109 protein-coding genes, 2 tRNA genes and 1 pseudogene (1 of these 112 running past the window's edge) are annotated in these 115,343 nt (G+C 31.9%); 61 read left to right on the forward strand and 51 right to left on the reverse strand.

The window, feature by feature from the left end:
• Window positions 1-859: 859 nt before the first annotated feature.
• Window positions 860-2,491, reverse strand: a complete 1,632-nt coding sequence (locus ACQY1Q_RS03860) for an ABC-F family ATP-binding cassette domain-containing protein (protein WP_431003974.1) — start codon at window positions 2,489-2,491, stop codon at window positions 860-862.
• A gap of 256 nt (window positions 2,492-2,747) precedes the next feature.
• Here ACQY1Q_RS03860 and ACQY1Q_RS03865 point away from each other — a divergent pair, with 256 nt between their 5' ends.
• The 3 genes from ACQY1Q_RS03865 (at window position 2,748) to ACQY1Q_RS03875 (ending at window position 5,926) form a co-directional block, all read left to right on the forward strand.
• Window positions 2,748-3,047, forward strand: coding sequence for a hypothetical protein (locus ACQY1Q_RS03865; protein WP_431003975.1), 300 nt, complete (start codon window positions 2,748-2,750; stop codon window positions 3,045-3,047).
• 220 nt (window positions 3,048-3,267) lie between these two features.
• Window positions 3,268-4,839, forward strand: a complete 1,572-nt coding sequence (locus ACQY1Q_RS03870; protein WP_431003976.1) for a DNA methyltransferase — start codon at window positions 3,268-3,270, stop codon at window positions 4,837-4,839.
• Window positions 4,817-5,926, forward strand: a complete 1,110-nt coding sequence (locus tag ACQY1Q_RS03875; protein WP_431003977.1) for a hypothetical protein — start codon at window positions 4,817-4,819, stop codon at window positions 5,924-5,926. Before ACQY1Q_RS03870 ends, ACQY1Q_RS03875 begins: the two co-directional genes overlap by 23 nt.
• Window positions 5,927-5,986: 60 nt before the next feature.
• Here ACQY1Q_RS03875 and ACQY1Q_RS03880 read toward each other — a convergent pair.
• Window positions 5,987-6,130 (reverse strand): annotated as a pseudogene (locus tag ACQY1Q_RS03880) (DNA polymerase III subunit delta); the annotation flags it as partial.
• 89 nt (window positions 6,131-6,219) lie between these two features.
• Between ACQY1Q_RS03880 and ACQY1Q_RS03885 the strand changes: the two are divergent.
• Window positions 6,220-6,828 (forward strand): hypothetical protein, encoded by a 609-nt coding sequence (locus ACQY1Q_RS03885; protein WP_431003978.1) that lies wholly within the window; start codon window positions 6,220-6,222, stop codon window positions 6,826-6,828.
• 137 nt (window positions 6,829-6,965) lie between these two features.
• Here ACQY1Q_RS03885 and holA read toward each other — a convergent pair whose 3' ends face one another.
• Window positions 6,966-7,970: a DNA polymerase III subunit delta gene (holA, locus tag ACQY1Q_RS03890; protein ID WP_431003979.1), complete on the reverse strand. Its 1,005-nt coding sequence runs from the start codon at window positions 7,968-7,970 to the stop codon at window positions 6,966-6,968.
• A 55-nt stretch (window positions 7,971-8,025) separates the two neighbouring features.
• Between holA and ACQY1Q_RS03895 the strand changes: the two genes are divergently transcribed.
• Window positions 8,026-8,469 (forward strand): type I restriction enzyme HsdR N-terminal domain-containing protein, encoded by a 444-nt coding sequence (locus ACQY1Q_RS03895; protein ID WP_431003980.1) that lies wholly within the window; start codon window positions 8,026-8,028, stop codon window positions 8,467-8,469.
• Window positions 8,470-8,706: 237 nt separating this feature from the next.
• Window positions 8,707-9,705, forward strand: a complete 999-nt coding sequence (locus ACQY1Q_RS03900; RefSeq protein WP_431003981.1) for a glycosyltransferase family 2 protein — start codon at window positions 8,707-8,709, stop codon at window positions 9,703-9,705.
• Here the strand turns inward: ACQY1Q_RS03900 and ACQY1Q_RS03905 are convergent.
• From ACQY1Q_RS03905 to ACQY1Q_RS03915, 3 genes are read right to left on the reverse strand one after another with little or no spacing between them, the layout of a single operon-like run.
• A complete protein-coding gene (locus tag ACQY1Q_RS03905; protein ID WP_431003982.1) occupies window positions 9,697-10,371 on the reverse strand; it encodes a ceramidase domain-containing protein in 675 nt (224 codons plus the stop codon). The two genes, ACQY1Q_RS03900 and ACQY1Q_RS03905, sit on opposite strands and share 9 nt — an antisense overlap.
• Window positions 10,361-10,981 (reverse strand): L-threonylcarbamoyladenylate synthase, encoded by a 621-nt coding sequence (locus ACQY1Q_RS03910; protein WP_431003983.1) that lies wholly within the window; start codon window positions 10,979-10,981, stop codon window positions 10,361-10,363. Before ACQY1Q_RS03910 ends, ACQY1Q_RS03905 begins: the two co-directional genes overlap by 11 nt.
• A 5-nt stretch (window positions 10,982-10,986) precedes the next feature.
• Window positions 10,987-11,511 carry an IS1096 element passenger TnpR family protein gene (locus ACQY1Q_RS03915; RefSeq protein WP_431003984.1) on the reverse strand — a complete coding sequence of 175 codons (525 nt, stop codon included), beginning with the start codon at window positions 11,509-11,511 and terminating at the stop codon, window positions 10,987-10,989.
• Between the two features lie 59 nt (window positions 11,512-11,570).
• Here ACQY1Q_RS03915 and ACQY1Q_RS03920 point away from each other — a divergent pair, with 59 nt between their 5' ends.
• The 3 genes from ACQY1Q_RS03920 to ACQY1Q_RS03930 all read left to right on the forward strand — a co-directional run bounded on the left by ACQY1Q_RS03920 (window position 11,571) and on the right by ACQY1Q_RS03930 (window position 13,935).
• Entirely contained in the window at window positions 11,571-11,990 is a 420-nt protein-coding gene (locus ACQY1Q_RS03920) for a PaaI family thioesterase (RefSeq protein WP_431003985.1), read from the forward strand.
• Window positions 11,991-12,052: 62 nt separating this feature from the next.
• Window positions 12,053-12,898, forward strand: coding sequence for an alpha/beta fold hydrolase (locus ACQY1Q_RS03925; RefSeq protein ID WP_431003986.1), 846 nt, complete (start codon window positions 12,053-12,055; stop codon window positions 12,896-12,898).
• Between the two features lie 2 nt (window positions 12,899-12,900).
• A complete protein-coding gene (locus ACQY1Q_RS03930) occupies window positions 12,901-13,935 on the forward strand; it encodes a chorismate-binding protein (RefSeq protein WP_431003987.1) in 1,035 nt (344 codons plus the stop codon).
• A gap of 118 nt (window positions 13,936-14,053) precedes the next feature.
• Here the strand turns inward: ACQY1Q_RS03930 and ACQY1Q_RS03935 are convergent, their stop codons facing one another.
• Complete coding sequence (locus ACQY1Q_RS03935; RefSeq protein ID WP_431003988.1) at window positions 14,054-14,407, reverse strand: PUR family DNA/RNA-binding protein; 354 nt, start codon at window positions 14,405-14,407, stop codon at window positions 14,054-14,056.
• 82 nt (window positions 14,408-14,489) lie between these two features.
• On the reverse strand, window positions 14,490-16,244 hold the full coding sequence (locus ACQY1Q_RS03940; RefSeq protein ID WP_431003989.1) for an ABC transporter ATP-binding protein: 1,755 nt from the start codon (window positions 16,242-16,244) through the stop codon (window positions 14,490-14,492).
• A gap of 153 nt (window positions 16,245-16,397) precedes the next feature.
• Between ACQY1Q_RS03940 and ACQY1Q_RS03945 the strand changes: the two genes are divergently transcribed.
• The 12 genes from ACQY1Q_RS03945 to uvrB all read left to right on the forward strand — a co-directional run bounded on the left by ACQY1Q_RS03945 (window position 16,398) and on the right by uvrB (window position 32,013).
• Window positions 16,398-17,498, forward strand: coding sequence for a Glu/Leu/Phe/Val family dehydrogenase (locus ACQY1Q_RS03945; protein WP_431003990.1), 1,101 nt, complete (start codon window positions 16,398-16,400; stop codon window positions 17,496-17,498).
• Between the two features lie 77 nt (window positions 17,499-17,575).
• Window positions 17,576-18,514 (forward strand): transcription antitermination factor NusB, encoded by a 939-nt coding sequence (gene nusB / locus ACQY1Q_RS03950; RefSeq protein ID WP_431003991.1) that lies wholly within the window; start codon window positions 17,576-17,578, stop codon window positions 18,512-18,514.
• Between the two features lie 38 nt (window positions 18,515-18,552).
• A complete protein-coding gene (locus ACQY1Q_RS03955) occupies window positions 18,553-19,017 on the forward strand; it encodes a DUF1573 domain-containing protein (RefSeq protein WP_431003992.1) in 465 nt (154 codons plus the stop codon).
• Between the two features lie 7 nt (window positions 19,018-19,024).
• Window positions 19,025-19,345, forward strand: a complete 321-nt coding sequence (gene yajC / locus ACQY1Q_RS03960) for a preprotein translocase subunit YajC (protein ID WP_431003993.1) — start codon at window positions 19,025-19,027, stop codon at window positions 19,343-19,345.
• A 48-nt stretch (window positions 19,346-19,393) separates the two neighbouring features.
• A complete protein-coding gene (locus tag ACQY1Q_RS03965; protein ID WP_431003994.1) occupies window positions 19,394-20,323 on the forward strand; it encodes a CdaR family protein in 930 nt (309 codons plus the stop codon).
• 3 nt (window positions 20,324-20,326) lie between these two features.
• Entirely contained in the window at window positions 20,327-20,917 is a 591-nt protein-coding gene (coaE, locus tag ACQY1Q_RS03970) for a dephospho-CoA kinase (RefSeq protein ID WP_431003995.1), read from the forward strand.
• 145 nt (window positions 20,918-21,062) lie between these two features.
• Window positions 21,063-22,601: a sensor histidine kinase gene (locus ACQY1Q_RS03975; RefSeq protein ID WP_431003996.1), complete on the forward strand. Its 1,539-nt coding sequence runs from the start codon at window positions 21,063-21,065 to the stop codon at window positions 22,599-22,601.
• A 14-nt stretch (window positions 22,602-22,615) separates the two neighbouring features.
• Window positions 22,616-23,314: a response regulator transcription factor gene (locus ACQY1Q_RS03980; protein ID WP_431003997.1), complete on the forward strand. Its 699-nt coding sequence runs from the start codon at window positions 22,616-22,618 to the stop codon at window positions 23,312-23,314.
• 118 nt (window positions 23,315-23,432) lie between these two features.
• Entirely contained in the window at window positions 23,433-24,332 is a 900-nt protein-coding gene (locus ACQY1Q_RS03985; RefSeq protein WP_431003998.1) for an ABC transporter ATP-binding protein, read from the forward strand.
• Window positions 24,333-24,345: 13 nt separating this feature from the next.
• Window positions 24,346-25,191, forward strand: a complete 846-nt coding sequence (locus ACQY1Q_RS03990) for an ABC transporter permease (protein WP_431003999.1) — start codon at window positions 24,346-24,348, stop codon at window positions 25,189-25,191.
• Window positions 25,192-25,240: 49 nt separating this feature from the next.
• Window positions 25,241-29,788, forward strand: a complete 4,548-nt coding sequence (locus ACQY1Q_RS03995; protein WP_431004000.1) for a T9SS type B sorting domain-containing protein — start codon at window positions 25,241-25,243, stop codon at window positions 29,786-29,788.
• 233 nt (window positions 29,789-30,021) lie between these two features.
• The gene (gene uvrB / locus ACQY1Q_RS04000) at window positions 30,022-32,013 is read left to right on the forward strand and encodes an excinuclease ABC subunit UvrB (RefSeq protein ID WP_431004001.1); all 1,992 of its coding nucleotides are present in this window, start codon (window positions 30,022-30,024) and stop codon (window positions 32,011-32,013) included.
• Window positions 32,014-32,073: 60 nt separating this feature from the next.
• On the opposite strand, the gene sucC is transcribed toward uvrB, so the two are convergent.
• Window positions 32,074-33,276, reverse strand: a complete 1,203-nt coding sequence (gene sucC, locus ACQY1Q_RS04005) for an ADP-forming succinate--CoA ligase subunit beta (RefSeq protein WP_431004002.1) — start codon at window positions 33,274-33,276, stop codon at window positions 32,074-32,076.
• 237 nt (window positions 33,277-33,513) lie between these two features.
• On the opposite strand from sucC, the gene ACQY1Q_RS04010 reads away from it, so the two are divergent.
• From ACQY1Q_RS04010 to ACQY1Q_RS04045, 8 genes are all read left to right on the forward strand, one after another.
• Window positions 33,514-35,997: a DUF5916 domain-containing protein gene (locus tag ACQY1Q_RS04010; protein ID WP_431004003.1), complete on the forward strand. Its 2,484-nt coding sequence runs from the start codon at window positions 33,514-33,516 to the stop codon at window positions 35,995-35,997.
• Between the two features lie 90 nt (window positions 35,998-36,087).
• A complete protein-coding gene (locus ACQY1Q_RS04015) occupies window positions 36,088-36,756 on the forward strand; it encodes an ABC transporter ATP-binding protein (protein WP_431004004.1) in 669 nt (222 codons plus the stop codon).
• A 42-nt stretch (window positions 36,757-36,798) separates the two neighbouring features.
• Window positions 36,799-37,350: a CPBP family intramembrane glutamic endopeptidase gene (locus ACQY1Q_RS04020; protein ID WP_431004005.1), complete on the forward strand. Its 552-nt coding sequence runs from the start codon at window positions 36,799-36,801 to the stop codon at window positions 37,348-37,350.
• Window positions 37,351-38,115, forward strand: a complete 765-nt coding sequence (locus ACQY1Q_RS04025) for a TIGR02757 family protein (RefSeq protein ID WP_431004006.1) — start codon at window positions 37,351-37,353, stop codon at window positions 38,113-38,115.
• Window positions 38,116-38,245: 130 nt separating this feature from the next.
• Window positions 38,246-39,730: a S10 family peptidase gene (locus ACQY1Q_RS04030; protein ID WP_431004007.1), complete on the forward strand. Its 1,485-nt coding sequence runs from the start codon at window positions 38,246-38,248 to the stop codon at window positions 39,728-39,730.
• Window positions 39,731-39,734: 4 nt separating this feature from the next.
• On the forward strand, window positions 39,735-40,301 hold the full coding sequence (locus ACQY1Q_RS04035; protein WP_431004008.1) for a PAS domain-containing protein: 567 nt from the start codon (window positions 39,735-39,737) through the stop codon (window positions 40,299-40,301).
• A gap of 137 nt (window positions 40,302-40,438) precedes the next feature.
• A complete protein-coding gene (locus ACQY1Q_RS04040; protein WP_431004009.1) occupies window positions 40,439-41,536 on the forward strand; it encodes an FIST signal transduction protein in 1,098 nt (365 codons plus the stop codon).
• Window positions 41,537-42,688, forward strand: coding sequence for a sensor histidine kinase (locus ACQY1Q_RS04045; protein WP_431004010.1), 1,152 nt, complete (start codon window positions 41,537-41,539; stop codon window positions 42,686-42,688).
• A gap of 29 nt (window positions 42,689-42,717) precedes the next feature.
• Here ACQY1Q_RS04045 and ACQY1Q_RS04050 read toward each other — a convergent pair whose 3' ends face one another.
• From ACQY1Q_RS04050 to ACQY1Q_RS04105, 12 genes are all read right to left on the reverse strand, one after another.
• Window positions 42,718-43,458, reverse strand: a complete 741-nt coding sequence (locus ACQY1Q_RS04050) for a diphthine--ammonia ligase (protein WP_431004011.1) — start codon at window positions 43,456-43,458, stop codon at window positions 42,718-42,720.
• A gap of 51 nt (window positions 43,459-43,509) precedes the next feature.
• Window positions 43,510-44,874, reverse strand: a complete 1,365-nt coding sequence (gene rimO / locus ACQY1Q_RS04055; protein WP_431004012.1) for a 30S ribosomal protein S12 methylthiotransferase RimO — start codon at window positions 44,872-44,874, stop codon at window positions 43,510-43,512.
• A gap of 57 nt (window positions 44,875-44,931) precedes the next feature.
• Window positions 44,932-46,587 (reverse strand): amidase family protein, encoded by a 1,656-nt coding sequence (locus ACQY1Q_RS04060; RefSeq protein ID WP_431004013.1) that lies wholly within the window; start codon window positions 46,585-46,587, stop codon window positions 44,932-44,934.
• A 96-nt stretch (window positions 46,588-46,683) separates the two neighbouring features.
• Complete coding sequence (gene ftsY, locus ACQY1Q_RS04065) at window positions 46,684-47,637, reverse strand: signal recognition particle-docking protein FtsY (protein ID WP_431004014.1); 954 nt, start codon at window positions 47,635-47,637, stop codon at window positions 46,684-46,686.
• 223 nt (window positions 47,638-47,860) lie between these two features.
• Entirely contained in the window at window positions 47,861-48,013 is a 153-nt protein-coding gene (locus tag ACQY1Q_RS04070) for a DUF4295 domain-containing protein (RefSeq protein WP_431004015.1), read from the reverse strand.
• A gap of 27 nt (window positions 48,014-48,040) precedes the next feature.
• Complete coding sequence (rpmG, locus tag ACQY1Q_RS04075) at window positions 48,041-48,223, reverse strand: 50S ribosomal protein L33 (protein ID WP_431004016.1); 183 nt, start codon at window positions 48,221-48,223, stop codon at window positions 48,041-48,043.
• Window positions 48,224-48,252: 29 nt separating this feature from the next.
• A complete protein-coding gene (gene rpmB, locus ACQY1Q_RS04080) occupies window positions 48,253-48,492 on the reverse strand; it encodes a 50S ribosomal protein L28 (protein WP_093669052.1) in 240 nt (79 codons plus the stop codon).
• An 82-nt stretch (window positions 48,493-48,574) separates the two neighbouring features.
• Window positions 48,575-49,822 (reverse strand): competence/damage-inducible protein A, encoded by a 1,248-nt coding sequence (locus ACQY1Q_RS04085; protein ID WP_431004017.1) that lies wholly within the window; start codon window positions 49,820-49,822, stop codon window positions 48,575-48,577.
• A gap of 2 nt (window positions 49,823-49,824) precedes the next feature.
• Window positions 49,825-50,148 carry a hypothetical protein gene (locus tag ACQY1Q_RS04090; RefSeq protein WP_431004018.1) on the reverse strand — a complete coding sequence of 108 codons (324 nt, stop codon included), beginning with the start codon at window positions 50,146-50,148 and terminating at the stop codon, window positions 49,825-49,827.
• Between the two features lie 4 nt (window positions 50,149-50,152).
• A complete protein-coding gene (locus ACQY1Q_RS04095) occupies window positions 50,153-50,761 on the reverse strand; it encodes a fumarylacetoacetate hydrolase family protein (RefSeq protein ID WP_431004019.1) in 609 nt (202 codons plus the stop codon).
• 235 nt (window positions 50,762-50,996) lie between these two features.
• Window positions 50,997-52,031 carry a M12 family metallopeptidase gene (locus tag ACQY1Q_RS04100; RefSeq protein ID WP_431004020.1) on the reverse strand — a complete coding sequence of 345 codons (1,035 nt, stop codon included), beginning with the start codon at window positions 52,029-52,031 and terminating at the stop codon, window positions 50,997-50,999.
• Between the two features lie 149 nt (window positions 52,032-52,180).
• Window positions 52,181-53,020, reverse strand: a complete 840-nt coding sequence (locus tag ACQY1Q_RS04105) for a 1,4-dihydroxy-2-naphthoyl-CoA synthase (protein ID WP_431004021.1) — start codon at window positions 53,018-53,020, stop codon at window positions 52,181-52,183.
• A gap of 87 nt (window positions 53,021-53,107) precedes the next feature.
• Between ACQY1Q_RS04105 and ACQY1Q_RS04110 the strand changes: the two genes are divergently transcribed.
• Entirely contained in the window at window positions 53,108-54,352 is a 1,245-nt protein-coding gene (locus tag ACQY1Q_RS04110) for an alpha/beta hydrolase (protein ID WP_431004022.1), read from the forward strand.
• A gap of 4 nt (window positions 54,353-54,356) precedes the next feature.
• Here ACQY1Q_RS04110 and ACQY1Q_RS04115 read toward each other — a convergent pair whose 3' ends face one another.
• From ACQY1Q_RS04115 to ACQY1Q_RS04130, 4 genes are all read right to left on the reverse strand, one after another.
• Window positions 54,357-54,770 (reverse strand): DNA-binding protein, encoded by a 414-nt coding sequence (locus tag ACQY1Q_RS04115; protein WP_431004023.1) that lies wholly within the window; start codon window positions 54,768-54,770, stop codon window positions 54,357-54,359.
• Entirely contained in the window at window positions 54,770-56,452 is a 1,683-nt protein-coding gene (menD, locus tag ACQY1Q_RS04120) for a 2-succinyl-5-enolpyruvyl-6-hydroxy-3-cyclohexene-1-carboxylic-acid synthase (protein WP_431004024.1), read from the reverse strand. Before menD ends, ACQY1Q_RS04115 begins: the two co-directional genes overlap by 1 nt.
• Before the next feature lie 137 nt (window positions 56,453-56,589).
• Complete coding sequence (fsa, locus tag ACQY1Q_RS04125) at window positions 56,590-57,243, reverse strand: fructose-6-phosphate aldolase (RefSeq protein ID WP_431004025.1); 654 nt, start codon at window positions 57,241-57,243, stop codon at window positions 56,590-56,592.
• Between the two features lie 62 nt (window positions 57,244-57,305).
• The gene (locus tag ACQY1Q_RS04130; RefSeq protein WP_431004026.1) at window positions 57,306-58,106 is read right to left on the reverse strand and encodes an SDR family oxidoreductase; all 801 of its coding nucleotides are present in this window, start codon (window positions 58,104-58,106) and stop codon (window positions 57,306-57,308) included.
• A 138-nt stretch (window positions 58,107-58,244) separates the two neighbouring features.
• Between ACQY1Q_RS04130 and ACQY1Q_RS04135 the strand changes: the two genes are divergently transcribed.
• The 14 genes from ACQY1Q_RS04135 (at window position 58,245) to ACQY1Q_RS04200 (ending at window position 72,499) form a co-directional block, all read left to right on the forward strand.
• Entirely contained in the window at window positions 58,245-59,840 is a 1,596-nt protein-coding gene (locus tag ACQY1Q_RS04135) for a M1 family metallopeptidase (protein WP_431004027.1), read from the forward strand.
• A gap of 16 nt (window positions 59,841-59,856) precedes the next feature.
• Window positions 59,857-61,248 (forward strand): Gfo/Idh/MocA family protein, encoded by a 1,392-nt coding sequence (locus ACQY1Q_RS04140; protein ID WP_431004028.1) that lies wholly within the window; start codon window positions 59,857-59,859, stop codon window positions 61,246-61,248.
• A 12-nt stretch (window positions 61,249-61,260) separates the two neighbouring features.
• A complete protein-coding gene (locus ACQY1Q_RS04145; protein ID WP_431004029.1) occupies window positions 61,261-62,166 on the forward strand; it encodes a nucleotidyltransferase family protein in 906 nt (301 codons plus the stop codon).
• Window positions 62,166-63,239, forward strand: coding sequence for a phosphotransferase enzyme family protein (locus ACQY1Q_RS04150; RefSeq protein ID WP_431004030.1), 1,074 nt, complete (start codon window positions 62,166-62,168; stop codon window positions 63,237-63,239). Before ACQY1Q_RS04145 ends, ACQY1Q_RS04150 begins: the two co-directional genes overlap by 1 nt.
• Window positions 63,240-63,476: 237 nt before the next feature.
• Window positions 63,477-64,436, forward strand: a complete 960-nt coding sequence (locus ACQY1Q_RS04155; protein WP_431004031.1) for a carbon-nitrogen hydrolase family protein — start codon at window positions 63,477-63,479, stop codon at window positions 64,434-64,436.
• Window positions 64,437-64,456: 20 nt separating this feature from the next.
• Entirely contained in the window at window positions 64,457-64,831 is a 375-nt protein-coding gene (locus ACQY1Q_RS04160) for a cupin domain-containing protein (RefSeq protein ID WP_431004032.1), read from the forward strand.
• A gap of 70 nt (window positions 64,832-64,901) precedes the next feature.
• On the forward strand, window positions 64,902-65,369 hold the full coding sequence (locus tag ACQY1Q_RS04165; RefSeq protein WP_431004033.1) for a DinB family protein: 468 nt from the start codon (window positions 64,902-64,904) through the stop codon (window positions 65,367-65,369).
• Window positions 65,370-65,457: 88 nt separating this feature from the next.
• Complete coding sequence (locus ACQY1Q_RS04170; protein ID WP_431004034.1) at window positions 65,458-66,918, forward strand: serine hydrolase domain-containing protein; 1,461 nt, start codon at window positions 65,458-65,460, stop codon at window positions 66,916-66,918.
• Window positions 66,919-67,021: 103 nt separating this feature from the next.
• The gene (locus tag ACQY1Q_RS04175) at window positions 67,022-68,257 is read left to right on the forward strand and encodes an MliC family protein (RefSeq protein ID WP_431004035.1); all 1,236 of its coding nucleotides are present in this window, start codon (window positions 67,022-67,024) and stop codon (window positions 68,255-68,257) included.
• A 37-nt stretch (window positions 68,258-68,294) separates the two neighbouring features.
• A complete protein-coding gene (locus ACQY1Q_RS04180) occupies window positions 68,295-69,572 on the forward strand; it encodes an APC family permease (protein WP_431004036.1) in 1,278 nt (425 codons plus the stop codon).
• Between the two features lie 4 nt (window positions 69,573-69,576).
• Window positions 69,577-70,464: a mechanosensitive ion channel family protein gene (locus ACQY1Q_RS04185; RefSeq protein WP_431004037.1), complete on the forward strand. Its 888-nt coding sequence runs from the start codon at window positions 69,577-69,579 to the stop codon at window positions 70,462-70,464.
• 65 nt (window positions 70,465-70,529) lie between these two features.
• The gene (locus tag ACQY1Q_RS04190) at window positions 70,530-71,006 is read left to right on the forward strand and encodes a hypothetical protein (protein ID WP_431004038.1); all 477 of its coding nucleotides are present in this window, start codon (window positions 70,530-70,532) and stop codon (window positions 71,004-71,006) included.
• Window positions 71,007-71,031: 25 nt separating this feature from the next.
• Window positions 71,032-71,460, forward strand: a complete 429-nt coding sequence (locus ACQY1Q_RS04195; protein ID WP_431004039.1) for a DUF1801 domain-containing protein — start codon at window positions 71,032-71,034, stop codon at window positions 71,458-71,460.
• A gap of 127 nt (window positions 71,461-71,587) precedes the next feature.
• Window positions 71,588-72,499: an NAD(P)/FAD-dependent oxidoreductase gene (locus ACQY1Q_RS04200; RefSeq protein WP_431004040.1), complete on the forward strand. Its 912-nt coding sequence runs from the start codon at window positions 71,588-71,590 to the stop codon at window positions 72,497-72,499.
• 46 nt (window positions 72,500-72,545) lie between these two features.
• Here the strand turns inward: ACQY1Q_RS04200 and ACQY1Q_RS04205 are convergent, their stop codons facing one another.
• The 3 genes from ACQY1Q_RS04205 to ACQY1Q_RS04215 form a co-directional block, all read right to left on the reverse strand.
• Window positions 72,546-73,169, reverse strand: coding sequence for a hypothetical protein (locus ACQY1Q_RS04205; RefSeq protein ID WP_431004041.1), 624 nt, complete (start codon window positions 73,167-73,169; stop codon window positions 72,546-72,548).
• 14 nt (window positions 73,170-73,183) lie between these two features.
• Window positions 73,184-73,603 (reverse strand): DUF2141 domain-containing protein, encoded by a 420-nt coding sequence (locus ACQY1Q_RS04210; protein ID WP_431004042.1) that lies wholly within the window; start codon window positions 73,601-73,603, stop codon window positions 73,184-73,186.
• 117 nt (window positions 73,604-73,720) lie between these two features.
• Entirely contained in the window at window positions 73,721-75,877 is a 2,157-nt protein-coding gene (locus ACQY1Q_RS04215) for a TonB-dependent receptor (RefSeq protein WP_431004141.1), read from the reverse strand.
• A 217-nt stretch (window positions 75,878-76,094) separates the two neighbouring features.
• Here ACQY1Q_RS04215 and pdxH point away from each other — a divergent pair, with 217 nt between their 5' ends.
• The 7 genes from pdxH to ACQY1Q_RS04250 all read left to right on the forward strand — a co-directional run bounded on the left by pdxH (window position 76,095) and on the right by ACQY1Q_RS04250 (window position 80,898).
• On the forward strand, window positions 76,095-76,742 hold the full coding sequence (pdxH, locus tag ACQY1Q_RS04220; protein ID WP_431004043.1) for a pyridoxamine 5'-phosphate oxidase: 648 nt from the start codon (window positions 76,095-76,097) through the stop codon (window positions 76,740-76,742).
• 30 nt (window positions 76,743-76,772) lie between these two features.
• Window positions 76,773-77,261, forward strand: coding sequence for a SixA phosphatase family protein (locus tag ACQY1Q_RS04225; RefSeq protein WP_431004044.1), 489 nt, complete (start codon window positions 76,773-76,775; stop codon window positions 77,259-77,261).
• 12 nt (window positions 77,262-77,273) lie between these two features.
• A complete protein-coding gene (locus tag ACQY1Q_RS04230; RefSeq protein ID WP_431004045.1) occupies window positions 77,274-78,167 on the forward strand; it encodes a Ppx/GppA phosphatase family protein in 894 nt (297 codons plus the stop codon).
• Between the two features lie 120 nt (window positions 78,168-78,287).
• Window positions 78,288-79,388, forward strand: a complete 1,101-nt coding sequence (locus tag ACQY1Q_RS04235; protein WP_431004046.1) for an OmpA family protein — start codon at window positions 78,288-78,290, stop codon at window positions 79,386-79,388.
• A 264-nt stretch (window positions 79,389-79,652) separates the two neighbouring features.
• A complete protein-coding gene (locus ACQY1Q_RS04240) occupies window positions 79,653-79,835 on the forward strand; it encodes a hypothetical protein (protein ID WP_431004047.1) in 183 nt (60 codons plus the stop codon).
• A 40-nt stretch (window positions 79,836-79,875) separates the two neighbouring features.
• Entirely contained in the window at window positions 79,876-80,586 is a 711-nt protein-coding gene (locus ACQY1Q_RS04245) for a hypothetical protein (protein WP_431004048.1), read from the forward strand.
• A gap of 96 nt (window positions 80,587-80,682) precedes the next feature.
• Window positions 80,683-80,898: a hypothetical protein gene (locus ACQY1Q_RS04250; RefSeq protein ID WP_431004049.1), complete on the forward strand. Its 216-nt coding sequence runs from the start codon at window positions 80,683-80,685 to the stop codon at window positions 80,896-80,898.
• A 148-nt stretch (window positions 80,899-81,046) separates the two neighbouring features.
• Here ACQY1Q_RS04250 and ACQY1Q_RS04255 read toward each other — a convergent pair whose 3' ends face one another.
• From ACQY1Q_RS04255 to ACQY1Q_RS04270, 4 genes are all read right to left on the reverse strand, one after another.
• Complete coding sequence (locus ACQY1Q_RS04255) at window positions 81,047-81,481, reverse strand: hypothetical protein (RefSeq protein WP_431004050.1); 435 nt, start codon at window positions 81,479-81,481, stop codon at window positions 81,047-81,049.
• Between the two features lie 141 nt (window positions 81,482-81,622).
• On the reverse strand, window positions 81,623-83,071 hold the full coding sequence (locus ACQY1Q_RS04260) for a DUF389 domain-containing protein (RefSeq protein ID WP_431004051.1): 1,449 nt from the start codon (window positions 83,069-83,071) through the stop codon (window positions 81,623-81,625).
• Between the two features lie 127 nt (window positions 83,072-83,198).
• Entirely contained in the window at window positions 83,199-84,314 is a 1,116-nt protein-coding gene (locus ACQY1Q_RS04265; protein ID WP_431004052.1) for a C1 family peptidase, read from the reverse strand.
• 78 nt (window positions 84,315-84,392) lie between these two features.
• Complete coding sequence (locus ACQY1Q_RS04270) at window positions 84,393-86,798, reverse strand: TonB-dependent receptor (protein ID WP_431004053.1); 2,406 nt, start codon at window positions 86,796-86,798, stop codon at window positions 84,393-84,395.
• Between the two features lie 322 nt (window positions 86,799-87,120).
• Between ACQY1Q_RS04270 and ACQY1Q_RS04275 the strand changes: the two genes are divergently transcribed.
• Entirely contained in the window at window positions 87,121-89,958 is a 2,838-nt protein-coding gene (locus tag ACQY1Q_RS04275; protein WP_431004054.1) for a C10 family peptidase, read from the forward strand.
• A 127-nt stretch (window positions 89,959-90,085) separates the two neighbouring features.
• Here ACQY1Q_RS04275 and ACQY1Q_RS04280 read toward each other — a convergent pair.
• From ACQY1Q_RS04280 to ACQY1Q_RS04295, 4 genes are all read right to left on the reverse strand, one after another.
• Window positions 90,086-90,168 (reverse strand) — tRNA-Tyr (locus ACQY1Q_RS04280).
• 44 nt (window positions 90,169-90,212) lie between these two features.
• Window positions 90,213-90,285 (reverse strand) — tRNA-Lys (locus ACQY1Q_RS04285).
• Between the two features lie 137 nt (window positions 90,286-90,422).
• Window positions 90,423-91,187, reverse strand: a complete 765-nt coding sequence (locus tag ACQY1Q_RS04290; RefSeq protein WP_431004055.1) for an ABC transporter ATP-binding protein — start codon at window positions 91,185-91,187, stop codon at window positions 90,423-90,425.
• Window position 91,188: 1 nt separating this feature from the next.
• Entirely contained in the window at window positions 91,189-91,929 is a 741-nt protein-coding gene (locus ACQY1Q_RS04295) for an MlaE family ABC transporter permease (RefSeq protein ID WP_431004056.1), read from the reverse strand.
• Between the two features lie 116 nt (window positions 91,930-92,045).
• Between ACQY1Q_RS04295 and pafA the strand changes: the two genes are divergently transcribed.
• Window positions 92,046-93,686: an alkaline phosphatase PafA gene (gene pafA, locus ACQY1Q_RS04300; protein ID WP_431004057.1), complete on the forward strand. Its 1,641-nt coding sequence runs from the start codon at window positions 92,046-92,048 to the stop codon at window positions 93,684-93,686.
• Between the two features lie 112 nt (window positions 93,687-93,798).
• Here pafA and ACQY1Q_RS04305 read toward each other — a convergent pair whose 3' ends face one another.
• Both ACQY1Q_RS04305 and ACQY1Q_RS04310 read right to left on the reverse strand, forming a co-directional pair.
• Entirely contained in the window at window positions 93,799-93,954 is a 156-nt protein-coding gene (locus tag ACQY1Q_RS04305; RefSeq protein WP_431004058.1) for a YqaE/Pmp3 family membrane protein, read from the reverse strand.
• Window positions 93,955-94,118: 164 nt separating this feature from the next.
• Complete coding sequence (locus ACQY1Q_RS04310) at window positions 94,119-96,614, reverse strand: M14 family metallopeptidase (RefSeq protein WP_431004059.1); 2,496 nt, start codon at window positions 96,612-96,614, stop codon at window positions 94,119-94,121.
• Between the two features lie 529 nt (window positions 96,615-97,143).
• Between ACQY1Q_RS04310 and ACQY1Q_RS04315 the strand changes: the two genes are divergently transcribed.
• The gene (locus ACQY1Q_RS04315; RefSeq protein WP_431004060.1) at window positions 97,144-97,461 is read left to right on the forward strand and encodes a phosphoribosylpyrophosphate synthetase; all 318 of its coding nucleotides are present in this window, start codon (window positions 97,144-97,146) and stop codon (window positions 97,459-97,461) included.
• A 38-nt stretch (window positions 97,462-97,499) separates the two neighbouring features.
• Here ACQY1Q_RS04315 and ACQY1Q_RS04320 read toward each other — a convergent pair whose 3' ends face one another.
• Window positions 97,500-98,312: a DUF1338 domain-containing protein gene (locus ACQY1Q_RS04320; protein WP_431004061.1), complete on the reverse strand. Its 813-nt coding sequence runs from the start codon at window positions 98,310-98,312 to the stop codon at window positions 97,500-97,502.
• 153 nt (window positions 98,313-98,465) lie between these two features.
• Between ACQY1Q_RS04320 and ACQY1Q_RS04325 the strand changes: the two genes are divergently transcribed.
• The 3 genes from ACQY1Q_RS04325 to ACQY1Q_RS04335 all read left to right on the forward strand — a co-directional run bounded on the left by ACQY1Q_RS04325 (window position 98,466) and on the right by ACQY1Q_RS04335 (window position 102,428).
• Window positions 98,466-98,924: an Lrp/AsnC ligand binding domain-containing protein gene (locus tag ACQY1Q_RS04325; RefSeq protein WP_431004062.1), complete on the forward strand. Its 459-nt coding sequence runs from the start codon at window positions 98,466-98,468 to the stop codon at window positions 98,922-98,924.
• Window positions 98,925-98,928: 4 nt separating this feature from the next.
• Entirely contained in the window at window positions 98,929-101,838 is a 2,910-nt protein-coding gene (locus ACQY1Q_RS04330; protein ID WP_431004063.1) for an FAD-binding and (Fe-S)-binding domain-containing protein, read from the forward strand.
• Between the two features lie 137 nt (window positions 101,839-101,975).
• Window positions 101,976-102,428, forward strand: coding sequence for a hypothetical protein (locus tag ACQY1Q_RS04335; protein ID WP_431004064.1), 453 nt, complete (start codon window positions 101,976-101,978; stop codon window positions 102,426-102,428).
• Between the two features lie 74 nt (window positions 102,429-102,502).
• Here the strand turns inward: ACQY1Q_RS04335 and ACQY1Q_RS04340 are convergent, their stop codons facing one another.
• The 5 genes from ACQY1Q_RS04340 to ctlX form a co-directional block, all read right to left on the reverse strand.
• Complete coding sequence (locus tag ACQY1Q_RS04340; protein WP_431004065.1) at window positions 102,503-103,366, reverse strand: OmpA/MotB family protein; 864 nt, start codon at window positions 103,364-103,366, stop codon at window positions 102,503-102,505.
• Window positions 103,367-103,499: 133 nt separating this feature from the next.
• A complete protein-coding gene (locus ACQY1Q_RS04345) occupies window positions 103,500-104,042 on the reverse strand; it encodes an alpha/beta hydrolase (protein WP_431004066.1) in 543 nt (180 codons plus the stop codon).
• 67 nt (window positions 104,043-104,109) lie between these two features.
• Window positions 104,110-104,766, reverse strand: coding sequence for a hypothetical protein (locus ACQY1Q_RS04350; protein ID WP_431004067.1), 657 nt, complete (start codon window positions 104,764-104,766; stop codon window positions 104,110-104,112).
• 12 nt (window positions 104,767-104,778) lie between these two features.
• A complete protein-coding gene (locus ACQY1Q_RS04355) occupies window positions 104,779-104,982 on the reverse strand; it encodes a hypothetical protein (protein ID WP_431004068.1) in 204 nt (67 codons plus the stop codon).
• A gap of 179 nt (window positions 104,983-105,161) precedes the next feature.
• Window positions 105,162-106,097, reverse strand: a complete 936-nt coding sequence (gene ctlX, locus ACQY1Q_RS04360; RefSeq protein ID WP_431004069.1) for a citrulline utilization hydrolase CtlX — start codon at window positions 106,095-106,097, stop codon at window positions 105,162-105,164.
• A gap of 108 nt (window positions 106,098-106,205) precedes the next feature.
• Between ctlX and ACQY1Q_RS04365 the strand changes: the two genes are divergently transcribed.
• The 4 genes from ACQY1Q_RS04365 to ACQY1Q_RS04380 all read left to right on the forward strand — a co-directional run bounded on the left by ACQY1Q_RS04365 (window position 106,206) and on the right by ACQY1Q_RS04380 (window position 109,716).
• Window positions 106,206-106,670: a copper resistance protein NlpE gene (locus tag ACQY1Q_RS04365; protein WP_431004070.1), complete on the forward strand. Its 465-nt coding sequence runs from the start codon at window positions 106,206-106,208 to the stop codon at window positions 106,668-106,670.
• 136 nt (window positions 106,671-106,806) lie between these two features.
• A complete protein-coding gene (locus tag ACQY1Q_RS04370; RefSeq protein WP_431004071.1) occupies window positions 106,807-107,244 on the forward strand; it encodes a MarR family winged helix-turn-helix transcriptional regulator in 438 nt (145 codons plus the stop codon).
• A gap of 1 nt (window position 107,245) precedes the next feature.
• A complete protein-coding gene (locus tag ACQY1Q_RS04375) occupies window positions 107,246-108,268 on the forward strand; it encodes a S41 family peptidase (RefSeq protein ID WP_431004072.1) in 1,023 nt (340 codons plus the stop codon).
• A gap of 17 nt (window positions 108,269-108,285) precedes the next feature.
• Window positions 108,286-109,716 carry a serine hydrolase gene (locus tag ACQY1Q_RS04380; RefSeq protein WP_431004073.1) on the forward strand — a complete coding sequence of 477 codons (1,431 nt, stop codon included), beginning with the start codon at window positions 108,286-108,288 and terminating at the stop codon, window positions 109,714-109,716.
• 13 nt (window positions 109,717-109,729) lie between these two features.
• On the opposite strand, the gene moeB is transcribed toward ACQY1Q_RS04380, so the two are convergent.
• The 7 genes from moeB to ACQY1Q_RS04415 all read right to left on the reverse strand — a co-directional run.
• Window positions 109,730-110,782 carry a molybdopterin-synthase adenylyltransferase MoeB gene (moeB, locus tag ACQY1Q_RS04385; RefSeq protein ID WP_431004074.1) on the reverse strand — a complete coding sequence of 351 codons (1,053 nt, stop codon included), beginning with the start codon at window positions 110,780-110,782 and terminating at the stop codon, window positions 109,730-109,732.
• A 101-nt stretch (window positions 110,783-110,883) separates the two neighbouring features.
• Window positions 110,884-112,038, reverse strand: a complete 1,155-nt coding sequence (gene thiH / locus ACQY1Q_RS04390; protein WP_431004075.1) for a 2-iminoacetate synthase ThiH — start codon at window positions 112,036-112,038, stop codon at window positions 110,884-110,886.
• Between the two features lie 42 nt (window positions 112,039-112,080).
• A complete protein-coding gene (locus ACQY1Q_RS04395) occupies window positions 112,081-112,851 on the reverse strand; it encodes a thiazole synthase (RefSeq protein WP_431004076.1) in 771 nt (256 codons plus the stop codon).
• 10 nt (window positions 112,852-112,861) lie between these two features.
• Entirely contained in the window at window positions 112,862-113,509 is a 648-nt protein-coding gene (gene thiE / locus ACQY1Q_RS04400; RefSeq protein WP_431004077.1) for a thiamine phosphate synthase, read from the reverse strand.
• A gap of 45 nt (window positions 113,510-113,554) precedes the next feature.
• Entirely contained in the window at window positions 113,555-113,917 is a 363-nt protein-coding gene (locus ACQY1Q_RS04405; RefSeq protein WP_431004078.1) for a four helix bundle protein, read from the reverse strand.
• A 56-nt stretch (window positions 113,918-113,973) separates the two neighbouring features.
• Complete coding sequence (locus ACQY1Q_RS04410) at window positions 113,974-114,729, reverse strand: hydroxymethylpyrimidine/phosphomethylpyrimidine kinase (protein WP_431004079.1); 756 nt, start codon at window positions 114,727-114,729, stop codon at window positions 113,974-113,976.
• A 28-nt stretch (window positions 114,730-114,757) separates the two neighbouring features.
• Window positions 114,758-115,343: the 3' portion of a thiamine phosphate synthase gene (locus ACQY1Q_RS04415; protein WP_431004080.1), read on the reverse strand. The gene runs 26 nt beyond the window's last position; the window shows 586 of its 612 coding nt (coding positions 27-612); its start codon lies beyond the right edge, outside the window — the gene reads right to left on this strand; its stop codon occupies window positions 114,758-114,760.

The raw sequence follows: 115,343 nt of genomic DNA on the forward strand, positions 1-115,343 counted from the left end.
ACGACTGAGAAATCCAGAAAAACACAAGGCTTAGATGAGATTTCTCCTAAAGTCGAAATGACTCTATAAAAAACAACTGTAAAAACAACTGATTTCCTTTTTTTAAATAATTCGTCACTGCGAAGCAAATACCTTTGCGGTGGCAGTCTCTTTATATTGACCGTTTAATTTAGTTATTACAGAAATAACGTCTTTTCGAAGAAGTGATAACGACTGAGAAATCTGGAAAAACACAAGGCTTAGATGAGATTTCTCCTAAAGTCGAAATGACTCTATAAAAAACAACTGTAAAAACAACTGATTTCCTTTTTTTAAATAATTCGTCACTGCGAAGCAAATACCTTTGCGGTGGCAGTCTCTTTATATTGACCGTTTAATTTAGTTACTACAGAAACATCGTCTTTTCGAAGGAGTGATAACGACTGAGAAATCCAGAAAAACACAAGGCTTAGATGAGATTTCTCCTAAAGTCGAAATGACTCTATAAAAAACAACTGTAAAAACAACTAGCATTCTTTTTTAAAATAATCCGTCACTGCAAAGCAAATACCTTTGCGGTGGCAGTCTCTTTATATTGACCGTTTAATTTAGTTATTACAGAAACAACGTCTTTTCGAAGAAGTGATAACGACTGAGAAATCTGGAAAAACACAAGGCTTAGATGAGATTTCTCCTAAAGTCGAAATGACTCTATAAAAAACAACCGTAAAAACAACTAGCATTCTTTTTTAAAATAATCCGTCACTGCAAAGCAAATACCTTTGCGGTGGCAGTCTCTTTATATTGACAGATTACTTCACTTCGTAAACTCCGTTCGTAATGACTCTTCATAAAATAAACTTACCTCAAAGTACTCGACTTATAAATCAATTTCTTTTAGGGCATTTATGTTATTTCTTTCTAAGAAAGCATCAATCGTTTCAAAATGCTCAATAACACGTTTATCTTTAAATTCAAATACTTTTTCCGACAGTCCTTGTAAGAAATCACGATCGTGCGAAACTAAAATTAAGGTTCCGTCAAAATGAAGTAAAGCTTCTTTAATTACATCTTTAGAGCGAAGGTCTAAGTGGTTCGTAGGCTCATCCAGTATTAATAAATTTACCGGTTCTAATAATAACTTCACCATTGCTAAACGTGTTCTTTCTCCTCCCGAAAGTACTTTTACTTTCTTATCAATATCTTCTCCGCTAAACATAAATCTTCCTAAGATATTTTTAATTTGTGTACGAACATCACCTTCTGCTACTTCATCTACCGTTTGAAAAACGGTTAACTCCGGGTCTAATAATGACGCCTGATTTTGTGCAAAGTACCCTACTTTGGCATTATGCCCCAGTGTACACGTTCCTTCAACATCTATTTCGCCCATAATAGCCTTAATCATGGTAGATTTTCCTTCTCCGTTACGCCCTACAAACGAAACTTTTTCTCCACGCGCTATAGAAAAACTGGCATCCTTAAACACGGTTAAATCTTCGTACTTTTTAGTAAGCCCTTCTACACGTACCGGATAATCTCCTGATCTTGGCGACGGTGGGAAACGTAGTTTTAAAGATGAGTTATCAACCTCATCAATCTCAACCGGTACTAATTTTTCTAACATACGCTCACGAGAGGCTACCTGGTTGGTTTTTGAATACGTTCCTTTAAAACGCTCAATAAACGATTTAGTTTCTGCAATAAACTTTTGTTGCTCTTCGTAAGCTTTTAATTGATGTGCTCTACGTTCTTTACGCAACTCTAAATAATGAGAATAATTAGCTTTATAATCGTAAATAGTCCCCATAGTTACCTCTATGGTTCTGTTGGTAATATTATCAATAAAGGCTTTATCGTGCGAGATTACCACTACCGCTTTTGCCTTGTTTTTTAAAAAGTTTTCCAGCCAAATTACCGATTCAATATCTACGTGGTTGGTAGGCTCATCTAATAAAATTAAATCGGGTTTTTGTAATAAAATTTTTGCCAATTCAATACGCATACGCCATCCACCACTAAACTCAGAAGTAGGTCTGTCTAAATCATCTTGCTTAAAACCTAATCCTTTTAAAGCTTTTTCTACTTCCGCTTCGTAGTTAATTTCTTCTAAGGCATAGTACGATTCTCCTAAATCAGAAACACGCTCAATAATTTTCATGTATTCTTCTGATTCATAATCGGTACGCGTTTCTAACTGCTTGTTTAAGGCTTCCATTTCGGCTTTCATCTTAAAAATAGCGTCAAACGCTTTAGAAGCCTCCTCTTTTACGGTGCAATTATCTTCCATTAATAAATGCTGAGGCAGGTAGGCAATTACTGTATCTTTAGGTGAACGAACGCCACCACGGGTAGGTTTGGTTAAGCCTGCAATAATTTTCATCATTGTTGATTTTCCTGCTCCGTTTTTCCCCATTAAGGCTATTTTGTCGTTTTCATTAATTACAAATGAAACATCACTAAACAAGCTTTTTCCGTTAAACTCTACCGTTAATTGATCTACAGTAATCATACATATTATTTTAAGCCGCGAAAATAGTAATTTTAGAACTCTTTTTTATAAAATTAAAGCAATTCAACAAGAACATCTGTTAGTTTAAGTACAAAACTGCTTTGCGGAAAGACACAAGAGCCAATACCTGATGATTATCAAACACTTAAAAAACCAGATGCTATTCTATACCGGCAAAAACATTTTATAAAATCGGTATTCCTTTGAGAGTAAGGCAATCAACACCACCCATTAGTTGATATCTGTTATTAATAGAATGACTGCCGTGGTATCAAAGGACCGCGCCGTGATATCAAAGGAGCGTGCCGTGGTATCAAAGGACCACGCCGTGGTATCAAAGGACCACGCCGTGGTGTCAAAGGACCATGCCGTGGTATCAAAGGACCACGCCGTGATATCAAAGGACCGTGCCGTGATATCAAAGGAGCGTGCTGTGATATCAAAGGAGCACGCCGTGGTATCAAAGGACCGTGCCGTGGTGTTAAAGGAGCATGCCGTGATATCAAAGGAGCGTGCCGGGGTCAAAGGAAGACTATTCAATGGGAGTATTCAATGAAGTGTGTCACCTGTATCTGTATAGTTTTACACAATATCTAAAATTAAATTATGGTTATTACTAGATTCAGTAAGCAAATTAAATGATGATTGGTTATGTTTGTAAAGAAAAAACAAAATATAATCATATCCATACCAAAATGGTAGTATAACGATATATTTTATAAATATATAAACTAGTTATACGTAATTAGTGAAACCTCTTAAATGGAAAGAACAAATTGAAACAAAAGAGAGATAGATATGAAATGCACAAGTATTGGGGGAAAAAGCCTGCCAATAACTTGAATAAGTTGATTGAGGAATACTCGAAGAAAGGAGATACTGTTCTAGATCCTTTCTCTGGCTATGGAGTTTTTTGTTGTGAAGCATATCTTTTGGGTAGAAATGTCATTTCTAATGATTTAAACCCATCCGCAAACTTCATAACCGACCAACTTTTAGAACAAAGTATCGATATTTCTAAGATAAAGAAGGAATGGAAAACCATTAAAGAAGAATTTATACCTTACATTAACTCTTGGTATGAATTTCAATACAATGGTGAGACCGTTATCCCTTCGGCAATACTTAGAGACAAAAACGACATTCCTATTATGCTAAAGTTTAAAAGGAATGGTGAGAAAAAATCAACTGAAATAACAATTGATCAGAAAACTGCACTTGAGTTTATTGAGTTTGAAAAATCTCAAGAAATTACCGATTGGTATCCTACTGATTCTTTAATTGAAAATTCACGAATTTCAGCTAAAAAAGGAATGACAATTGCGGATCTATTTACGAAGCGAACATTAGCTTGTCATGCTAGATTACTTAATTTGATAGAAACTCATTCTTCTGGAAAAGAGTTACAACTTTTAAAACTAGCATTCACGGCTAATTTAGCTAACTGTTCAAAACTTGTTCCGCCAATTAAATCAAGAGGCCCAATGGCTCCAGGTGCTTGGATGACAGGTTTTTATATCGGTGATACTTACATAGAAAATAATGTTCTCCAGTATTTTGAGAATAGATTCAATAAGACAATTAAAGGAAAAGAGGACTATTTGAACTTTTTTAAATTAAATGATGATTTATTCAGCAAACAAGAAAGAAAGAACACCTACACTATAACCAAGGATGATGCAAAACATCTATCAGTTCCTTCTGAATCTGTAGATTATGTTTTTACTGATCCACCCTATGGAGATGCTGTTCCCTATTTCGAACAAAGCATAATATGGAATACGTGGTTAAAATTTACTCCAGATTATGACAATGAAATTGTAATTACTGATAGTAAAGAAAGAAAAAAGGGAGCAACTGAATTTGAATTAGAAATAGAAGAAGCTTTCAGCGAAATAAGAAGAGTGCTCAGAGATAGTGGTTATTTTTCTCTTACATATCATTCTCTTTCCGGTCTAGAATGGAAAGCGATTACTAATGCCTGTATAAAGAACGGCTTCGAATTAGTAGATTTTCAGTGGCTCGTACAAAAGTCTTTTACCCCTAGACAGATTAATAGGCTTAAAAGTATTAAAGGTGATGTTTTAGTTACCTTTCAAAAGGTTCCATCAATTCAATCAAAACACTTGACCAATAAAGAAGTAAAAACTCTTTTTCTTGAAAAGATTGAAGACTGGATATCAGCTTCCCCACTAGACACTAATGAAATTTTTTTGAAAATTATGAAAATGATTTTCGAGGAAAAGATAATAATTAAAGAGATAGACTTATTAAAAATATTAACTGCGAATTTCAAATTCACAGAAAATCAAAAATGGACATTAAATGACAAACTTAAACTTTGCTGAATTAGATAATTGCTTTAGAAATAATGATTTTCCAAGTATAGAAAATGACAATAGAGGTATTCGTTTCCTCAAGCTGCGTAGTATGTCAAGAAAGGCTACAATGGAGGAATTCTTTGAGCTACAAGGAATAAACTATGAAGAGGTTAATTCAAGGCAATATTTCCAAAAAGCTTTTAACCTAAACATAATCACTGATGCTCAAATAAATGATTTTATTAATTCAAAATACTTAGAAGAAAGACAGGGAAGAGCGGACAATCAAGATTACCTAGTTGATCAATTATCTCGTTTACAGTATTTTGACTGGGGAGGTTCATTTGGAAATAGTTTAGAAAAAAACATAGTAAACAACTATGTTAAGAAGATTCAATCTTATAATCAAATTAATGAAGAAATTGAAGGTAGTCTATTAACCAGCTTAAGAGGATATACATTGAATTCATGGTATAACCACTGGACTTCGATATTAATTGAGGATTTATTCAAAGATCATGACGCAATACTTCCCACTGTTGGTTTGGTAAAGAAAATTGACTTTTTTATAAATGATGTCCCTTTTGATCTTAAGGTAACATATTTCCCCGAACAACTATTAGCAGATAAACTTAGAGAAGTTGGCTATGGCAATGAACTAACCAATTTGAAAAGAATTTGTAGAACATTAGAAATCCATATTCCTAATGATTTAAAGGATAAAGCATTAAGACTACACCTTTACAATAAAGTCTCTGAAGATCAACGAGAAGAGGCTCGTCATTTTATTTCAACTCTCAAAACACATAAAAGGAACATTATTCAAGAAGCGGAAGCTGACCCTGCCGAATTAAAAAAATGGTTTTATGAAAATCAAGGTGAAGCTAGATTTGATGCATCAAATAGATTTTTTCTTGTCCTTACAGATGAATCAGACCTATCAAATAGTTGGAAATTAAAACGCAACATTCACTTCTTAAGAGAGAATATTAACGCACACTTGGATTATATTTATGATAACATGGATGGATTAGAAACTGAATTTTATTGGCATGGAGACCAACAAACGTATAGATGCAAATCAGACATTCTATTTCTGAAATATACTGAATAAAAACTGGGTAACAACTGCCATAGTACATGTCCTTTGAGGTACACACCATAGCCAAAACCATCAATTCAATATCTTAAACAACAACTCTTTTAAAATATCGGCTTGGGGTAAGGCATTCACCCCTACTCCTTTGCTTTTTACAACACCACGTAGTAACCCTATAATTTGAGATACTTTTCGTATGGGGTAGTTTTTAGCTGCTGTAACATAATTATCTACAAAATAAGAATTATGCCTATTTTTACTTAGTTACCCAATAGGGACAAGGTATGAACCTTATTAAAAACAATCTTTTGAAAAAAACAACATTAGATACGTACATAAAAAGAGGGCTATCAGACAGAAAAAAAAGGATTCTTCGTTTTACTGAGAAAGGAATTGAATTTGACAACTCTACATTCTTTGAAGAAAAAATTGAATTGATTAAATACTCTGATATAAAAGCTTATCGCTTTGGACTGGAATGGATAACCGGATTTTATTTCACTTTTGGTCGGGAATATAAAGTTGAGTTAAAAACTATCGAGAATGACATAATCAAACTTAACTTCGCCAGTTACTATGGAATAAAAAAGATTGCATTAGCTGAAAAACAAAAGCAAATTTTAGACGCTTTGTGGGAAACATTTATTGAAAAGAAATGCTTAGAAAATATAGAAAATTTTAATTCCTCTATCGATATTAAAATTCTAAATACAAAAATGAGCACAGCAGGTGTCACTATAAAAAAGCATTTAGTACCTTGGAATGATGTTAATTTGAAAGAATATTATCACTACTTTGTTATTTACTCTTCTAAGGATGCCGAAAACATAAGTCAAGCTTATTACTATAAACTAGACTGGAACTCCGGAATTTTATTTAGCACCATAAAGCACATACTAAACAATAACCAGCTATAGCAACTATTAACCTTTCCTCTAATAACACTAACTCTGTGAAACATACATCTTTGTTATGACAGTACTTTTTTACTGAGGGATTACTTCAATCGTTATCACTCTTTCGTAATGACTTTTAGAGAAATTTGTATACAATACTAATGCAATATCTTAAACAACAATTCTTTTAAAATATCGGCTTGGGGTAAGGCATTCGCCCCTACTCCCTTGCTTTTTACATCGGCATCACGTAGCAATCCTATAATTTGTGATACTTTTCGCATGGGGTAGTTTTTAGCTGCTGTAACATAGTCATCTACAAAATAAGGATTCACCCCTAATGCTTTGGCTACCGAACCTTTGGATTTGTCTTTTAGTCCGTGATATAACAACAATTGAGTAAAAAAGCTATTTAGTAAAGAAATGGTCATCACCAACGGATTGTTCTTCGGGTTTTGAGCAAAGTAGTTGATAATTCTGTTAGCTTTTACAATTTCTTTTTGCCCTACCGCCTTACGTAATTCGAAATTATTAAAGTCTTTAGAAATTCCAATATTCTCTTCAATATGAGTAGGATTAATAATGGTTTCTGCTGGTAAAATAGATACCAATTTATTAAGCTCGTTACTTATTTTACTTAAATCAGTTCCTAAAAACTCTACCAACATCTGGGCAGCTTTGGGCTCTATATTAAAGCGTTTATTTCCTAAAACCTTACGAATCCAATCAGCTACCTGATTTTCGTACAGTTTAGCACTCTCAAAAATTAATCCGTTTTTAGCAATAGCTTTATATGCCTTTTTACGCTTATCTAACTTTTTGTATTTATAGTTAAACACCAACACGGTAGTAGGTTGCGGTTGATTGGCATAGGCTTCTATTTTATCAATGGTTCTGCTTAAATCCTGCGCCTCTTTTACAATAATCACCTGATATTCTGCCATCATAGGAAAACGTTTAGCAGCCGCTACAATCTCTTCAATAGCTACATCTCTTCCATACATGACCATTTGATTAAATCCTTTTTCAGATTCATCCAGCACGTTATTTTCTATATACTCAGAAATTCTATCAATGTAATACGGCTCTTCTCCCATTAAAAAATAGATGGGTTTAATAGTTCCGTTTTTTATATCGTTGATTATCTGTGCTGCTTCGTTCATGTAAAACCGTTTCCTATTAATTGATTACCTTTAGAAAGTTTCTTATTTTTGAGCAATGCAAAAATTAAACTTACCTTTTTTCGATTTCAGGCTCAAAAGTAACGAAAATAAGACGCTTATTTTTGATAGTTTACGAAAAAAATATGTGGTGTTAACTCCTGAAGAATGGGTGCGTCAACATTTTTCCCGTTATTTAACAGAGGTAAAAAAATACCCGGTTTCATTAATTGCTATTGAAAAGCAACTCACCATTAATCAGTTAAAAAAGCGTACCGATATTGTTATTTTTGACACCAATGGATTGCCTAAAATTATTGTAGAATGCAAAGCGCCTTCTATAAAAATAACGCAAGATACTTTTGATCAAATTGCACGGTACAATCTTAAATTAAACGCTCAGTTTTTAGTGGTTACTAACGGTTTGCAGCATTACTATTGTATGTTAGATACAGAAAATGAGCGTTATGTTTTTTTACAGGATATTCCTGAGTATTCTTAATCTGCTCACTCTGCTTTTTATGCTAACTTTTTTGCTTGTTCGGATATCTTAAAACAGCATCGGGAAGTAACAAAACTTCCATCGAGAGGTAGCAAAATTTCCATCGGGATGCAGCATTTTCTCCATCGAGATGTAGTTTTCGCTTTTATTTTGCAGCTATAAATGCCGTTAAAACATCTCTATAAATTAACTTTTTATTCTAAGCATAACTCAACTTAAAAATGTATTTTTGGCGTCTTGAAAACAGCGATCGTCATATTAAATTGGAACGGAAAACAGTTGCTAGAACAGTTTTTACCTTCTGTAGTTAATTTTAGTGTTAATGAGGCTGAGGTATATATTGCCGATAATGCTTCAACTGATGATTCTATTGCTTTTGTACAGGAAAACTTTCCTACTGTAAAGATTGTTCAGAATCGTATAAATGGTGGCTATGCTAAAGGGTATAACGATGCACTGCAACATATTAAAGCTGATATTTATTGCTTGTTAAACTCAGATATTGAGGTTACCGAAAATTGGCTTCCGCCTATTATTTCTGCATTTAAAAACAATGCAAAAACGGCTATTATACAACCTAAACTTTTAGATTTTAAAGACAAAACTAAGTTTGAGTATGCCGGTGCGGGTGGTGGTTTTATTGATCTATATGGATATCCGTATTGCCGTGGTCGTGTTTTTAATTTTTTAGAAACAGATAACGGACAGTTTAACGATACTACCGAAATTTTCTGGGCTTCCGGAGCATGTATGTTTATCCGTTCTGAAGTATACCATAATTTAGGGGGCTTTGATGAAGATTATTTTGCGCATCAGGAAGAAATAGATTTATGTTGGCGTGCGCAAAACGAAGGTCATACAGTTGCATATGTAGGGGCTTCAACGGTTTATCATGTAGGTGGGGCTACTTTGCAAGAAAGTAATCCGCATAAAACATTTTTAAACTTTAGAAACAGTTTGTTAAACGTGGTAAAAAATGTTCCTAAAAACAGGTTTTTATGGGTAGTTTTTTCTCGTTTATTGTTAGATGGTATTGCCGGAATAAAGTTTGCGTTAGAATTGCGTCCTATTCATACTTGGGCTATTATTAAAGCGCACTTTAGTTTTTATGGTAACTTTTTTAAGTTTTTAGGAAAAAGAAGAACGCTTCAAAAAAAGTCGAACTATAATTTACACACTTCTGTGGTTTGGCAGTATTTTATTTTAGGTAGAAAAAAGTTTGAAGATTTACGCTAATTCGTCTTGGTTTTTATAGATGTAATACAGCAAGAAAAAAACAGCGATTCCTCCGAAAAGATGCCATAACCAATGGGTACCCATAGGAAATATTACCACTAAATTATCTAAGGTTCTAAACAAAATGGCTACGCCAAAAATGACAATTCCGTAAGCAATATACTGTGCTCGTTTCCACTTTGTTTTGTAGGCATACCAAATAAAAGGAATTAGCAATGTTACAGCGGTAACAACATATCCAAAAGATATTTTATAGGCTTGGGGTATGGGTAAGAATCTTGGTACAACAGATAAACATAATAATCCTAAAAACAATGCTACTTGTTGTCCCCTTTTTTTCTTTATTTTTCCTACAAAATAAACGATGCTTCCTAAGCAGACTATCATAATAGGCAACCAATCTAACACCAGCCAAAACTCATGGCTTCTTGTTCCGTGAAACATCGTGCCTCCTATCCAACTTATAAAAATTACCGGAATTGCAAATAAAAAGAAAGGATGCTTTTTAGGATGCTTAGCTATCTTTTTAATAAAATAGATAAGTATGAATATAAAAATTAGGTTGCTAAAGGTATTAAAAGGTTCTACCGGTAAACGTCCTTGAATTGTTTCTTGGTATATAGGACCGCTATCGTTAGGAAATTGTTGCAGCAGGCTATAAAACATCCAAGCTTCCTTTTCCTTCTCTAATAACTTCAGGTTCGTCTTGAGTTAAGTCAATTACGGTTGATGGATGGTTATCACCGTAGCCTCCGTCAACCACTACATCAACAATGTTTTGCCATTTTTCAAAAATTAACTCAGGGTCTGTAGTGTACTCTAAAATGGTATCTTCATCACGAATAGAGGTTGATACAATAGGGTTTCCTAAAGCTTCTACAATAGCTCTTGCAATGTTATTGTCAGGAACACGTATTCCTACTGTTTTCCTTTTTTTAAATGCTTTTGGTAATGTGTTGCTTCCCGGTAATATAAAGGTATAAGGGCCGGGTAATGCTCTTTTTAAGATTTTGTATGTTGGCGTATCAATTTGTTTTACATAGTCAGACAAATGACTTAAATCATTACAAACAAAAGAAAAGCTTGTTTTTTCTAGGTTTACGCCTCTTATTTTTGCTATTTTTTCTAAGGCTTTAGTACTTGTTATATCGCAACCTAAACCATAAACCGTATCAGTAGGGTAAATAATAATACCGTCGTTTTGTAAAACTTTTACAATTTTATCTACCTCTCTTGGGTTCGGATTTTCATTATATAACTTTATAAATTGCCCCATAATTTTTAGTAATTGTCAAAATCAAAATCGTCATAACGTTCAAAGTCGTTGAATTCGTCATCAAACTCATCTCCTTCTAATTCCTCTTTAAACTCATCATCAAAATTATCAAAATCGTCAATATCAAACGTATTGTTCATGTTTTCTTCCGGCATGTCTCCTACGGCTAACAGTAACTTAGAGTCTTCAATTGTTTCGTCTGATTGATCAATAACCTCAATATAAAACGTCCACATGTTTAAAAAGTCATACACATAAATAAGTTTGTCATGCTTATTAGGTAGTGTTTCGCTTAAAACGCATGTAGCCATAGACACACCTTCTCCGGCTTCAGCCATACTAAATAACGGAATTTCCTCTCCTTGTCCCCACTCCTCATCAGCGTAATAAAAAGAAGCCATTTCTTGTCCGTCAAAACCAAACGACTTGGCGATTAAAAAATGTAACTCTTCTAATGATTTTCTTTCATCAACCATTAGTGTTCTAATTACATCTTCTTGTGTATCTAATATTGCGCGAACTTTATACATATTGGTTATTTTTTATAGCTACAAAAATACGTATTTTTGAGTGATATTTATCAAGTTATATGGATAAGCAAAAAATACTTACTAAGCTTAACGGTTTAAATAAAAATACTCTTATGGAAACGCTAGAAATAGAGTTTGTTAACGTTGGAGATAATTTTTTAACAGCTAAAATGCCCGTGACTTCTAAAGTTCATCAACCTTTTGGCCTTTTACACGGAGGGGCTACTGCCGCCTTAGCGGAAACTGTAGGAAGTTGTGCTTCGGGTTTTTTATTTGCTGATACTAAAACTCAAATTGTTAAAGGTTTGGAGTTAAGTATGAATCATATAAAAAGTAAAAAAGAGGGAACTATTTTTGCCACAGCAAAACCTATACATAAAGGAAAAACAACTCATTTATGGGAAATACGAATTGTTGATGAAGAAGACAACTTAATTTCTATAGGTAAGTTAACTAACATTGTTTTAGAAAAAAAATAGGTACTGTTTTAGGCAATGTACAACTCTTGTAAGGTATTTGCTGTAGATAGAAGATGATATACATGAGAAGAATTAAAAAAATTCTGAAAATAACAGGCTTTGCGTTACTTATCCTTTTCATTGGAGTGTACGTACTTTTTGTTAGCTTTTCTTCTCCTTCTTCTGATGCCCGTATTGTAAAAAAGTTTGCTTCAGCTCCTTTACAACCTGAAATAAAATACAAATACTTTCAAAATTTTAAGTACAGAACGCTTTCTATTTGTCATAATCATAAGTTACCTACTCTTATTTTTATTCACGGGTCAATTGGGTCATCTGCTGATTTTATTAAGTATATGACGGATGCGTCTTTACTTACAAAGTATAATATGATTGCCTATGATCGTATTGGTTACAATTATAAAGACACGCATCATGTACAGGAAAGTATTGCTTTTGAACGTGATTTATTAGATGATTTGATTTCTAAAACCTCCAGAAGCAATAGTATTTTGGTAGGGTATTCATACGGAGGTCCTATTGCATTAGCTACCCAAAAAACCGTTAAGAAAATTGTGTTACTAGCTCCTGCTGTATATAGCGAAGTTGAACCTATGCCATGGATGGTTAATTTTTATAAATGGAAAATTACCCGATGGTTGGTGCCTGCAATTTGGAAAGAGGCCTCCAGAGAAAAAATATCACACCCTAAAGATTTAAAAAATTTCGAACATAATTGGGCTTCAACTCCCAACACCGTATTAAGTATTCATGGAAATACAGATTGGATTGTTCCTCATAGTAATTCTGAATATTTGCTGCGTCAATTTCCTAAGCATCAGTTTACATTAATTACATTACCGGATACGGGCCATGGCTTGCTTTGGAGTCAATTTGATTTTATTAAACAACAACTTTTAAACTTATAAGTTTGCATATTTTTACACATATTGAAAATTCTTTACAAAAGAAATTACCTTTTGTTGCCTATAAAAAACCCAATAGCACTTCTATTGCTTCTTTTTTTCAGAACAATGATACATTAGTTACTACCACTAACTTTTATGATAGTGGTTTTGTTTTTGCGCCTTTTGATGATACACAAGAGGCTATTCTTATTCCTGAGAAAGAGGCTGTTTTTAGAGAAGAAATGCTGACTTCTTTCCGTACTGAAAACTCAGCAAAGAATATTGCTACTGATGTTTCTTCAAAAGAAAATCACATAAACTTAGTTCAAAAAGGAATTACAGCCATTGATAACGGACTTTTTAAAAAGGTAGTGTTATCAAGAAAAGAGCTTGTTACACTAGAGAGTTTTGATGTTATTACCGTTTTTAAAAATTTACTGGCTAGTTATCCTAATGCTATGGTATATGTTTGGTATCATCCACATATTGGTATGTGGTTAGGCGCCACTCCGGAAACCTTAGTTAAAATAGCTAATACTGAATTTGAAACAATGGCTTTGGCAGGTACACAACCTTTTGTAGAAGGTGCAACAGTTGCCTGGACTTCAAAGGAAATAGATGAGCAACAATTTGTTACCGATTATATAGTGGAAAAACTTACTCCTATTTGCTCTCAAATTTCAACAAGCGATACTGAAACCATAAAAGCGGGTAGCCTATTACATCTTAAAACAAAAATTCAGGGTAGTATAAAAACCGATAATACTGACTTAATTAAAACGCTTCACCCCACTCCCGCAGTTTGCGGACTTCCTAAAAATAGTTCTAAAGATTTTATTTTATCAAATGAATTGTACAAACGAACTTTTTATACCGGTTTTTTAGGTGAGTTGAATCTTAACAACAACACTCAACTTTTTGTAAACTTACGTTGTATGGAAATACAGAATAACAACGCTTTAATTTACATAGGTGGTGGTATTACTAAAGACAGTACTCCTGAAAAAGAATGGGAAGAAACCGTAGCCAAGGCTATGGTTATGAAAAAGGTATTATAAAAAAACCACCTTTGTAACCAAAGTTACTAGGTGGTTTTAATTGTGTAAATTGAATTTGAATTGATTTTTTTAGCTGGACCAGCTATATTTTTTTTATAAACAACTGAGTACTTGTTGTTTAAATATCGTCAAAAGAAACATCTGTAAAGCTATCTGTTGAAGCTTCCATTACTTCTTCTTTTCTATAATCTTTTTGATGACGTTCGCTAATTACCTCTTCACCTTTTTCATTTACTATATATCCGGTAGCTTTATCTAACATATCTCTAAAATCAGCAAAGTCTTCTTTATATAAGTAAATTTTATGCTTTTGGTAATGGAAAGAACCATCATCATGCGTAAACTTCTTACTTTCTGTAATTGTTAAGTAATAATCATCTGCCTTAGTAGATCTAACATCAAAAAAGTAAGTCCTTCTTCCTGCTCTTAAAACCTGTGAAAAAATTTCTTCTTGTTCTACTCTCTCGCTCATAATTCTTTATCTTAAGTAATAGTTGTTTATTTAAAATTGCTCAACAAATCTAACAAAATATTTTACTTGACAATGCGAAACCTTATATTTCTTTTTCTAAAAGTTGTTGATTATACAAATCTTTATAATAGCCTTCATCTTCTATTAACTGATTATGAACTCCTTGTTGTATAATTTTTCCATCTTCTAAAACAAGGATTTTATCTGCATTTTTGGCTGATGAAATTCTATGGCTTATAATAAAAGTGGTTTTGTTTTTTGAAACTCTTTCTAAGTTAGAAAGTATTTTTTCTTCCGTTTCAGTATCTACCGCAGACAAACAGTCATCAAATATTAAAATTTTTGGGTCTTTAATAATCGCTCTGGCTATTGATGTTCGTTGTTTTTGCCCACCGGATAAAGTCACCCCTCTTTCTCCTAATATTGTTTTATAGCCTTCTTTAAACTCGCTAATATTATCGTGAATCACAGCATTTTTTGCTGCTTCTATTATTTCCTCTTCAGTTGCATCTTCTTTACCAAACTTAATGTTATTTTCAATAGTGTCTGAAAATAAGAACGGATCTTGTGGTACAAATCCTATTTGATTTCTTACATCATCTAAATTACAGTCTTGCACATTTACACCGTCAATTAACACCTCTCCCGAAGTCGTATCATAAAGTCTGGAAATTAAACTTACCAACGTTGATTTACCACTTCCGGTATTTCCTAAAACAGCAATGGTTTCTCCTTCTTCAACCGTAAAGCTTATATCTTTTAGTGCGGTAATGTTGGTATCATCATAGGTAAGCGTTACATGTTTAAACTCAACCTTTCCTTTTATTTCTGTATGTTCATTTACCGAGTTTTCAATTTCAGGTACTTGTTCTAAAAACTCATTAATACGTTGTTGTGAAGCTTCAGCCTGCTGTACAATAGAGGTTACCCACCCTACAATAGCCACCGGCCAAGTAAGAATGTTTACGTATAAAAAGAACTCGGCAATAACTCCGATTTGAATTTCTCCGGCAATATATTGCTGGCCTCCTACATAGAGTACAATAATATTACTAATTCCTATTAACAATATCATTAGCGGAAAAAATAAGGCTTGTACCTTATATAACTCTATATTTTTTTCTTTACTAACATCTGCCAGCGAATCAAAATTAGCAATTACCGCTTTTTCAATTGCGTATGATTTTACAACGTTTATTCCTGAGAAAAATTCTTGATTATAAGTAGTTAACTTAGATAAATATTGCTGAACAATGGTACTTCTTTTATTTATTTGCCTGCTCAACACAAAAATTGAAATGGATAAAATAGGAAAAGGTAATAATGTATACATCGTAAGTTTTACATCTATTTGCAGCATTTGAGCAAAACCTACAATAAACAGTACTATCATATTTAATGAATACATAATTGCCGGTCCAAAATACATACGTACCTTAGATACATCTTCACTAATACGATTCATTAAATCACCGGTTCTGTTCTTTTTATAAAAGTTTAGAGACAATCGTTGGTATTGTTGATAAATTTCATTTTTCAAGTCAAACTCTATCATTCTTGACATTACAATGATGGTTTGTCTCATTAAAAATGTAAAAAAACCAGCTACCAGAGTTACTCCTATTATTATAAGTACATCATATAATAATTCTCTTTTTACAACTGCTAAGTCTGTAATAGTTCCTGACATGTAATTTTCAACAACATTCAATGAATTCCTAATAATAACAGGAATTTTTAATGCCAGTAATTTGGAAAGAACAGTAATTACTATTCCCACTAACAGTCTCCACTTATACTTAATAAAATATTTATTTAAATACTGTAATGCTTTCAAAACCTCTTTTATTTTTTATATAAAAACAGCCTGTATCTGTTAAAGATTATACAATTAGCTATGCTTTTTTTGATTATGTTTTAACGATTTCATATTTTTGCCACCTAATTTTTTGAGAATATGAAAATAGGCTCAAAACTAAACTAATAACAAATGACATCAGAAATCATTGATACTAAAGACCTTAAAAACGATCCTGTATTTGGTCAATTATCTTTTGACAACCATGAACAAATCGTTTTTTGTAATGACGAAGATACAGGTTTAAAAGCAATTATTGGTATTCATAATAGAACTTTAGGGCCTGCTCTTGGAGGTACTAGAATGTGGCAATATAAAAATGAATGGGAAGCTTTAAATGATGTATTACGTTTATCTCGTGGGATGACTTATAAATCAGCTATTAGCGGTTTAAATCTTGGTGGAGGAAAAGCTGTTATTATAGGAGATGCTAAAACCCAAAAGAATGATAACTTAATGCGTAAGTTTGGTGAGTTTGTACATTCTTTAAGCGGAAAATATATTACTGCTGAAGATGTAGGAATGGAAACTCGTGATATGGATATCATTCGCGAAGTTACTCCTCACGTAACCGGTGTTTCTGAAGCTATCGGAGGTTCAGGAAATCCATCACCTGTAACTGCTTACGGTGTGTATATGGGAATGAAAGCTGCTGCTAACTACAAGTTTGGTTCTGACAGTTTAGCCGGAAAAAAAGTGTTAGTACAAGGAGTTGGTCATGTTGGTGAAACTTTAGTAAAATATATTACTGATGAAGGTGCTCAAGTAATCTTAAATGATATTAACGAAGCGCGTTTAGAAGAATTAAGCAAAAAATACAACGCTAAAGTAGCTTTAGGAAATGATGTATATGGTTTGGATATTGATATTTATGCTCCATGTGCTTTAGGTGCTACTTTAAATGATGATACAATTAATCAATTAAAAGCTAAAGTAATTGCCGGAGCTGCTAACAACCAGTTAGCTAATGAAATTAAGCACGGTAAATTATTACAAGAAAAAGGAATTGCTTATGCTCCTGACTTCTTAATTAATGCCGGAGGAATTATTAACGTATATGCTGAAGTTGCCGGATACGGTAAAGAAGAAAGCTTAAGAAGAACTGAAAATATCTATAACACAACCTTAGAAATTTTCAATTTAGCAGAAAAAGAAAATATTACTACACACAAAGCAGCATTTAATATTGCTCAAGCTAGAATTGACGCTCGTAAAAAAGAGCAAAATAGCTAGGTAAAAAAAATAAAAGTTTTACTTTTGCAGAGCGTTAGAAATTAATCTATCGCTCTCTTTTTTTAAAGTTCTTTAAAATGATAAATAGAAGACATATTCGAGTTAAAGTAATGCAGTCTGTGTACGCAATGCAGCAATCAAACAGTCAAGACTTAGTCAAAGAAGAAAAATTTTTAAAACATAGTATTCAAAAAATGTTTGATTTGTATGTTTTAAACCTACAATTACTAGTTGAAGTACAAAAATTAGCTCGAAAAAGAATTGAGCTTTCTAAAAAGAAAATCCTAGCTACTAAAGAAGATTTAAATCCAAACACCAAATTTATTAACAACCGCCTATTAAACTTACTTACTGAAAGTGTAAGTTTAGAAGGATATGTAGAACTTAACAAGTTAAACTACTGGGATCTTGATGATAAATACGTACAAATTATTTTTGACGAATTGTTAGAAAGTGATATGTATAAAAAGTATATGGATACTGTTGAAGATTCATACAATGTTGATCGTAGCTTTGTGATTAATTTTTTTAGAGATATTGTAGCACCTAATGAAAAGTTAGCCGATTATTTTGAAGATAAAATGATTTCTTGGGTTGATGATATGCCGTTTGTGAATACTTGGGTTTTAAAAACTCTCAACAAACAATCTCCTAATAATCCTTTTATATTAGGAAGCTTATATAAAGATGACGATGACAAGCAATTTGTTTCAGCATTATTCAACAAAACCATGCTTCACCATCATAAATATGAAGAAGATATTAAAGAGAAAACCCCCAACTGGGAAACAGATAGAATTGCTGATGTTGATATGATTTTAATAAAAATGGCCATTACGGAATTTTTACATTTTCCTTCTATTCCAAGTAGGGTTACTATTAATGAATATATTGAATTGGCTAAAGATTACTCAACCAGTAAAAGCGGGCATTTTGTAAATGGTATCTTAGATAAACTTGCTAAAGATTATCTGGCATCAAATGCAATGGTTAAAATTGGTAGAGGATTATTATAATAAATTAGTATTTTTACACCAACCAAATTATTTTTATAATGAAAAAAATAGTAGTAACCTTAGCAATTGCAATTTCAACATCATTCATTGTTTCTTGTGCAAATGGAAACGCAAAATCAAAAATAAATAAAGATAACGTAGCCAACGCAGAAAAAAGAGATGGTGAAATTAATAAAGGAGCACCTGTTATAAAGTTTGATAAAGAAACTTTTGATTTTGGTACCGTAGCAGAAGGTGAAGTAGTAGAAACTACTTTTGTTATTACCAATGAAGGAAAATCTGATTTAGTAATTACTGATGCTAAAGCCACTTGTGGATGTACAGTACCTGTATGGCCAAAAGAACCTATTGCTCCGGGAAAAACAGGAGATATTAAAGTAAGCTTTAATACAAGCGGTAAACCAAACAAACAATCAAAATCTGTTACTTTATACACCAATACTGAAAAAGGTACTGAAGTGGTAAAAATATCAGGAATGGTAACTCCAAAAGAACAAAAATAATAAACGAATGTTAGTACAATCAATCTTTTTACAAGCAGATGGTGGAGGACTTATGAATATGCTCCCTTTTGTTTTAATGATAGGTGTTTTATATTTTTTTATGATTCGCCCTCAAATGGCTCGTCAGAAAAAAGAAAAACAATTTCAATCTTCAATAAAAAAAGGAGCCAAAGTAGTTACTTCAAGTGGTATTCACGGTAAAATTGTTGAATTTAATGATAACGATAATACCGTTTCTATTGAAACCGGTGCCGGGAAAATTAAATTTGAACGATCTGCTATATCAATGGAATTAAGTAAAAAGTACAATACTGAAACAGTAAAATAGTATAAGTGAGCTTTTTAAAGCTCACTTTTTCTTTAAAAACACAACACTGTGGTAAAAGCTCTTAACATCCCCAAAGTATTTATCGGTTTCTTAATAGCTTCGTTACTATTTTGGTTTTTAATGAACCTCTCTAAAGAATATACTACAGAAATTAATTTTTCTATTGCTTACCAAAATCTAGAACAAGATAAACTTATACAAAATTCTCCTCAAAAAGACCTTAACCTGCTTATTAAAGGTAACGGTTTTAAATTATTGGGAGCCAACTTTACACGTAATCCAATTTTATTAGATTTAAAAAAGCTTCAAAAAAAATCAGATACCGAGTATTATTTATTAACTAAAAACCACATTGCTGAAATTCAAAAGCAATTAAAATCTGGCCTTACTTTAGCCAATATTCCTCAAGATTCTATTTTTTTTACCATAAGCAAACTAAGTTCTAAAAAAGTTCCTATACGTCCAAATACAAATATTGCTTTTAAAAAAGGGTTTGATATAGCTTCTCCTATAGATTTAAAACCGGATTCTATTGTTATATCAGGAGCTCAGCAGGATTTAAAAGGTATTGATTTTATTAGCACCGAAAAAATTGAGCTTACCAACCTTTCAGAAAATTTTTCTCAACAAGTGAATATTGAACTACCTGAAAAAGTAAAGGTTAGGCAGTTTTCAACCATGCTCTCATTAAATGTAGACAAGTTTACTGAGGGAGAAACTGAAGTTCCTATCATTGTTAAAAACATACCTAAAGGAGATAATGTTAATGTATTTCCAAAAGTAGTAACCATTACCTATAAAGTAGGCTTAAAGAATTTTAACAAGGTTACATCTAGTTCTTTTGAAGTAGTGTGTGATTATAATGAATCTGAAAAGAACAACCTTCCTTATCTGGTACCAGAATTAAAAGTTAAAACTAATTTAGTTTCTTCAGTAAGAATAGTTCCTAACAAAATAGACTTCTTAATACATAAATAAATTATGGTTGTAGGATTAACCGGTGGTATTGGTAGTGGAAAATCTACCGTAGCTAATATGTTTGCTCACTTTTCTGATGTAGCTATTTATAATGCAGATTTGGAAGCTCGAAACTTAATGAATACTTCACCTGAAATAAGAGAAAGACTTATTAACGAATTTGGTGCAGAAGTATATAAAAACAATGAGTTAAACAGACCATATTTAGCTAACATTGTTTTTAAAAATAAAAAGAAACTTGCTACTCTTAATGCCATAGTACATCCGGTTGTACACAAACACTTAAAAGATTTTATTGAAAGAAATGCAAACAAATCATATATACTTTATGAAAATGCTATTCTTTTTGAAAATAACAGCCATTTATTTTGTGATAAAATAATAACAGTGACCGTACCTCTGGATACCCGAATTCAACGAGTTATAAAAAGAGACAATACTTCTTGTGAAGAAGTTAAAAACAGAATAAAAAACCAATGGAACGATTCTAAAAAAATATTACAATCTCACTACATCATACAAAACTTAAAATTGGAAGATACTGAGAAAGAAGTTTTTAAAATTCACAATTTTTTAACAAGCAGCAAGTATTAATTTATCTACAGTCAATAATATTTCTTAAAATTTTCTTAATTTTATATAATATTTGTTAATCTAAGTTAAAAGAAAATTGCACTTCATTTTATTAAATTATTTTTGAAAAATGGGCAAAAAAATCTTCATTATAATTGTTGTTTTAATGAGTATCTCATTGATCGGAATCATATCAGTACAAGTGTATTGGATAAAAGATGCCATTAAAAATAAACAACAACAATTTGAAAATGACGTAACCATTGCTTTGGCAAGAACCTCTGAACGAATTAAAGAACGAGAACTTCAGGAATTTATTCTTACATATGAACAATTTTTGAAGGACAATAAATTCAGGGAGAATGCTGAAATTAAGAATTATTTATTTCAACAAATAGATACAACCAACAAGCAGAAATTCACTTTTGGTGCTACCGTTTTAGAAGAAAACTTTAAGATTCCTTCAAAATTTGTTGATAATGATACTATTGTAATTAAAAAGTTTACAGGAAAGGAAGACATCTATTTTTCTAAAGTAATAACTTCTCAAAATAAAGATTTTCAACAAACTTCTTTATTAGATGAAAATAGATTTTCGGTATATAAAACCTTTCCTAAATGGGAGCAAAAACAATTTGAATATGCTTTTAGGCAAAGTCAAATTTTTACACCGATACATCAAAGAATTAGTAATAAAGAATTAAACAAAACATTAAAAGAAGAATTAGCTAAAAGGAATATAAACCAAGATTTTAAATATGGTGTTTACGAAGACGGATTTGCAACTCCTTTAAAATCAGGATATTTCAACATACAACCCAATGATAATTTTTATTATCCGCTTTTAGAAGATGAAGATGGTAACAGTAAGTATAAATTATACATTAAATTTCCTAATAAAAGTGAGAGCCTTTTATCAGGAATGATGAAGATTTTACTATTATCTCTTCTGTTTATTGGTATTATTATTGCTGCTTTTTCAACATCTCTATATCAACTTGTGAGACAAAAAAAGATTTCAGAAATAAAAACTGATTTCATTAATAACATGACTCACGAATTTAAAACTCCGATAGCGACCATAAATTTAGCCCTGGATGCTATAAAAAATCCGAAAATTATAACGGATGAAGAAAAAGTTTTAAGATATGTACAAATGATTCGTGATGAAAATAAAAGAATGCACGGACAGGTTGAAAATGTGTTACGAATATCTCGATTAGAAAAAAATCAAATTGAAATAAGTAAGGATGCTGTTGATATGCACGACATTATAGAAGAAGCCATAGAGCATATTCATCTATTAGTCAACAGTAAAAACGGGTCTGTAAAAACACACTTTAAAGCTATTTCAACAGAAGTTTTAGGAAATCAGTTTCACTTAACTAATGTCGTAGTAAACATACTTGAAAATGCAGTTAAGTATTCTGAAGAAGCTCCTAAAATTGATGTTTTTACAGAGAATACAAATAAGTATTTTATACTAAAAATTAAAGATGAAGGAATTGGAATGAGTAGAAATGCTCAAAAATATGTTTTCGATAAGTTTTATAGAGAACATAAGGGAAATATTCACAATGTAAAAGGTCATGGATTAGGATTAGCTTACGTAAAAGAAATCGTAGAAAATCATCAAGGTACCGTTTATGTTGAGAGTGAAAAAAGTAAAGGAAGTACATTTACAGTTAAATTACCATTAATATAAAATGAAAGGATAAAATGGGAAGTAAAAAGATTCTATTAGTAGAAGACGATCCAAATTTTGGAACTGTTCTTAAAGATTATTTAGCCCTCAATGATTACAATGTAACACACGCTAAAGATGGCATCGACGGATTAATAATGTTTAAAAATGCAGAATATGATTTATGCATTTTAGATGTTATGATGCCAAGAAAAGATGGTTTTTCTTTAGCAGAAGACATTCGTACAACTAACAAAGAAATCCCAATCATCTTTTTAACAGCTAAAACGTTAAAAGAAGATGTTTTAAAAGGATATCAAGTAGGCGCAGATGATTACTTAAACAAACCTTTTGATTCAGAAGTATTATTACACAAAATCAAAGCAATCTTACAACGTAAAGAAAGCGAAAAATCTACTGACAACGAAGAGTTTGAGTTTAAGATTGGGCAATTTGATTTCAATTCAAAGCTTCGTCATTTAAGTTTTAATGGTGGTGAGCCTCAAAAGTTATCTCCGAAAGAAAGTAAATTATTAAGAATGTTGGCTGTTCATAAAAATGATTTAATGCCACGTGAGCTTGCTTTAACAAAAATATGGCGAGATGATAATTACTTTACTTCCAGAAGTATGGATGTATACATTGCTAAGTTAAGAAAATACTTAAAAAGCGATGAAGATGTTGAAATATTAAATATCCATGGTGAAGGTTTTAGATTAATTGATAAATCATAATATAATTTAACACCCCTACTATATTACAAAAAGCTTCCTTATATTTAGGAGGCTTTTTTTACTTGTAACAAAAAAATAGCTTAATCGTCTAATTTAAATAACCGCAAAAAACAAACGTTTGGAAACTATTTTATCTATTAAAGACCTAAATAAAAATTATGGCAAAATTCAAGCCGTTAAAGATTTATCTTTTGATATACATAAAGGGAATATTTACGGAATTTTAGGTCCTAACGGAAGTGGTAAATCAACTACACTTGGAATTATTTTAAACGTAGTAAACAAAACTTCCGGTACTTTTAGCTGGTTCAACGGTAATATATCAACACATCAAGCTCTAAAAAAAGTAGGAGCAATTATTGAACGTCCTAACTTTTACCCTTATATGACGGCTGTTCAAAACCTTGAACTTATTTGTAAAATAAAAGGAGTAGCACATGATAAAATTGATGAGAAACTTAAAATAGTTAATCTTTTTGATCGAAAAAACGATAAATTCAGAACTTATTCTTTAGGTATGAAACAGCGTTTGGCTATTGCTTCTGCTTTGCTTAATGATCCTGAAATATTAATATTAGATGAACCTACAAATGGTTTAGACCCTCAAGGAATACATGAGATCAGACAAATTATAAAAGAAATAGCTAAAAACGGAACAACCATTTTATTAGCTTCTCACCTACTTGATGAAGTAGAAAAAGTTTGTTCTCACGTAATTGTACTCCGAAAAGGAGAAAAACTATATAGCGGTAAAGTTGAAACCATGGTTGCTTCTAATGGTATTATTGAAGTTAAAACCGAAGGTGATATTGACAATATGGTTAATGTACTAAAAAACTATCATGAAACAGCTAGTGTAAATGTAGATGGAGATTTAGTAATTGTACAACTGGAAAATGATATTTCAGCGGCAACTCTTAATAAATATTTATTTGAGAATAACATTACCATCTCTCACCTTGTAAAACGTAAACCTAGTTTAGAGCAACAATTTTTAGATTTAACAAGAAACAACTAAACCATTACCCATTATGCTTCGACTTTTAAGTATTGAATTTCATAAATTAAGACATAACAGAGCCAGTAGAGTATTATCAATCATCTATTTTGGTCTTTTAACCTCTATAGCATTAGTAGCTGCCATAAAATTTGATATTGGCCCTATAAAATTTCATTTAGCAGAACAAGGAATATTTAACTTCCCATATATATGGCATTTCAACACATATATAGCGGCCATTTTTAAGTTTTTCTTACTGTTAGTTATTGTTTCTATGATGGCTAATGAATATAGCTATAAAACATTAAAACAAAATTTAATTGACGGATTAAGCAAAAAAGAATTTATTCTTTCAAAATTCTATACTGTCGTTGTATTTGCGTTAATCTCAACAGTCTTTGTTTTTATTACTTCGCTTATTTTAGGATTAATTTACTCTGACTTTAATGAACTTTCTATTATTTTTTCAGATCTAAACTATCTTTTTGCTTTTTTTGTTAAGCTAGTTGGTTTTTTCTCTTTCGGATTATTTTTAGGAATTTTAATTAAACGATCTGCTTTTGCAGTTGCTGCAATGATTGTTTGGTTAATTGGTGAAAGTATTTTAAAAGGTTATTTATTTTGGACCTTTAGAGACCAGACCAATAAAGACGAAATGGTTAACAACATCATGCAGTTCTTGCCTTTGGAGGCTATGGCTAATCTAATTAAAGAGCCTTTTACCAGACTAGGTGCTGTAAAATCTGTAGCTAACCAAATAGGAGAAAATATAACAAAAGATTATTCGGTAAGTTTTGTTAATATTCTTATTGTTCTTATTTGGACTGCCATTTTTATTTACTTATCGTTTGCTTTATTAAAAAAACGTGATTTATAGGGGGTTTTAAGTAGTTGAGTTGTTATATATTAGCAAGAAATTTCTTAGAATGAAAAAACTACTTATACTACTTACTCTTTTTATGACCTTTTGGGCCTACTCTCAAAAGGAAGCTAACATTTGGTATTTTGGGGAAAATGCCGGGTTAGATTTTAATACCACACCTCCTACAGCCTTAACAAACGGGGCCTTAAGTACACTGGAAGGATGTTCTTCTTTTTCAGATTCTAATGGTAATTTATTATTCTATTCTGACGGAATTACAGTTTGGGATAAAAATCACAATATAATGCATTACTCTAACGGGAGTCTTGCCAATGATTTAAAAGGAGATCCTTCCAGTAGTCAATCAGGAATGATTATTCCAAAACCAACATCTAACAGTATCTACTATTTATTTACTGTAGATGATGGTCCTACATATGATTTTTCAGGCACCTTAATTCAAGCAGGAAAAGGCTTTAATGTATATACCATTGATATGTCTTTAAACGGAGGGTTAGGAGAATTAATTGATGAAGATAATGATGGTGTTTTCTTTAAAGATTTATCAAATGGTAGAAATAATGATTGGACGGAAAAAGTTGCCGCTGTAAGAGGTAGTGAATGTAATACCTACTGGGTTGTATCTACGACTAACAACCAATTTTATTCTTATAAGATTGACAAAAACGGTATTAATCTTACTCCGGTTATTTCATTTATTTCAGATCCTTTAACAAGAAGAGGTTATCTGAAACTATCACCGGACGGAACAAAAGTAGCACTTGCTAACCAAGGAAATAAACAGGCAATTGTATACTCATTCAATAATACTACCGGTGTGGTATCTAATGATGGTCAAAATTTACTAGGTTTTATAGATGGTGAATCTTATGGGGTTGAATTTTCAAGAAACTCTCAAAAACTCTATATCTCAACAACGCAGTTTTTTACAGATGACACTTTTAATCCCAGTACATATAAAGTTTTCCAGTTTGATTTAACGCAATCAAACGTTACTGCATCAAAAAAACTTATTCACCAACAAAATGGTTTTAGAGGAGCCCTTCAATTGGCTCCCGATGGAAAAATATATGCAACCATCCCTCAAACCTATAGTAATCCTAATGGTTTTGCAACTCATCTTAGTGTAATTGAAAACCCTGATGCAGATGCTAATGATGTTGTTTTTACTCCAAATGCCATTAGTCTTAATGGTAAAAAATCAACCCAAGGGCTTCCACCTTTTATTTCTTCTTTATTATTACCTATTGAAGTAAAAGATCAGGTTACCGGTACTCCGGTAAATAATAAAACATTACAGTTTTGTGTGGGTGATTCTAAAACTATTGCTCCGGATCCTGTTTCCGGAAACAACGTAACTTATACTTGGACTTTTAATAATGGAACCACTACTACAACCGTTTCAAATACCATTACCTTAAATTTGAATTCGATTGATTTAACCAATGCCGGAGAATATAAATTGATAGTAACACTAGTTGATACCTGTGGTAATAAAGTTGAACAAGAAGGTATTTTTAAAGTTGAAGTATATGAAGCTGCCTCTGCAACACAACCAAACGATATAAATTTCTGTGATGTAGATAACGATGGCTTCAACTCTTTTGATTTACAAAATGATATTACACCGCAGGTTCTTAACGGACAGAATCCAGCTACTTTTGAAGTGGTATATTATTTAACCCAAAGTGATGCCGTTAGTAATAACACCGCAAATGCATTAGTAAATCCTTATACGAACCCTACAGCATTCAGTAGTCAAACTATTTATACCAGAATGCATAATAAATTAGCACCTAATGCTTGTCATGATATAAAAACTTTTAATTTAACGGTTACAGGTAAACCTCAACCGCAAACACCAACTAATTATGAAGCCTGTGACGATTCTGTAAACGGAAATGATACGGATGGTTTTTATAATAATTATATTCTAAGCTCTAAAGATTCAGAGGTATTAGGAACTTTAAATCCAGCATTATATGTAGTTTCTTATCATAAAACCTTAAGTGGTGCTCAAACCGATAGATTTACGGATGTTATTGACAAGAACACTCCTTACAGAAATGAAACAGCAAACACACAAACTATCTATGTGAGAGTTGAAAATCTTAATAATTCTTTATGTAATGATTCTTCTGTAACATTTGATCTTGTAGTAAATTCATTGCCTTCTATTAATAATGTTGTAGAGCTAAAGCAATGCGATAACGATACAGATGCCTTTGCTGATTTTAATTTAGAGGAAGTAAGAAGTGATATTTCTACTAATTACACAAATGAAACATTTGTTTTCTATGAGTCTTTAAGCGATGCTCAAAATGGTACTTCACCAATTACCACCCCCACAGTTTACAAAAATAAAACTGCAACTAATGATAAAGTTTGGGCAACTGTTACCAACGCTAAAGGGTGTGGTAGAATTGCTGAAGTAAACTTAACAGTTTCAACCACAGGTATTCCTGCTTCATACCAAAGAACTTTTAATGCCTGTGATGATTTTTTAGATAGTAATGGTAATAATACTATTAATAATAATGATACTGATGGAATTAGTTCTTTTGATTTTAGTTCTGTAGATGCTGAAATACGAAGTCAATTTACTGCAGTTGGACAAAAAATAAATGTTACTTATTATAGAAATGAGGCTGATGCGGCAGCTGAAATGAATGCTATTACAGATATTTCAAATTATAGAAATATAGGGTATCCAAATACACAAAATATTTATGTTCGTGTTGATAGCGACTTAGATAATGACTGTTTAGGTTTTGGTCATCATATTACATTAAATGTTGATCCAATTCCAATGACAAATCTAGTTAATAATATTGAGCTGTGTGATGATTTTGATAGTGGTTCATTCAGTGACGGAATCAACATTGATATCAATCTAAGAAACCAAGTTAATGCTATTTTAGGTACCCAATCACCATCTAATTACACCGTTTCTTTTTATACAAATGCTGCTGATGCTAACACAGGATCTAATGCTATAGCTAATGACACAAACTACACAAACAGTACAAGAGACAAACAAACTATTTATGTAAGGGTTGAAAATAACACCACAGGTTGTTTTAATGATCATATGACATTTGATATAGTTATTCATCCACTGCCAACTATTACCAATACGATTCCTGATTTAGAAGCTTGTGATGTTCCTACAGCAAGTGATAGTGATTCAAGAAATAGAATAGCTCAAAATATTGTTTTAGGAGATAGAGATGTTGATGTATTAAACGGAAGAGATCCAATTCAATATACGGTAACTTATCATAGAACAAGACAAGATGCTATTGACGGAGTAAATCCTCTATCTAAAACCAATTATTCAAATAATCCGGCAACCACAAACTTCCCTTCAAGTTTATCTGGAGATGATCCTGCTACTGAGTTATTATTTATCAGTATTATCAATAATGTAACAGGATGTAGATATGGTATCGCCACTTTACAATTGGTAATTCACCCGGAACCTAACATTCCTCTTAATATAAATAATTATGTGGATTGTGATAACACAAGTGATAGTAATAATGATGACACTAATGGAATTAATGGTGATATCACATTAAAAAATCAAATTCCTGAAATTTTAGCTAATTACAATTCTGCAGACCATAACAAGTTTACTGTATCATTTCATGAATCGCTTGCTGATGCTCAATCCGGAAGTAATTCATTAGACAGTAATAAATACCAAAATACAAGTAACAATCAAACAATCTATGTTCGCGTTGTTAATAACCAAACGCATTGTGCGAATTATAGTTTATCGTTTAACATTATAATTAATCCTTTACCATTCTTTACAGTAGACTCTCCTACTATTGTTTGTTTGAATAACCCTCAAACTCGATTAGAAGCGACTAACACAGCTGCTAAATATTATTATGACTGGAAAATTAAAGGAAGTACTACCACATTAAGTACAAGTTCTTTTTTAGATGTTACTCAAGGAGGTACTTATGTTGTTACAGCAACAATGAAAGATGGAACCGGCTGTAAAAGAAGTAGAGAGATTATAGTTAATGAATCAATTAATCCTACTCTAAATGATGATGATGATATTGTAATTGTTGATGATACGAATAATAATGGGCTAGACACCTACTCTATAAAAGTAATTACAGAAAATAATAATTTAGGAATAGGAGATTATCAATTTGCCTTACTTGATGAACAAGGTAACCAAACTTCTTTTCAAGACGAACCTGTTTTTGAAAATATTTCAGGAGGAATTTATACAGTTATTGTTAACGATAAAAACGGATGTGCACCTGATGCTACACTTGATATTGCCGTTATTCAATATCCTAAATTCTTAACTCCTAATAATGATGGTTTTAATGATACTTGGAAAATCAAAGGAGCCAATTCAAGTTTTTTCCCTTCTAGCAGTATTCATATTTTTGATAGATATGGTAAACCTGTGGCTACGATTCCTATAGACGGAGATGGCTGGGATGGTACTTTTAACGGAAAAACATTACCTTCAAATGATTATTGGTTTAAAATTCAATTGATAGATCGAAAAGGTAAAATTCACCATCATAATGGACATTTTTCTTTACTTAGAAAATAATTAATAAATTAGCTAGTGAAATTCACTAGCTAGTTTATTTTATTACTCTCAAAAAGTATGTTGATAAATTCTACTCTATAGATTGAACAGAAACATTCAATAATAAAACATTACCTTCAGATAATTATTGGTTTAAAGTTAGACTTATTGATTATTCTGGAAAAATAATTGAAAAAACAGGAAACATTTCACTCTTACGAAAATAACGAGAAAACTATCCGTATTTTTGTTGTATGGACTTTAACCTACAATCTGATTTTAAACCTACAGGTGATCAACCCCAAGCTATTAAACAACTAGCTAGTGGAATTATTAATGATGAAAAATACCAAACCTTATTAGGTGTTACCGGATCTGGTAAAACTTTTTCTATTGCTAATGTTGTTGCGGAAGTAAACCGACCAACATTGGTTTTAGCTCATAATAAAACGCTTGCTGCTCAATTATACTCAGAATTTAAGCAGTTTTTTCCCAACAATGCTGTAGAATATTTTGTTTCTTATTATGACTACTATCAACCGGAAGCCTATATACCGGTAACCGGAACTTATATTGAAAAAGATCTTTCTATTAACGATGAAATTGAAAGATTAAGAATAAGCACTTCTTCCTCACTCTTATCAGGAAGAAGAGATGTATTGGTTGTTGCCTCTGTTTCTTGCCTTTATGGTATTGGAAACCCCATTGAATTCAAAAAAAATGTAATAACTATTGAAGCTGATCAACAAATTTCTCGTACAAAGTTCTTACACCAATTAGTAACCAGCTTATATGCCCGAACTGAAACAGAAATTAAAAGCGGAACATTCAAAGTAAAAGGAGATGTGGTAACTATTTATCCTTCTTATGGTGATAATGGATATAAAATTCACTTTTTTGGAGATGAAATTGAAGAAATAGAAACGTTTGATATTGAAAGTAATCAAACGATTGCTCGCCTAGATAAATTGAATATTTACCCGGCAAATCTATTTGTAACCTCTCCGGACGTTCTACAAAACGCTATTCATCAAATTCAAGATGACTTAGTAAAACAATATGATTACTTTAATGAAATAGGAAAACATTTAGAAGCTAAACGACTCAAAGAACGTACAGAATTTGATTTAGAAATGATTCGTGAATTAGGCTATTGTTCCGGTATAGAAAACTATTCAAGATACCTGGACGGCCGTGATGCCGGCACACGACCATTCTGTTTGTTAGATTATTTTCCGGATGATTATTTAATGGTTATTGACGAAAGCCATGTTACCGTACCTCAAGTTCATGCGATGTATGGCGGAGACAGAAGCAGAAAAGAAAATTTAGTAGAATATGGTTTTAGACTGCCAGCAGCTATGGATAACCGTCCTCTAAAATTTGAAGAATTTGAAACCCTACAAAATCAGGTAATTTATGTTTCTGCAACACCTGCTGATTATGAACTTCAAAAAACGGAGGGTCTATTTATAGAACAAGTAATACGTCCTACCGGATTATTAGATCCTGAAATAGAAGTTAGACCCAGTCAAAATCAAATTGATGATTTAATTGAAGAAATTCAAATTCGTGTTGAAAAAGATGAGCGAACGCTGGTAACTACTTTAACCAAAAGAATGGCTGAAGAACTGACTAAATATTTAACCCGTATTCAGATTCGTTGTCGTTATATACATTCAGATGTTGATACCTTAGAACGTGTAGAGATTATGCAAGATTTACGTAAAGGGTTATTTGATGTGCTTATCGGAGTTAACTTACTGAGAGAAGGATTGGATTTACCTGAAGTATCTTTAGTAGCTATTTTAGATGCCGATAAAGAAGGTTTTTTACGTAGCCATCGTTCTTTAACACAAACCGTTGGTAGAGCAGCGCGTAACGTAAATGGAAAGGCGATTATGTATGCAGATAAAATTACCAATAGTATGCAAATGACTATTGATGAAACTAACAGACGTAGAGAAAAACAAATAAATTATAATACAGCTAACGGCATTACTCCTACTCAGATTAACAAAAGAATAGACGATACACTCTCTAAAAAAGCTATTACCACATATCAATATGATAATGCTATTCAAAAGGCAGCAGAACAAGATTTAGAGTATTTACCCAAAGAAGAAATTGAAAAAAGAATACGAGATAAACGTAAACAAATGGAAATTGCTGCAAAAAATCTAGATTTTATGGTGGCTGCCCAATTACGTGATGAAATTACTATTTTAAAAGATAAAATATCTTAATGAAAAAACCTCGCTTGAAAGCGAGGTTTTTATATCTAACTAAGAATTAATTGTGGCCTATTAAGCCTTTACTTGAAGTACTTCTTGTACTTTATCAGCAGCTTCTTGAAACTCAGTTGCTGAGATAATTTCCATTCCGCTATTGTCAATTAATTCTTTTGCTTCTTTAGCATTGGTTCCTTGTAAACGGCAAATAATTGGCACGTTGATTTTATCACCCATGTTTTTGTAGGCATCTACAACTCCTTGAGCAACACGATCACAACGTACAATTCCTCCGAAAATGTTTACTAGAATAGCTTTTACATTTGGATCTTTTAAAATAATACCAAAAGCTGTTTCAACACGTTGAGCATCAGCAGTACCTCCTACATCTAAGAAGTTAGCAGGCTCACCACCCGCTTGTTTAATTAAATCCATAGTACCCATTGCTAAACCTGCTCCGTTAACCATACATCCAACGTTTCCATCTAAATCAACATAGTTTAAACCTGCTTCTTTAGCTTCAACTTCAATAGGGTTTTCTTCGCGTAAATCACGCATTTCTGCATAATCTTTATGACGGAATAACGCATTATCATCTAAAGAAACCTTAGCGTCTACTGCTAAAATTTTATCGTCAGATGTTTTTAATACAGGGTTTATTTCAAATAAAGAAGAATCAGATTTCACATAAGCTGTATATAAAGCGGTAACAAACTTAGTCATTTCTTTAAATGCTGCTCCAGATAAACCTAAATTAAAAGCTACTTTACGTGCTTGAAAAGGTAATAATCCTGTTCCCGGATCAATCTCTTCTGTAAAGATTAAATGTGGAGTTTCTTCAGCTACCGTTTCAATATCCATACCTCCTTCAGTAGAATACATAATCATATTCTTACCTGATGCACGGTTTAATAAAACTGACATATAAAACTCATTTGGCTCACTATCACCAGGATAGTAAACATCTTCAGCTATTAATACTTGGTTAACTAACTTTCCTTCTGCCGGAGTTTGAGGTGTTACTAACATCATTCCTAAAATATCATTAGAAATACTCTTAACCTCATCTAAGTTCTTTGCTAATTTAACTCCTCCTCCTTTTCCACGTCCACCTGCGTGAATTTGTGCTTTTACTACATACCAACTAGTACCTGTTTCTTCAGTCAATTTCTTTGCTGCTTCAACAGCTTCTTCCGGTGTATTTGCTACAATTCCGCGTTGAGTACGAACGCCAAAACTGCTTAAAATTTCTTTACCTTGATATTCGTGTAAGTTCATTAGATAAGAATGTTTTTAAAGTGGAACAAAAATACAAATTCAATTTATAATACCTTATAATTTATACTTTATTTTAATGTAATTCTTACAATTAAACCTTATTAACTATTTTACATTTTTTTAACATTTTCGCTGTCACTAATACTTTTTTAACATGTCTTTAGGGTAATTAACATGTTTTTATGAATTAATAATCAAATTCATAAATATTTTAGCATCCTATTACATATTTAAACTATGCATAGTAAAATAGCCTTACTCTCACTAGTGTTTTTGATAATTCCCCGTACATCAAGAGCACAAATTTTAAATGCTAACAGAAAAAAGTTTGAAGCTGTTAGAGTTAGTTCACCTCCAAAAATAGATGGTGATGTTAATGATGAAGCCTGGAAACATGCTCAAGTTGCAAAAGATTTTGTAATGATGAGACCCAACAATGGTGAAAAAGAACCTGACTCACACAAAACAGAAGTCAGACTGGTATATGACGATAAGGCCATTTATATAAGTGCTGTAATGTATGCACCAAATCCATCAAAAATCCCGGCGGAATTTACGAACCGAGATAATATTGGAAATGCAGACTTCTTCTCAGCTATTATCAATCCAAATGATGACGGACAAAATCCTTTTGAATTTATTGTCACCAGTTCAGGTATTCAGGCTGATGCAAAAGTATCTAACGGTAATGAAGATTTTAACTGGAGTGCTGTATGGGAAAGTGATTTCAAATTAACCGAAAACTCATGGGTAGTAGAAATTAAAATTCCATACAGAGCATTACGTTTTGCAAATAAACCTGTACAATCTTGGGGAATTAATTTTCATAGAAGAGTACAAAATTTGAATGCTCAATTTACATGGAACCATATTGACAACCAAGTGGGTAGATGGACTCAATATGATGGATTAGTTGAAAATTTAAGAGATATAAAACCTCCTACCCGACTTGCTTTTTATCCGTATGCTTCCGGAACTGCAACCTCATTTGCAGGTGAAACAACTGCAGATTGGAGCGTTGGAATGGACATAAAATACGGTATTACTGAAAATTTTACTTTAGATGCCACTCTTATACCTGATTTTGGGCAAACAGCATTTGATAATGTTGTTTTAAATTTAGGTCCTTTTGAGCAACAGTTTACTGAGCAACGACAGTTTTTTACAGAAGGAACTGAATTATTTTCTAAAGGAAATTTATTCTATTCAAGAAGAATCGGAAGCCGACCAATTGATCAGTTTAATGTTAGAGGTCAAATTAATGACAATGAAGAAATTATTGAGTCTCCTGACAAAGTAGACATGTTAAATGCTATAAAAATATCGGGACGTACTCAAAAAGGACTTGGAATTGGTTTCTTTAATGCTATAACAGATAAAACAGAAGCTACTGTTAGAAATAAAGACACTAACGAAACAAGAAAATTGGTTACTAACCCATTCTCTAATTATAATATAATGGTTTTAGATCAGCAGTTCAATCAAAACTCATCTATAACCTTAATTAATACTAATGTTACTCGTATTGGAGATTTTAGAGATGCTAATGCAACAGGGCTATTATGGCATGTGGAAGACAAAAAGAGTATGTATAATGTTGATGGTTCCTTCAAAATGACCAATATTTCTGACGACCCTGACCAAACCAATACAGGATATTCTTTTGATACCAGTGTTGGAAAACATTCAGGTAATTGGCGTGGTGAAATAGGATATACTTTCAAAAACAAAGACTACAATCCTAATGACTTAGGTATTTTATTTAGTAATAATGAACAAACTATTTATGGTTTTGTTGGTTACCGATTACTTCAACCTAAAGGAATTTTTAATAATTATGGAGTTAATTTATTTTACAATGTAAATTTTCTGCACAGTCCGGGTACATATACCGGAACCAATTCTAGTTTATCATTTTGGGGAGAAACTACCAAAAGATTCGCTTTTGGAACCAACCTAAACTTCAGTAGTGTTGGTAAAGACTTTTTTGAGCCTAGACAAGGTAGTTTAAGCGGTATTTATTTTAAAACACCCATGCGCTTAAATTTTAATCATTGGGGATCTACAGATTATAGAAAAAAGTTTGCTATCGATTATGATTGGTTTTATACGTTCTTTAAAGACAATCCAAAAGAAAGCTATGGATTTGGTATTACCCCTAGATATAGGTTTAGCAACCGATTTTCTCTGATTTATGGTTTACGATATAATAAAACAAATAGAGAACAAGGCTATGTAACAAAAATTAATGATAATACCGTTAGTGACCATCCGGAATATACTCCATTGTTAGGTGAAATTATCTTTGGTGAGCGTGATTGGACAACTTATAATAACTCGTTAACAGGAAAATATAGCTTCAGTACTAAATCGGCTTTATCTTTAACATTCAGACACAATTGGAGTAAAGTTCCCTATCATAATCAATATTATAATTTGAATAAAAATGACGGTAGTTTAGTAGCAAATAACTATAATGAAAATCACAATAGAAATTTTAATAGCTGGAACTTAGATTTGAATTATGTATGGCAATTTGCACCCGGAAGTCAACTAATTGCTTTTTATAGAAATTCAATTAACCCAAACCATAATTTTGCTCCGGCTACTATTAGCTTTGCTGATAATATTAATCGCCTTTTTGATCAGGATATGAAACATACCTTTTCACTACGATTAGTTTACTTTGTTGACTACAATAATTTAAAAAATATTTTTTAGGGGTTATTTACTTTCATATAGGAGATATATCTTTTAAGTAAGGTATATCTCCTATCTTTTTTATACATTCGTTTTTCTAATGTAATTACCATGATTATTGCTGAAAATATCCATAAAAAATATGGAGATGTTGAAATATTAAAAGGAGTTAATCTTCATATCAAAAAAGGAGAAGTAATTGCAATTGTTGGTCCTTCAGGAGCCGGTAAAACTACCTTACTTCAAATACTGGGAACTCTAGATAAACCTCAGAAAGAATATGACTTTAACTTGGTTGTAAACGGAACAACTATTCAAAAATTAAGTGACAAACAAATTTCTGCATTTCGCAATCAACATATTGGTTTTATTTTCCAATTTCATCAATTGCTTCCTGAATTTACAGCCATAGAAAATGTATGTATTCCTGCCTTTATTGCTAAAAAAGGAAAAGTTGAAACAGAAAAAAAAGCAAAAGAATTACTAGCGTTTTTAGGATTATCCCACAGAGAAAACCATAAACCTAATGAGTTATCTGGTGGTGAGCAACAAAGAGTAGCTGTTGCCAGAGCTTTAATTAATGATCCTTCGGTTATACTTGCTGATGAACCTAGTGGAAACCTTGACTCTGCCTCTGCTCAAAATTTACATGAGCTTTTTTTCAAACTAAGAGATTCTTTTGGTCAAACCTTTGTTATTGTAACTCACAATGAAGAGTTAGCCAATATGGCCGATAGAAAATTAGTAATGAAAGACGGAATAATTGTAGATTCATTGTAACACTACCCGTTTTTCAACTACTTATTATACAAATGAATTATAATGAAAAACACTTTTTTAGAGCTTTTAAAGTATTTAAAAAATCCTGTACTTGAAAAAGATGAAAACACGAATCTTAATTACCGAATTCAAAAGTTTATACACTTACTAATTATTTGTATTCTAACCAGTAGTTTATTAACTCCGCTGTTTTTTATTGTAGAAAATTTAGGTTGGATTGATATGGAGCAACATGCTATGGAAAACATATTAAAATCCTATTCAAAACCTATTATTTTTTTATTGGTAACTGTAATAGCTCCTCTTTTTGAAGAGTTATTATTTAGAGCACCGCTTACGCTGTTTCAAAATGCCAAATCATTTAAAATAGCCTTCTACATTTTTACTGTAATTTTTGGTTTAATTCACATTACTAATTATCATATTACATCCAATGTGCTTTTATTAGCTCCTATTTTAATAGCTCCTCAAACTATCCTAGGAGGTTATTTAGGATTTATACGAGTTCGTTTTGGACTACGATGGAGCATTCTTTTACACGCTTGTTATAATGCTTTTTTTATGTTTATTACTTTTGCAGGACAATCTATATAAATGAAAAAAACAGCCCTTAAAGAGTTTTTAAATGAAAAGACTCTTCAATATAATAATCCTGACTTTATAGAAAGTGATCCCATACAAATCCCTCATCTATTTAACCTAAAAGAAGACATAGAAATAGCCGGGTTTCTAGCGGCAACTATTGCTTGGGGAAATCGTAAAATGATTATCAACAATGCACATCGTATGATGGATTTAATGGGAAATTCTCCTTACGATTTTGTGATGAATCATTCTGAAGAGGATTTAGCTAATTTTGAAGGTTTTGTGCATAGAACATTTAATGCAGAAGATTTTACTTTTTTCATTCAATCTCTTCAACATATTTATAAAAATCATGGCGGGTTAGAAACTGTTTTACTCCCTGAAAAAGGAGCTGATAATTACCAAAATGCCATTCATCATTTTAAAACTATTTTTTTTGAAACCCCACATCAAAGCAGAACAGAAAAACACATTTCTGATCCGCTAAAAAATTCTGCCTCTAAACGTATTAATATGTTTTTACGATGGATGGTAAGAAATGATGCTACGAATGTTGATTTAGGTATATGGAAAACACATTCTCCTAAAAATTTACACTGCCCCTTAGATGTTCATTCTGGTAATGTTGCCAGAAAATTAGGAATTTTAAAACGCTCACAAAATGATTGGAAGGCTCTTATGGAATTAGACACTATTTTAAGAGAATTTGACCCTGAAGATCCGGTTAAATATGACTTTGCCTTATTTGGCTTAGGCGTATTTGAAAAATTTTAGATATAACTCAACAACTTTACTATAAAAGCTAACCACTTAAAAAGTTAAAAAAGTACTCAAGACCTATTCTTTTATAAAGTTTTGATACATTTATATCAACAACAAATATGTATTAAAACTAATTCTAATAATGAAAAAGCTACTTTTAGCAACTATACTATTTTTTAGCCTGTATACAACTGCTCAAGATAACAGAATACCTACTGATACCATTGTAGTTACGTCTAATACAGTTACCATAAAAGGGAAAGAAATTAAATATAAGGCGCAAACAGGAACTCAACCTGTATTTGATGCTAATGGCAAAATAAAAGCAACACTATTTTATACTTATTACTCTAGAACTGATGTTCAAAATAAAGAAAAAAGGCCTATTATTATGTCATTTAACGGAGGGCCAGGCTCTGCTTCTGTTTGGATGCACATAGCTTATACAGGTCCTAAAGTTTTAAAAATTGACGATGAAGGAAATCCTATTCAACCTTATGGTATAAAAGACAATCATTATTCCATTTTAGATGTTGCCGATATTGTTTTTGTCAATCCTGTTAACACAGCCTACTCACGACCCGTAATTAAAGGAGATGAAAAAGTTGATTCAAAATATTTTTTTGGGATTAATGCAGACGCTAAATATCTGGCAGATTGGTTAAATACATTTATCACCAGAACCAACCGTTGGCAATCACCTAAATATATAATTGGTGAAAGTTACGGTGGTACACGAGTAATGCAACTAGCTTATGAGTTACAAAGTAATCAATGGATGTATTTGAATGGAGTTATTATGGTTTCTCCGGCAGATTATCAATTACTTCGTACTAAAAACTCAGAAGATTACGCTGTTAATTTCCCTTATCTTACCGCTGCGGCTTGGTATCATAAAATGCTTCCTCAAGCATTACAGCAACAAGATTTATTAGCAATACTTCCGGAAGCTGAAAATTTTGCTATTAACCAACTTCTTCCGGCCATTGCAAAAGGTGGTTTTATTTCTGAAACTGAAAAACAACATATAGCTGATAAAATGGCTTATTATTCCGGAATAAAAAAAGAAGTTATTTTACAGCACAATCTTGAAGTTCCTAACAGTTATTTTTGGAAAGAATTATTACGTTCTGCTTCCGGAAAAACAATAGGACGTTTAGATAGCAGGTATTTAGGAATTGATAGAAAAGAAACAGGTGACAGTCCGGATTACAGCCCGGAGTTAACTTCTTGGCTGCATTCATTTACTCCGGCAGTTAATTACTACATTCAAAATGTATTACAGTTTAAAACAGATGTAAAATATAACATGTTTGGCCCGGTTCATCCTTGGGATTTCACAAATAATAATGCCAGAGAAAATCTGAGAAAAGCAATGGCAGAAAATCCTTATTTAAAAGTATTAATACAATCCGGTTATTATGATGGTGCCACTACATACCATGCTGCTAAATATACTATGGGAAAAATTGACCCTAGCGGTAAGTTAAAAGATAGATTTACATTTAAAGGTTACCGAAGTGGGCACATGATGTATTTACGTAAAACCGATTTAGAAAAAGCGAATGATGATTTACGTGAATTTATTAAACAAAGTTCAAAAGAAATAGGACCGGCTAAATATTAAACCTATGAAGAGAGACTTAGCAAATATGATGTGCTTGGATATATACGTATCTTCTTTACCTGAAGACAAATGCAACTCTGTTAAAGAACAAATACAAAAAGTTACTTACAAACCAACTTCTTTAACTAGCTGGGATATTCATCAGCAACATTTTAATAAATTATCCAATATTCTTTCTGTCGAAAAAGACCTACAAGAAATAAAAAAGATGGCTACTCTTTTTCAATGGAAAAACGATATAGATTCTATTATTAAAAACAATGGTTTTGAAGCTTTGGTGGTAACCGACTTGTCAAAAAAAATCATGTGGGTTAATAACGGATTCTGTAAAATGACCGGGTATTCCAAAAAGCATATTTTACATCAAACACCTCAGTTTTTACAAGGTGAAAATACTTCTGAAGATAGCCGTAAAAAAATCAGAGCTAAACTTTTAAAAAATAAACCATTTAAAGAGGTAATTGTTAATTATAAAAAAGACAAATCGCCTTATTACTGTGAACTCCATATTTTTCCTTTATACAATAAAGAAACAACACATTTTTTAGCACTGGAAAAAGAAGTTGTATAACATAAAAAAGCACTAAATATCAATTTAGTGCTTTTTTATTCCTTGCTATTTGTTTTTATTACGAACTTCTTTTCATCTATTTAATATAAAAAGTTGATGTATTTTTTTAGTATATTAGAGTGATTAAATCCCTCGATATGCTATTAACCACCAACAACTTAGTGGAGATTGCCTCCCGAATAAAAGAGTTTGTTCAAAATGATATCGCTTTAATTAGTGTTGCAGAACATACAGAAATTGATATTAACGATTTAATTACCGAGCTTAACAAAGTTGACATTCGCTTCATAGGAGGTATTTTTCCTATGATTATTTACAATAACGATGTAAGTAAAAAAGGAATTGTTGTACACAGACTTTACCATGTAATACATCTTTCTACCATACAAAATATTAGTAAAAAGAATTTTTCTGTTTCTCCTATTGAATTTAAAAATGATACTGCTTACAGTTTAATTACTTATGTTGACGGATTAACTTCTAATATTTCTCATTTTTTAAGTAAGCTGTATGAAAATTATGGCATGAAAACTAATTATTTTGGAGGAGGAACAGGTAGTTTAACCTTAAAACAAAGTCCTTGTATTTTTTCGAAGGAAGGCTTTTTTCAAGACGCTGCTGTGGTTTGTCTTATGGAAATGAAGTCTAACATTGGGGTTAAACATGGTTGGCAAAAACTAGATGGCCCTTTTATTGTTACCAAAGCTAAAAACAATGTTGTTGAAGAAATTAACTGGGAGAATCCTTATGAAATTTATAAAAAAATAGTTGAAGAAGATGCCGGTATTAAATTTAGCGATACCAGCTTTTTTAATCTAGCTAACGGGTATCCTCTTGGAATCATTAAACAGGGAGTAGATTATATTATTAGAGATCCTTTATCTGTTAAAAATGATAAATCTTTAATATGCATTGGTGAAGTGGAAGAAAACACCATGATAAACATTATGAAAGGTGATAATAGTTTACTTATTAAAGCTGCTAAAGATGCTACTGTAGAAATTGTATCTCAAGCCACCAATCCTAAAAATGCTATCATTATTGACTGTATTTCTCGTATTCTATATTTAAAAGATGAATTTAAGTATGAGTTAGAAAGCGTTTCCCATACAATTCAAAATAAATTTCCGAATGTTTCAGTATGTGGAGCTTTAACCCTTGGAGAAATTTCATCATACGGAAACGGCTATATCGAATTCTATAATAAAACTATTGTAGTAGGTTTATTTGAGTAAATGGAAAAAGAGAAACAAATACTAGACATTCTAAGACTTTATGAGTACTCCATGAGTATTGGAAAATCTTTGAATTATTATGACAATTGTGAACAGTTTTTAAAATTGCTTCTAAAGCGAAGAAATTTGAATGCGTGTTGGATACTCAGACATGAAAAAAACAACTTAATTAAAGAATATTCTATTCCGTTTGGCAATCAAATTAAACAAAACATACCCCAAAATCTTTATGATTTTTTAGAAGGCATCCATGATTATACATTAATTAAATATGACGAAACTTATAGTGATTTAACTACTTTTCCAATACAAGATGGTTTTTTGGCTGTTTTTAAATTAAATCTTCAAGGGTATTTATTTTTATATTCTAAAGAAAACAACATAGTTCCAAAAGACTTAAGCCAGCTGTTACCGGTAATTAATAAGTTTGCCAATACACTTGAAGCTTGTAAAGCGTATGACAACCAACAATCTTTACTCAAACGATTGGAAGAAAGAAATACCGAATTAAATAATTACGCTCACATTGTATCACATGATTTAAAATCTCCTTTAAGAAATATTGATGCGCTTTTATCTTGGTTAAAAGAAGATCATGGCAATAGTTTAGATGAAGATGCATTACACTACATTGACCTGATTGGCGAAAATATTTCGAGAATGGAAGCTTTGGTTAGTGGTATATTGGAATATTCGACTATTGGTTTAAAAAACTTCAAAACCTCATTTATTGATCTTAATAAAATAATTGATGAGATTTTACATCATATGTATGTTCCTAAAAACATTGAAATTATAAAGCATGAAAATTTCCCTACCATTCAGGGAGATACTTATAGATTACAACAATTATTTCAAAACTTAATTGGCAATGCTATTAAGTATAATGATAAAGAAAAAGGAATTATTGAAGTAGGTTTTCAAAAGCATAATAATAAATACACTTATTTCGTAAAAGATAACGGTAAAGGAATTGACAAAAGATATCATACCAAAATTTTTAGTGTTTTTCAAAAGCTGGAAACCTCAAAAAACTCAACAGGCATTGGTTTGTCTATTGTTGAAAAAATTGTCACAAGTTACGGAGGAAAAGTATGGCTTACCTCAGAAATTAATAAGGGGACTACTTTTTATTTTACCTTAAAAAAATAGATTTTGATAAAAACCTAAGGTTGAATAGATTATTTTTTCTTTATTAAATCACAATACCAAAAACTCGAATCATATTTTTTAGGTTCTTTCTTCTCTGATTTTTGATAACAGTTATCATCATCATTATCATGTAACGTATACGATCGTAATACTTTTTCACCTATGGTAAACTCAACAGGTTTACTAAAAATGGGACCGTCATAACAAAATGTATGAAACTCTCCGTTTTCGCCACACACATCTATCGTCTCCGGCAAGTCTTTTATAAAATCCTCATCTATCACACGCCCAACAAACTCTTTTCCTAATAGTTTTGCGTTGACACATACGGTAATTGTTTTAAAACCTAATTCTAAAAACTCATACAACAACTTCTTTGTATCTTGTTTCCACAAAGGATACACACCTTCTATACCTACTTCACCTAGTTTAGAATCTCTATAATTTTTTAAATCTTCTAAAAAGATATCTCCGAAAACACCATAATTCAATCCGGCAGATTTTAACTCCGCTGTTTTTTCTTTCATTCTCTGATTGTATAAATCCATCGTTACGTTAGCCGGGAATTCAATTTTTTCAAGAGGTATTCCAATACTTTCTGCCTGAGCTTCTAACAAACTTTCATGTAAGCCATGCATGGAAACACGTTGATAATCTTTATTGATATTGGTAATTAATTTTTCTACTTGATATTCATTTCCTTGTAATATTTTATACAATGCTAAAGAAGAATCTTTTCCGGAACTCCAATTGAAATACGCTTTTTTCATAGGTACAAAGATGCATAAAAAAATCCTGCATTAAGCAGGATTTATATTTTCTTATGAATTAGTATTCTTTCTCTTTTGATGTAAGCTCATTGGCTTTTCTTGTTTTACAACAGGGGTTCCATATAAATCAAAATCACCGGCTTCATATATCTCAACTTCAATAAACTCACCTAATCTAATATAATTTTCTTTGGCATCTACTAATACGTCATTATCTACATCGGGTGAGTCAAATTCTGTTCTTCCGTAGTAATACTCTCCATCTTTTCTATCGAATAAACAACGGAAAGTTTTTCCAATTTTCTCTTGATTTAACTCCCAAGAAATTTGAGATTGAATCTCCATTATTTCATTTACTCTTCTAAACTTCACCTCTGCAGGAACATTATCTTCTAACGCATATGCTCCGGTATTTTCTTCATGTGAATATTCAAAAGCTCCTAAACGTTCAAATCGCATTTCTTCTACCCAATCTTTCAACTCTTGAAATTGTTCTTCTGTTTCTCCCGGATATCCAACTATTAACGTAGTTCTAATTGCCATATCAGGTACATACTCTCTAAACTTCTTAATCAAATCCGTAGTTTTTTCATGGGTTGTACCACGTTTCATTGATTTCAGCAATTCAGTATTAATATGTTGAAGCGGAATATCTAAGTAATTACATACTTTTGGCTCATTTTTCATTACTTCAAGTACATCCATTGGAAACCCGGTTGGGAATGCATAATGTAAACGAATCCACTCTATTCCTTCTACTTTAACTAATTCTTGTAATAAGTCTGCTAAGGCTCTTTTCTTATATAAATCTAACCCATAATAGGTTAAATCTTGAGCAATTAACATAATTTCTTTTATACCATTAGCTGCCAATTTAGTAGCTTCAATAACTAAATTTTCTATAGGAGTAGATACATGCTTTCCTCTCATTAATGGAATAGCACAAAACGAACACGGACGATCACAACCTTCTGCTATTTTTAAATAGGCATAATGCTTAGGTGTAGTTGTTAAACGCTCTCCTACCAATTCATGCTTATAATCAGCTTCCAAAACTTTTAATAATTCCGGTAAATCATGCGTTCCAAAATACTGATCTACGTTGGTAATTTCTCTCTCTAAATCCGGCTTATAACGCTCACTTAAACAACCAGTCACAAAAACCTGATCTATTTCTCCGGCTTCTTTCTTTTGAGCATAATGCAAAATAGTGTCAACACTTTCTTCTTTGGCCTTTCCTATAAAACCACAAGTATTAATAACAACAATGTTTCCTTCATCATTTTCATCTTCGTGCACCACCTCTTTTCCGTTAGCTTTTAATTGCCCCATCAGTACTTCACTGTCATACACATTCTTAGAGCAACCTAAAGTAACTACATTAATTTTATTTTGTTTTGTTGTTTTTGTACGCATCTTCTAAAAAATTCGGTCTGCAAAAGTATGATTTTTTAATGACTTACTATCATGCTATTACTGATAGTTATTAGGTATTTTTCGCGCCTTGGTTAATTGTTCAAAGGCATACCCAATCTGTAATAGTTTATTTTCTGATAATGGTTTTCCTATAAACGTTAAACTAACAGGTTCACCTGAATTCTTATATCCCATAGGTACTGTAATAGTTGGGTATTGTGCTACAGCAGCTACTCCTGAATGATAATTATTAATTGATAGAATTACATCAACATTTTCATCAATTAAAGCACTCAAATATTTTTTACCTTCTTCTTTCAAATGATTTTTCACCTTATGAAGTGTTTCAACAGAAGTTGTATCTTTTACAATTCCTTCAAATAACTGTTGACCATAAGGAGCTCTTTTTAATGAATCTTTCTTATTAAATACCACAATATCTTTTACCGTGGCTACATTAATTTGCTTGCTTGCAGATGTTTTTAAATACTCAGGTAAATCATATTTCATATCGGTTGTTAACAGGTTTAAAAAACCGTCATAATTCATCTCTTTTGGTGATAATTCTACAATCTCAGCTCCTGCACTTTTAATTTTATCAATTGTTTTTTTGTAAATAGCATCTGATAGCAAAGAGGTTATAATTCCTATTTTCTTATCTTTTAAATATTCTTTATTCCACTGTATTTTAAAATAATCTGCTTTAATATCTTTTATTTTACTTGTTATTGAATCGTTACTATCATAACCAAACATTGTTTTTAGTAAAATTGCGTTATCTACAACATTTTTAGTCATTGGTCCAGGAGTATCCAGTGTACTTGATATAGGTACAATACCATGTCTGCTTAAAAAACCAATAGTTGGTTTTAATCCTACTACTGAATTCTGGCTAGATGGAGAAGTTATAGAACCCGATGTTTCTGTTCCAACAGCAGCAGCAGCGTAATTAGCTGCAATAGCAACTCCACTCCCTGAACTAGAACCTCCGGTTTCGAAGATTTTTCTTCCATACGGATTCAATGTTTGTCCCCCGATGGCACTGTAGCCTAAAGGACAATCATTACAAAAAAAGTAAGCCCATTCACTCAGGTTAACTTTTCCTAAAATAAGCGCTCCGGATTCTTTTAACTTTTGAACAATAAATGCGTTATTATCGGTATAATTTTCTTGTAAAACAGCTGCCCCCGCCGTAGTTGCCATTTGTGTTGTATTGATATTATCTTTCAATAAAATTGGCATACCATACAATGAAAACTCGTCAATAGAATTCTCCGTATTTTTATCTTTCTCCCTTGCTTCTTTAAGCACATTAGGATTTAATGATATAATAGCTTGTAATGATTTTGTACTGTCTTTTTCATACTTCAGAATTCTATACAAGTAAAACAATGTCAACTTTTCATATGTCAACTTTTGATCTCGAATACTTTTTTGAATTGATGGAATGTCTTGTTCAATAATAAAAGGTTTCAATGTTGTATACTCTTCTTCAGAAAAACCAGCTAAATCTTGTTGAAAAGGTTCTAAAACCTTATTCATATCTATATATTTCGACTGTATAAGTTTAAATCTCATCCTTATATTTTCATGTGTTTGTTGTTGGACTATCTCTTGAGATTCATCATACTTTTTAAAATGAGTATCTGTTGTTTCTTTTTTACATGAAATACTCACAGACATTCCAATTAGGAAGAAGATTATTTTTTTCATTATTTAATTATTTGACTATCAAATATAAGTCTTTTATAAAAAGAAAACTCCTTTCAGTGTTTGAAAGGAGTTTTGCTATAATCTATTTTTATTTTTCTATTTGAAAAAACTGTCTACAAATTCATATTTATTAAATACTTGTAAATCGTCAATTCCTTCACCTACTCCGATATATCTTACCGGAATTTGGAATTGATCAGAAATACCGATAACAACTCCTCCTTTAGCAGTACCGTCTAATTTAGTTACAGCTAAAGAAGTAACCTCAGTAGCTTTGGTAAATTGTTTTGCTTGTTCAAAAGCATTTTGTCCAGTTGAACCATCTAACACCAATAATACATCATGAGGTGCATTCGGAATTACCTTTTGCATTACACGTTTAATTTTAGATAATTCATTCATTAAATTAATCTTATTGTGTAAACGACCCGCCGTATCAATAATAATTACATCAGCTCCTTGGTTTATACCGGACTGAACAGTATCATAAGCTACTGATGCCGGATCAGAACCCATTTCCTGGCGTATAATCGGTACTCCCGTTCTATCTGCCCATACTTGTAACTGATCTATAGCTGCGGCTCTAAAAGTATCTGCAGCCCCTAAAACAACTTTTAATCCTTTCTTTTTAAACTGTGAAGCTAACTTACCAATCGTAGTTGTTTTACCCACTCCGTTAACCCCAACAACCATTAATACATAAGGTTTAGCATTGGCAGGTATACTAAAATCGGTTTCGTCACCTGTATTGGTTTCTGAAAGTAAACTAGCTATTTCTTCACGTAAAATTTGATTGAGCTCATCTGTTCCTAAGTATTTATCACGAGATACACGCTCTTCAATTCTTTCTATAATTTTTAAAGTCGTATCTACCCCAACATCAGAAGACACTAAAACTTCTTCTAAATTGTCTAATACGTCATCATCAACTTTAGACTTTCCTGCAACAGCTTTTGATAATTTAGAAAAGAAACTTGATTTTGTTTTTTCTAATCCTTTGTCTAATGTTTCTTTTTTCTCTTTTGAGAAGATTTTTTTAAAAAAACTCATGGTTAAATTTTACAATCTCTAAAATAAGTTAAAAACTATACCAAATTTTACTTTGAAGTCAAATTGTCATTCTTTTGATTCGTCTTCATTATTTGAATTAATCTCTAACTGCATTAAAGAGTTATTCAAAAAACTGATACCCAAAAAACAACAGTATGTAAATATATAAAAAAAGCTACTTCCAAGAATTGAAAGTAGCTTTTTTATATACTGTATTCAAGAATTACTTCTTTGCTAAAAAGTCATTCACTTTTTCTGGATCCATAATAGCTTCAACAAATGTGTAAGCTCCTGATTTTGGAGATTTTACCATTTTGATAGCTTTACTTAATCTCTTAGAACCTGTTTGTAACGTTGCTACTGATTTCTTTGCCATTTTGTATAAAATTTACGCCGTAGCTAATTATTTAATTTCTTTATGAACTGTCATTCTCTTTAAGATTGGATTAAATTTCTTTAATTCCATTCTGTCTGGAGTATTCTTTTTATTTTTTGTAGTGATATAACGTGAAGTTCCTGCTTGTCCTGTAGCTTTGTGCTCAGTACATTCTAAAATTACTTGAACTCTGTTTCCTTTTTTTGCCATCTCTCTAAAAATTTTTATCTAGTAAGGAATTACTTAGTTAAGAAACCTTTTTCTCTAGCTTCTTTAAGAACAGCAGAGATTCCTTTTTTATTAATATTTTTTAACGCAGAAGCAGATACTTTTAATGTAATCCATTTATCTTCTTCCGGAATATAAAAACGCTTAGTCATTAGATTAGCGTTAAACTTTCTTTTAGTTCTATTTAAAGCGTGTGAAACGTTGTTTCCTACCATCGCTTTTTTACCTGTTAATTCACAAACTCTAGACATCTTCTTGACAGTTTTTTAGTGTTATTTCTAAACGAGGTGCAAATATACGAATTTTTGAAAGAATTAAACAAAATATTCTATATTAATTTTTTAGAATCTTTTTTTGTAAGAGTTCTAAAGCTTTGCTAACCGTTCTGTTTATTACCTTTTCTCGGGGTTGACCAAAATTAAATTCCTGAACTTCAACCTCATCTTTTGAAGCTATCGCTATATATACCAACCCCACACTTTTATCATTATGATCTGTAGTAGGTCCTGCATTACCGGTTACCGCTACAGCATAATCTGTATTTAGTTTATTTTTAGTACCTAAAGCCATTTGCTCAGCTACCTGTGCACTTACTACTGTATATTTTTCAATTGTTTCTTTGGAAACACCTAAAAGTTGTTCTTTTAATGTTGCTGTATAGGTTACCAAGCTTCCTACAAAATACGCAGAAGATCCCGGAACAGAAACTAAGGTAGAAGCTATTTTACCTCCGGTTAAACTTTCGGCTGTAGCCAATGTTTCACTTCTTTCTGTTAAAAGGTTTCCTATGCTTTTTTCTACAGAATCATCATCGTCAATTCCAACAACAATATCTGACAATATTCCTAGCAACTGAGCCAATTTTTCATTAACTGCATCATTGACTTCTTTTTGATCTTTTCCTTTAGCAGATAAACGTAATCGTACTTTTCCGAAAGAAGGTAAATAAGCTAACTTTATAAATGGCGGCAAACTTTCTTCCCAATCAGAAATTCTCTCAGCTATTATACTTTCTCCTGTTCCATAAGTCATAACTGTTTTGTGTACTATATATGGAAGCTGGAACATTTTTTGAATTCGAGGAATTACTTCATATTCCATTAATCCTTTCATTTCGTAAGGAACACCGGGTAAAGAAACAAAAACGGTATTATTTTCAAAAAACCACATGCCCGGAGCCGTTCCAAAACGATTCATCAATAAAGTTGCTTTGGATGGTAATTGAGCTTGGTATTTTTGAACTTCATTAAACGGATGATTCACCTTTTTAAATAGGTTTTTTATATTATCTATTACCTCCGGATATTCAACAATAGCATCATCTTTAAAATACGTGGCTATTGTTTTTTTAGTAATATCATCTTTGGTAGGTCCTAAACCTCCTGTAATAATGACAATATCAGCTCTACTTTCTGCTTCTTTTAACGCATTTAAAATGTGTTGCTTTTCATCTTGAACAGAAGAAATTTGATATACTGAAACTCCTATTTTATTTAATTCCTGCCCAATCCATTGTGAGTTGGTATCTACAATTTGTCCTATTAGAATTTCATCTCCAATAGTTATTATTTCTGCATTCATACTTATGAATTTCCTATTTGATCAATCATATTGTCTTGAGGTGGCTTTTCTTTTTTCCACATTTTTTCCAGAAACACATACAATATATAACAAGATAGAATTCCTACGGGCAGTTCAACCAATGCTAATTGAAATTTATTCGCTGTATCTAGCCAATCAGATTCCAAAATCAACATCAAAACACCTAACAATATTCCAAAGATAAAGGCCCCCACATAATAGGTAGCAACACCTAAAATTGCATATCCCCATTCATTTTTATTATAGTTTCCGGCTAATTCATAAAACTTTTTCCCTATAAAGTATAGCAATAATAATCCTAACATTTTTTTATTTGATTTTAATAGTAAACGCTTCTTTTCCTTCAATAATTCCTGTTAATACATCTTCTTCTTTAACAGCTCCAACTCCTTCCGGGGTTCCCGTAAAAATAATGTCTCCTTTTTTTAACGTGAAATATTCAGATACATAACTTATTAATTCGTCTATTTTCCATAACATAGACTGTGTGTTTCCATCCTGAACAATTTCTTTATTTTTTTTAAGTTGAAATGATAGGTTATTCAGATTAAATTCTTCTTTAGGAAAAAACTCTCCAATAATAGCACTTCCGTCAAAAGCTTTTGCTTTTTCCCACGGCAACCCTTTTTCTTTACACTTCTCCTGTACATCACGAGCCGTAAAGTCTATCCCCAACCCTATTTCATCGTAATACTTATGTGCAAATTTTGGTGAAATATGTTTTCCTACTTTGTTTATTTTCACCAAAACCTCAACTTCATAATGAATATCTTTTGAAAAAGGAGGAATAAAAAAAGGCATTTTTTTAGGTAAAATAGCTGAATCCGGTTTTAAGAACACAACAGGATTTTCAGGTTTTTCATTAGCTAATTCTTCTATATGCTTTGCGTAATTACGCCCAATACAAATTATTTTCATTGTTGTAGTGTGTTATCATTTATATTTCAAAATAAAACTGTTTTTAAGCACAATCTAACATGTTTTTAAAACTCACAGTATTTATAATATTGAATGTGGTGACTTAGAAGTTGTAAAAGTATTGCATAAAATGATTATAAAAAAGAAATATTGATAATCTAAAAAAAGACTATCAATATTTCAATATTTATTGTAGAAAATTGGTGTAAAAATTTAGAACATTATATTCTTATTTTTAAGCCCAATACCATTTTCCATCTCTATTTACCACCTGTCTCCATCCTGATGATGAAGAGTAATACCACCATTGGTCGTTATACCTATAAACTCTTAAACCATCTATTGTATACCATTGTCCGTTTACATATGAATCTCCGCCTGTTCCTGAACCCGGATACATAATTTTAATTCCTGCTATATCTCCAGACGATAAACCGGTTCTATTAGCTGTATATGTACTTCCGTCTTTTTTGGTGATTGTCGGATTTCCATTTTTACTAAACGCATAAGAACTGTATAACATTACAGAGTTAAAATCTAACGCTGAAGTGTATTCATCTCCATCTCTTCCTCTTTCTGCATAGGTTTGGAAATTATGTTCTTTACCGCTTGTTACATTATTAAGATTAATTGTAATATAATTATCACGATCTACTCTACTTTGCTCATGCCACAAACCAACGGCATGACCTATTTCATGTATTGTTGAACCGGTAGAACATCCTGAAGCCAAATTTATATTTTGTCTTCCTCCAACCATACCAACACTTGAAGAACAACCTGAACTTGGCGTAAAATACACGTAGTTACTTTGGTTAGTTCTTTTTACAAACTTAACATTGGTATTTGCTTCCCAGTGTGCTATAGCATCTGTTACTCTGTATTGATTAGGTAAATTACCATCAATACTATAATAAACGGTATTGTTAGGCCATCTTCCTGAAGTTCTTCCTACACTTCTTGATAAATTAACCTCATCTCCTTTATTATGAATTAGATCATTGAGGTTCTCCGTTACGAACTTCTTTTCTAAGATAATATCTCCTTCATATACATAGTCTCCATTAATATCTTCGTAGATTACTTTTGTTCCCTCATAATATCCTTCACTGATTTTCCCTGAAAGCTCCGGGTAAGCCAATTCGGTTGTTTCAGATAAAGAATTTTCGGGTTCTACTAATCGGTTGTCTTCGTTACATGACGAAAGAAAAACTGCAATTGCTGATAAAACTACTAAACTGTAGTTTTTGTTAATTTTTTTGATTTTCATTTTACTGAAGGGTTTAAAATTATTAATTACACAAACATTAATTATGTTTATTGAACTATAATCAAAAAAACGAACATTTAACAAGTTTAGTATCAATGTTTTATTTAAAACAAAAAGCACATATTTGTTATATTTTCAACAAGAAACCGTTAAGGAATCCACCTCTTATCAAAATTAGGTTTACGTTTTTCTAAAAAGGCATCTCTTCCTTCTTTAGCTTCATCAGTCATATAAGCTAAGCGCGTTGCTTCACCGGCAAATACTTGTTGTCCTACCATTCCATCATCTGTTAAGTTCATGGCAAACTTTAGCATTTTAATAGATGTTGGTGATTTTGCTAATATTTCCTGAGCCCATTCATAAGCTGTTGATTCTAATTCATCGTGTGGAATTACAGCATTTACCATTCCCATTTCATAAGCCTCTTGTGCTGAGTAATTTCTCCCTAAAAAGAAAATCTCACGTGCTTTCTTTTGTCCTACCATTTTAGCCAAATATGCTGAGCCATATCCTGCATCAAAAGACGTTACATCTGCATCCGTTTGTTTAAAAATAGCATGCTCTTTACTTGCTAATGTTAAATCACACACTACATGTAAACTATGTCCTCCTCCTACGGCCCATCCGGGTACGACACAAATAACTGCTTTAGGCATAAAGCGAATTAAACGTTGAACTTCTAATATGTTTAATCTGTGGTATCCGTCCTCTCCAACATACCCTTGATGTCCTCTTGCTTTTTGATCACCTCCAGAACAAAAACTCCATACTCCATCTTTTGTCGAAGGTCCTTCCGCAGAAAGTAATACAACACCAATTGATGTATCTTCATGAGCATCTTTAAACGCATCTAATAGTTCACTGGTTGTTTTAGGTCTGAATGCATTTCGAACATTAGGTCTGTTAAATGCTATTCTGGCAACACCATTAGATTTTTTATACGTAATATCATCATATTCTTTTACCGTTTTCCATTGAGGTTGTATCATAATTTTAAACTATTATCGTTATATAAAGCAAAAATAATATAATAACTTTATTTTCTTTTTATATTTGAATCTTATAAATTATTCCCTATGAGATATCTATCAATTTTATTTGTGCTTTGTATTTCAATTTCTTCTTTCTCTCAGCAAGTAATTACAAAAACTGTTGACTCTAAAGAGTTAAAGAAAAAAAGAAATGTAAAAATTTATCTACCTAAAAATTACCAAAAAGATGCTACTGCAAGTTATCCTGTAGCTATTGTTTTGGGTGATCAATATTTGTTTGACTTATGTGTGGGTAACGCAAAACTTTTTGCTAATGCCGACAAGGCTCCCCGACAAATTGTAGTGGGTATTAATATGGAGGAAACCTATACTAGTGATATCTCAATTGTTCCGGCTACTAATTTATTAACTACCAATGGACTTCATTTTTATAACTTTATAAAATATGAGTTAATTCCTTATATGGAAGCTAATTTTAAAACGTCTCCATTTATGACCATCGTGGGAGAAGGTAAAGGAGCTAACTTTTTAACGCATTTCTTAAAAGAACCGGAGCCTGTTTTTAATGCTTACATATGTGCTACCCCGGAGTTTGCCACCTATTCTTCTGAAATTATTAAATCGTACTCACTTGCCAGATTAGGAAGTGTTGATAACACCTATTTTATTTATGCCAGTAACTCTAAAAAACAAACAACAAATGAGCTTTTTGGAAGATATAGTGAAATTGGCACGTATTTAACTTCTTTTGAGGCTAAAAACTTATATGTAACTTTTGATAAGTTTGAAAGCTCACCAAGCTTTTTATCAACGGTTAGTGAAACCATACCTAGAGCTTTTACAGAAATGTTTGCGTTATACTCTAAAATATCAAAAACTGAATTTGAAAATAACATTAAAGATTTAGAACCTTTAGAAGCTATTAAATATTTAGAGAAAAAGTATTTAGATATCCAATATTTATATGGTTCTAATTTAAATGTTCGTTTAGATGATATTTATGCTATTGAAGGTATTGTAATGGATAAACAAGATGGGGATTATTTAAGAGTTTTAGGTGATTTTGTCGCTATAAAATATCCGGATTCTCATTTAGGAGATTACTATGTTGGTAAATATTATGAATTAGGAAAAGATTATGAGAAAGCTGATTTTTACTATAAGGCTGCTTATGGTAAAATGAATTTATCAGATCCTAATGCGAATGATTTTTATGAAAACATTAAACGTGTAACCGATTTAATGGCTAAGCAAAAACTAGAAGGAGATGCTCCTACTCAAGACCAACCTGAAGATAAAGAGGACAAAGAAGATGAAGACAATGAATAGAATACTATTTTAGTAATTCTATTCTATCTTCTTTTATAAGTATTGCTTTCTTTTTATATAAAACACCAATAGCTCTTTTGAATGCTTTTTTACTCATTTGTAAGTGAAATTTAACAGATTCAGGAGAGCTTTTGTCTGTTAACAATAAAAACCCTACTTCTTTCAATTTTGCTAAAATCTTTTCTACATCTGAATCAATTGCATTTTTAAACCCTTGAGGTTGTAATGAAAGATCTACTCTTCCATCCTCTCTAAGTTTTTTAACATAACCTATTATATGCATTCCTTCTTCTAATTCAGTAAACACTTCATTTCTATACAGAAGACCTTCATGCTCTTCGTTTATTAACGCGGTATACCCTAAATGAGTTTTCAACCCAATAATCAGGTTCACTTTATCACCTTCTTTTAAATCCATTATAAATTTTTAAAATATTGCTTTAGTATCTCACCATTCTCATCTGATGGAGTAAAAATCTCTAAAATTTTTGGGACATCAGATACTTTATAAAACTCTTTTAATTCTTTTTCTAACTCCATATTATTTTTAGCTGAGCAATACATAAATCCATACGTTTTAGCTAAAAATTCTGCCGTTAAATTATGTGGTGTTTCAAAATATTTCAATGCATTTGTTGACTGAGGTCCGGGAATAATTTTAAAAATTCCTCCTCCTGAATTATTCACAATAATAATCCTGAAATTCTTCGGAACATAGCTATTCCACAAAGCATTGCTATCATAATAAAAACTGATATCTCCGGTTATAAAAACTGTTTGTTTTTCTGCCGTAGTTGCTGCTCCAATAGCTGTACTGGTACTTCCGTCAATCCCACTGGTTCCTCGATTACAAAAAACGTGTAATGTTGGATTTAACGTAAACAACTGTGTATATCGAACTACAGAACTGTTACTTAACTGTAATTGACAATTGTCTGGAATTGATTGCAATAGCACTTCAAAAACTTTCAAATCAGAATAAGGCGTATTTGCCAAATAAGCTGTATGCTGTACTAATCTGTCTTGTTTAATTGGCAACCAAGATTTTTTATACAAACTATTACTTTCTTTTTGATATGCAAAAAGGGTCGATAAAAATGCTTCCGGTTTTTCTTTAATATGTTCTGTTAAACAAAAATAGGTATCCAATTTTGTATGCTCATCAATATGCCAATGCAAAGCAGGTTGGAATTTTCTTAAAAATTCTTTTATTCTTTTTGACACCACTAATCCTCCAAATGTAATTAAAACATCCGGGCGTAATTGTTCAAACTCTGTTTCAGTAAGCGGAGTTATTAGTTGATCAATACTGTTTATAAAATCCGTATGATGACAATTAGACGTAGTTTCTGTCATTATCAATACAGAACTATCATTTGCATATTTTTCTAGGATATTTTCTAAGTCAGCTGACGGATAATTTACTCCTATAAGAATTAACTTACGCTCAAAAGAGTTCCATTGCTCTGCCAATTGCTGATAATGAATCTCCGCTTTATGTTGAGCACTAAACTCATGTTCTACTTTTTCTTTTCCTCGTTGTATATTTTCAACAACAGCAGTACTCAACACCTCTACGGTTTTGTATAAAGGTTCTTCAAAAGGAACATTAATATGCACAGGGCCTTTTTGATAGATAGCAGTATGCAATGCTTTACATATTTGAAAAGCATTATTTTCCTGTTCTTCTGCTCCATCTGTTAAATTAGCTGTATATAAAATATGATTAGCATATACGTTTTCTTGACGTATTGCTTGACCATCCCCAATATCAATTAAATGTTTAGGCCTGTCAGCAGAAATAACCACTAAAGGAATATTACTATAAAAAGCTTCAGCTATTGCCGGATAATAATTAAGTAATGCAGTACCTGAAGTACATACTAAAGCTACAGGTTTCTGAGTTTGTTGCGCTATACCCATTGCAAAAAAAGCAGCACAGCGTTCATCAACAATGCTGTATGTTTTACTACCGGAATGATTAGTAAAACCAACAGTTAAAGGCGCATTTCTTGAGCCCGGTGATATTACAATGGTATCAATAGCATATTGATCACATGCTGATATTACTAATTGTGCTAATTCTATTTCGGGATACATTACTTTTTTATGAAAAGGCTTTTTATTTCCTTTAAAATTATAAATTGAGTTAATACTAAAGTCGCAAAAAGTCAGAAATTTCAAAGACAAAGTATCTTTTCATTTTTCTGACTTTTAGTATGTTTTAAAAAAGAAAATTAGTTTCCTTTTTTATGATCTGCTAAAAATTGCGCTAAACCAATATCTGTTAACGGATGCTTTAATAAACCTTTAATTGCACTTAAAGGTCCTGTCATTACATCAGCACCAATTTTAGCACAATCAATAACATGCATAGTGTGACGAACAGAAGCTGCTAAAATTTCCGTTTCAAACATATAGTTATCATAAATTTGACGGATTTCTGATATTAAATTCAATCCATCCGTAGAAATATCATCTAAACGTCCAATAAAAGGAGACACATACGTTGCTCCTGCTTTTGCTGCTAACAATGCTTGTCCGGCAGAAAATACTAAAGTTACATTTGTTTTAATTCCTTTATCAGAAAAATACTTACATGCTTTTATTCCATCAGCAATCATTGGTAACTTAACCACTATTTGAGGGTGTAAAGCAGCTAAAGCTTCACCTTCTTTAACCATTCCGTCAAAATCTGTTGCGATTACTTCAGCAGATACATCTCCTTCTACAATTTCGCAAATCGCTTTATAGTGATTTAAGATGTTTTGTTCTCCGGTAATTCCTTCTTTAGCCATCAATGATGGGTTTGTAGTTACTCCGTCTAAAATACCTAAAGCTTGAGCTTCTTTAATTTGATCAAGATTAGCTGTGTCGATAAAAAATTTCATGTGTATTGATTTATTACGTTGTGTTTTGTTACAAAAAATGTTTTCTTTAATACGCTGCGAATTTACAACTTATAATGGTTCATTAAGAGTTTTTCATAAACTTTATCTGGCAAAATTCTTTTTAAAACAATAGAAAACTTTTCCATAAAGGCACCCACTTTATAATGGATTTTAGGTTGGTTACTTTCAATAATTTGACATACCGCTTTTGCCATAACCATAGGATTTCTTCCTGAATCTACATGAGCATCCATCAATGCTAAATTCTCAGCATATGTTTTCTTATAAGCAGAGTGCTCATACACAGGCGTGTGAAACCTACCGGCAGCTATATTAGTAGCAAAATCTCCCGGAGCCACATTTACTACTTTGATTCCAAAACTTTTAACCTCCATGCTTAAAGCCTCAGTAACCAGTTCTAATGCTCCTTTACTTGCTGAATAAATTCCTCTAAATGGCAATCCCATATAACCCGCTATAGAAGTCGTATTGATAATTAACCCGCTTTGTTGTTGTCTCATTTGAGGTAATACTGCTTTAATCACTTCTATAACTCCAAAAAAGTTAGTTTCAAAATTCGACCTCATCTCATCAGTAGGCGTATCTTCAATAGGTCCTGTAATTCCTTTTCCTGCATTATTAACCACAACATCTATTTTTCCTTCTTGCCGAATTATGGTAGCTATAGCCTGTTGAATTGTTTCTGTTTTAGTAACATCTAGAGCTACCATTGAAAAAGGAACTTCAACCGTACTGGGGTTTCTGCTGGTTCCGTATACTTTATAATTTTTAGTATGTAAATAGGTAGCTATAGACTTTCCTATTCCTGATGAAGCTCCTGTTATTAAGACAACTTTTGACATGTACTCTATTTTTAAGCAAATATCTAAAAGTTAAATTCAATAAAAAAACACTTTAAAAACTTATATTAGCCTCTCTATTTTATTGATGTTATGCGTAAAAAATATATTCTTAGCAGTTTTCTATTGTTAACCTGTTTAATGAGCTTTTCTCAAACCTCATTATTTCATCACTCAAAAACCTTTACCCGTCAAGACTCTTTAAGAGGCTCAATTACCCCTGAAAGATCGTGGTGGAACTTAACTTTTTACCATTTAGATATTGCGGTAAATCCGGATCAAAAATTTATTAAAGGAAAAAATACAATTCAATACACAGTATTACAACCTTCAACTACATTACAAGTAGATTTGCAACCTCCTTTACGTATTACCAAAGCAACTCAAAACGGTAAAAAATTAAAGATTACTTCTGAAGGAAATGCTCATTTTATTCATTTAACAGAAAAACAAAAAACAGGCACGTCCAATTCTGTTATTGTATATTATGAAGGAAATCCTAAAGAAGCTGTAAGAGCTCCTTGGGATGGTGGTTTTTCTTGGAAAAAAGATGCTAATGGCAATCATTTTGTTGCCACTTCCTGTCAAGGATTAGGAGCAAGTGTTTGGTGGCCCAATAAAGACCACATGTATGATGAAGTAGATAGTATGGCTATTAGTGTACGAGTTCCTAAAAATTTAATGGATGTATCTAACGGTCGTTTACGAAAAGTCGAAGAACATAATGACAATACCACAACCTATCATTGGTTTGTGAACAATCCGATTAATAACTATGGAGTAAATGTAAATATTGGTAATTATACTCATTTTTCTGAAAAATATCAAGGAGAAGATGGAGAATTAGATATGGAATACTATGTTCTGAAAGATCATCTTAACAAAGCAAAGAAGCAATTTAAAGATGCTCCTAAAATGATGAAAGCTTTTGAATACTGGTTTGGAAAGTATCCTTTTTATGAAGATAGTTTTAAATTGGTAGAAGTTCCGTATTTAGGAATGGAACATCAAAGTTCTGTTACATACGGGAATCAATTTATGAATGGTTATTTAGGAAGAGATTTATCAGGAACAGGTTGGGGATTAAAATTTGATTTTATTATTATTCATGAGGCCGGTCATGAATGGTTTGCCAACAACATCACCTATAAAGATATTGCTGATATGTGGATTCATGAAAGTTTTACTGCGTATTCTGAAAACCTGTTTTTAGATTTTTACTACGGTAAACAAGCATCTGCTGAATATGTAATAGGAACTCGAAAAGCTATACAAAACGATATTCCTATCATTGGTCAATATAACGTAAATGATGAAGGTTCCGGTGATATGTATTACAAAGGTGCTAATATGCTGCATACGATTCGTCAATTAGTAAATGACGATGCTAAATGGCGTCAAATATTAAGAGGATTGAATGCAACATTTTATCATAAAACAGTTACTACTCAAGAAATTGAAAACTACTTAATTAAACAATCCGGTATTGATTTATCTAAGGTATTTGATCAATATTTACGTACTATAAAAATACCTGTATTTGAATACAAACTCCATAAAGGAACTTTAAAATATAGATGGACAAATGTAGTTGATGGATTTAATATGCCTATAAAAATCAACGTAAATAAAGAAGATATTTTACTAGCTCCTACTCAAAATTGGCAAACACTAAAAACAAACACACATACTATAACTGTTGATCCTAATTTTTATGTAAAGGTTACTCAGTTATAACTAATAACCTATATTCATGAATAGAAAAAACTTCATCCAATCGTTACTGGGAGCTTCAGCGTTTATCTCTCTCCCATTTTCCTCGTATGCCAATGATAATGATGCACTGCTAAAAGCTATTCAAGCTACAAGTAAAGCTACTAAAGGAAATTTATTTGGTTTAAAAGCCGATCCTATAAAAAAAGTAAAAGTAGGAATCATAGGGTTAGGTAACCGAGGCACTACCTTACTTCAAATGTTTGAATGGTTAATTGCTCAGGGGCATTGCGAAATAGCAGGACTTTCTGATTTACGGGAGAAAAAAGTACAAAAAGCAGCAGAACGTCTTAGTCAATGGCAAAAGAAAAAAGCTAAACTTTATTTTGGCGGAGAAAATGAATGGAAAAAACTGGCTCAACAAGACGATATTGATTTATTGGTAATTACTACTCCTTGGGAACATCACGCGCCTATGTGCATTTATGGCATGAATCACGGAAAACATGTTGCTTCCGAAGTTCCAATAGCTTATACATTAAGTGAATGTTGGGAATTGATTGAAACTGCAGAAAAAAATCAGAAACATTGTATTATGATTGAAAACTGCTGTTATAATGAAGAAGAACTATTTGTACTTAACATGATTGAAAATGGTGTATTTGGAAACATTACTCATACTGAAGGAGCTTATTTACATGACTTAAGAGCTCACATGTTAAGTAATGATTACTATGAAAATCAATGGCGCTTAAAACATCATATTGAAAGAGACGGAAACTTTTATACTACACACGGATTAGGCCCTATTAGCTTTTACCTTAATATTGGTCGTGGTGACACCTATGACCATCTAACTTCAATGAGTTCAAGAGAACTCAACTTAAGCCAAACAGCTAAACGTATGAATTCTCCTTACACCAATTTTAAATGTGGAGATATGAACTCTACCATGATTAAAACGGTACAAGGAAAAACTATTTTATTACAGTTTGATGTACATACCGGACGCCCGTATTCTCGTATCAATAAAGTAGTAGGTACCAAAGCTACTCATGATGGTTATCCTAGCCGACTTTATATTGACAAAGAAGAATTGGCTTTTTGGGGACATAAATGGCTGTCTGATGATGACTATCAAAGTTATCAAAGTAAATATACACACCCAATTATAAAAAAATTAAAAACGATTAGTCAAAGTTTTAAACAAGGGCATGGAGGAATGGACTTTGTTATGATATATCGTTTAATCAGATGTTTAAACCTTGGTGTTCCTCTAGATATTAATGCTTATGATAGTGTAATGTGGAGTGCTATAACTCCGCTATCGGAAATTTCCGTAGCCAGCAAAAGTTTATCTATTCCAATACCTGATTTTACTAACGGACAATGGAAAAAAGAAAATCCGTTAGAAATTATGAGAGACATTTAATATTGACAATCTATGAGTTTAACTCTTCTAGTAATGGCTGCCGGAATGGGCAGCAGATTTGGCGGTTTAAAACAATTAAGCCCTGTAAATGATTTTAATGAAACAATTATTGATTATTCTGTTTTTGATGCCAAAAGAGCCGGCTTTACTAACGTAGTTTTTGTAATTCGTAAAGAGTTTGAAAACGACTTCAAACAACAAATCACACACAAATTTAAAAACCATATTGAGGTAGATTTTGTTTTCCAAGACACACAAGATTTACCCGAAAATTTTAAAGCTGTAAATAGAGTAAAACCTTGGGGAACCGGACATGCCATTTGGTGCTGCAGACATACAATAACTTCTAATTTTACGGTAATAAATGCTGATGATTTTTATGGTAGTGAATCTTTTCAAGTAATTGCTTCTCATTTAAAAACATTACAACCTACAAATATTTCAAGTCAATGTATGGTTGGTTATAAACTCATCAACACATTATCAGAAAACGGAAGTGTTTCTAGAGGAATTTGTACTATAAACACTCAAAATGAAGTTACTTCAATTACAGAACGAACGCAAATTGAAAAAAAAGGAAATCGTATTGTTTTTATTGAAGATACCAAAGAAACCAAGCTAAATTCTGATGATATTGCCTCTATGAATATGTTTGGATTAACACCGGCTACCTTTGCCGCTTTTGAAAACGACTTTATTACCTTTTTAACCCAACACCTTTCCGAGCAAAAATCAGAATTCTATTTACCCTCGGTAATTAACAACCTTATTACTAACAAACAAAGTGCTGTTACAGTATTACCAACGAACGCTAAATGGTTTGGTATGACCTATAAAGAAGATAAAAATTTAGTAATAAACAATATTAAACAACTAACCCAATCAGGAGCATACCCTGAAAAACTTTGGAATACCTAATGAATTTAACTCCTATTATTAATACCTTTCAAATAAAAGGCACTTACATAACTACTGAAACCATCAACTCCGGTTATATTAATGCCACTTACAAAATCAACACAACACAAGCCTGTTATATTCTTCAAAAAGTAAATCACCATATTTTTAAGAATGTAAAAGAACTTACGCAAAATATCATTCGTATTACTGAGCATATAAAAACTAAAACTTCCAAAGAAAACCAAGAAAATACATTAGAAGTAATTTTAACCAATACTAATAATGGATTTTATAAAGATGATGAAGGTAATTTTTGGAGAATGTTTAACTACCTACCCGGTTCCGTTACCTTTGAAATATTACAAAACCCATCACAAGCAACAGCTTTAGGAACAGCTTTTGCTACTTTTCAAAAACAATTGATAGACCTTCCTGAGCCTCCATTATTTGAAATACTACCTAATTTTCACAATACTTCTATTAGAATTGAACAATTTAAAGAGGCTATTAAAAACAATATTGATAATAGACTAGCTACGGTTGAAGAAGAAGTTACCTATTTATTAAACCTGGCACCGGAAATGGAAGAAGTGGTAAACTTAGGAAAGCAACAACTAATTCCTTTAAGAAGTATCCATCAAGATGCGAAGCTAAGTAATATTTTATTCAACCAACATAATGAAACCTTATGCATTATAGATTTAGACACTACCATGCCTGGATATCTATGTTATGATTTTGGCGATGCTGTGCGAACCGGAATGAATACAGCCGGTGAAGAAGAAAAAGACATTTCCAAAGTTGGACTGCATTTCGATTTATTTAAAGCTTTTACTAAAGGATATGCTTCTGTTTCTAAAGACTTCATTACTCCGAAAGAAATTGACACCTTAGTTTTAGGAGCTAAAATCATTACCTATGAACAAACTATTCGTTTTCTTGCTGATTATTTAAACGGAGATATATACTATCAAACATCCTATCCGGAACATAACTTAGTAAGAACAAAAGTTCAAATAGCTTTACTTAAAGATATACTAGCTCATTACGAAGAAATGTGTGCCTATGTAAAAAAACAATACACGCTATAAATTAATTTTGCACACTTATTTTTTAGTGTGCAAAATTTCACTTGCTTTTATACAATAGGAATACCTTTAAAATTGTCAAATACACCCCTTAATAAAAAACAACTGGTATATACAATGTATATTAACACTTTTTAACACAACACAATCCCAATTACTCTAAGGCTTCACAAAATAAACATCTCCTTTTCACTATCTTAGTTCCATAAATAACACACACACTTTACACTATTCAATACCATGGAACATACTCTTAAAATAGGAATGGCTCAAATAGCCCCTGTTTGGCTAGACAAACAAAAAACCATTGAAAAAATAAAAAACTATATAACAAAAGCAGGAGACAATCAATGTGAACTTATTGTTTTTGGTGAAGCTTTATTACCCGGATACCCTTTTTGGTTAACCCTTACAAACGGAGCTGAATTCAACTCTACAACTCAAAAAGAAATACATGCTCATTACCTTAAAAATTCAATTCAAATTGAAGCCGGAGAGCTTGATGAAATTTGTACTCTAGCTAAGAACAATAAAGTGGCTGTATATTTAGGTATGATTGAGCGTGCAAAAAACAGAGGCGGGCACAGCTTATACTGCTCTTTAGTCTATATTGATACTAACGGCCAAATTCAATCTGTACACCGAAAATTACAACCTACCTATGAAGAAAGATTAACATGGGCTCCAGGAGATGGTAACGGATTAAAAGTTCACGAGTTAAAAAGTTTTACCGTAGGCGGTTTAAACTGCTGGGAAAACTGGATGCCACTACCTAGAACAGCCCTTTATGGCTTAGGAGAAAACTTACATATAGCCGTTTGGCCGGGCTCTGAAAACAACACTTTTGATATTACTAGATTTATTGCTAAAGAATCTCGTTCTTTTGTGGTGTCTGTTTCTAGTTTAATGAGTATTGAAGATTTTCCTGAAGACACTCCCCATCTTGAAAAAATTCTTAAAAACGCACCGAAAACTTTAGCCAATGGAGGTTCTTGTATTGCCGGTCCCGATGGAGAATGGATAGTAGCTCCGGTTACCGAAAAAGAAGATCTTATAATGGCTACTATTGACATTAACAGAGTATGGGAAGAAAGACAAAATTTTGACGCTGTTGGACATTATTCCAGACCTGATGTAACAAAACTTACCGTTAACAGAGAAAGACAATCTATTATTACTATTGTTAATGATGTAAATTAAACATCTTTAAAACCAATAAAATGGAAGAGATACAACCGATCAACTTAATGGAAAAATTTTCATTATTTGAAAAATTATGGACACCTCACGTTATAGGAGAACTCAACGGACAATATGTAAAACTTTGTAAACTAAAAGATGAGTTTGTTTGGCATAGCCATGAAAACGAAGACGAGCTTTTTTTAGTTTTAAAAGGAACCTTGTATATAGAATTCAGAAACGGAAAAAAGATAGCTGTTAATGAAGGGGAAATTATCATTATTCCAAAAGGTGTAGAACACAAACCTTATACTAACGGAGATATTGTTTTTAATCTACTTTTTGAACCCAAAGAAACCGAACATACCGGTGCAATAAAAACTGAAAAAACAGTTGAAAAACTTGATTGGATTTAAAAAATGCTGAGGGTTTAACAGAAAATTCATGCAACACAACAAGTCATAAACAAAAAAATAATATTTAAAAATGACGCAAACCGAGCTCATCTTATTAAACTTAGAAGAAACAAGAAAGCGTAGTATTAAACTATGGAAAGCTCTTCCTAAGAAATACTATGATTGGAAACCGGATAATCAAGCCATGAGTGCTATTCAAATGGTTAGACATGTTTTGGAAGCTGACTATGGATGGAATATTATTATTAATCAAGGAGATATGACTAACTATAAAACTCCTTGGCATAACAAACCTTTTATAAGTGTAGAAGAAGAACTAAATTTTGCAAAACCCTACAGAGAAAAGTTTCTAAATAGCATCCGAAAATTTTCAGATTTAGAACTAACTAATATCATGGTTACTCATCCCGGAAACGGAGAAAAGAAACTACTTGGTAAATATCTACTACGAATCGGGTATCATGAAGCTGTTCACACAGGTCAATTTTTATCCTATTTAAGAACTATGGAAGTGGAACGTCCTTTTCTATGGGATTAACCTCACAAAAGACCTTGAAAAAATAATCACTCAACAGTCACTTTGTAACAAAAACAATGTCTTTTGAATAAATAATTACTTAAAAAAAATGAAAAAACTAACTCTTTTCTATTTCACTTTATTCTTTATAAACTTTTCTTGTAAAAAAGACTCATCCAACACTTTATCTGATGAAATAACAGCTATTGAAAACAACCTTTTACCTGCCATTCATATAGCAGGTGACTCAATAAAGCCATATAACCTCACAGAAAGAATGAAATACTACAACGTACCCGGAGTGAGTATTGCGGTAGTAGAAAACGGACAGCTAAAATGGGCCAAAGGATACGGAATAAGTGATACAAAAACCAACAAAAAAGTTGGCCCTAATACTTTATTTCAAGCAGGGTCAATCAGTAAACCCGTGGCAGCTCTTGCAGTATTAAAACTAGTAGAAGAAAATAAAGTTAATTTGGATCAAGATGTAAACACCTATTTACAGGATTGGAAAGTTCCTGAAAATATGCTGACACAACACGAAAAAGTAACTCTTAGAAAATTATTAACTCATACAGCCGGAATGACTGTTCACGGATTTCCGGGGTACAAACAAACAGATACTTTTCCTACCACAACAGATGTATTAAATGGATTAGGAAACACTCCTAAAATTACCATTGATACAATTCCCGGAAGCATTTGGCGGTATTCAGGTGGTGGTTATACTGTAATGCAAAAAGTAGTTGAAGACGTAACTAAACAATCTTTTGAAGATTATATAAACACAGCTATTCTCCAACCTATCCACATGAAGAACAGTACTTACAGTCAACCTATTGATTCTACAAAATATACAAACATAAGTGCAGCTTATAATCGTAAAGGAAAAATGATTGAAGGCAAGTGGAATAATTATCCGGAAAAAGCAGCTGCAGGTTTATGGACAACTCCTTCTGATTTAGCTAAATATTGCATGGAAATTCAACAAATTGTAAAAGAAAACAAAAAAGGCGTGCTTCATAAAAAAACAGTTGAAGCCATGTTAACCAAACATAAAAATAATTGGGGATTAGGACCTTCTTTACAAAGGGAAAGTGATTCTTTAGTCTTTAGACACGGAGGTAAAAATGCTGGTTTTACTAATGAAATGGTCGCTTTTGCTCATCGTGGAAATGCTGTTATAGTTATGACAAATGCAGACAACGGAGGCAAACTTATGGGAGAAGTATTACGTGGTATTTCTCAATATTATAAATGGGGCGTTAGCAAACAACAAGTTGTTAATGCTGTTGAAATTCCTATTGAAACTCTTAACGAATACACAGGAACTTACCAATTAAATTTTCAAGTACCTAATATTGGTGATTATTTCGTAGAAATAACAATTAAAAATAATCATTTATGCATTTACGATCCTAACAATGGTGATCTTAATATTTTAACCCCAACTGCCCCTTCAACATTTATTGATACAGATACCGGTGAAAAGGTTTCTATACAATCAGAAAATAATAAATTGGTTATGATTTTTAACAATAGATATACATTTTATAAGGTAAAAAAGTAACCTTTGTACAATATCTAAATATAGAAACTTGTTATAAATCAAAAAACAAATTAGTATCTTGAGGGCTATGAAATAGTAGCTACTCAAAACAAAAACAATTCACATGAACAAAAGACCAATTGTATTATTGTTAAGCATTATTTTTCTTACAATAATGAGCTGTAAAAACTCGCAAAAAACTGACACTACAGAAACTACTACTGAACAAACTGATACAATTCCTACTAAAAAAATAACCTTTATTTCTGCTGATAACGCCTATAAGTTTATCTTAAAAAACAATAAAGAAGGAATTATTTTAGAAGATGTAACTCATAACAAAATATATACGATGAATCATGTTCCTTCCGGAAGTGGAGCAAAATATGAAGATACAAACGGATATATTTTTTGGAATAAAGGAAATGATTTTACTTTTTATAAAGGAGATCAAACTTTAGCTCATGGGCAACTTGTTAACGAACCGCTTCTTTTTATAGGTAATTATGTTAGTGAAGGATATACAAAAAGAAGCGAAGGATATGACTGGGTTGCAGTATCCGTTAAACAAGGAAATAACAACTCTATTCAGATTTCAATCAGATCAAGGGCAGATAAAAAAAAGCCCACATGTACTTTTGATACAAAGGCTTACCCTACAGACAATAACAATATATTTGAGTCTTTTCAAGACGGAAAAAAAATTCTTTATACATTCTCTAATGATAGTATTACCATTACTACCAAAAACCAAGAGGATGAAAAAACTCTTTACTTTTTTTGTTCCGGAGGAGCAACGCTTGCAGGAACTTATACTAAAATCCAAGAACCTTTAGATACTCAACAAATAGACCTAACCTCTTTTTCAAAAACTCTTACCCTTCAAAAAATAGGTTTTAATGTAACTTCTGTTAAAAAGGAAGAAAAAAATACACTAACCATTTTTACTTTCGGACTTGAAGAAGTTGAGTTTAATGAAACTTTTGATATAGAAGGATCACAAGTCATAGGTGCCGAAGTAGAAGATCTTAACTCAGACGGTTCTCCTGAACTATTCGTTTATACCCAATCTGACGGTAGCGGTAGTTATGGAGAAGTATTCGCTTTTTCTGTTAATAATAAAAAATCAATGAGTCAGGTATATTTTCCTCCAACAGCAGAAAACAAGGCTATTAATAAAGGATATATGGGACATGATCAATTTTCTCTTGTTGAAACTTCATTAGTGCAGCGTTTTCCTATTTATAAAGATACCGACACAAACTCTAATCCTACAGGAGGAACACGCCAAGTTTCTTATAAATTAGTAGACGGAGAAGCAATGCGACAATTGGTTATAGATAAAGTAACTGAATTTTAAATACCTCCTAAAAAATAACCTTTGAAAATAAAACATGATGAGTAAAAAAATTGGACTTAAAGAGGCTATTTCTATCGGTATCGGAGGAATGGTTGGCGGTGGAATTTTTGCTGTACTTGGTCTTGCTGTTTCCTTAGCAAAAGGTGGTACCCCTATTGCTTTTCTTTTTGCAGGATTACTTGCCTTAATCACCTCATACAGCTACGTTAATCTCTCTAAAAAATATCCGGATCGCGGAGGTACCGTTAAATTTATCAATCAAGGTTTTGGTAAAACTGTTTTTAGCGGTGCTTTAAATAATTTATTATGGGTAAGCTATATTATTATGCTTTCTTTATACGCTTCCGCTTTTGGTTCATATGCTCCTAACCTATGGGAAATTACTCATAATAAAACAGTGGATTTTCATATGTACGCTAGCGCTATTATTATTATAGCTACTGCTATAAACTATTACAGTATTACGGTTGTAGGTAAAATAGAATCTTATGCTGTTATCATTAAATTAATTATTCTGATTGGCTTTATTTTGTTAGGTGCTTACGGATTAATAGGCAATCCTAATGTAGAACAACTGGCTATTCAAAATTGGGAAAACCCTATAAAACTTTTTGCCGGCGGAATGGTTATTTTTGTTGCTTATGAAGGTTTTGAACTGATTGCTAATGCAGCTCCGGATATCATTTCTCCGGAAAAAAACATCTCAAAAGCATATTATTTCTCAGTCATTTTTGTCATTTTCTTATACATAATCATCGCTTTAGTTACTGTTGGCTCACTTCCCTTTCAAAAAATTGCCTCCGCCGAAGATTATGTACTTGCGGAAGCTGCCCGACCAATGTTAGGAAAAGTAGGATTCACCATTATAACAATTGCTGCTTTAATTTCAACTTTTTCTGCTATAAATGCTTCTCTTTACGGAGGTAGTAAAGTAAATTATGAAATTGCTGAAGACGACGAACTACCTCATCACTTTTTAGCTAAATTTTGGAATCAACCTATCGGATTAATGATTACCGCTGTTGTTACACTGGTATTGGTAAACATTTTAAAACTAGAAAGTATATCAACAGCTGGTAGTGTTGGTTTTTTATTAATTTTTGGTATTGTAAACCTTGTTGGATATAAGCTTTCAAAAGAAGTTAACGGAAACAAAATAATTCCTTTATCCGGTTTTATTTTATGTATAATTGCTCTTATTATTTTAATCAGTCAGCAATATAGTTCTAACCTCACCGGAGTTATTGTATCTGCCAGTATTATCACTTTATGTTTTGTAATGGAATGGATGTACCAAAAAAACAATACACACTAAATATATGAATACCACTCTTACTTATTTTAAAGACTTAATTCATAAATGGGAAGAATCAATTCTAACATGGCTTCCTAAAGGTTTTTTAGCTATTGTTGTTTTAATTGTTTTTGTTGTATTAGCCAGAATAGCTAAGAACTTAACATTAAAATTCTGTGCAAAAACCATTAAAACACAAAATGATATTTCGGGTATCATAGGTTCTCTTATTTACTTTTACTTTATTTTAACCGGTGTTTTTCTTGCATTACAAACCATTGGTTTAGAAAAAGTACTGACGCACTTATTAGCCGGGGCCGGAATTGTAGGAATTATAGCCGGCTTTGCTTTTAAAGATATTGCTTCTAACATTTTTGCCGGACTCTTGTTAAAAATACAACATCCTTTTAAAAAAGGCGATTGGGTGAATATTGATAATTGCTACGGTGTGGTTGCTAATGTAGGTTGGATTACTACTACTGTAAAAACGATTCCAGGACAGGAAGTTTTTATTCCAAATCAAATTATTTATAGCAATACTTTTACCAACTTTTCAACCTATCATAAAAGAAGAGTTATTCTTAAATCCGGAGTTTCTTACGGAGACGATTTAGAACATGTAAAAAACGTAGCCATTGATGAAGTAAAAAAATTAGAAGAATTATTACCTAATGAAGAGGTGGATTTTTATTTTACTGAAATTGGAAACTCTACATACAACTTTCAACTCCGTTTTTGGATAAAGTTTAACAACAATAACGATTTTCAAAAAGCTATGAGTAATAGTATCATTCGCATTAAAAAACGTTTTGAACAAGAAAATATTTCCATTGCTTACCCAGTTACTACCTTAGATTTTGGTGTTAAAGGAGGTGTTAATTTATTTGACAAAGAAATTACGATTAAGCAATAATTCTTTCAAAATAATCTTTTTATATATTTGAAAATCATTAAGAACACAGCTATTAATCAACCTACATGAAAAAGATAATTTACACCTTAGTTTTTGTATTTACTTCAATAACGTTTTGTAACGCACAAAAAATTGAAACAGAAAAAATTTTCGGAGGATATAGATATACTCAAAACGGAAAAACCCTTACGATGAATAATTTAACTGTTTTAATGCAATCTAACAAGCAAGCTTTGGAATTACTAAAAAAAGCTAAAACAAATAATACGTTAGCTTATATACTAGGAGGTGCAGGAGGAATTTTAATAGGAATACCCCTAGGACAATCTATAGGTGGTGGTGAAGCCAACTGGACTTTAGCAGCTGTTGGTGCAGGAATTATTGTTACAGCTATACCAATTGCTTCAAGTGCTAATAAAAAAACAAAACAAGCTATTGAATTATATAATTCATCGCTACAATCAACTTCCTCATTTAATTTTAAACCGGAATTTACAATCATTGCCAATGGTAATGGAATAGGAATTTCGATGCATTTTTAAATATACTCATAAGCTTGTTTCAAATATGGAAAAACTACAAATTAACAGTACACCCCAAGTTATTGCTGTTTTTAATAACTATCCTGATTCTGTTAAACAGAAAATGATAAACCTCAGAAACCTTATAATTGAAACAGCTAATGAAATAGATGAAATTACAGAATTAGAAGAAACTTTAAAATGGGGAGAACCTAGCTACATTACCAAAATAGGAAGCACTCTCAGAATAGACTGGAAACCTAAATTTCCCAATCAGTATGCTATGTATTTCCAATGCAACAGTAGATTAATTCAAACATTCAAAGCTATTTTTAACAACTCTTTTACGTTTGAAGGTAAAAGGGCCATTCTATTTCATCTTCATGAAGAAGTACCTGTTGAAAAATTAAAACACTGTATAAAAGCAGCCCTCACCTATCACACCGTTAAACATCTTCCTAATTTAAACTTATAATACTATTTCATCATAACTAAATACTATTAGAGTTATCAATTTTTAATATCGCAACAAAGTTGCTTTAAAAATACAAACTCATATTTTTGTTTAAACATAAACGCTGTATAAAATTTAAACAAACATTATGAAAGAAAATTCTTTATTTGATACCATTATTATAGGAGGAAGCTATTCAGGATTATCAGCAGCCATGGCTTTAGGACGCTCATTACGAAAGGTTTTAATTATTGACAACCAACAACCTTGCAACAAACAAACACCACATTCTCATAACTTTTTAACTCAAGACGGAAAAACACCAAGCGAAATAGCATTATTAGCTAAACAACAAGTTTTAAACTATAACACAGTTTCCTTTTTAAATGATAAAGCAACAGCATGTCAAAAACAAACTGATAATTTGTTTAACATACAAACCCAATCCGGAAATATCTATACAACTAAAAAAATCATTTTGGCTACAGGAATAAAAGATGAATTTCCAAACATTAAAGGATTTGCAGAATGCTGGGGTATTTCAATTATCCACTGTCCTTACTGTCACGGTTACGAGTATAAACACCAAAAAACCGCAATTTTAGCAAACGAAAATGTAGCTTTTCATTTAGCTTCCTTAGTAAATAACCTAACCAAACAACTTACTATATTAACTCAAGGAAAAGCTAACTTTTCACAACAGCAACTTGACTCATTTAAAAAACATTCCATAAAAATTATAGAACTTCCTATTCAAGAATTTATTCATGACAACGGTTATTTAAAAGAAGTTATTTTTACTAACGGACAAACAGAAACTTTTGAGGCTATTTATACCCGTGTTCCTTTCTCTCAAAATACTCAGATTCCAACATCGTTAGGTTGTGAAATTACTGATGAAGGTTATATCAAAGTCGATTCTTTTCAGAAAACAAGCGTTGAAGGAGTTTTTGCTTGCGGAGACAACTCTACCATGAAACGTTCTGTTACTAATGCTATAAATAGCGGTAGTACTGCCGGAATTGCCATTAATTATGAACTTGTTGAAACTGTTTTTTAAGCTCATTTAATGAACAAATAAAAAAAGAGGTTTACAACCTCTTTTTTTACTTCTTACATTTCTTAAGAATTTGCTCTGCTCTATCTTTTCCCCATTTTGGATGAAACTTTTCCGGAGCATCCGTTTCAAAAAGTGCTAACGCTTTTTCTACATTTTTACAGTAAGGATCAATAGGCTGACCAAAAAACTGTGCACTTCCCATATCCCATTCAGCTTTTCCTAATACAACTCTAGGATTGTTTGGAGCCAACTTTTCTGCCTCTGCATACAACATCGCATTTTTCATAGATAATGTCATCCCATACTTTTGCCCATCAAACGCTATATAAGCTGTGTTTAATAAAGCTTGAGTTATGATAATCTCCGGATTGTTTTCCGATAGTGATTTTGCCTCATCTAAAAATTCTTGTGCTTTCTTTAACTTAGCCTCCAATGTAGCTTCATCTTTAATACCAAAGCTACCTATTATTTCTATAGTTGCCACATAAAAAGAAGGCAACCAATTTTCCTTTTCTACTTTAGAAATACGTTCAAATAATTGTGAGGCTTCATCATTCTTTTTTGTTTCCCATAACTTAAACGCTTTTTCCATGCCTTTTTCATAAGCACTTTGAGCATGCATATTTACTGATAATAGTACGAACAATAATAGTATACTAATTTTTCTCATAATTTAAGATGTTTTTAATTTACTTGAATTTGTAGTGTTGTATTTTTAGTTACCTCAAATTTGGCATCTTCAAACTTAGGAGGTCCCATAAAACCTTTTGCGTTATTTGAAATACCCACAGGTTCTTTAGGAATACCAAAAATTCGGGTATCCATTTTTTGATTATTATTTACGTCATGAAATGAAGAAACGGCATATACTCCCCTTGCAACATCTTTAAAAGTTACGATAGCTTTTTTATCGTTTACTTCAACAATTTCTCTCCGAATTCCTTTTTTAAGAAATTGAGCTTCGCTATCATAGAGCGCTACATATAACTTTCCTGTATCCGATTTCATTCCGGAAAACTCAACTGTTACTGTATATTTTTCCTGAGCTATAGAAGTTGCTACGCTTCCCAGAAAAAGAGCGGTAATAAGTATTATTTTTTGCATGGTTAATTGTTTTTTGATTAATGCTGTTCAAATATATTTCTACTCCTAAGCGTATAAAAAAGCTTTACACTCAATTGTTATTTTTTAGAGTTGAACTGTAATTTTTATATAATTCGGTTATAAATTATTAAGCTGATTTTCTTTTTTATCGTCACTAAGCGTCCAAAAGAAGCCTACAAAGAAGAAACGATTGGCTGAAGGATTTACAGCTTGCCTGTCATAATACCCATTACTATCTGGTGTATTTTTATAGGTATATCCAAATACATTCTGCGTTCCTAACACATTATTTACAGAGAAATACAATATTTTTTGCTGGCTTAATAAATAAGCCCAATTAAAGCTTACCGAATTATAATTCATTGTTTTTTCATTTAAAAACCCTTCCCTATTCGGATTGGTATACGTTCTTCCGGTAGCAAAACGGTAACTTAAACCTAACTGACTTTTCCAATCTTTAACAAAATGTTTCACTACTGCAGACATATTATGTGATGAAGCAAATCCGGGAGTAGCTTTTACCGGATAATTTTTATAATCCCTCTTTGTATCTAAATAAGAATACGATAACCAATACTCTGTATTTTTAATAGTTTTACCATCTCTCCAAAAAACATCCAATCCTTTTGCATACCCATTTCCTTCATTAGTATAATCAGACGTTGCGATAGCCATAGGCGTAGTATACTTTAGTAATTTATCGTATTCTTTATAATACCCTTCTATTCTAAAAATTTGTCTGTTTTTTACATATTGATAATTAGCTATAAAATGAGTTGCTTCTTCTGCTTTTAAGTTCTGAGCAAATTTTAAATACTCATTTTTAGGATTTTGATAAAACTGGCCGTAGGCCACTGAAAACTGTGCATTGTTACCAGTTTTATACGCTAAAGAAAACCTTGGAGATATGGTAGATTGGTGTAATAAACCGGAATTTTCAAAACGAATTCCTACTTTAGATGCCAGTTTTTTAGAAAAATAAATATCCGTTTCAACAAAAGCACCTGCTATGTCATTAGAAAATTGAGAGGTAAACTCTCCTACAGAAGGACTGTTATAATTTTCTTTGAATGAAGTAAGCAAGTACTCTGCTCCAAAATTCAATTTAAATCTATTAGAAATCTTATTTTGTAATTTAAGTTTTGCATGTATAGAATGCTCCTGATCTTTTACTATATTATCTATTATTCCAATATTTGAATGATCGTTTGTATAACTTACACCTCCTGATATTTTCCATTGACCATTAAGTCGCTGTTTATAGGAACTATTAAAATACAAGTTTCTGTTAGTCAACCCAAAATGGAATCCTTCTTCATAATTAATATCTTTTTGAATCATCTCAAAATCGGTATAGCTAAATGCGCCGTACAACTTTAACAATCCATCAGAATTCGTTTTATACCTGTACACCATTTCACCATTAGCAGCCTGAAAAGGTTTAATCCAATGATTTTTATCCGGAAATACTTTTTGGTACGGAGCCAAATTAATATATGAGGTATTTACACTTAATGAATTGTTACCCCAAATTTGAGTATTACCTATCCCTGCTCCTACTGTCATTAAAGAAATATCCGTTTTTTCTTGCTCAGGAGTATCAATGGTATTCATTTCTAAAACACTTGATAAAGCCTGTCCGTACTCAGCAGAATAACCACCGGTAGAAAAAGCAAACCCTTTAAACAAAAAAGGAGAAAACCTACCACGAGTCGGAATGTTTCTGGCAGACGGAGTATACGGTGTAAAAACACGAATTCCATCAATAAAAATCTGTGTTTCATCAGCTTCACCACCACGTACAAACAAACGCCCGTCTTCTTCAACAGCAGCAGTTCCCGGTAAGGTTTGCAATGCTCCAACAAAATCACCCAAAGCACTGGCAGTTGTAACAACATCTAATGGTTTTAAGGCGGTTACCTTAGCTTGATCTCCCGCTTCAAAAGTTCCGGCATTAATGGTTACAGCATCTAGCGTATTAACATCTTCTTTTAATCGTATTTTTAAGTTTTTAAAAAATGAAACATCCGCCCTATTACTATAGGTTTCAAAAGAAATAAACGAAACTAACAAGGTTTGAAGTCCCTTCTCAGAAGTAGTAAAGCTAAAATTGCCATGTTCATCAGAAGAAGCACCATCATAAGTCCCCTCTAAATAAACATTAGCTCCCATAATAGCTTCTCCTTTTCTATCAGTTACTTTTCCGGAAATAGTTGTTTGCGCATATAAACCACCTACTAAAAATAAGGTTATACATAAGAGTACTGCTTTCATTATATTGATTGTCATTGTTACTTGATTTTTACAGTTCAAAAGTGCAATTGTTATCTGTGTTCATATAAAAACAAATACTCAACTGTAACTTTTTTATGATGAATTGTTACAAAGCAAAATTATAAGGTTTCCTTGCCTCGGGTTTCTACATTTCTTGCGCTCTGTTATACATATCTTGCTAAAAATTGTACCTTTACCCTAACTATTAAAAAACAAAATGGCACACGATTTAAGCAACTACCGAAAGTCGTATGAAAAGCAGGAGTTATTAGAAGAAAATTGTCCTGAAAATCCTATTGAACTATTTAGAAATTGGTTTTTAACTGCAGATGCTTCTGAAATGGTTGACGAAGCCAATGCTATGACTATTTCAACAATTGGATTTGATGGATTTCCGAAAAACAGAGTTGTATTGTTAAAAAAATACACTTGGGAAGGATTTATTTTTTATACTAACTACAACTCAGAAAAAGGAAGGGCTATGCAACAAAATAATCACGTATGCCTATCTTTCTTTTGGGCAGGATTAGAACAGCAAATTATTATTAAAGGAGAAGCAGAAAAAATTGCCCCTAATTTATCTGACGGGTATTTTGACTCAAGACCGGATGGAAGTAAATTAGGAGCTTGGGCATCTAATCAGAGTGAGGTAGTTTCTTCACGTGATCAATTAGATACTTCATTAGCAGCTTTTGAAGAAAAATTTAAAGACCAAGAAATTCCAAGACCCGAACATTGGGGTGGTTTTATAGTAAAACCTGTTTCAATAGAGTTTTGGCAAGGAAGACCTAACCGAATGCATGACAGAATCAGATATACACTACAAAAAGATTTTTCATGGAAACTTGAACGTTTAGCTCCTTAGTTTTATATTTACATATCGTTTAAAACATACATGAAGACAATTTATATCGTTCGTCACGCAAAATCATCTTGGGAGTATGATAGCGTAAAAGATATTGATAGGCCACTAAAAGAACGTGGTATTAATGATGCTCATTTACTATCTAAAGTATTAGCTAAACAATTACAAAAACCTGATGTTTTTGTTTCCAGTAGTGCTAACAGAGCGTTACATACAGCTGTTATTTTTTGTGAAAACTTCGATTATCCGTTATCTAATTTGCAAATTAAGCGACAATTATATAGCTTTAGTGATGGGTATTTGGTAAAAACCGTAAAGGCTTTAGATGATGGCTTTAACAGTGCCATTATATTTAGCCATGACCACGGTATTAATACTTTTGTTAACAAATTTGGTAGCAAACCTATAGCTCATGTACCTACTTGCGGAGTTGTAGGCATTAGATTTGACGAAAAACACTGGAAAAATATAAGAAAAGGAACTACTGTACTAGTAGAGTTTCCAAAACATCATAGATAAAAACTAATTAGTTTGAAAATAACGAAATACGGAGCCATTGACATTGGTTCAAATGCGGTAAGATTATTAGTTGCCAATGTGATTGAAGAAAAAGACAAAGAGCCTCAATTTAGAAAATCATCATTAGTCCGTGTTCCTATACGTTTAGGAGCTGATGCCTTTGTTACCGGTATTATTTCTGAAGGAAATACAAACAGAATGATTGATGCCATGAACGCTTTTAAACTCATTATGAAAGTTCATGGAGTTACCAGGTACAAAGCCTGTGCAACATCGGCTATGAGAGAAGCTCAAAACGGTACAGAGGTAGCTCAAAAAATTCTTCAGGAAACCAATGTTGAAATTGATATTATTGACGGTAAAAAAGAAGCTGCAATTATATCTTCAACCGATTTAAGTCAACTCATTGAATCTGATGGCACCTACTTATATGTAGATGTAGGGGGCGGTAGTACCGAATTTACGTTATTTTCAAAAGGAAAAATTATCAACTCCAAATCTTTTAAAATTGGAACCGTTAGGTTAATTAATAACAATAAGGCTGATAATAAACAGATGTTTAAAAAAGTTCAATATTGGATAGATGAAAACACAAGAGACTATAAAAGAATTTCTCTTATAGGATCTGGTGGAAACATTAACAAACTTTTTAAAATGTCCGGTAGAGAGCCTGGTAGACCTATATCATATATTTACCTAAATGCTCAATACCAATTTTTAAAGAAAATGTCATATACTGAAAGAATTTCAGAGTTAGGTTTAAACCCGGATAGAGCTGACGTTATTATTCCGGCAACAAAAATTTATCTTTCAGCTATGAAATGGAGCGGAGCCAGAAAAATATTTGTTCCTAAAATTGGGCTTTCAGACGGAATTATTAAAAGCTTGTATTTTAACAAGCTATAATGTTTTTTAACATTTCTTTAACAACTCGTTATTTTTCATATATTTGTGTAGATGTGACTTCCTCCCGACTTGAAGTGTCATAACAATTGAAACTAAATAATCACAAATATTAATCTTATTATGAAAAATCAATTATTCTTGATTGGGGCAATAGCATTAGCTGTGCAAACACTTTCTGCACAAGACTTACCTCAAAATCCGGAACCAGGGAAATGTTATGTTCGATGTAAAACTCCGGACGTTTGGAAAAATGAAGACGTTACTGTTGAAATTGCACCTGCCTATAAAAAAATAGTAACACATCCGGCCGTTTACAAAACAGTTACAGAAAGCGTATTAGTTAAAGAAGCCGGGAAACGTTTAGAAATTGTTCCGGCAGTATGGGAAGACAAAGTAATTACTTATAAAGCAAAAGAAGACGCTAACAAATTAAAAGTAGTCCCTGCTAGTTTTACTTCTGATTCTGAAACTATTGAAACAAAAGCAGCTTCTGCAAGATGGGAAATGAGTGAAAAAGCTCCGGATTGTGAATCAAGTGATCCTAATGATTGTAGATATTGGTGTTACAAACCCTTACCGGCTAGCTACGAAACCATTCCTGTAACTAAGTTAACCAGTGATGCAAGTACTGAAAAAATTCCGGTAGAAGGTTTTGATAAAACATATACCAGAAAGGTAATGACTACACCACCGACAGTTAGAGAAATAGAAATTCCGGCTGTATATAAAGAAGTAACAAAAACAGTTTTAGAAAAAGATGCCTGGCAAGAAGAAATTACAGTACCGGCTAAATATAAAACAGTTACCAAAGAAGTTTTAGTATCTAAAGGAGGATTAACTTCTTGGAAAGAAGTAGAGTGTAAATTGGTAGAAAACACGCCATTACCTATCAACTGGAATTTAGGTAGTGCTACCTTAACTGCCGGAGCCAAAAGAATTATTGATGCCAGATTATTACCTATCTTAAAAGATGGTGTTGCAGTAGCAATTGAGTCACATACTGATTCAAGAGGTACTAAAGAAAGTAATCAATCGTTATCAGAAAGACGTGCTCAATCTGTAGTGAACTATTTAATCTCAAAAGGAGTTAATCCTAGTCAATTAACAGCTAATGGTTATGGTGAAAGTAGATTAACCAATAGATGTAGTGACGGAGTTTCATGTACAGAAAGAGAACACGCTGCCAACCGTAGAACCACATTTAGAGTTATTAACCAATAAATAAAACGCTAGCTTACTACGTTCTAACAAAGCAAATCAAAAAAGAAAACCGGGCCAAAACCCGGTTTTTATTTTTTAAAAAGCTACTAGGGAAAACCCTTATCTAAACTCTAGGGATATTAGGTATTGCTTTTAATAAAAAAAGAAGCTATGTTTGACACTATTTAAAAAAACCAAACCATTAGTAGGCAGATAAAAAAACTAACTAAACATTAAATAATCTTCTTATTTTACTTCACAATTAATTTAAATTTTGAAGTAATCATGAAAAAATTAGTAGCACTTTTAGTATTTAGTTTAGGTATTCTATTATTTGTAAGTTGTACAGATAATTCATTAGAAGATATTGAAAAAAATGAAAAAAAACATACCAAACTCAACAATATTCAGCTCACAGACCCAGATGATGACGGAACCGTTGATGACGAAGAGTATCCAAACGGTTAAGGTTACAATATATGGCATAGTTGCCTTTCTTTTGGTAACTATGTCTTTATTTCATGTTTTTTTCGATGCTTATCCTCCTGACATAAAAGCAAACAAATTAGAATACAATAAAACAATAAACTACAAAAACAATAAATTACAAGAGTATCTTGAAAAACTAAAAAATAAAGAAATTTCACCTGAAGATTATTACTCTTTCACCTATAACTTAATCGAAGAAACCAATATAAAAGTTAAAAATTTAAGCAAAGAGAAGATAAGAATCAATCGTGAGTTTTCTTTTAGAGGTAGAAAAAGTTTTCACTTTTGGATTTTTGTTTTTGGTTTAGTTACTGCCTTATTATTTTTTAGTTGTAAATCTTTATACAATGATATTGTACATGGCAGTACCTTTAAATTTCAATTTCTGTCACTTACCGGTATAGCCATTTCCTTTTTCTGGATGATTCATCTGATATTTTTAACTCAAGATGATTTCACTAAGAATACATATATCCTTATGATTTTAAGTTGTGCTATATTAGCTACCCTTTTCACTTACTTTTTAGTAAAATACTACACCTATAAAGACGACATTATTTTAAAACAACTTTCATTAATTGATAAAATAAAAACCATACACTACCCAAGAGTTGCCCTAAAAGCACTTTATGCAGAAAGAAACGACAAGGCCATGTTAGCTACAGATACGGTAAAAGAAAATGCAGATGCCTTTGATAATGATATTCTAACCATGCTAAAAGATGTTTAATAGCTCCTATGAAATAAACCTACTAACTATTAAAACACAACAAAATTAGTATTGGTAAATAACATCAGACCTATGAAACAGTAAGAAAATTAAGAAATGAAAAGATTTAGAATTATAGAAAATTTAGTAAAAAGAATCTTTAAAAAGAAAAGATACTCTACTAAAGAACAGCTTAAAAACAGAGAAAAAAGAACTATTATAGAAATAGCTAAGAAAGTAGTTGAAGAAGAAAATAAAACAGCTGAGCTTAATAATAGATTAGATCAAAAAATGAGTGAGTTTTTAAACAAAACCCATAAATACTATGTATAACAGTAGTATAGTACAATAAGCTTTTTTTTAAATTTTTAGGCAAAAACTAGTGGTCAAAATAACATAGGGTACAAATTAAAAACTACTAAATACTATATCTTACTCCTACTTTCCTACCCACTACACTCTCCTAATTCCTACCCCCTAATTACCTATTATCTCTCACCTTTTCTTCTAAAAGCTTTTCATAACGCTCAATTTTATCATACATTTTTTGTAATTCTCTTTGTTGTTCAAAATTAGAAAACAAAGCAACAACAGCATCTAGTTTAGATTCTTCCCTAAACTTATCTGGATTTATTAATATATAATCTAATATTTCTTCCGGTCGTAAGCTTTCTAAATTAATCACATATCTTTTGTCCTGTACATTATATAGTATATCACCAACTCCTAACAACAACCATTCAGCATTTACTTCCGGATAAACCTTTAGAATTGATTTTAACCACTCAGAATTGATTTGTGAAACACTATCAAGAGCTTCCTTTAATTCTTTTTCTTCTATATTAATATACTCTGCAAATTCACTTACAGTAACTTTTTTATATTCTATAAGTTGTTTAATTCTATTAGCTATCATTGTTAATCTCTAAATAATAAAAGAATACCTGTAATTTTTAATAACAAAGATAGGTATAAAAGACTTTCTAGGTTCATTTCAAAACTAAAAGATACTTGATTTGTTTAAAAAAAGCCTCATTTTAAAAATGAGGCTTTTGAATTATTTTTTAATGACCAAGTTAGTAATTGAGAGTTCTTTTTGCAACCAACTTTTTAGTTCCTTTTCTTTCTTTACCACTACAGAGTCCGGTAACTTTTTATTCCAAGTAACAATCATTTCAGGAATGGTATCTATTTTAATAAAATCTTTAGAAACCAACATTTTTGAAAAACTAATAGACGTTATATCATTATACCTGATTTTTGCTTCTTTCATAATAGAACTAAAAGGTATGGTACTTTTATCTCTATCAGTAGCATCTTGTTCAATTCGCTTATTAAGGTTGGTTATGGTAAGCTTTAGCTCCTCAATTTCCTTTTGCAATCCTTTAATAATGTTATCTTTTTCATCTAATTCGGCAATAGCTCTATCGTAAGCATCTACCACCCTGTCAACACTTCTTGCCTTATTTTCGTTAATTAATAAATCGTAAGAATCTAGCTTAGCATAAGTTTTTAACTCATTTCTTAAAAACGTTTCCGTAGCATCATCTACATCTCCGTTAAAAAACAAGCTAATTTTTTTATCCTTTACATCTAACTTTTCTCGCTGTAGCCATAAATCTTTATTAGACAAAATTTTCTCTTTTAAAAACTTAGTATAGTTTGCATTAATTACACTCTCTCTATACACATTTAAAAAGGTGAACATAGCAGGTATCATTACTAAAACCGCTATAAAAGAAGCCAAACGCGCTATTCGTTTTCTTTTAGCAGAATTTACATAACGTATCATGGTAAACCCTAACAACTTTAGCACTAAAAAAGTAGCTAAAGCAATAAAAATAGCGTTGATAGTAAACAAATACATAGCACCAAAAAAGTACTCAAACTTACCTATAGCCAAACCATACCCCGCCGTACATAATGGAGGCATTAAAGCCGTTGCAATAGCCACACCAAATATTACTGAAGCAATAGTTCCTTTTTTAGTTCTGGCAATAATTAAAGCCAACCCACCAAAAAAGGCAATCAATACATCACGAATATCCGGATTTACACGTCCTAAAAGCTCTGAAGTTTCTTCTCTTAAAGGAAATAAAAAGAAAAATAAAAAAGCCGTTAATAAACTCAACACAATCATGGTTGCTAAGTTTATAAGCGATTTTTTTAGCGTATCAATATCGTTAATAGCTATAGACATTCCTATTCCTAAAATAGGTCCCATTAGCGGAGATATTAACATCGCTCCAATTACTACGGCTGTTGAATTGGCATTTAACCCTATTGATGCAACAAAAATAGAACAAATTAAAATCCATGCCGTTGCTCCTTTAAATGCTATATCTCCTTTTATAGCCTCAATAGTTGCGGTTTGATCTGTATCGTGCCTAAAGTCTAATAATTCAAGTAAAAACTTTTTAGAGTGCTGCCAAAGCCCTTTTGCATCTTCCTGTATGGCTTGTTTTGATTGCTCAACAGACTCTTCATTATTCAGTTTTTCTTCCATATCTAATCGATTTTTTGTTAAGGATGGAAAGATACGAAATTCCCCTTTTACTACTGCGCTATATACAACATAAGCTCTAAGAATTATCTTAGAGCTTATGCTTTAGAATACGTATAAAACAGAAGATCTATTCTATATGTAATTTATTTTTTAATTCTTTTGAAACAGCATCTTTATGCACCAAAATAGAAATTGTTTTTAATCTGAAATAAGGCACAGACATATACACATACCCTTCGTTACCTTGTTGAGTACCCCAAGAGTTTTTTACTTTAAAATAAATAGTATTTTTTTGATCTTTTACTATTCCCACAATATGCATTAAATGATCATCAGTCGTATTGAAGTTTTCAAACTCTGCCTGTCTGTATTCCGGTGTAATTTTTTTCTCCTCAACAATTTCTTCCATTGCCTTTTTACTTTCAGAACTAATAGCAGGTATTACAGCAACTCCGGCTTTTGATGAAAATGTTTTTTCAGACACATCACAATCCAACTCAACAGTATATCCTTTTTTCAACGCATCTTCAGTAGCTGCAACCAACTCATCTAAAGAAACATTATAAAACGCTCCGTTAGAAAAATTATCAGGAATATTTAAAATAAACTTTTCGTACTTTTTAGCATGCTCAAAAGAACTTAGCGTAATATAATTTGAAGGAACAATCTTTACATACTCGGCAAAAGAAGTTGGTGTATATTTTTTTCCTTCAAAAATAAATTCATCTTTATTTTTTCCTAAATACACATCTAAAACACTCTCTACCGCTAATTTCCATTTAGGACTTAACTCTTTTGCCGGGTTTTTAATATAAGCATCTAACATACTCTTTAAAACAGCTACTAACTCAGCATGATTATGGTTCTTTTGCCCAACATCTAATCCGCTATACACCGCTTCCGGAACTAAACCGTTTTTTGCTACAGAATTAATTACATCGTGCGCTAAACCTCCTTCACTAAACTGAGCATTTCCTTGACGATATAAATAGTTAGACGCCTTATCTGAATACGTATTACGAACCGTATACATTTCAGACAAGTCTATATTTTTTCCGGTTAACCGAATTACTTCAGACTCTAAAAAAGAAGTAGTAGAAAAACTCCAACAAGTACCCGTTCTTCCTTGACTTTTAATTTGTGTATTTTCTATATCAGTAACCGTAGTAAACTGATATTTTTGTGCCTTAACTGAGCTTACTCCTAAGAAACAAACAGCAGCTCCAATTAGCAATTGCTTCATATTTTATACTTTATTTAGTTGTTTTAACGGCAATTTACCGTTTTTACTAAAACTGATAAAACTAAAACAAACAAAAATCTAAAAATCTACAATAACCCCAATTCTAGGAATTGCTCTCCCTGAAGAACTTTGTACTTCTTCTAATAAATATCTTGACGAGTCATTCGGGTCTGATAATCGGTTTCCATTGGCATCAACCTTAGGCAATAAAAAAGGTTGGCTATCTGCAGCACTTGCATACATATTTTGTACATCAACATATAAATTAATAGAAAAGTTTTTCAAAAACCAGGTTTTATCTACCCTCATATCAAGTTGAGTGTACGTACCAAACCTGCTTTCATTTAAACGAGCATAATCTAAAATCCCGCCATTACTCACATCGTAATTTGTTTTTACCGCAGATACATCATAATTATACGGAGTATATGGACGACCTCCTACCAATCTGAACTTGGTTCCTATTTCCCAATTTTTAGCTAGTTTTTTTCCGGCTGTAATTGTTAATAAATGCCTATTATCCCAAGTTGACGGAATATACGCACCAAAACTGTTTTTAAATTCACTTCGAACAAAAGTATACGCCGCAATTCCATACAACCCTTTATATGATTTTTTTTGTGCCAATACCTCAAAACCATAGGCTCTTCCTGTTGAGTTAGATACAACCTCTTCATTTCCTACCACACCAAAATCGGCACCTAAATTTGCCAAACTTATTTGATCTCTTACAGAAAAAGGATAATCGTTATACTTTTTATAAAAACCCTCAAGAGTTATTTTAGACGTGGTATTAGGTTTAAATTCTACTCCTGAAACAAGGTGTTGCGACTCAATATACTTTACGCCTCTTTTGTTAACCAACTCATCATTTTCGTTTCTATAACCTAAAATAGTATAGGAAGGTAACTGCTTATAAATAGCCCATGAGCTATTCCAAGACCATTGATTGTTAAAATTATAGGTAGTTGCAATTCTTGGTGATAACTGATTAAAAATGTTTTTCATATCGTCATTATAATCAACACCATCAAACCTTACACCTAATGAAATTCCCAGTTTTTTATTAAATAACGATTGTGAATACTGACCAAACCATCCGTATTTTACAAAATTAACCGTTGATGAAAATTTTCGTTCGGCAACATTTTGTGTATTCACTATTTTTTGAAAAGTAGTGTTCGTGTACTTAGCCAACTCAAGATTAAACCCTAAGTTAAGTGAATAATTTTCTTTCTTAATTGTATTTTCAAATCGCAATTTATTTTCAATCTCTTTTGAAGAATAATCTAACAGTAAATTTTCCGGTCTTTCTAATTCATCATTTAAAAAATACTTTACCGCCTTATTCTTCCATTCATTTCTACTCAACACTAATTGCTGTGTTGCATTTTTACCAAACCTCTTATAGCTTACACCAAAAGTATAATTCCATTGACTATTAACCGGAACTCTATTTAAAATTACTTGATTTCTCTTAAAGGTTTCCTCATCAGTTACACCATCATTTACCTCTTTATTTATTTCAAAATCATCAATGGCTCCTAATCCTATAACAGACAACTCACTGGTAGCATTTAACTTTGTTTTTATATTGAATTGAAAATCATTATACGTAGGTAAAAAAGGCAGTTTTATTAATTTGAATAAGAACTGTAAATACGATTGACGAACCGAAGCTATATAGGTCGTATTTTTACCTAAAGGTCCGTCTACAGTAATACCCGCATCCGAAGTCCCAAGAGTAGCTCTAACATTTAACCGATCAGGATTTCCTGTTTTTTGAGTAAACTCAATAATAGAACTTAACGTGTTGCCCCTGTTAGCCGGAAACGCACCTGCATAAAAATCAACCTTACGAATTAAATCTGTATTCATAATTCCTACAGGTCCTCCGGTGGCTCCTTGCGTTTGAAAGTGATTAATTACCGGAACCTCAACACCATCAACATAAAACTTATTTTCTGAAGTAGCCCCTCCTCTTATAATAATATCATTTCTAAACCCCGGATTAGATGCTACCCCCGGAAATGACTGAATAACACGCAACACATCTCTGTTGCCTCCCGGATTTCTTTCGATCTCAGCCACTCCTAATGATTGCAATGAAACCGGACTTTCCAATGTTTTTTTAAATAGCTTGCTCTTAACCTCAACTTCTGCTAACTGCGTAGCATCTTCAACCATCTCAATAAGTATATAAGGTACTTTTTCTTTCGTAATTAAATAGTCATCAGACGTTACCGTTTTAAACCCAATAAATGAAGCTTGCACTTGTTGATATCCTAAAGGAGCTTCTTTAATAGTAAACTCTCCTGACTCATTCGTAGTACTTCCATTTTGAGTTCCTACAATTAAAACATTTACAAAAGGAAGTCCTTCACGCGTTCTATCATCAATTACTTTACCCTTTATAACTCCTAAGTCCTGACCTTTAAGCACTGCTATTTGCAAGCATAAAAGAACAAAAACAAATTTTTTCATATAGTTTATTTTTAACATACAAATATAATGCTTGTTTGTTTATCTATTTAAATAAAAAATTAAACAAATATAAATTTAATTTAAAAAGCAAAATTTGCTTTTATCAACTATTAAATATAAACACTACTTTATTTATAAAAACAGAACAAAAAACAACCTTAAATAAATTGTCTTTTTTACAATACCTATTTCCCCTAAATTATCACTCCATGTTTCCCTTATATAATCGGGGTTTTACTAAAAAACATATAGTAAAACTCCTTATTTCACCACAATATTCCAACACTTAGTTTTGCCTCTAAATTTTTAAACTATTTTTAAAGTGAAACAAAAAATTACAATTTTCAGCATTCTTTTTATCGTATGCTTTCAGTCTGTTTTTGCTGACCCTATCAGCAAAGAAAAAGCAATTAATGTTGCTAATAAATGGACTACTTCTCAACTCTATAATTCCAGAAAACCCAGTAAAAAAATCACATCTGTTGAAGAGGTATATCACCAAAAAAAATTAGTGTACTTTGTTATTAACTACAGCAAAGGTGGTTTTGTAATTGTTTCGGCAGATGATACTACGAAACCTATACTTGCCTACTCTGATTCCAATTATTTTGATGTAGAAATTCAAAACCCAACCACTAAAGCCTTACTAGAGGCCTATAAAGATTTTGTTTTTGAAAACGCTAAAATTCAAAAAGCAAAAGGTACCCTAGCCAATAAAGGTTGGAATACTATCTTAACTCCTAAAGCAACTCAAAGAAGAGCGGCAGTTGTACCTCCTTTTATGAATGATATTTTATACACTCAATCTAACGGATTTGAAAAATATTGCCCTAGTAACAATGACGGCCAAGCTATTGTTGGATGCGTAGCTACAGCCATGGCTCAGGTAATGAGATACTGGGAATTTCCCACAAAAGGTGTCGGGCAAAAATCATATAATCATAATAAATACGGAAACTTATCGGTAAACTTTGAAGATCAGATATATGATTGGAATAACATGTCTAAAGTTAATGCCGATGATGAAAACGCAAAGCTTTCCTATCATTGTGGGGTGGCTGTTTCAATGAACTACGGAACCTCTGCCAATGGCGGATCAGGTGCTTATTCAGCTGATGCTCTCACCGCATTAAAAAAGTATTTTAAATATAACAACGGAGCCAGCATGGTTTACCGTTACAATTATTCAGATGAACAATGGAAATCACTCCTAAAAGAGCAACTAAATGAAAAAAGACCTGTTTTATACTCAGGAAGAAGTAAAAATCTTTTAGACCCGAATGCAGGTGGTGCCGGACATTTATTCGTTTTAGACGGATATGACACAACTGAACAAGGTGATTATTTTCATATTAACTGGGGATGGGCCGGTAGAAGTAACGGATACTTTTATTTAACCGAAATGATAACGCACGGAGGAAAATACAATTGGATAGACAATAATGCGATCATGATAAATGTATACCCTACTAATGTAGCTCCGCTTTTTACTTCTAAACCTATCAATACCATTAGAGTTAACAGTAACTACACATACCCTGTTACAGTAATAGATGAAAACCAAAAAGACAGTATTCAGGTTTCTTTAACTCAAGCCCCTTCTTGGTTAAATTTATCGAACAACAACGGAGCTTATATATTGCAAGGTACCGTGCCGGATAATGCCATTGGCTCACATAAAATATCCATAACAGCTACCGATGGCGTTAACACCTCTGTTCATGAATTTTCATTACTTGTTTTAGCCAATGATGACGTATTAAAAACTACAATTATTGATTTTGAAACCAATGATTTTAGTCAAGGAAATTTTCAACTAAATACATCTAACCCTTTTTCTATTGTAAATAACAACAATCATTACGCCCAAAATAGCGTTATTAATGACAACCAAGAAGCTACATTAGTGCTAAACCATATTTTTGAAGTAGCCACTACAGTAACTTTTGATTATTTTGTTTCTTCTGAAAGTAATTATGACTTCCTGATTTTTAAGATAGACGGTCAAGAACAACAAAAATGGAGCGGAGAACACAGTTGGGACACATTCAGCACAAACATTTCTGCCGGTAACCACGTACTAACTTGGAGTTATAAAAAAGATGCCTCTACTAAAAAAGGACTAGATGTAGCCGGAATTGATAATATTACATATCAAACCATCACAAAAGACACTGAATCCCCTAGCACTCCAACAGGAGTTATTGCAACAAATATCACTAATAACTCTGTACTACTATCTTGGAACGCATCTACAGACAACGGAAAAATTAAAGCCTATGAAATATATAAAAACAACGTATTAGTAGGCTCTGCAGAATCTTTACAGTATGAAGTTATAAATCTAACGGCTAACAGCAACTACACTTTTGCAGTGAAAGCAGTAGACTACGCAAACAACACTTCAGAAATGAGCTTACCCCTTAACGTAAAAACTTTAGATAGCAATCCTACAAATTATTGTATTTCAAAAGGAAATAACACACAATATGAATGGATACAACAAGTTTCATTAAGTGACATGATTAACAATAGCGGAGAAAACAAAGGTTACGGAAACTTTACTTCACTAACAGCGACAGTAACTTCTAATAAAACTTATGAATTATCAATTTTACCGGGGTTTAGTAACAGTGCCTATAAAGAATATTATAATATTTGGATTGATTACAACCAAAACGGAGTTTTTGAACAAGAAGAAAATGTAGCAACCTCTTCTTCTTCGGATAAAAACGCACTTACTTTTCAAATAACAATTCCTACATCTGCAAAATTAGGACTAACCAGAATGAGAGTTTCAATGAAATTCAACAGTACTAGTACCGCATGTGAATTATTTAATGATGGAGAAGTTGAAGATTACACCATAAACATTATACAAACTTCTCCTCGTCTTGAACATAAAAAAGAATCCGAGTTGTTATCAGATGTTTCTATTATTCTATATCCTAATCCGGTTAGTAAGGAATTACACATAACTCCTTCCAAAAAATTCGAAAATGCAAGTTTTGAAATCATCAATTCAAACGGAAAAATAGTAAAACAAGGGGCTTTATCTTCGATAGTTAATGTAGAAGGTCTTTCAACCGGAGCATACTTCTTAAGAATTTACAGCAACAGTAAACAATATTCATCAACCTTTATAAAAACTAGCAATTAATTTCATTGTCTATTATTGTTATTTTAATTTTAGAGTGCTTAGTTATACTAAGCACTTTTTTTATGAATAAAAAACAACTAATTATTAAACAAACAAAAGCCTCAATCAAAATTGATTGAGGCTTTTGTGGGGAGAGCAGGATTCGAACCTGCGAAGTCGTAAGACAACGGAGTTACAGTCCGTCCCATTTGGCCGCTCTGGAATCTCCCCTAGAGCGTTTAAAAAAGCTTCTTGAATTCAAGAAGCTTTCTCTGTGACCGGGCTGGGGCTCGAACCCAGGACCCTCTCCTTAAAAGGGAGATGCTCTACCAACTGAGCTACCAGGTCATTTTTACTTGCTTTAGCATGTCTGCGTTTGCGGGTGCAAATATAGAACCTTTTATTGATTACACAAACTTTTTTTTGAATAATTTCCTTAAAAATTTCATCTACTTTTTTACCTTTCTAAAAACCAGTTTTTTAGCTTACAAATCATTCAAATAGGCTTTTCTAACTTTTTTAAATAAGTTAGAAGAATACACAAAATTAACAACAGCTTCATTATCGGTTTTAAAAATTTCTTTACTACTTCCTTCCCATTCTTTTTTTCCATCTTGTAAAAAAACAATCTTCTCTCCTATTTCCATTACAGAGTTCATATCATGTGTATTAATAACTGTCGTTATTTTATACTCATCTGTAATTTCTTGAATCAAATTATCAATTACTATAGATGTTCTTGGATCTAAACCTGAGTTAGGCTCATCACAAAACAAATATTTAGGATTCATTACAATAGCTCTGGCTATAGCTACCCTTTTTTGCATTCCTCCTGATAGTTCTGCCGGAAATTTTTTATTTGAATTTTCTAAGTTTACCCTTTTTAGTACAAAATTTACCCTGTCTAACATTTCCTCATCAGGTTTTTTGGTAAACATTTTTAAAGGAAACATGACATTCTCTTCTACTGTTTGAGAGTCAAATAACGCACTTCCTTGAAAAACCATTCCTAATTCTTGTCTAAACTCTCTTTTGTCTTCAATTGTCATTTCCGTATTTACCCTGCCATCATATAAAATAGTGCCTTCTTCCGGAGTATGCAATCCTATTAATGATTTTAAAAAAACCGTTTTCCCGGAACCACTCTGACCTATAATTAAGCTGGTTTCTCCAGGGTTAAATGTGGTAGTAATACCTTTTAATATTTCTACTCCATTAAATCCTTTATGTAAATTTTTTACTTCAATCATTTTACGTCAATAACATTTGGGTTAAGAAATAATTTGCTATTACAATGATAACTATAGTCCACACTACCGATTGTGTACTTGCTTTTCCTACTTCAAGAGAACCTCCTTTTACATAATACCCATGATATGAAGGAACAGTTGCTATTAAAAATGCAAAAACAACAGTTTTTATTAAAGCGTACGTAATTAAAAACGGTTTAAAGTCCATTTGTACTCCGGTAATAAAGTCAACTCCTGAAAAAAGTCCTGAAAGTACACCGGCTATCCATCCTCCGAAAATTCCTAAAAACATACCTAATATGATTAAAAAAGGATAAAATAAAACGGTAGCTATAATTTTAGGCAACACCAAATAGTTAAGAGAGTTAATTCCCATTACCTCAAGCGCATCTATTTGTTCCGTTACTCTCATAGTTCCTATACTGGATGTGATATATGAACCTACCTTTCCTGCTAAAATAATAGAACAAAATGTAGGGGCAAATTCTAAAATCACAGATCGCTTAGAAGCAAAACCTATTAAACTTTTGGGTATAAACGGGCTTTCTAAGTTTAACGCTGTTTGTAATGCGATAACCCCACCGATGAAAAAGGAAATAAAAGCTATAATTCCAATAGATTTATGCCCTAACTCTTCTACTTCTCTTAGCAAAGCTTCTTTAAAAACTCTTGCTCTTTGTGGTCTGGTAAACACTTGCTTCAACATCATAAAATATTTACCAACGTGTTCAATATAATTCATGAATTAAAATTGATTTTTTCATTTGCTAATGTATAAAAAACCGTTAACTCTATCGATAATTATACGTTTAAGCTTTGTTTTTAATTACCTTTGGTCTTTTTATATCTTAATTCAAAATGAAGAAAAGTATTTCAATTTTAATAACTTCACTTTTATTGGTGAGTTCAGGTGTATTTGCACAAAAACAAGCAACGAAAAACCCTAAACTTGTAGTAGGAATCGTTGTTGACCAAATGCGTTATGATTATCTTGTTCGCTTTCAAAACAAATATGGTAATGATGGTTTTAAACGATTATTAAAAGATGGATTTTCTTTAGAAAATGCTCATTACAACTACATTCCTACCTATACAGCTGTTGGTCATACCTCTATTTTTACAGGAACAACTCCTTCTAATCATGGTATTATTGGTAATAATTGGTACGATAAATACGAGCAAAAATCTATTTACTGTGTTGATGATGATAAATATGCTACAGTAGGAAACAATGGTGATGGAGGAAAAAAATCTCCATATAGATTAGTTACGACTACAGTAACCGATCAATTACATTTAGCTCAAAACATGAAAGGAAAAACGATAGGAATTGCTATAAAAGATCGTTCAGCAATTTTACCTGTAGGTCATACTGCCAATGCTGCTTATTGGTTTGACGGAGGTTCAAAAGGGCAATGGATTTCTTCTTCTTACTATATGAATGAGCTTCCTAATTGGGTAGTTGATTTTAACAAGGCAAAAAAAGCGGACTTTTACTTAAGTAAACCTTGGAATACATTATATGATATAAAAACATATACTGAAAGCATTGAGGATGATAATGACTTTGAAGCTACTTTTAAAGGTGAAGACAAACCGGTTTTTCCTCATAATATTCCTGCTTTAAGAGCTGCAAATAATGATTACAGTATTTTAAAAGCTATTCCTGCCGGAAATTCATTTACGACAGATTTTGCTAAAGCAGCAATTATTGGTGAAAAACTAGGAGCATCTGCACATACCGATTTTTTAACATTGAGTTATTCTTCTACAGATTATGTTGGTCATCAATTTGGAGTAGCATCTAAAGAAATTGAAGATACCTACATTCGTTTAGATAAAGATTTAGCTGATTTATTTCAGTTTTTAGATTCAAAAATAGGAAATGGCAATTACACCGTTTTTTTAACTGCTGATCATGCAGCTACTCAAGTACCGGCATACTTACAATCGGTAAAAATTCCGGGAAACTATATTCAACCTGCTAAATTTTTAAATTTCCTTAAAGAGCAAACTAAGAAATATTTTAACTCTGAAGAGCTTATTGAGAATATGTCAAACTTTCAAATTTTCTTAAACAAAGAAAAAATTAAGGAGTTAAAGCTAGATTACGAAACCGTAGCTCAAACGCTGGCTAATGAAGCTATCAACTACAAAGGAATTTATAAAACAGTTACCGCAAAAACAATGCAAACAACAATGTTTACCAATGGTATCTTAAATTCATTACAAAACGGTTATAATCAGAAGTATTCAGGAGATGTATTATTAATCCCTAATCCTTCAACAATTATTTATCCTAAAAAAGGAACAACTCACGGATCTGGATATTCTTATGATACGCATGTACCTATCATTTTTTATGGTAAAGGAATTAAAAAAGGTACTTCTAAAAAGAAATATGAAATTATAGATATTGCTCCTACTATTGCTAACTTGCTTCAAATAGAATTTCCTAACGGAACCTCTGGAAAAATAGTTACGGAAGTTTTCAAATAAAAAAATTAAAAAAGCACTCTTTACAGAGTGCTTTTTTTCTACATTTCCCCTAATTAATTTGATATATATTACAATCTCCTTTTAATTTAAATTCAATTTGTTTTTTATTTTGTTAGTTTGGGTTGTTTAAGATGACTAATGCCCCTATTACTCCGGGTACCCAGCCACAAAGTGTTAATAGAAATACAATAACAATTGAACCACATCCTTTTCCAATAACGGCTAACGGAGGAAATAGTATAGCCAATAAAACTCGTAATAAACTCATAGTTGATTTTGTTTTTACTTAAAAGACGTTCAACTTGTAAGTTTGTTACAAAAAAAGATCAGATTACTTAAAGTAACCTGACCTTTTTATTTTCACTCAACTAACTCAAGATAAACCAATAAAATCTTTAAATCTTACTTCCTGAGTAATTTTATGTGTAAATTTTACATTAGTTTCCCAAAGAAAATAGCATTCATTAATAACTTATTGGTTCCAAACCAAAAACCTCTAAAGTTTGTATTATCTGTAAATACTAATACTTTTCCTTTTCCTAAACTTTGGCTTTTGAAAGGCACCGTATTTACTAAACTTTTTAAATTTTCTTCAGAAATATAGCCACTTAATAAAGGATTGGAAGTATATTGAATTGGGTTGTTATAACTTTTTTCATCGGGTTTCATAAATACCGTTGTATTCCTGAATAACGCTATTTTATCATTCTTATATCCAAAATTTATCGGATGCGATCTATCAATATTAGCTTCAAAAATAGCTCCACCAATTACTTGAGCTCCTGACACCAAGCTTTTATCTTCAAAAGATACATTTTTTACTATCTCTCTTTTAGGTTTATTAAAATCAACATGAATGTAATTTTGCCCTACAAACCATTTAACGGCATTTCTGTATCCAATCAATACACCACCGTTTCTTACCCATTTATCTATTTTACTCATTAATGCACCACTTAATAAGTTACTGTTAGGTATGATAATGGTGGTATATTTACTTAAATCTACCCTGCTACTATAATCGGTATCTAGCTTCGTTACTTTCATACCAAAACGCTCATCTAATAAATGCCATATTTCACCTGCATCATTACTTGTAACTCCATTTCCAACAATCATAGCAACTTTTGGTTTTGTGATGGCTCTGAAATTTCTACTTCCAAAATCCGGCCCTGCATTTAATCCTGTAGTTACACCTTCCATAATCAAATTATTCTCAACAGCTACTTCATTTAAATAAGTAAACAACTCTTCACTAGTCAGTTTTTGATTTTGTACAGGAATAAAAATAGTTCCATAATCATACGAAGTACCGTTATTCGTAAATTTCTTCATAGCCACTTTGGCACGTAATTCCTTTTCTAATATTTTATTCAACGCCTTAGAAGCATAATACTCATTCCAAGGTAATACATAGCCTACATTGCTTTTTCCATTTACTTTTCCTTCAGCTTTTTGCAAAACTTGTATTTCTTTTCCTGCTTTTGATAACGAAACATCTTTAGCAAAATCAACTCCAAAAGCGTAATTAAAAGTCCATGCAGAAATATCATAAAACAAGCTGTCTTTAAACTCTTTTCTTACGTCAAACATTGCTTTTACTAAACGATGATTTTTTTGATTTAACGGTACTACATAACTACTCTCTTTTGTAAACTTTTTTTGATCAGAAATGAAATCTGACGTTAACTCATGTACCCTTATTTGATGTCTTTTCAAAACTTCTGCTAAGTGATACGCTTTTGCCTTGTCTTTTTCATCTCCAAAAACAATAGCTTTATTTTCTTCTGAATTTCTGGATTGTTTAAAAAAGTCTTGCTGGTATGTTAAAATCTTAACACGCATTTTATTTGCAGCTTCTAATGTTGATAAAGCTGCTGTAAACTGATTTCTAATGGTAAACGGAAAGGTTAAAATACCATTTTCACTTTCTTGTGCATGTCCTCTTGAGCTACCTTGTTCAAAAAGAATTCCTATACTTCCGTTAATATCCGGAAATGTTGATCCTTTTCCGTAATAAAAATCGTCAAAGTCTTCTTCAGAATAGTATAATGAACCTAGCTTGTCAAATGCTTTCGCATGATAATTCCCTATTTCTTTTGTCAGTTCTTGATTTAACTCCGGAGTTAGCGGATTAGTTCTTTCCGGAATTCCCGGTTGAAAAAAGAAGGTTGAATTAGTTCCCATTTCATGATGATCTGTTAAAATATTAGGTAACCATTCATGAAACGTTTGTATTCTCGTTTTACTTTCCGGTAACTGTACCGGTAACCAATCACGGTTCATATCAAACCAATAATGATTAGTTCTTCCTCCGGGCCATACTTCATGATACTCTCTATCATTCGGATCAGGGTTTATATGTTGCGCCTTGTTGGTATTTGCCCAATAGGCAAAACGTTGCAATCCATCCGGATTCAGTGAAGGATCAAATAAAATAACGGTATTTTGTAGTAATTCTTCAATTTCATTTCCTTGAGCAGCCGCTAAATAATAAGCTACTGCCAATGCAGCATTAGACCCGCTGGGTTCATTTCCATGAATTGAAAACCCTTGATATACAACAATAGGTTCATTAGTAACATCAACCTTCTCATCGTCCGTTAATTTTAAATGAGTAGCCTTTATTGCGTCTATTTTAGCATGGTTTTTAGGCGAAGTTATGGTTAACAATAATAAAGGTCTTCCTTCATAAGTAGTTCCTCTGTCTTCTAAGGAAACTCTATCAGATGTCTTAGCCAAAACCTTCATATATTCAACTAACTTATCGTGAGTTATGTGCCACTCACCTATTTCATGTCCTACGATTGATTTTGGGGTAGGTATCTTGCTATAATATTGTATATTTTGAGGTAAGTAATACGATAAATCTACCTGAGCTCTTATACTTATGCTCAGAAAAAATAAGCAGAATAGTATTTTTTTCATCTATTTGGTTTATTGAAATGTTTTAGATCTCTTTTCTTTAAAAAAAACTTAATTGTATTAATTATTCTGCTAAAGATACTCATTACGAATTGTATATCTTTTTCACCTTTCTTTTTAACGTAATTTTAAGATTTTCTCTTAATGAATAACTTCCTTAATTTACGTGTTTACTCTTCACATAATTTGATTTTATACACTGAAAAAGTAGGGTGTTTTATTATTTAGCTGTCTTATCAAGAAAAAGGTTGTTATTTTAATGTAGTGTTTTAAAAACTATGAAATTTTATAATTATACCTACTATGACCAAAAGCAGCCTTTATTGGCTGCTTTTTACATTTTTAAAAAGTCTTTTTTCTAGTATTTGAACCTCTTAGCTAATCTTTTATACTTCTGATTATTTTATGTTCTTTACTTGTTCATTTATATATAAAGATGTAACTTCCAGCATATTTTTTGTTGAAAAACAATAATTACATACGAAGTTAGCTAAGTATGCTAAAAATAGACAACGCATTTAAAAAAATAATCATGGAAGCATTTGACACTTTATTGGAAGGTATAAATGAGTTAAAAAAACAAGGATATACAGAAGATTTCAACTTAAAACAAAACTGCCTTGAATGCAGAAATGGAGAGTATAAAGTTTTTCATGACGAGTTTGAAATTGACAACTATTTTCGTTTTGAAGGAGATTCTAACCCTGATGATTCATCAATTTTATATGCAATTTCTTCAGACAAGTATCAACTTAAAGGCATTATGGTTAATTCCTACGGAATTTATTCAGAAGAAATCGCCGATGAGATGTTAGACAAATTAAAGACACATAAAAAAACCTCACTTTAAAGTGAGGTTTTTTATGTGTTATAGTCTTTCTTATAAAATTACGCTTCTTGTAATTTCATATCAGTACTTTCAAAAATTTTGTCGGCAGATCCTGCTATAAACCCTGAATATAACTCTCCGTTTGCCATTGGGTAACGGAATGCAAATTCATAATAACAAGACGTAATTTCTTTAGTTGTCTCTTTAAAATCAACCGGAATTCTATCTGCTAAAACACTTGATTGTTCTAATAATTCTGCAGGAGTTCCTTTTATTTCACCTCCTGAAGTATTCATTTTAAATCCGTTTTCTTTTAAGAACTCATTAACCTCCTGTAACGATTCAAAAGTATCTAATCTGTTTACATCTACGGTAAAGTGATTTGAACAAAAACCGTTTACATATAACCAAGCAGCATATTCAGTTTCTTCTTGTAATTTTTCGTACACTTCATAACTTGGTTGTTCCCATAAACGTCCTTTAAAAACCAATTCGTCAGAGCTTAACTCTTCAGCAGGAATACTATCAATCATTTTCTTAACCTCAGCCTGTAACTCTGGTGAAAACTCTCCTGTTTTTAATTGGCTAATGAATACTCTTGGAGCATCTTTATCTGTTGCGTGTTCAAAATGCTTAGCATATAACTTTTTAGCCTCAAAAACATAATCTCCTTTTTCTTGATATCCAGCTTTAATAAAAGGAACCGCTAATACATCAATATTTACTCTTTCATCATCAAAAGTTCTAAAAGCAACATGGTCATTATAAACCGTATTTCCTTGCTGAGTGAATATTTCTTTTATTTTTTGTGCAGAAGGAGTTCTTTCAGTGTACTCTTTCCATAATTTATCAAAAATTTGTGTTGTATTCATGTTGTAAAATTTTCGACAAAAATAAATCGTATTTCTTTTAAAAACACTTAATTATAATTAATTTTACACTCTAAAATATAATTTTATGTTATTTTAATTATAAAAAAACAAATAACAAACAAAATTGATTTTTTATATTTAAAAAAATACGGAATGGATAATCAATTTGATTATATAGACAAACAAATACTCACTAAACTCCGTTTAGATGCACGAAAAGCTTTTTCTCAAATTGCGGAAGAACTGAATGTTTCTAACTCTTTAATACATCAAAGAATAAAAAAATTAACGAATGAGGGTGTTATAAAAAAAGCGGAATTTATTTTAGATGAAAAGAAGTTAGGGTACAAAACAAAATCTTTTACCGGTATTCGATTACGTGAAGCTCGCTTTGCTAAAAGTGTTATGAAAGAATTAGAAAAAATTGAAGAAATTGTGGAATGTAATTTCGTTTCCGGAAATTATGCCATTTTTATTCTCATCTTTGCTAAGGACAATGAGCATTTACAAAAAATTTTATACGATAAAGTTCATTTAATAAACGGTGTGGCAGGTACAGATACCTTTATTTCATTTGACACTTGCTTTAAACGTAATATTCTTATTAAATAATACCATGGATAACACTAAACTAAACAGCTTACACAACTCTTTAGAAGGCGAATTATTTTATGATAATTTACATAAAAACATTTACGCTACAGATGCTTCTGTTTATCGTAAAATTCCTTTAGCTGTAGCCTATCCTAAAAATAAAGAAGATATTAAAAAGCTGATTGCTTTTGCTACTCAACATAAAATTACTTTAATACCTCGTACAGCCGGAACTTCGTTAGCCGGTCAGTGTGTAGGAGACGGAATAATTATAGACGTTTCAAAATACTTTACCAATATGTTAGCTTTTGATGAAGCTAAAAAAACAATTACTGTTGAGCCCGGTATTATTAGAGATGACTTAAATAGGTTTCTAAAACCTTATGGTTTGTTTTTTGGACCTAATACCTCAACATCTAATCGTTGTATGATTGGCGGAATGGTTGGTAACAACTCTTCCGGGAGCACTTCTATTCGCTATGGAGTAACTCGTAATAAAGTTATTGCTATTGAAGGCTTATTAAGTGATGGTAGTGAGGTTACATTTTCTGAAATTACATCACAGGAATTTAAACAAAAAAAGGCTGAAAATTCTTTAGAAGGAACCATTTATAAAGCTATTTATAATGAATTATCTCAAAAAGAAATTCAGGAAGAAATACAAAAAGAGTTTCCTAAAGAAAGTATTCACAGAAGAAATACCGGATATGCCGTTGATGAATTTTTAACTTCTGATTTATTTGGCGGAAATGAACCCACTATAAATCCTGCAAAATTTTTATCCGGCAGTGAAGGAACTTTAGCTTTTTCTACAGCTCTTACCATTCAACTGGATGATTTACCACCAAGTCAAAGCATTATGGTATGCCCACATTTTACCAGTGTAAATGAAAGTTTAAAGGCTACCGTTACCGCCATGAATCACAATTTATATACTTGTGAACTAATGGATAAAGTAATTTTAGATTGCACAAAAAACAACCGTGAACAAGCTAAAAATCGTTTTTTCTTACAAGGTGATCCGGAGGCTGTTTTAATGTTAGAAGTGAGTGCTGACACCATTGAAGAAGCTGAAATTTTAGCAGATGTCTTAATTTCTGATTTACAAAAAAATGGTTTCGGATATCATCATCCTAAAGTATACGGTAACGATATTCATAAGGTTCATGAATTACGAAAAGCAGGTTTAGGATTATTAGGTAATATGGTCGGTGATATGAAAGCGGTGGCTTGTATTGAAGATACTGCCGTAGCTTTAGAAGACCTTCCTGCCTACATAGATGAGTTTACACAACTCATGACCAAATACAAACAAGAGGCTGTTTATTATGCACATGCAGGAGCAGGTGAACTTCACTTACGTCCTATTCTTAACCTAAAAAAGCAAGAAGATGTTGTTCTCTTCAGAAAGATTACAACAGAAACTGCTCAGTTAGTAAAAAAATATCAGGGTTCTTTTAGTGGTGAGCATGGTGACGGAATTGTTCGCGCTGAATTTATTCCGTTAATGATTGGTGATAAAAACTATCAACTATTACGAAGAATCAAAAAAGCATTTGATCCAAATAACATATTCAATAAAGGAAAAATTACTGATGCTTTTCCTATGGATCAAAGTTTACGTTATGAAATAGACAGAGATGAGCCTGAAATTGAAACTATTCAGGATTTTTCTGACAGTGAAGGAATTTTAAAACTAGCTGAAAAATGTAATGGTTCCGGTGACTGTAGAAAATCTCCGGAAGCCGGAGGAACTCTGTGCCCTAGTTACCGTGCTACTCGTAATGAAAAAGAAACTACGCGTGCCAGAGCTAATACCTTACGTGAAGTTTTAACCAATAACACGGCTAAAAATAAGTTTGATTCTAAAGAACTTAAACAGATTCTGGATTTATGTTTGAGTTGTAAAGCTTGCGCCAGTGAATGTCCAAGTAATGTTGACATTGCTTCTATGAAAGCAGAATTTTTATATCAATACCAAGAAACTAACGGATATTCTTTCAGAAGTAAGTTATTTGCCAACAATGCAAAATATAATAAGTTAGGTAGCAAATTTCCTGCACTAACAAACTTCTTTACCAATACTACTTTGGCTAAAAAAATAATGGGAGTTGCCATACAGCGTACGGTTCCTAAACTGGCTAAACAAACTTTTGAAAGTTGGTTACACCATCAAAAAGAGAACACAATCTCTACTGAAACGCTTCATAAAACCGTGTACTTATTCAATGATGAGTTTACTAATTTTTATGATACTGAAATTGGTAAAGATGCAATGTATGTACTTAAAAGATTAGGATATCAAGTAAAAACAGTTCAACATGAAGAAAGTGGTCGTAGTTATATTTCAAAAGGTTTTTTAAAGGAAGCTAAAGAAATAGCTAATAAAAACATTGCTATTTTTAAAGAACTTATTTCTGAAAACACTCCATTGATAGGTTTAGAACCTTCAGCTATTTTAACTTTTAGAGATGAATATATTCGTTTAGCCAATAACAAATCTGATGCTGAACTGATTGCAAAAAACACGTTTACTATTGAAGAATTTTTGGCAAGTGAACATCAAAAAGGGGCTATTAATTCAACTGTTTTTACACAAGAAACTAAAGAATTAAAAATACACGGTCATTGCCATCAAAAAGCATTATCCAGTACTCATGCTTCCTTTAGTATTATAAATATTCCTAAGAATTATAAAGTTACTATTATGAATACAGGTTGTTGTGGAATGGCCGGTTCATTTGGTTATGAAAAAGAACATTACAAGGTAAGCATGCAAGTAGGTGAAGATACTTTATTTTCTAAAGTACGTAATTGCAGTGACATTACAGAAATTATTGCTGCCGGTACCAGTTGCCGTCATCAAATTTATGATGGTACTAAACGTATTGCTAAACATCCGATAACAATCCTAAAAGAAGCTTTAGTATAATTTTTTACTTTTAAAAAGGCTTAACATATAGTTGTTAAGCCTTTTTAAATCAACCCAAATACAAACCTAATTATCAATAGGTTATATTTAAAATATTTTGTATTTTTAGATATTGTGTAATTTAAAATTTACCACATATGTCTAAAAGTAAAATAATTCTCAACAATGCTTTACTTATTTTTGCCGGCATAGCGGGGTACTTTCTTCTAATGAAAATCTTGGGTTTGGATAGCATTCCTGAATTACGTTTTTTAAATTTTGTTTTTGTGCTTTGGGGAATTAACAGAGCTATAAAAACAAATATTAAAACCAATCAGGAAACCTTATACTTTCAAAATTTTTTAATTGGAACGGGTACCTCTATTTTAGCCGTAGGCATTAGTATTCTAGGACTCATTATTTATGTTTCTTTCTTAGATGGTTCATTTATAAAAGTTCTGGAAAACTCATCTTTTTGGGGTAAAGACTTAAGCTTACCTTTAGTTATTTTTGCTCTAGCAATTGAAGGAATAGCTTCTTCTGTTACCTGTGCTTTTATACTTATGCAGTATTATAAAAATTACAAGTTAAATAACACTGCTTTAGTATAAACTTTATTAACACTTAAAAAGCCCGGTTAGATAAACTAACCGGGCTTTTTATAACACTTCTTTATTTATTTTTCTTAAGGAGTTAATACCTCTTCTTTTGCCATTAAACCAAAAAATTTATCAAGGTTTGGTAAAATCATAATTTTAGTACGTCTATTTCTAGCTCTGTTTTCACTTGTATTATTTTCTACTAATGGTACAGATGATCCTCTTCCAGCGGCAATTAATCTTTCTGATTCAATTCCGTATTTCTTTTCTAATACACGTACAATTGATGTTGCTCTTTTTACACTTAAATCCCAGTTATCTTGTATTACATCGTTATGAATAGATCTTGAGTCTGTATGACCTTCAATCATAACTTCCATACTTGGTTCAGACTTTATAATGTCTGCTAATTTTTTAAGGATTTTGTAAGCTTTTTTACTTACTTTATAACTTGCAGTATTAAATAACATTTTATCTGATACAGAAATCATAACTACTGTATTGTCTATATTGATATTTACATCATCAGAATTTTCTAAATCAGATGTATCTATAGATTGCTTTAATTTGTAAGAAACAGCTAAATTCATTGAATCTTGTAAAGTTTTAGCTTTAGCTAACTCTGCTTGATCAACATTTTTTAAGGTTTCTCTCATTTTCTTTTTCATTGAATTAGAAATTACAGCATTTCCTACAACATCTAATTTTATATCATTTTCTTTCTTTAAATCTGAGTTAAGATCTTGTAATGAATTTATTTTTTCATTATAATTATCAACTCTTTTTTCAATTTTAGCAAATTTTTCTTCCAATTGCTCTTTCTCTAGCATTGTTTTTTGTAATGTTCCTCTGGTATCATTATACCTTTGTTCTAAAGCTACATATTTTTTTTTAGACACACATGATGTTGCCAATACTGCTGCTGTTACAAATAGCGCTAGTTTTTTCATTATTGATAGTTTTTAATTGTTTAAACAATTAAACTCTCATTTTTCAGTTTTAGTATAATTTATGGCTAATTATTATGTCTTATTTTTTAGATTTTTTGCCTTGTTTTGCTATTAAAACCTGAAAACCATACTGCTATACCTTTTCTATTTTATAGATTTCTTCACAAATAAATTTTTCAAATTCTTGTTCTCTGTAAAGCTCATGATTTCCCTCTTTAAAAATAGCCGTGGTGTGTAATAATTCGAACCACTTTTTATCCGGCGTTAATAAATCATTGGTTCCATAATATAAATAAACCGAACATTGGGGTTTTACAACTTCATACCGAAGTCGTGTTGAAGAAATACAATATAATTGTGTTACTGTGCTTGTTGTTTTTAATGCATATTTCCAAGCAATGGTTCCTCCAATACTAAATGCTAAGAGAATACTATTAGTATTTTTTTCTAATTCACTTAATTTATTAACTGCTTTTTCGATTCCTCCCTCTACAAATTGTTTATGTAACTCTTCTTGATTTTGTGGTTTTGTTTCAATTTCAATACCTGCTAACTCACAGGAATCATAGAAAACAACTTCAAATTTAAGCGTAAGTTTTTCAACATAACTTTCAATCCACTTTGCATTTGATTTTCCCCATAAGTCTGAAAGGATAACTAATCTCTTTTTACTCATATAACTTTATAAAAAAAGCACACAAGATACTCATCTTATGCGCTTTCCAAATAGACTTTTGTTTTCCTTATCTCTGTTCAGGAAAAATGATTTTTTCTAAATCTTCTTTTTCCTTTTTAATCTTTTCTCTTTGTTTCTTTATCTTTTCATCTAAGTCGTCCAATTTTTCTTTTACTTTATTAAGTACTTCTTCTTTTTGTTGAACTTCTTCATCACTAAGTGTTTTATTCTTTTTAGCTTCTTCTAACCTTTCTTTTGCGGCTCTTTCTTTCTCTCTACCTATTAAAAGAATATCTTCACTTCTACTTACTCTTTCTTCTTGCTCTTTAATTTTGTTTTTTGCTTCTTCTGAACGTAATTTACCAAACTCTCTTCCGCTCATATCTCCTTTATTGCGTCCATAAGCATTTCCTTTTCCTTTGTGTTCATCTTTATCTTTCTTTCCATTCCCTACTCTATCTCCGTCTTGCTCTTTTTCTTTATGCTGCTTCATTTCTTCTCCTTTTCCATGCTCTTTCATTTTATCTTTCATCTCTTTACCTTTCTCCTTAGCTTCTTCAACTTCTTGCTCTACTTCTTCAGAAACTTCTTTTACTTTTTCTTTTTTAGCCTTATTAGCATGTTTATTAGCTTTTTCATGCCCTTTTCCTTGAGCAAAAGCATTTTGTACTCCTATACATAAGAAAAGTACGAATAACGATGTTATGATTTTTTGTTTTCTCATTTTCTTTAATTTTTAAATATTATCTAACTCTTCTATGTCCTTTTTAACTTCTTCTACTGTATTTTCTAAAGATTCAATTTCTTTTTTCACTTTAGCTTCAATAGAATCTATCTTCTGAATATTAGCTTCAATTTGCTTATTCTCCTCTTCTTTCTTTTTGTCTGTACATGCTATCACTAAAGAAGTGCAAAACAGAAGGATCAATAGTTTTTTCATAATAAATGAATTTATGTTGGTTTTAGGGTTAAGACACTTTTATTTCTTTTTAGTCACAATTTACCATGCAATTTACTATTTAATCAACAATAAGTCAATAATTTAAAAACAAAAAACTGATTAACTTCTTTTAGGATTAGAAATTAATCAGTTTTAAAATTTTGATTTAGATAGAATTTTTACGCTTTAGGAAGAAAAACTTCTGCCATCATACAACGAGCACTACCTCCACCACAAGCCTCAATGGTTTGTAGTGAACTATGTATTACTTTTGTATGCTTTTCTACTATTTTTAATTGCTGGTTAGTTAACGAATTATAGGCTGAAGTACTCATAACTAAATAGCGTTCATTATCTTTTCCTCGTACTTGTAACATATTACCGGCAAACTGAGTTACTTGCTCTTCTGTAATTGCAACAACTTCTTTTTTATCAGATTTTAGATGTTTCAATAAATTTTTCTTTTCACTTTTATCATCAATTGAATCCAAACATACCACTGCAAATGTTTCTGCAACACACATCATAACATTGGTATGATAAATAGCTTCTCTTTTTCCATTTACCGTTTGGTTTGCGACAAATACTACCGGAGTGAATTCAAAATCTTCACAAAATTCTATGAATAATTCTTCATCAGCTCTGGGTGATAAGGCACAATAAGCCTTTCTATGTTGCCTATCTAAAATCATACTCCCCGTTCCTTCTAAAAAAATCTCTTCTTCCTCTGCTTCAGAATAATCAACTACATTTTCAATAAGAAATCCTTTTTCTTCTAAAATTTCTAAGACATCTTCTCTTCTTTCCAATCTACGATTTTCAGCAAACATCGGATACATAGCTACATCACCGTTTTCATGGAAAGAAATCCAATTATTAGGAAATAACGCATCAGGAGTGTCCGGTTCTTTGGTATCTTCAATGACCACAACTTCTACTCCAACGGATTGAAGTTTTTGCACAAAAGCATCAAATTCTTCTTGTGCTTTTGCATTAACTGAAGCCGGTAACATTCCTGATAATTCTTGTTGATAATAATTATTTACGGCTGTTTGTTCGTTCATCCTAAAACTAGCAGGACGAACCATTACTATGGTATTCGTTGTTTGTTGCATACTGCGAAGGTAACAGATTTTAATATTATTTTCTGTTATTTTCTTATATTCAAAAGTAATTTATGGCATAATAACTGCTAGTAAAAACTTTGATAAAACTTTTAAAAAATGACTAGAAAAACAATGAAAAAATCGGCTGCTATTTTAGCCATGACTTCGTTAGTATTTTTCTCTTGTAAAAACCAAGGTAATAGTAATACTGAAAACAAAGTTGAACAACAACCCAAACAAGAATTTGTTGATGAGCATAATGCTAAAAACTCTTTAGATTGGTCTGGAATCTATGAAGGTACACTACCCTGTGCTAGTTGCCCTGGAATTAACACTACACTTAAGTTGAACGCTGATTTAACGTTTGAATTGACTGAAGTATACTTGGATGAAGAACAAAACAATTTTGTTGAAAAAGGAAGTTTTACATGGGACAAAAAAGGAACAAATATTACTTTAAATATTCCTGACAGAAATCCTCAATACAAATGCATTGAAGGTTCTGTGATTGCATTGGACACTGATGGAAAAGTGATTGAAGGAGAGCTTTCTAAATTTTACATTCTTTCTAAGAAAGAGTAAGGAGATTATTTTTTATACTATAACATCAGCCTAATAATTTGTTAGGCTATTTTTATTTGTTATTGAATCCTGTTTTTAAAAAATTATTTGATATATCAATTAATTTTATATATTTGTTTGATATATCAAATATATCATGACATTCAATACTCCTACATCAACCATATTGTATTCAATAGAAGAAACTATAAAAGCATATCGAAAATTAAGTGCAAAAAATATAGCTGAAGTAATTCCGGATATTACAGTTGATCAAGCTTTAATATTAATTATTCTTAACAAGAATAGTAATTATACACAAGTAGAATTAGCCGATTTAGTTTTTAAGGATTATGCTTCCATTACTCGTATATTAAAGTTAATGGAAGATAAAGACTATCTGAATAAAAAAACAAACACACATGATAAAAGACGTTCATTAGTTACAATTACTGAAAAAGGAAAAAAAGCAATTTCTTTACTGGATCCGGTTATACAGATTAATAGAAATACTGCTCTAAAAGGAATAACCGATTCTGAACTTACTCAGTTGTTCGACTTACTTAAAAAAATAACTAAAAATTGCACTTCATAAAATGAAAAAAATAATTCTTATTCTTTTGGCTTTTTTCACCTCAACAATAACCTTTTCTCAAGAGAAGGTGAACTACCAATCCGTAATTGATACTTTACTTAATAAAACAGAAGATAATTATATTTTTCCTGATGTTGCTGAACATGTTAAACAGCAATTATTAGGCTTGAAGAAAAATACTTTCAGTGAGTTATCTAAAAAACAATTTGCAGATACAATTACTTTTTTTCTTGAAAAATATAGTAAGGACAAACATTTTGTTCTTTTATATCGACCTAATTTTTTAAAGAAAACCGAATCTAAAAAAGTTCAGCAACAAAAATTTAATGAAATTAATAAACGATGGAATTTCGGGTTTGAGTCGGTACAAAGACTTCCGGGTAATATAGGTTATATTCACTATTCCGGTTTTGCTGAACCTACCTCCTCAAAAGCCACTTTAGCTGCTGCAATGAATTTTGTGGCCAATACCAATTCTTTGATTATTGACTTAAGAGATAATCGTGGTGGCGATATTGGTATGGTTGAGTTGTTTTCCAGTTATTTTTTTAGCAATAAAGAAACCTTAAGCAAAACATATTACAGGTTTGAAAATAAAACTGTTGTAAATAAAACAAAGGTCAAAGTTTCAGGTAAAAAATATTTGGGTAAACCTATTTATATATTAACTAACAAAAATTCGTTTTCCGGTGCAGAAGCCCTTAGTTATCATTTAAAAAATAGGGGTATCGCAACTATTATAGGCGAAAAAACAGCTGGTGCGTCCAATCCTGTAGAAATGTTTGTTATTAATAATGAGTTCTTATTGTTTGTTCCTGTTGGCAACATGCATGACCCAATAACCGGTAAAAACTGGGAGCATATTGGCGTTGAACCTACTTATTATATTTCTTCAGATAAAGCTCTGGAAAAAGCACAAATTGTAGCTCTTAATCATATTCTAAAGCAAAAATTAAATACAGAACTACTTAGCGAAGAAATTGAAAAAAGAATTACTGACTTAACCAAAAAAATACAACAATAAACAACCAACTCTTTACTATGAAAAAAGCGTTTTTACTCCTGATAATTATTCCTTTTATTTTTTCTTGTAATTCAAAAAGCAAGCATTTAGAAAAAGACTCTAAAGTAATTGAGATTACAAATTATCTGGATTCTTTAGATGGTTTTAGCGGAACTGTTTTAATAGCTAAAAATGATAGTGTTTTATTTAAAAAAGCATACGGTTTTGCGCATCTGGGGCATAAGGTAAAAAATAATGTTAACACAAAATTTTCTTATGCTTCCATTGGTAAATCCTTCACGGCTGTAGCTATTTTTCAATTAATTCAAGCAGGAAAATTGTCTTTAAATGACCCCGTTGGAAAGTTTTTACCCAACTATCCTAATAAAAATGTAAGAGATTCTATAACCATTAAATTACTATTATCACATAGAAGTGGACTGCCTAATTTTTTTCATTCAGAGAAATTTATTAACTCTTCAAAAGATCAATTCAGAACCTTAGAAAGCCTTTCTCCTCTTTATGAAAATGAACCTTTAGAAAACAAACCTAATGAGCAATTTTCTTACAGAAACACGAATTATATCGTACTTGGTAGAATTATTGAAGAAATTACAAAAACACCTTATGAACAGTTTATTCATAATAATATTTTTTCCGTTGCAAGTATGAAAAATACAGGCAACTATGATATTGACTTTCCCATTGAAAATGCTGCAGAAAATTATACTTTATCAGATATACACCCCAATGAACTACAAAAAAACATTTTTATGAGCGCTGCTAAAGGTGGTCCGGCAGGTGGTGGTTATACTACTTTAGATGACTTATATAAATTTGCTACCGCGTTTAAAAACAATCAATTTTTAACTCCAAAATATAGCCTTCTTATGAAAAAAGAACCTTTAAATGGTTCATACGGTTATGGTATGCAGTTTGCCAGTGCTAAAGGATCAGGTATTTATGGGCATAGCGGAGGGCATTTTGGGGCAGGTGTTGAATGGAGAGTTTTTGACAAACAAAATTATACCGTAATTCTGCTTACGAATAAAGATTTAGATCAAGGTTTTTTGGATGCCCGATTTTTTATAGAGCAAACTATAGCCGGAACTACCCCAAAATTAAACAGTTATTTTTTCACTAAAAAAATGATAAATACTTGTTTAAACCATGGAATTGAACAGACGAAGCAAATATTAGCTGATTCAAAAAATAATTTATCTGAAATAGCTATAAATGCAAAAGGTTATGAAATGATAAAAAGGGGCTTTTATAAAAATGCCATTGATTTATTTGAGCTTGAAGTTTTTGCTTTTCCTAAGTCTTATGATGCTTACGATTCTCTTGGAGAAGCCTATATGAAAAGTGGAAATACAGATGCTTCAATTAAAAATTACAAGAAGAGTTTAGAACTTAATCCTGATAATCAAAATGCTAAAGAAAAAATAAAAGAGTTACTTAAGATTTAAAGAAATGTATAAACTACAATCCGTTTTTTAAATTGATAAAAGTTGCATTCTCATACACCTCTTCTAAAAAATCAATAGCGCGTTGACTTCGCATTCCTGATTTACAATAAACAACCACAGGTTTTTCTGTATTTATTTCATCATATCGTTGAGCAAGTTCTCCTAATGGAATATGTTGTCCCCCAATATGATGTTGTTCTCGTTCCCAAAGTTCGCGAACATCTAATAAGTTATAGGTTGATAACTTACGTTGTAACTCCTCTAAAGTTATTTCATGTATAGGGATTTTGATCCCACAGAAAAACGCATAATCTTTGTCCAGTTCAGTAACCTCAGCCTTGTCGGTTTTTTGAAACTTTAATATCATTTGACGCATGCTTAAGGTATCATACATCAATAATTTATTGGCTAGCACCTCTCCTATTCCACAAATAATCTTAATAGCTTCATTAGCTTGTAAGCTTCCTATAATTCCGGGTAATACACCTAAAACTCCTATTTCTGAACAATTAGGTGATTCCTCTGGTTTTGGTGGTGTTGGATATAAACATCGATACGTAGCACTTCCTTGGTAATTAAATACACTGACTTGTCCTTCAAACTTGAAAATAGCACCGTATACTAACGGTTTTTGGGTTAATACCGCTGCATCGTTGGTTAAATAACGAGTGGCAAAATTATCGCTGCCATCTACAATTACGTCATATTTCTCAAATAAAGAAACAGCATTTTGGTTAGTTAATTTTTCTTTATATACATGAAACTGTACAAACGGATTTAACCTTGACAAACGATTCGCTGCTGTTTCTGATTTGGACTTTCCTATATCATCTATCGTATATAAAACTTGACGCTGTAAATTACTTTGGTCTACTACATCATCATCAATAATTCCAATCGTCCCAACACCTGCTGCTGTTAAGTATTGTAATACAGGACAACCCAATCCGCCTGCACCGATTACCAAAACCTTGGCCTGTTTAAGTTTTAGTTGCCCTTCTTCTCCTATTTTATCTAAAATTAGGTGACGATTGTATTGTTTTTGTTCTTCTTGACTTAAGTTCATAATTGTATAAGATTCTGAAACAAGTTCAGAATGACGTTCATTTGGTTTGTAAAAGATAAGTTACCTTCAATCTTCAATCTTGATTCTAACAGCGAAGCGGTCTAACTTCTAAAATGCTCCCAATCTTTCCAAACTACTTCTAATCCCTGACCTTTTAGCATCTGTACAATTTCTTCGGTGCTTCTTTCGTCTGAAATTTCAAATTGCTCTAACGATTGTGGTTCAACACTATATCCTCCTGGATTTGTCTTAGACTCTGCACTGATGGAGGTTGCCCCTAAATTAACGATATTATTTCTAAAAACTTCACTTTCTCGGGTAGACATTGACAGCTCTACATCTTCATCTAATAGTCTAAACGCACAGATTAATTGTACCAAATCTGCATCCGTCATTTCAACCTTAGGCTCTAAACCTCCGGAGTGCGGTCTTAAACGTGGAAACGAAATAGAATACTTCGTTTTCCAATAGGTCTTCTGTAAATATTTTAAATGCAATGCGGTAAAAAAGCTATCTGCTCGCCAATCTTCCAACCCGAATAAAGCTCCTAATCCTATTTTATGAATTCCTGCTTTTCCTAGTCTATCAGGTGTTTCCAAACGATACTCGAAATTTGATTTTTTCCCTTTCGGATGGTGTTTTTTATATTCTTGCTGATGATACGTTTCTTGATATACCAATACTGCATACAATCCACTTTCAATTAACAACTCATACTCATGTTGATCTAAAGGTTGCACTTCAATCGTAATATTTGAGAATTGTGAGCGAATCAATTCAATTGCGTTTTTAATATACTCAACTCCCACTGTCTGATTGGCTTCTCCGGTTACTAACAAAATGTGATCGTACCCTTTCGCTTTTAAAAAAGCTACTTCTTTTAGTATTTCAGCATCAGTTAAGGTTCTCCTCGGAATTTTGTTTGTAAAACTGAATCCGCAATAGGTACATATATTTTGGCATTCGTTACTTAAATACATCGGAGCATACATTTGAATGGTATTTCCGAATCGTTTTTTAGTCAGCAAGCGACTCTTTTGCGCCATCTGTTCTAAAAAAGGTTTTGCAGCAGGCGAAATGAGCGCTTTAAAATCTTCCAAATCGAGTTTATTCTTTGATAAGGCATTTTCAACATCAATAGTTGTTTTATTAAAAATGCTTTGCAAAGTTTGATCCCAGTTGTATTGGTTGAATGTATCTTTAAAGCTATTGGCTGTTAGCTCTTGGTTTTTATTTTTTGTTGTGTTTACTAGCATCGTATTAATTTTAAATAAGCTAATGACTAAATACCAACAGCTTTAATTTAAAAAACTCGTTAGCGGACTACTTGCTTCTGCTTGTTTTCTGATAGGGGCTAGTTTTGCTTCATAGGCCATTCTCCCTGCTTCTACTGCCATTTTAAAAGCCTGTGCCATAGCTACCGGATTTTGTGATACTGCAATAGCTGTATTTACCAAAACAGCATCGGCACCTAATTCCATAGCATACGCTGCGTGTGAAGGCGCTCCAATACCCGCATCTACTACCACAGGAACATTTGATTGCTCTATGATAATTTCTAAAAACTCTAAGGTTTTCAATCCTTTATTACTTCCAATAGGTGCTCCTAAAGGCATTACACATTGCGTTCCTACTTCTTCTAATCGCTTACATAAAACCGGATCTGCATGAATATAAGGCATGACTACAAATCCTTTTTTTACTAGTTCTTCAGCTGCTTTTAAGGTTTCGATAGGATCCGGTAATAAATATCTTGGATCTGGATGTATCTCTAATTTTACCCAATTCGTTTCCAGAGCTTCTCTAGACAATTCTGCTGCAAACACAGCTTCTTTTGCTGTACGAACTCCTGATGTATTTGGTAATAAATTAATTCGAGAATGATTTAAATGTGATAAAATATCATCTTCTTCGTTTTGAACATCTACTCTTTTTAAAGCAACTGTTATCAGTTCACTTTCTGAAGCTAACAAAGCTTCTTTCATTAATTGAGAGGAACTGAATTTCCCTGTTCCTGTAAATAATCGTGAGGTAAATGTTTTATCGGCTATTGTTAAGTTGGTATTCATTGTTACTGATTTATTGTGCTCCTATTTTGTACACTTGTTCGTTAGTACTTGGTGCTTTTAAAATTTTATGGAATGCAGAAATCGAGTTGAAATTTTGTGTAATCGCTCCTGAAATGGCAACACCATAGACTCCTGTATTAATAATATCAGGTACATTTTCTAGGGTAATCCCTCCAATGGCTATTATTGGAGTGGTTGTTTTTAACTCTTCTAATAATACTTGATAACCAACAGTTCCTAAAACCGGACTCAAATTCTTTTTAGTTTCTGTAAATTGAAAAGGACCTAAACCAATATAATCTACTCTCTTTTCTAGTAGTTTTGTACAATCCTCCAAAGTATTTGCTGTCCCGCCTACGATATATAAATTCCCTAAATATTCTCTTACTTTTAACGGACATTCATCAGCTTTACCTAAATGAACTCCATCTGCTTTGACTTCTTTCGCTACTTTATAATAATCGTTTATAATTAAACGAGTTTGGAAATGACTCGTAATTTCTCTTGCTTTTTGCGCTGTTTCTAAAATAGTTTTTGGATCCAGATTCTTTAATCGAAGTTGTACCCACTCTGCTCCAGAAGCACAAGCTTTTTGTACATTTTCTAAATGTTCTTCCGGAGTTTTTCCTTGAGTTATATAATGTAATTTACTTATCATTCTTTTTAGTAATCGGTGTATTAATAGAAGTTAAGGAGTTAAGTATTAAGATTTATTAAGGATACTTCTACAATACGCATTCAACATTTTGCTTACTTCCTCTATTAGTTCTTTTTCTTTAGAAATACTCTTCACATACTCTAAATCTTTAGATAGTATTAAAAAATAACGACATTCTTCTAATGATGCTTGTGCTATATTGTAAAACCGTAGCTTTTCTTTATTGTTAATTCTTTTATAGCCTTCTGCAATGTTTGCTGTTATTGATATTGCTGCTCTTCTAAACTGTGATGTTAAACCATATATCTCTTCCTTTGGAAATTGTTTAGATATTTTATATACTTCTAATACAAACTGATGCCCTTTTTGCCAAACCAATAAATCTTCAAATGATGTTGTTTTCTTCATATCCTTCATTTTTTTGTATTGCTTCACCTATAATTCTTAACTTCTAAACTCCTCAATTACTTATAAGAATGTTCTCCTAAGAGCGTTTGATTAGAGTTTAAAAATTGTTCTGTGTATTGCTTAGCGTTTTTACAAGCATCATCTAAAGGAAGTTGTTTGGCTAAGTTTGATGCTAAAGCTGCAGACAACACACAACCACTTCCATGCTTTTCAAAGATAGTTTTAGCTATTGGTGGAATATTCAATTGTACTATTTTACTATGGTATACTTCATCCCATCCTTTTTTAGCTAATCTATGTCCTCCTTTTAAATAAATATTCGTTTTTTCTGAAATAAACTCAATAGTTTCTTCTATTGATTTATCAGGAAATAAAGCGTTGATTTCATTATAATTTGGAGTAATAAAATCACAGTATTGTAATACTTCTTCAAACACCTTTATATTCTCTTCGGAATGAAAATCAAATCCAGCACTGGCTTTTAAAACAGGGTCCAACACTATTTTTATGGATGGATTGCATTTCTTTAGAATTTGAACAACCTCTAATAATACACTCCAAGATTGGATAATTCCTATTTTTACTACTGATATTTCAAAGCGTTCAAATAAAGTTTCTACTTGATTGATTATTGTTTCTTTTTCAATCCAAATACAATCTTTAAAATCGATATCATTTTGAACGGTAACTGCTGTACATACAGATACTCCATACAACCCGTGAGCTTCAAATGTTTTTATATCTGAAGTCAATCCGGCACCGCTTGAAGGATCAAAACCAGCAATAGTTAGTATATAGATTTGTTGTTTCATTCTTCTACTCCAGTTAATATAATTTACTTTAATCAAAAGGCTGCTTTGTAAACTCTTTGTAATGACTTTTGATATTTTTAAAACTTTCAACGGGACTTTCAGTATTCCAAACACCTCCTAAAATACCAACTCCTTTAAATCCTAACTGTAAAGTTTCTGTAATTGTTTCAGGAGTAATTCCTCCCATACCTATTATTGTTTTTTTAAGGTGATTTACATCAAACCCTCTGCCTTCATATCCTTCTTTTGATATAGATGAAAACACAGGACTTAACAAATGGTAATCAAAACTTATTTCACATGCTTCTAATACGGTAGGTTCATGAAAAGAACTACTTACGGTGCTTCCTTTTACTTTAAAAGCATTCACATAGGTTGTAAGGTGCTCTCCTAAATCAATTCTAGGTTGTTCTTGCAAGTGAATTCCTTTTAAATTGAAATCATTTAGTAATTCATGAAAATAGTGTACGACTATTCTGTCATGATATTTTGCTTCTATTTGATTCAGATATTCAATATGTTCTTGATATCCTTTAAATGGCTTTCTAAGATGATAATGTGTCAATCCTGCTTCAAAAAGTTGATGCAAGATTTCTACTTCATGTTTATGATCT

The sequence above is a fragment of the Tenacibaculum sp. TC6 genome, assembly GCF_050606265.1.
Taxonomy (GTDB): domain Bacteria; phylum Bacteroidota; class Bacteroidia; order Flavobacteriales; family Flavobacteriaceae; genus Polaribacter.

What these genes read in the sequence shown, in the direction of transcription:
- ACQY1Q_RS04350 (WP_431004067.1), bottom strand. Translation starts at nt 104,766, where the DNA reads ATGAGAAAACAAAAAATCATAACATCGTTATTCGTACTTTTCTTATGT.
- coaE (WP_431003995.1), top strand. Translation starts at nt 20,327, where the DNA reads ATGGTTGTAGGATTAACCGGTGGTATTGGTAGTGGAAAATCTACCGTA.
- ACQY1Q_RS04045 (WP_431004010.1), top strand. Translation starts at nt 41,537, where the DNA reads ATGGAAAAAGAGAAACAAATACTAGACATTCTAAGACTTTATGAGTAC.
- ACQY1Q_RS04260 (WP_431004051.1), bottom strand. Translation starts at nt 83,071, where the DNA reads ATGGAAGAAAAACTGAATAATGAAGAGTCTGTTGAGCAATCAAAACAA.
- ACQY1Q_RS04020 (WP_431004005.1), top strand. Translation starts at nt 36,799, where the DNA reads ATGAAAAACACTTTTTTAGAGCTTTTAAAGTATTTAAAAAATCCTGTA.
- ACQY1Q_RS04295 (WP_431004056.1), bottom strand. Translation starts at nt 91,929, where the DNA reads ATGAATTATATTGAACACGTTGGTAAATATTTTATGATGTTGAAGCAA.
- ACQY1Q_RS04245 (WP_431004048.1), top strand. Translation starts at nt 79,876, where the DNA reads ATGTCTTTATTTCATGTTTTTTTCGATGCTTATCCTCCTGACATAAAA.
- ACQY1Q_RS04015 (WP_431004004.1), top strand. Translation starts at nt 36,088, where the DNA reads ATGATTATTGCTGAAAATATCCATAAAAAATATGGAGATGTTGAAATA.
- ACQY1Q_RS04145 (WP_431004029.1), top strand. Translation starts at nt 61,261, where the DNA reads ATGAGTTTAACTCTTCTAGTAATGGCTGCCGGAATGGGCAGCAGATTT.
- ACQY1Q_RS04050 (WP_431004011.1), bottom strand. Translation starts at nt 43,458, where the DNA reads ATGAAAAAAGCGTATTTCAATTGGAGTTCCGGAAAAGATTCTTCTTTA.
- ACQY1Q_RS04270 (WP_431004053.1), bottom strand. Translation starts at nt 86,798, where the DNA reads ATGAAAAAATTTGTTTTTGTTCTTTTATGCTTGCAAATAGCAGTGCTT.
- ACQY1Q_RS04185 (WP_431004037.1), top strand. Translation starts at nt 69,577, where the DNA reads ATGAATACCACTCTTACTTATTTTAAAGACTTAATTCATAAATGGGAA.
- ACQY1Q_RS04345 (WP_431004066.1), bottom strand. Translation starts at nt 104,042, where the DNA reads ATGAGTAAAAAGAGATTAGTTATCCTTTCAGACTTATGGGGAAAATCA.
- thiH (WP_431004075.1), bottom strand. Translation starts at nt 112,038, where the DNA reads ATGCTAGTAAACACAACAAAAAATAAAAACCAAGAGCTAACAGCCAAT.
- ACQY1Q_RS04130 (WP_431004026.1), bottom strand. Translation starts at nt 58,106, where the DNA reads ATGTCAAAAGTTGTCTTAATAACAGGAGCTTCATCAGGAATAGGAAAG.
- ACQY1Q_RS04165 (WP_431004033.1), top strand. Translation starts at nt 64,902, where the DNA reads ATGACGCAAACCGAGCTCATCTTATTAAACTTAGAAGAAACAAGAAAG.
- ACQY1Q_RS04250 (WP_431004049.1), top strand. Translation starts at nt 80,683, where the DNA reads ATGAAAAGATTTAGAATTATAGAAAATTTAGTAAAAAGAATCTTTAAA.
- ACQY1Q_RS04135 (WP_431004027.1), top strand. Translation starts at nt 58,245, where the DNA reads ATGAGCTTTTCTCAAACCTCATTATTTCATCACTCAAAAACCTTTACC.
- ACQY1Q_RS04150 (WP_431004030.1), top strand. Translation starts at nt 62,166, where the DNA reads ATGAATTTAACTCCTATTATTAATACCTTTCAAATAAAAGGCACTTAC.
- ACQY1Q_RS04335 (WP_431004064.1), top strand. Translation starts at nt 101,976, where the DNA reads ATGTCTAAAAGTAAAATAATTCTCAACAATGCTTTACTTATTTTTGCC.
- ACQY1Q_RS03945 (WP_431003990.1), top strand. Translation starts at nt 16,398, where the DNA reads ATGACATCAGAAATCATTGATACTAAAGACCTTAAAAACGATCCTGTA.
- ACQY1Q_RS04325 (WP_431004062.1), top strand. Translation starts at nt 98,466, where the DNA reads ATGGATAATCAATTTGATTATATAGACAAACAAATACTCACTAAACTC.
- ACQY1Q_RS04365 (WP_431004070.1), top strand. Translation starts at nt 106,206, where the DNA reads ATGACTAGAAAAACAATGAAAAAATCGGCTGCTATTTTAGCCATGACT.
- ACQY1Q_RS04095 (WP_431004019.1), bottom strand. Translation starts at nt 50,761, where the DNA reads ATGAAAATAATTTGTATTGGGCGTAATTACGCAAAGCATATAGAAGAA.
- ACQY1Q_RS04175 (WP_431004035.1), top strand. Translation starts at nt 67,022, where the DNA reads ATGAACAAAAGACCAATTGTATTATTGTTAAGCATTATTTTTCTTACA.
- ACQY1Q_RS04170 (WP_431004034.1), top strand. Translation starts at nt 65,458, where the DNA reads ATGAAAAAACTAACTCTTTTCTATTTCACTTTATTCTTTATAAACTTT.
- ACQY1Q_RS04255 (WP_431004050.1), bottom strand. Translation starts at nt 81,481, where the DNA reads ATGATAGCTAATAGAATTAAACAACTTATAGAATATAAAAAAGTTACT.
- nusB (WP_431003991.1), top strand. Translation starts at nt 17,576, where the DNA reads ATGATAAATAGAAGACATATTCGAGTTAAAGTAATGCAGTCTGTGTAC.
- ACQY1Q_RS04040 (WP_431004009.1), top strand. Translation starts at nt 40,439, where the DNA reads ATGCTATTAACCACCAACAACTTAGTGGAGATTGCCTCCCGAATAAAA.
- ACQY1Q_RS03955 (WP_431003992.1), top strand. Translation starts at nt 18,553, where the DNA reads ATGAAAAAAATAGTAGTAACCTTAGCAATTGCAATTTCAACATCATTC.
- ACQY1Q_RS04215 (WP_431004141.1), bottom strand. Translation starts at nt 75,877, where the DNA reads ATGAAAGCAGTACTCTTATGTATAACCTTATTTTTAGTAGGTGGTTTA.
- ACQY1Q_RS04395 (WP_431004076.1), bottom strand. Translation starts at nt 112,851, where the DNA reads ATGAATACCAACTTAACAATAGCCGATAAAACATTTACCTCACGATTA.
- ACQY1Q_RS04305 (WP_431004058.1), bottom strand. Translation starts at nt 93,954, where the DNA reads ATGAGTTTATTACGAGTTTTATTGGCTATACTATTTCCTCCGTTAGCC.
- ACQY1Q_RS04180 (WP_431004036.1), top strand. Translation starts at nt 68,295, where the DNA reads ATGAGTAAAAAAATTGGACTTAAAGAGGCTATTTCTATCGGTATCGGA.
- ACQY1Q_RS04090 (WP_431004018.1), bottom strand. Translation starts at nt 50,148, where the DNA reads ATGTTAGGATTATTATTGCTATACTTTATAGGGAAAAAGTTTTATGAA.
- ACQY1Q_RS03860 (WP_431003974.1), bottom strand. Translation starts at nt 2,491, where the DNA reads ATGATTACTGTAGATCAATTAACGGTAGAGTTTAACGGAAAAAGCTTG.
- ACQY1Q_RS04205 (WP_431004041.1), bottom strand. Translation starts at nt 73,169, where the DNA reads ATGAGAAAAATTAGTATACTATTATTGTTCGTACTATTATCAGTAAAT.
- ACQY1Q_RS04110 (WP_431004022.1), top strand. Translation starts at nt 53,108, where the DNA reads ATGAGATATCTATCAATTTTATTTGTGCTTTGTATTTCAATTTCTTCT.
- fsa (WP_431004025.1), bottom strand. Translation starts at nt 57,243, where the DNA reads ATGAAATTTTTTATCGACACAGCTAATCTTGATCAAATTAAAGAAGCT.
- ACQY1Q_RS03895 (WP_431003980.1), top strand. Translation starts at nt 8,026, where the DNA reads ATGCAAAAATTAAACTTACCTTTTTTCGATTTCAGGCTCAAAAGTAAC.
- ACQY1Q_RS04310 (WP_431004059.1), bottom strand. Translation starts at nt 96,614, where the DNA reads ATGAAAAAAATACTATTCTGCTTATTTTTTCTGAGCATAAGTATAAGA.
- ACQY1Q_RS03920 (WP_431003985.1), top strand. Translation starts at nt 11,571, where the DNA reads ATGGATAAGCAAAAAATACTTACTAAGCTTAACGGTTTAAATAAAAAT.
- ACQY1Q_RS04380 (WP_431004073.1), top strand. Translation starts at nt 108,286, where the DNA reads ATGAAAAAAGCGTTTTTACTCCTGATAATTATTCCTTTTATTTTTTCT.
- ACQY1Q_RS03980 (WP_431003997.1), top strand. Translation starts at nt 22,616, where the DNA reads ATGGGAAGTAAAAAGATTCTATTAGTAGAAGACGATCCAAATTTTGGA.
- ACQY1Q_RS04240 (WP_431004047.1), top strand. Translation starts at nt 79,653, where the DNA reads ATGAAAAAATTAGTAGCACTTTTAGTATTTAGTTTAGGTATTCTATTA.
- ACQY1Q_RS04030 (WP_431004007.1), top strand. Translation starts at nt 38,246, where the DNA reads ATGAAAAAGCTACTTTTAGCAACTATACTATTTTTTAGCCTGTATACA.
- ACQY1Q_RS04200 (WP_431004040.1), top strand. Translation starts at nt 71,588, where the DNA reads ATGAAAGAAAATTCTTTATTTGATACCATTATTATAGGAGGAAGCTAT.
- ACQY1Q_RS04375 (WP_431004072.1), top strand. Translation starts at nt 107,246, where the DNA reads ATGAAAAAAATAATTCTTATTCTTTTGGCTTTTTTCACCTCAACAATA.
- ACQY1Q_RS04235 (WP_431004046.1), top strand. Translation starts at nt 78,288, where the DNA reads ATGAAAAATCAATTATTCTTGATTGGGGCAATAGCATTAGCTGTGCAA.
- ACQY1Q_RS04265 (WP_431004052.1), bottom strand. Translation starts at nt 84,314, where the DNA reads ATGAAGCAATTGCTAATTGGAGCTGCTGTTTGTTTCTTAGGAGTAAGC.
- ACQY1Q_RS04070 (WP_431004015.1), bottom strand. Translation starts at nt 48,013, where the DNA reads ATGGCAAAGAAATCAGTAGCAACGTTACAAACAGGTTCTAAGAGATTA.
- ACQY1Q_RS03865 (WP_431003975.1), top strand. Translation starts at nt 2,748, where the DNA reads ATGACTGCCGTGGTATCAAAGGACCGCGCCGTGATATCAAAGGAGCGT.
- rpmG (WP_431004016.1), bottom strand. Translation starts at nt 48,223, where the DNA reads ATGGCAAAAAAAGGAAACAGAGTTCAAGTAATTTTAGAATGTACTGAG.
- ACQY1Q_RS04025 (WP_431004006.1), top strand. Translation starts at nt 37,351, where the DNA reads ATGAAAAAAACAGCCCTTAAAGAGTTTTTAAATGAAAAGACTCTTCAA.
- ACQY1Q_RS03995 (WP_431004000.1), top strand. Translation starts at nt 25,241, where the DNA reads ATGAAAAAACTACTTATACTACTTACTCTTTTTATGACCTTTTGGGCC.
- ACQY1Q_RS04195 (WP_431004039.1), top strand. Translation starts at nt 71,032, where the DNA reads ATGGAAAAACTACAAATTAACAGTACACCCCAAGTTATTGCTGTTTTT.
- ACQY1Q_RS03975 (WP_431003996.1), top strand. Translation starts at nt 21,063, where the DNA reads ATGAGTATCTCATTGATCGGAATCATATCAGTACAAGTGTATTGGATA.
- menD (WP_431004024.1), bottom strand. Translation starts at nt 56,452, where the DNA reads ATGTATCCCGAAATAGAATTAGCACAATTAGTAATATCAGCATGTGAT.
- holA (WP_431003979.1), bottom strand. Translation starts at nt 7,970, where the DNA reads ATGAACGAAGCAGCACAGATAATCAACGATATAAAAAACGGAACTATT.
- ACQY1Q_RS03990 (WP_431003999.1), top strand. Translation starts at nt 24,346, where the DNA reads ATGCTTCGACTTTTAAGTATTGAATTTCATAAATTAAGACATAACAGA.
- pdxH (WP_431004043.1), top strand. Translation starts at nt 76,095, where the DNA reads ATGGCACACGATTTAAGCAACTACCGAAAGTCGTATGAAAAGCAGGAG.
- ACQY1Q_RS04140 (WP_431004028.1), top strand. Translation starts at nt 59,857, where the DNA reads ATGAATAGAAAAAACTTCATCCAATCGTTACTGGGAGCTTCAGCGTTT.
- ACQY1Q_RS04405 (WP_431004078.1), bottom strand. Translation starts at nt 113,917, where the DNA reads ATGAAGAAAACAACATCATTTGAAGATTTATTGGTTTGGCAAAAAGGG.
- ACQY1Q_RS04410 (WP_431004079.1), bottom strand. Translation starts at nt 114,729, where the DNA reads ATGAAACAACAAATCTATATACTAACTATTGCTGGTTTTGATCCTTCA.
- ACQY1Q_RS04155 (WP_431004031.1), top strand. Translation starts at nt 63,477, where the DNA reads ATGGAACATACTCTTAAAATAGGAATGGCTCAAATAGCCCCTGTTTGG.
- ACQY1Q_RS04290 (WP_431004055.1), bottom strand. Translation starts at nt 91,187, where the DNA reads ATGATTGAAGTAAAAAATTTACATAAAGGATTTAATGGAGTAGAAATA.
- ACQY1Q_RS04105 (WP_431004021.1), bottom strand. Translation starts at nt 53,020, where the DNA reads ATGATACAACCTCAATGGAAAACGGTAAAAGAATATGATGATATTACG.
- ACQY1Q_RS04225 (WP_431004044.1), top strand. Translation starts at nt 76,773, where the DNA reads ATGAAGACAATTTATATCGTTCGTCACGCAAAATCATCTTGGGAGTAT.
- moeB (WP_431004074.1), bottom strand. Translation starts at nt 110,782, where the DNA reads ATGAACTTAAGTCAAGAAGAACAAAAACAATACAATCGTCACCTAATT.
- ACQY1Q_RS04115 (WP_431004023.1), bottom strand. Translation starts at nt 54,770, where the DNA reads ATGGATTTAAAAGAAGGTGATAAAGTGAACCTGATTATTGGGTTGAAA.
- ACQY1Q_RS03935 (WP_431003988.1), bottom strand. Translation starts at nt 14,407, where the DNA reads ATGAGCGAGAGAGTAGAACAAGAAGAAATTTTTTCACAGGTTTTAAGA.
- ACQY1Q_RS04035 (WP_431004008.1), top strand. Translation starts at nt 39,735, where the DNA reads ATGAAGAGAGACTTAGCAAATATGATGTGCTTGGATATATACGTATCT.
- ACQY1Q_RS03925 (WP_431003986.1), top strand. Translation starts at nt 12,053, where the DNA reads ATGAGAAGAATTAAAAAAATTCTGAAAATAACAGGCTTTGCGTTACTT.
- ACQY1Q_RS04060 (WP_431004013.1), bottom strand. Translation starts at nt 46,587, where the DNA reads ATGAAAAAAATAATCTTCTTCCTAATTGGAATGTCTGTGAGTATTTCA.
- pafA (WP_431004057.1), top strand. Translation starts at nt 92,046, where the DNA reads ATGAAGAAAAGTATTTCAATTTTAATAACTTCACTTTTATTGGTGAGT.
- ACQY1Q_RS04320 (WP_431004061.1), bottom strand. Translation starts at nt 98,312, where the DNA reads ATGAATACAACACAAATTTTTGATAAATTATGGAAAGAGTACACTGAA.
- ACQY1Q_RS03910 (WP_431003983.1), bottom strand. Translation starts at nt 10,981, where the DNA reads ATGGGGCAATTTATAAAGTTATATAATGAAAATCCGAACCCAAGAGAG.
- ACQY1Q_RS04210 (WP_431004042.1), bottom strand. Translation starts at nt 73,603, where the DNA reads ATGCAAAAAATAATACTTATTACCGCTCTTTTTCTGGGAAGCGTAGCA.
- uvrB (WP_431004001.1), top strand. Translation starts at nt 30,022, where the DNA reads ATGGACTTTAACCTACAATCTGATTTTAAACCTACAGGTGATCAACCC.
- ACQY1Q_RS04330 (WP_431004063.1), top strand. Translation starts at nt 98,929, where the DNA reads ATGGATAACACTAAACTAAACAGCTTACACAACTCTTTAGAAGGCGAA.
- sucC (WP_431004002.1), bottom strand. Translation starts at nt 33,276, where the DNA reads ATGAACTTACACGAATATCAAGGTAAAGAAATTTTAAGCAGTTTTGGC.
- ACQY1Q_RS03875 (WP_431003977.1), top strand. Translation starts at nt 4,817, where the DNA reads ATGACAAACTTAAACTTTGCTGAATTAGATAATTGCTTTAGAAATAAT.
- yajC (WP_431003993.1), top strand. Translation starts at nt 19,025, where the DNA reads ATGTTAGTACAATCAATCTTTTTACAAGCAGATGGTGGAGGACTTATG.
- ACQY1Q_RS04100 (WP_431004020.1), bottom strand. Translation starts at nt 52,031, where the DNA reads ATGAAAATCAAAAAAATTAACAAAAACTACAGTTTAGTAGTTTTATCA.
- ftsY (WP_431004014.1), bottom strand. Translation starts at nt 47,637, where the DNA reads ATGAGTTTTTTTAAAAAAATCTTCTCAAAAGAGAAAAAAGAAACATTA.
- ACQY1Q_RS04160 (WP_431004032.1), top strand. Translation starts at nt 64,457, where the DNA reads ATGGAAGAGATACAACCGATCAACTTAATGGAAAAATTTTCATTATTT.
- ACQY1Q_RS04355 (WP_431004068.1), bottom strand. Translation starts at nt 104,982, where the DNA reads ATGAAAAAACTATTGATCCTTCTGTTTTGCACTTCTTTAGTGATAGCA.
- ctlX (WP_431004069.1), bottom strand. Translation starts at nt 106,097, where the DNA reads ATGCAACAAACAACGAATACCATAGTAATGGTTCGTCCTGCTAGTTTT.
- ACQY1Q_RS04010 (WP_431004003.1), top strand. Translation starts at nt 33,514, where the DNA reads ATGCATAGTAAAATAGCCTTACTCTCACTAGTGTTTTTGATAATTCCC.
- ACQY1Q_RS04190 (WP_431004038.1), top strand. Translation starts at nt 70,530, where the DNA reads ATGAAAAAGATAATTTACACCTTAGTTTTTGTATTTACTTCAATAACG.
- ACQY1Q_RS04085 (WP_431004017.1), bottom strand. Translation starts at nt 49,822, where the DNA reads ATGAATGCAGAAATAATAACTATTGGAGATGAAATTCTAATAGGACAA.
- ACQY1Q_RS03915 (WP_431003984.1), bottom strand. Translation starts at nt 11,511, where the DNA reads ATGTATAAAGTTCGCGCAATATTAGATACACAAGAAGATGTAATTAGA.
- thiE (WP_431004077.1), bottom strand. Translation starts at nt 113,509, where the DNA reads ATGATAAGTAAATTACATTATATAACTCAAGGAAAAACTCCGGAAGAA.
- ACQY1Q_RS04370 (WP_431004071.1), top strand. Translation starts at nt 106,807, where the DNA reads ATGACATTCAATACTCCTACATCAACCATATTGTATTCAATAGAAGAA.
- ACQY1Q_RS03905 (WP_431003982.1), bottom strand. Translation starts at nt 10,371, where the DNA reads ATGTTTTATAGCCTGCTGCAACAATTTCCTAACGATAGCGGTCCTATA.
- rpmB (WP_093669052.1), bottom strand. Translation starts at nt 48,492, where the DNA reads ATGTCTAGAGTTTGTGAATTAACAGGTAAAAAAGCGATGGTAGGAAAC.
- rimO (WP_431004012.1), bottom strand. Translation starts at nt 44,874, where the DNA reads ATGCGTACAAAAACAACAAAACAAAATAAAATTAATGTAGTTACTTTA.
- ACQY1Q_RS04340 (WP_431004065.1), bottom strand. Translation starts at nt 103,366, where the DNA reads ATGAAAAAACTAGCGCTATTTGTAACAGCAGCAGTATTGGCAACATCA.
- ACQY1Q_RS04315 (WP_431004060.1), top strand. Translation starts at nt 97,144, where the DNA reads ATGGAAGCATTTGACACTTTATTGGAAGGTATAAATGAGTTAAAAAAA.